A 95,274-nucleotide genomic window follows, 5' to 3' on the forward strand; every position below is an offset into this window, starting at 1 on the left:
CGCCACGGCCCCAACGCCGCCGAGAGCTCCCGGTCCAGCCCCAGCGCCCGCGCGGTATCAGCCAGCAGCACCGCACCCGCGTGAGAAACCACCCCGTTTCCGGCCGCGTCAACAACAGGCATGGGATAGAACCCCGTAGACTCACTCACCAGAAAGGTGCTCCAGATCTCGGAAAAATCGGTCCTCAGCAAACCGGATTCTCCCAGGTCAGAGCACCTTTCTCCCTATCCGACACACCCACACATCGAATTACCGTGAAAGCCCTGGGCTAGGGCGCTGCGGGTTCTCGTCAGGGTCTGTGACCAGCACAGATGCGGCAACGAATGGGGATCGACACGTGAAGGTAAGACCTCCCGCATTCCACGGAATTGACTGGGCAGAAGGGCACCACGACCTTCTCCAGCATTCCGCCGCACCAGACCGCTATGCCGTTCGCCGCGGCCAGGTCATGGATGCGCGTCGCTTCCAGGTAGCCCCCCACTCTGCCGGGCTTGATGTTGATGACACTCGCCGCTCGTCAGGTTGCTGTTCGGCGTCGACGGTCGGTGGCGGCGTGGTGCAGCGCGGCGAGGTGTTCGGGGCGTCGTTCTGGCCCGGTGAGGTGCGCGGCGAGGAATTCCTCGGCCGCGGTGAGATGGTCACGGGCGGTGGTGGAGCTGGTCTGATCGAGTTGGCGGATGTCATATGACTCGCTGACAACGGCCAGCGCCTCTTCCCACCGGCCTTGTTTTCCCAGGATCCTGCCGAGGATGGCCAGTTCAGCGGCGAGTGCGGGTCCGTAGGCGGCGGGGTCGTGCCGGGCGAGCTGTCGGCGGATCCGGATCGCCTGCTCCATCGACGCGGTGGACGTCTCGACGAATCCGAGTTCCGCGGTGACCACGCTGGCAAGGACCCACGCCGCGGCGAGCGCGGGTTCGTGGACGCCCGGCTCGCGGGGCACCAGCCGACGGTAGATCTCGACAGCCTCGAACGCCGGGGCCAACACGATCTCGTGCTTTCCGAGTTGCCGCAGCAGTAACGCCTTGGCGCTCAAGGCAGCAGCGAGGTCGGGATTGTGCCGATCGCGGTTGCGTCGTGCCCGCCGACGGCAGGCCGCGATGGCGACATCCAACGCGGCCGCGGACTTCGCTGACAGTCCTGCTGTCTCCGGTGTCATGCGCAAACGGCTCCACACCTCGGCGAGGAGCGGTTCAGCGGCCAGCAGGTCGGGGCCGGCGATCTGTCGGTAGAGTTGCGAGACTGGGGCGGCCAATCGACGGCGAATCTTCTCGACGGCCGGACGTAGCCCTGCGGCTGCTTCGTCGTCCTCCCCAGGGAGCGCCGCCTCTTTGCTTTGTTCCTTGACGAGGGAAGCGTACTCGGAGAGGCCCTTGGCAATATTTTTCAGTGGACGCCGCTCCCGCCACCCCTCTTCCGCCACCGTGTTAGCGAGAATGCTGGCCGCTGACGTGAGGTAAAAGTCGATGCCTTTGGCACCTTTTCCGTCTTGACGGGAAAAGACCTCGACGCCTTCTGCGGCGGCTGTCAGCGCCTCCTCCCACCGGCCTAGTCTCGCCAGGATCTCGCCCAGATAGATGGTTTCGACCCCAAGGGGGTATTCGTGGTCGGCGGGGTTGTCGCGAGCAAGGCGGCGGCGGATCTCGACAGTCTCGCTGGTTGACGCCAGCGCCTGCTCCCACCGGCCCAGCTCCCGCAGGATCCAGCCGATGTTGCTCAGCACGCCGACGAGTCGTCCCTCGTGTTTGGCGGGGTTGTCCTGGGCGAGGCGGCGGGCGAGCGCGACGGCCTCGGTGGTTGGCGCCAGCGCTTCCTCCCACCGGCCTTGGTCGGGCAGGATCTGGGCAAGTTGTTCCAGCGCGGACAGCAGACCCTCCTCGTGGCCGGGGGCGTTGTCGCGGGCGAGGCGGCGGGCGATCCGGAGGGCCTCGTGGATCGCGTGCAAGGACTCGTCCGGCCTGCCCAGTGAGTTCAGGACACGAGCGAGTCGTTCCAGCGCGGACTGGAGAGCTGTGGTGTGCTCGGCGGGATTGTCGTGGGCAAGCCGGCGGTAGATCTCGACGGATTCGTTGACGTCGCGCAGCGCCTCGTCGAATCGATCCAGCTCGTTCAGGATGACGGCGCGAAAGTCCAGCCACCCGGCGAGATGCGCTTCGTGCTTGGCGGAATGGTCCCGAGCCAACGGGCGGACGAGGTCGACCACCTCGGTCGCAGGTACCAGCGCCTCCGCGGTCCGCTCCAGTCTCATCAACGTCGCCGCCACTCCCCCCGCCAATGTGGCGGCGCCTTCCCGGTACTCGGCGGGGTTCTGCCGCGCCAGCCGGAGGCTGATCTCACGGGCCTCACTCAAGGCGTCCAGGGCCTCCGATAGCTTCGCCGGGTGGGTCCACCGGGAGCCCCGGATGATCAGGTTGGCGCTGGCCGTCATCCAGTCCCCACCAAGCTCTTGCAGGACTTGTGCCGCCGCGAGGAAGGCCAGGGCCTCGGTGAGGTCGGGCTCGAACTCGAGCGGATCGGCTTCGGCGAGCGGGCGGAAGAGCCGCACCGCCTCCCGGAACGTGTCCTCGGCCTTCTCATGCCGGTCGGCGAACACCCGCCGCTTCCCCAGGTCGGCGTGGACGTGGGCGCGCTCGGCGGGGTCTTCGGTGCGGGCCAGGCGGTGCGGGGTGATGCGTTCGGCGAGGTCGGCCGCCGCGATGGCGAGCGCGCCAGATGGGTCGTCCGGCAGGAGCGTGTCCAACGCCTCCAAGGTGGGCATCAGATGGGGCCAGCGGTCGCTGGCGGCGGCCAGAAAGGTGATCGCCCTGGCGGTGTAAGGCGGTGGGCCGCCGTCGGCGGGCGGGGCGAGCAGGAGACCGGGCGCACCATCGGCCCAGGCGGGAGGCGTGGGGCTGGGCATGGGGTGGCCGGGCAGGCAAAGCGCGAGGAAATCCTCGGCGAGCCGGTCCGGATACATCGGTTCCAGGACGGTGCGGGGGTCGGCGGGAGGGTAGCAGCGAGCATGGTCGGCCAGCGCCCGGTCGGCGTCGCCGATGCCCACGGAACCCAGGGCGGCCTTGGCGTCCTGGTAGGCGAGGGGGCCGGTGAGCGTGGCGGTGAACACGACCTGCGCCATCCCCTCGGGGGTGGTATCGAACGCCACGCGCCCTCCTGCGGGGTCCGACCGGGCTTTGCTGGTGCCGTTGTCGTGCAGGGTGTGCCAATGGTGTTGTTCCCGCTCGAGCAGGTAACCGGTCAATCCGGGCAGGTCGTCGGGGGAAGGCAGCTGCGGGGTGGGTCGGGCGTGGCGGTCGACGGCGACCAGGGCCGCCATGTGCACGGCGAGGGTAAGGCCGAACTCGTCACGCGCCAGCCAGTCCGGAAGCGCGATCGCCCCCGCGTCGGGGAGCCGGTAGCGGCGGGCGAAGCCGTCCCGGGCGGCGGTGAACATCCGGGCGCGGGCGTCGCTGGTTGACGGCAGTGGGTCCAGGCTGCGGGCGGTGCACGCGCCGGGCGGCCATCCGTCCTGAGTGAGGGCGTGGCGCAGGGCCGGCCAGGCGTGTCTCGCGCGCGCGAGAAGCAGCACCCGAACCGGCACGTCCTGGTTGAGGATCTTGTTGCTGAACAGCAAGGTCAGGTGCGCCAGGGGCCACCGGTCGGCGTAGTCGATCAGCAACAGCAGGCCGGCCGCCGCCCCGATCCGCAGGTCCTGGCTGGTGGGCTCGCCGCCGTCGACCCGGCCGGACGTGCGTTCGGCGGTGATCACTTTCCAGCCGGCGCGGGCGGCGTTGGCGGCGAGGTGATCGGCCAGTCGGGTCTTGCCCTGGCCTCCTGGGCCGTGCAGCCACCGCGCCGCCCGGCTCGCATGGCTGCCGAGCCACGCGGTCAGCTCGCCGACCTCGGTGGCCCGGCCGGTGAAGGCCACCACCCCGGAATGGGCGTTGAGCAGATGGCTGGGCTGGGCCGGCGGTCCGGCGTCGTCGTCCTCGGGCGCTGTCCCGCTTCGGCCGGCGGTGTCGGCGACCAACCGGTACACCGGCCCCCGGTCGGCGAACACGTGCATGTCGCCGTCGATCTGCCCATACGCGTGGCCCGCTTCGGCGCGGACGATCTGCGTGATCTGGGAGCCTCCAGTGCCACCCGCGCCCGCCCGCGCACTCACGGCTGGTCCAGCGGCGCGCCACCCCGTTCCTCCGCTGCGCCCTCGCCCGACGGCGCAGCGTAGTTGTTGATGGCACCGCCGATCACGCCCTGCGCGGTCGAGTGCGAGCCGTCGGCGACGACGTGCTGCACGATCTTCGGCTCTGGTGGGGCCTGCCGCCGGAGATCGTCCAGGATCGCCTCCAGCTCACGCCGCGCCGCCGGGCTGGCGGCGAGCAGGTCCCGCAACCGCGTCTCCCACATGGCCTCGACCCGCAGCAGGGCGCGGTCGTCACCGCGCTCGCTCGCGGCGGCGAGTTCCGCGGCCGAACGGTCGAGCTCGGCGGCCATCCGCTTTTCAGTCTCGCTCCCGGAGCGCCGCCACAGGGCGGGGATCGCCTTCTTCACCAGTCCGCCAAACCCAGCGGCCAGAGCCTTGACCAGCTCCTTGCCGCCCTCGCTGGCCAACGTCTCGATCAGATCCGACATCACGCCCCCACCCTTATGAACGGACGGTAATCCCCTAACAACCGTCAACGAACACGTTAGCGGAAATCGATGACAACCGAATAAACCAGCGCGCCCGGCCAAGCGGATGGTCACGGCCCGGTCGTCGACGGTGTCGAGGTCGACCGGGTGGCCTCGCGAGAGGGCCGTCCACCCAGCAGGGCCACCGCGATCATGAACTGCGCGACGACATAGATGGCCATGACGATCGCCCATTGATGCCGCAGCAGGTGCACCTCCGACAGGCTCAGGGCGATGAACCCGTCCGAGATCAGGAACAGCGCGCCGCCCGCCGATCGCGCCGGGCCAGGACAATCCGGAGGCGACGGGTGCTGGCCTGACGAGCCCCGATTGGCCCCTTGGCAGGGCGCTTAAGCTTTGCCGTCTCGATCGAGCCGACTACCTGGCGCTGCTTCGGGACCGCTGTACCGGCACCGCGATAGATGCGATCGATGAGGGGGAAGCCGTGGTCAGGAGAGCGGTGGGGACGACGGTCGCGACGTGGACCGTAGCCGAGTTCAGCTCGTCGACCGACGCTGCCACGACCGATTCGCCTATCCGGCGCTTGCCAGCACGGGGGACTGCCGTGGTGTCGCGGTTTTCACTCGGCACCGGCTGGCAGCGTCGTTTGCTGCTTGGTCGTAAATCACCTCGTACTCGGCCGGCACCCCGGTCGCTCGGGAGATTTCTCTGGCGCGTCCTGTGGACTCCCTGCTTGTCTGGCCGATCTTCAAACTCCAGGTATGAGGATACTTACAAACGTAAATTACCCACGGCTACTTTCGGTCAAGTGCCCTCCTGGTGGTTATGGGTCAGCCTTCCAGCGCTGCTTACTGCCAGCCACTGACACGGCTGCGGCCAAGCGGAGGCCGTTGTGACCCCGCGTGCTGGGTGAACATCAGGAGCCCCTGGTGTCGCGGTCTTGCGAGCTGTCTTGAACGGGTTCGTCGGTCCCGAGGGGAACGGAGCGAGTGGCCCCACCTCCTCGAATGGTCAGGCGACCGTTCACCCGGGCCCGGGACGGCCTCTTCTCGCTGGCTGCGCCTGTGCGCGGACCACCTACGGCCCGCCATCGAACACCTGGCAGAGCACGAACAACCCGGCGGGGTGGAACCTGAAGAATCCGGCGGAGACAGACGTGACAGGCCGGAAGTTGGAGGTCCCGCGTCAGCGGCTGAGCGCACGGCTGGCTGCCGGGCCGTCAGGACTGTTGCCCGGTCAGTGCGAGTCGGCGGGAGCGGGCGAGAGCCGGTAGGCGTCCTGGTGGGCGACGACGTATCCGGCGGTGGGGGGTGCGAAGTGGGTGCCCAGGACGAGGGTGTCCGTGCCGGCGAGTGAACCGAGCAGCATACGGCGTGAGGTTTCGGCCTGCCGCGGGTCGATGTCGACGCAGGCGCCGATGGTGGGGTGGGCCAACTGGACAGGGTGGTGGATGCAGTCCCCGGTGATCAGAGCCGTCCGGCCGCGGCTCGTCAGCTCGACGGCGACATGGCCGGGTGTGTGGCCTGGTGTGGGGAGCAGGCGCAGGCCGGGGACGATCTCGGCGCCTTCGTCGGGGACGTTGACGAGGTCGAGCAGCCCTGCCTTCTCCACCGGGATCACGGAGTCGTGGAACATCTGCGCACGCGCTTCGTCCATGTCGTAACCGGCCCAGAACTCCCGCTCGGTGCGGGAGGTCAGATAGCGGGCGCGGGGGAAGGTGGGGACCCACTCGCCGTCCACCTCGCGGGTGTTCCAGCCGACGTGGTCGGCGTGCAGGTGGGTGAGGACCACCAGGTCGACCGAGCCCGGGTGGAAACCGGCGTCGGTCAGGCGCTGGAGAAAGTCAGTGTCCAGGTTGTGCCAGGCCGGGTTGGCTCGTTCCTTGCCGTTGCCGATGCTGGTGTCGACCAGGACGCGCATGCCGCCCAGGACGACGGCGAAGCTGTGGCTGTCGATGTGGAGGACGCCCTCGGCGTCGGCGAAGTGGGGGTGCAGCCAGTCCTGCGCGGCGACGAGATCGGGGGTGGCGCCGGGCAGCAGCCACGGTCCGGTGGCGGGCGGAAGAAGAATTTCGTCGATGCGGTGGACGGTGACGTCGCCCACGGTCCAGGAGGGAGCGGGGGCCGGGGCGGTGGAGGTCGGTGCGGTGCTCATGGCATGGGTTCCTTCGGGGGTCGATATGGGTGGACTCGTACGGCTGGGTGTGTTACGGATCAGGCGCGTTACGGAAGGTCCTTGTGTGCGAGGCGGGCGGTCCTGCGCCTCGGCACTGTGAAGGCCGCGAGGGCCGCGAGCAACGACTTGGCTTTTAATCACCGTAGGCCACGCAAAGAGTTAATGCAATCTCTTAGCTTTTGTGCCCTCGAGGGGCCCCTTGGAAGGTTGTCAAAAGCAATTGCTTAGCCTTAGAGTCGCGTCTATGACCAAGCAGATGGTGCGCCCCGGCGGCCGTAGCGCCCGCGTACAGGCAGCGGTGCACACCGCCGTGCGCGAACTCACGTCGGAGGTGGGGCGGGACGCCCTGACCGTGCCGATGGTCGCCCAGCGTGCGGGCGTGACACCGTCGACGATCTACCGCCGCTGGGGCGACCTGCAGCAGCTGCTGTCGGACGTGGCGGTCGAGCGCCTGAGGCCCGACGCCGCGCCCAAAGATCATGGGAACCTGCGTGACGACCTTTCGGCCTGGGTCGAACAGTTCCACGACGAGATGGCCTCTCCCGCCGGCCGCGCGTACATCCGCGATGCCCTGCTCGGAGACCCGGGCGGCGGCAATGCCGGCCAGTGTTCGGCCTATGCCGCCGAACAGATCGACGCCATCCTCGCCCGCGCGACCAAGCGGAGGGAGGAGGTACCCGAAGTCGAAACGCTCATCGACCACGTCGTTGCCCCCCTGATGTACCGCATCCTGTTCCGTCCCGACGGACTCGACACCGCTTATGCCCGCCGGCTCGTGGCAGCGGTTCTTGACCGCACCGGCCCCTGACGGACGCTCGTGCCGACGGCCCCTGTCACACGGGGTAGGGCCGGCAACAGCGCCGCGACGCCCTGTTCCGCGAAGCCGACCAGGACCTGCAGGCCGGTCCGGAGGCAGTCGGCATGATCGCAGGCGGCAGCGCCCGGTTGATCAGCCCGTAGGCCGCGGCTAGTTCCGCGTCGACGAGTTCGGTTGCAGTCAGCGCGCTAAGCGGGTCGGCTGGTTCCGGTCAGGCTGCCGGGGCGGTCAGGACGGCCTTGGCCGCCAGCCGGAGCTTCCTGATCATCGGATTCGGGTCGCCCTTGCGGCTGACCAGGACGACCTGGCTGGGGGGAGCGCCCTCGATCGGGACGGTGATGAGGTTGGGACGCAGTGAGCTACGCCGGTCGCTGACCGGTAGCACGGCGATCGCCTCACCACTCGCGACGAGTTCGAGCTTGTCCTCGTAGCTCTCGATCGGCGGCACGCCAGCCCCGAGGATCCGGTACGAAGTCCAGTCCGCGGTCTCGAACGCGCACGGCGCCGCCTCTTCGCCGGCCAGTTCTTCCGCGGTCACCGATGCACGGTCGGCCAACGGGTGGCCGCGCGGGACCACGAGCATCCGGGGCTCCTCGTACAGCGGGGTGATGGACACGTCGTCGGCGGCGAGCGGCAGCGGGGCCCGCGCGATCAGGGCGTCGACGCGTTTGTCGGACAGCGCCCCGACGTCGCGGCAGCTCAGGTACCGGGTGGCGATCTCGGCGTCCGGGTAACGGCGGCGCAGTTCCCGTACGGCGGCAGTGATCACCAGGTCTTCCACGTAGCCGATGACGATTCGTTCGGTCTCGGCTTGTTCGCGCACGGCCAGCTCGGCCTGGCGAGCCGACTGCAGCAGGGCTTGGGCCCGGGGGAGGAAGGTCTGGCCGGCCGGAGTGAGCCGGGTGCCCTGGGGTGTTCGGTCCAGCAATCGTGTGCCGAGATATTTCTCGAGCCGTTGGATCTGGCGGCTCAGCGCCGGCTGGGCCACGTGCAAGTCGGCGGCGGCCCGGCCGAAGTGCTGGTGCGCCGCCACCACGGTGAAGTAGCGCACCAGCCGCAGTTCCAGGTCCTGTCCGAGATCGTTCACCCTTCCAGCGTATGCGTCATGCCGTTCCGGAATGACCAGGTTGCCAAACCGGTCTTGGACGGCCATGCCGTCCTGGGCCTTGACTGAAGGAGCAACGTTTCCCCGAGAAAGCGACAGGCGCGATGAAAGCGATCCAGTTCCACGAAGCGGGCGGGCCGGAAGTTCTGCAGTATGACGAGGTGCCGGTTCCCGAGATCGGCCCGGGCGAGGTGCTCGTCCGGGTGCACGCGGCGGGCATCAACCCGCCGGACTGGTACCTGCGTGAGGGGATGAAGGTCATGCCGGCCGAAATGAGGCCGGCGCTGGAGTTCCCCCTGATCCCCGGAACGGACATGTCGGGCGTGGTCCAGGCGGTCGCTCCGGACGTGCAGGGGTTCGCCGTCGGTGACGAGGTATTCGGCATGCTGCGGTTCCCCGGATTCGACGGCCGGACGTACGCCGAGTACGTCGCCGCGCCGGCTTCCGACCTGGCCCACAAGCCAGCCGGCATCGACCACGTGCAGGCGGCCGGTGCGCCGATGGCCGTGCTCACGGCCTGGCAGTACCTGGTCGATCTCGGCCACGCCGTGCCGTCTCCTTTCACAGGCCAGGTGCACCAGCCGGTGCCGATCACGCCGGGGATGACCGTGCTGGTCAACGGGGCAGCCGGTGGAGTGGGCCACTTCGCGGTGCAGCTGGCGAAGTGGAAGGGGGCACACGTCATCGCGGTGGCGTCGGGCCGGCACGAGCAGTTCCTGCGCAAGCTCGGCGCCGATGAGTTCATCGACTACACCACGACGCAGGTCGTGGATGTGGTCAGCGGCGTCGACCTGGTGATCGACACCGTCGGTGGCCCGGACAGCTCACGCTTCCTGACCGTGCTCAAGCGCGGAGGCACCATGCTTCCGGTGTTCTTCGCCCAGTACGACCCGGAAGAGACGGCGCATCTGGGCATCACCGTCTCGAACATTCAGGTGCGTTCCAACGGCCCCCAGCTCGCCGAGATCGGGCGCCTGTTCGACGAGGGCAAGCTCCAGGTCGGGGTGGACAGCACCTACCCGCTGCACGAAGCGGTCAGCGCACACACGCGAGCCGCGCAGGGCCACATCCAAGGCAAGATCGTGCTGACGGTGGTCTCGTGATCGCCGAGCTCCAGCAGGCGGTGGCGAACTACGCCCATGCCTTGGACGAGCTGAACATGCCCCAGCTGGAAGCGGTCCTGACCGAGGACACCACCTGGACCTTCACGATTCCCGGCCAAGGAGTGCTCGGCCCGGTCGCCGGACGCACGGCGGTGCTCGATTTCATCCGTGACGGGCACACGGCCCAGACCGGAAGGGTGCGGCACCACCTGAGCAATGTCGTGGTCGCGACGACGGACGCCGCCACCGCTGAGGTACGGGCCTATCTGCTACAGACGCGGAACACCGGCGAAAGCATCCAGATGGTCTCGACCGGGGTCTACCCGTTCAGCCTGCGACGGTCCGACGGTGGGTGGCGGATCGCCGAGCTCGCCCTGACGCTGGACAACGCCTTTTAGGGCGAGGCCAGGCAGTGCGTCCGGCGGATCATCAAATGCTGCCGACGGTGCCCGGGTGCCGATTGGGCGGGCGAGTGCACGCGGAACATTCGACCTTTCGCCGTGTTTCGGCGGGTAGTTCGGGTGCCGGCAGGTCTTTACGCACTCACGAGGTGGCGAGGGCGCGGTTCATGGTGTCGAACAGTTTTCGTCGTCGACTCCGCTCGGTCACGTCCGAATCGGACGTGACCGCTGACCGTCCACGTCTTTGGTCGTCTCGGCGAGCCAGCGGGTCGAAATGTGCACACCGTCCACCAGGCGGCCGCCGGAGGTAGTGACCGCGGCCAGGCAAAAGCGCACCCACATGTTGAGCTGCACCTCCTTCGACAGCCGCAGGTGCGTGTACAGCAAGTGCGTCAAGCGGCCACTGGATCGAGCCCAAAGCTCGATCTCGAATACCAGCAGGTCACCGTCGTCGCGCGCACGGAAGCACACCTGCCCTGCCTCCAGATGACCACGCAGGGTCACGAGGGTCAACGACGCGTTGTCGCGGTTCGCGATCCTGACGGGGCCGTTCCACGGCCCTGGCATCTCCACCAGCAGTTCATCGCCCACGTCCGGACCGCCGCCGGTGCCGACCTCGCCGACGTGGACGGCGACGACTTCGGAGGGAACGAAGTGCTCGAAGTCGCGGACGACGCGGTCCATGAGCTGACGCGCGTCGAGGTCGGCCTCGGCAATGCACACACGGAAGCGTCGATGGAACATGGGGCCGTAGCCGTCCGACACCAGCAGCACCCGGTCGTCGATAGCGTCGCGGCGCAGCTGCGGCGGACGATCCTCCTCGTCACCGCGGCACTCGGCGCGGTGCAGGGGAGTCGTCTCCCAGATGTAGCGCCACGTTACGAGTCCGGTGCCCAGAAGCCAGCGCCCGACCACGGCGAGCGCCCGGCGAGGTCGCGACATCGGTGCCTCCAGGTCGGCGAACAGGCATAATTGCGTACAACCGGCGATACCCCATAGAGCGACGATGACACCAGCCAATGGAGACGCACATGGTGGTCCGGCTACTGCATCAGGCGGGCGTACGCAGCACTCACCTGCACCTCGCCTCCCTGGCCTCGGTCGGCCTGTGCCTGAGCCTGTGGGTGCGTGCCAAGACGGTCGACCAGGCTCAACGGGGAAACGCTGAGCGTCGGGCGCTCTTCGTCGGCCTGTGGCCGCCGATGATCTGGCTGATCGGCGATGCGCTGAGGGAACGCGAGTGATTCGGGGTGGTGGCTGGGTCTTCGGGCGGCTCGACGCCACGCGGGTCTGGCGGGATCTCGCCACGGCGCACATCAACTACTCAGTCGACGAGGTACGCCGGCCGTCCTGGGACATGGACACCCATCGCACCGGACTCGCAACCGAGCGACCGGGTGCGCCGGAGCCGACCGGTTTCTGGGCACACGCCTGCGGGCTGGTGCGTGACTACGAGTTTTCGCCCCCGGAGATCGTGCAAGCGCTGTACGACCCGGCCGCGCCACTACTCGGCCGGGACATGCTGCTCGAGGCCCGTTTCCACGGGATGCACTTCTACTGCGGCGTCCGCGTCACCGAGGTGGTGGACGAACTCCGGGAGAACGGCGACCGGGTCTGGGGATGGGCGTACGAGACCCTGGAGGGCCACCTGGAGCGTGGCAAGGTCACCTACGAGGTGATCAAGCACCAGGACACGGGCCGGGTGACGTTCCTGGCCTCGGGCTACTCGCAGGGTTCTCCCACGCTGGACCGCCTCACCTTCCTGGGGTGGCGGATATTCGGCCGCCGCATGCAACTGCGCTTCTACCGCAGGTGTGGGGAACGGCTACGAACATTCGTCCAGGGCGGGTGGCGCGGTGACAACGTGCCGCCCCGTTCTTTCCCGCATGTCGAGCACCTGAGGCTCGCCCCCTCTGACGCCAAAATCCGTCGTCTGGACGCGCTGGCGATCCGCCGCATCGCACCCGGCTGAGTGGGCCTCAGTCCGGTCGTGGCCCCCAGTTCACCAATGAGTGACTCAGCATGTCTTCAGACACATCACCGTCCGGGCGCTGAGCGAGGTAACGGGACACGTACCACCGGCCTACGCGGAACACGTCAGGCCCTACGGCCGGGGTCCCGATGCTGGTGGTGGTCGCATTCGGCACTGCCAAGCCGACCCGGTCGAGACGGACGATTGGTGGTCAGCGTGCTGGGTATTCGCCGGGCATGGCGACCGACGCCCGGGGATGTGGTGGGCGACATGGCGGAGTATCTGAGCCGGCTGATCCGCAAGGAGTCGGCGGGCGACGAACCGCAAGCGAGCATGTCCGAGTGAGTAGGAGACCCGATCATGTCCGGTGCCGAAAAGTTGCTGGCCATCTACCTCAATGATCACCTGGCCGGGGCCACCGTTGGTCGCGAACTGGCCCGCCGGGTCGCTAATACCTGGTCAGAACAGCACGGAGAGCAGCTGCGCCGGATCGCGGAGGAGATCGCCGAGGACCGCACGTCGCTTGTCACCATCATGCGACGGCTGGGCGTCCGGTTGGACCCGCTGAAACCCGCCCTGGGTTGGCTGGGCGAGAAGGTCGGTCGGCTCAAGCTCAACGGGCGACTGTTTACCCGATCGCCGCTCAGCCCGGTGCTCGAACTGGAAGCGATGCGGCTGGGCGTCGAGGGCAAGGCGGCAGGCTGGCGCACTCTGCGCAGCCGCGCCGAGCACGACAACCGCCTCAGCACGGCGGAACTGGACGGTCTGATCGCTCGCGCCGCCAAGCAGATCGACACCTTGGAGCGGCTACGGGTGGAGTCGGCCAGCGCACTGATGTGACCACCAGTTCAGTGAGGACGGCTGGTGATCAACGCGGAGGAGGCCGGTATACACGAGGTCGCGCCGAACTCTCCCGCGACGGCGGCCGATCTGTCCACATCAGACAATCCTGATGGCTTTACGCGGCCGTGGAAAATCCGAGGGTTCAGAACAAGGGCCCGAGCCGAGGAAGCCCGGGCTACGCAATTCGGGGACTGCAGTTTGACTGCCCCACCCGGCTGGCCGGACTAGGGTCTGGCCAGCTATAACGTGGCTGTGCGCGGCCATTTTCGCCGCCGGTAACGCCGATTTCAGTGCGGGCGGGCGCCTGGGCAGCAAGAACGGTGAACCCCTGGTCGAGATAGTCATAGACGGTGGACTTGCCGATCGCGTTATCGACGGCCACCTGCTTCGCCCGAGTCCCATCGAGGAACCAGCGCAAGATCAGGACCGCCTGCTTGAACGACGTACGGAACGCGCAGCGAGGCCTGGTGAAGCAGATCAACCGGCTTAAGCAACAGCTCAGTGACTCACGCCTTGCCCCGGAGGATCGTCCAGCGTTGGAGACCGAACTGTCCGAGGCCAGCTGCCTCCTTGACTACAGTGAGCAATTCGTTCCGCGTGGCTGACCGGCAGGATTCACAGGTTAGGATCGGTGTGAGGAAAAAGAGGTAGCTTTGCCGGAACAGGACGTTCGAGACGATCTCTCCGCCGAACAGATCGAGGATGATTATTGGGGAGACTCGCCGCCTGATTCGACCGATCTGATTCGGAAGATCCATTGCTAGACTCGCCAACCTAACCTGGTGCACTCACCACTTGAATACGCACCGAGGTGTTGCTGCTGCACCGACACCGTCCCCACGTGCACGTCGTTGCCGGCCTGGCCGCGGCCATGTGCGCCGGAGCGTTGACTGCGCACGCGGTCGCACTGAAAGCCCGCAAGATCGCCGACAACGAAGCGGGAGGACGGGCACGCCCTTCCGACTGGTCGCTGTCGAGGCGTGTCATTGCTGGTCAGCGGCGGGACTGCGCGGCCACTGGTTCTACAGCGGATAAGATGACTTGTGGTGTGGTGATCTCGTAGAGAGATGATCCGCTGGGGATGCCGAACCGGAGAGGCGGCGAGGGCAATGGACCTGCGGCAGATGGAGGTTGTCGTCGCGGTCGCTGAGGCCGGGGGGTTCACGGCGGCAGCGCAGCGGCTGCACGTGGTGCAGTCCGCGGTGTCGACCACGGTGCGCGCGCTGGAAAAGGAGCTGGGCAGCAAGTTGTTCGAGCGCACCACGCACCGGGTGACACTGACCCAGGCTGGTGAGGCGTTCGTACCGGCCGCACGTACGGCGCTGCGGGCTGCCGAGCAGGCCCGAGCTGCAGTCGATGCCATGCGGGGGGAGCTTCGGGGGCGTGTCACGGTCGGCACGATGCAGGGCGTCTGGGCCGGGCTCCACCGTGCTCTAGCGAGCTTGCGGGCGGAGCACCCGGGTGTGGTGGTCAACCTCCGGCAGGCGGCGGTGGCCGATATTCGGCAGGCGCTGCGTGAGGGCACAGTGGATCTGGCCGTTGTCGCCTTCGATCGTCAGCAGCAACGGGGCTTGGCGACCCGGTTGCTGTCACGCGAGGAGATGGTGTTGGTGGCCTCGCCTGGGCGAGATTTCACCGATGACGTTCTGGTGACGTTCGCGGAAGTCGCCCCTCTGCCGTTCGTGGACTTCACGCCGGGCTGGGCGATCCGTTACGCAGTGGACCGGGCCTTCCGTGCGGCTCTCGTCGAGCGCAGCAACACCTTTGAGGTGAACGACATTGTCGCTGCCTCCGAACTCGTCCGGCACGATCTGGGCGTCTGCATCATGCCGGAGTCGATCGCTGCACGTTTCCCCGATCTGGCTGTGCGTAGGTTCGCCCAGCATGCGCCGAGCTGGAAGGTCATGGTGGTACGGCCCCGCGGCGAAGCGCATCCGGCGGTTGCGGCACTGCTGCGGCACATCACGTGATGCAGTGTCCTTTCTCGGATACGTCCGTGACCGCTGGCAGCTCACAGGGGGCCTGCCGTAGGGCGAGCGCCTGCGTCGTAGGACATCCTGTCCGTCCATGACACCGCACCCGCGCTTCAGCCGGGAGGGGCTTCCTGGCTTGAAGCGCGGGTGCGTCCTGTGGCCGGCACAGTGGCCTGTGGTGGGCCTGGCGGATCAACGCCGTCGGTGTCGGGTCAGCGTGTGGTTCGCGTTTGTGCCCGGCGTTCCGTGGTCCAGTAGAGCAGGGCCAGGACGGGCAGGGCGGCGCCGAGGACGGTGAGGGCGCTCCAGCCTCCTGCGTGGTAGACGATCGAGCCGAGCTGGGAGCCGACGGCACCGCCGAGGAAGAAGATGGCGATGAACGCGCTGTTGAGGCGTGCGCGTGCGTTCGGATCGAGCTGGTAGACGGTGTGCTGGCCGAGGATGAGGGTGGTCTGCACCGCTATGTCGATCAGGATGGCGGCCAGGGCGATCAGGATGATGCTGTGTTGGCCGAAGCCCGCGAGGCCGAAGCCGACCGCGGCGACCACGAAGGCGATACCGGTCACGGGGCGAACAAGCTTGCGGTCGGCCCAGTGACCGGCCAAGGGAGCGATGGCGGCGCCGAGCGCGCCGACGAGGGCGAAGATGCCGACACCCACCGGGGAATAGTTGAAGTAGGGACCGGTCAGGACGAAGGAGACGGTGGTCCAGAAGGCGCTGAAGACGCCGAACATGGCCGCCTGGTAGAGGCCGCGGCGCAGCAGCGCGGGGTGTGTGCGCACCAACTGGGCGGTGGAGCGCAGCACGTGGTGGTACGGGATGGTGGTGGTTGGGGCGTGCTGCGGCAGGGCCGCGCGCAGGGCCACCGCGAGCACGGCCATCAGGACGGCGGAGCCGAGGAAGACGACGCGCCAGCCGGCGAGGTCGGAGACCAGGCTGCTCAGCGTGCGGGAGAGCAGGATGCCGGTGAGCAGGCCGCTCATCACCCGGCCGACGACGCGTCCCCGGGCGTGGTCGGCGGCGAGGCTCGCGGCGAAGGGCACCAGGATCTGGGCGACGACCGAAGTGGCCCCGCTGACCAGTGAGGCGATCAGCAGCATCGGGAAGCTGGTGGCAAGGCCGGCCGCCACTAGGGCGAGGGTCGTGACCGTCAGCAGGGCGGTGACGAGGTTCCGCTTCTCCAGCCGGTCGCCGAGCGGGACTAGGAAGAGCATGCCCGCCACGTAGCCGACCTGCGTGATGGTGATCAGTGCGCCGGCGGTGGCCGTGCTGGTGTGGAAGACGCTGCTCAGTGAGGACAGCAGGGGCTGGGCGTAGTACAGGTTGGCGACGGTCATACCCGAGGCGACGGCCAGGAGCGCGACCAGCCATCCGGGTACGCCGTTTGCGGTGGTCGGCCGGTGTGGGGCCTGGAGCTGAGTGGATGCGGACACGGACACCTTCTCCGGGAGTGAGCCGCGGATGCGGCTCGGGCAGGGACATCGGTCGGCGCCTGAGCAGCGTCCTTGCTACTCAGACTGTCAGTCCAGCGTCTGGCGCACCGCATTACTTCCCATGTTGATGAGATGGCTCGAGATGACGGTTATCTTGATTGCTGATGATCCGGGGCGGGGGCGAGGACGAGATGCCGTGACCGCGCCGTGACTTCAGTCCGCCGTAGCTGCGATGATCAATGGTGCGGACGCCACCCGCGGAACGGCGGAGTCACGATGCGTGCGACGTGCCGGCGCTTCGGCCATCACCGCAGCGACATCGACCTGGTCCTCGCGCAGCGCGAGCCGGTAGCCGGAAGCTGTCCGGACGATGACATCTGCTGCGAGCCTGGTTGACCGCGATCGGCACACTGACTTCGGCGGTGAACTCCGGTTGCGGCTGAGCGACGTCCTCGATCTCGTCGCCTCAACCGCCCGCCAGTTGCTCGGGCTGGACTTCTGCGGGGTGCTGGTGCCCGACGCCGAGGAACGCAACCTGGCGATCGCCGGGTCGAGCGGGCTGTCGGCGACCTATGTGGCCCGGGTCAATTCCGATCGTCCGGTCCGGCTGGAATCAGACGCCCGCAGCGGCGCGCCGTCCAGCCGCGCCTACCGGTCCGGCCGCCCCTTCGCGGTCAGCGACATCTCCCGTGAGCCGGGATTCATCTGGGGCGGTGTCGCGCACGACCAGGACTACCGTTCGATGCTGTCCGTCCCGCTGGTTACCGCGTCCGGCGTGATCGGCACCCTGAACAGCTACCGCTCGGCGGTGCACGAGTTCGATGCCGAGGAGACCAGCTGCCTGCAGCTGCTGGCCGAGCACGCCGCGCTCGCGATCACCTCGGCGCGGCTGGTCGAGGACTTGCGCGAGCAGCACGAGCTGGTGACCCGCTCGGAGCAGATCCACCAGCGGCTGCTGCGGGTGGCGGTCCGCTCCGGCGGAATGCCCGGAATCGCCGCCGCCCTGCACGACCTGCTCCGCACCACGGTGCTGCTGCATGACGCGCGCGGCGAGGTACTGGCCGCGGCCGGCCCGGCGACTGACCGGGCTGAACCTGCGCGACCCGACCGCGGTCCTGGAGGCCCGCTCGGCCCTGATGGTGCTGGACGTAGCGCACGGCTTGCCTCGGCGCGACCCGTGGGCCGACTGATGCGGCGTCCAATTCGTGATGTCCCGCAACAAGACTTGCTACCACCGGTCGCAGCTGTCAGCTTCATTGAGGCGGCAGGTCGAGTTGAAAAACGGTGCGATCGACTGTGGGACCGTCGTAGTCAGTGATGGTCGCAGACGCAGGTTCTCGCTCGCGACGACGAATAATTCCAGGGGCTCCGTTGGACCCGCCCAGGGTGCTTAGCTAAGGGCCACCAGATCATCCGGAGCTGTCGCAACCGGTGGCGCGCGCCACCGGCGTAGCCCAACCCACAGGTATCGGTGCCTCGGGGCGTTGACGAACCGCTTGGGGCGTGGCCGCCTGCTTCCGATGCGACGGCCACGCCCCGGTCATGAGTTACTGGCGGAACAGGTCGCCGGTGGCTTCGCCGATCTGGCGCTTACGGCGGAAGTAGTCGTTGATGATGACCCGGTACAGGTCGGCATCGTCGCGGGCCCAGTTCCGCATGAGTTCGCAGCCGAGGGCGAGTGAGGTAATGGGGTGGGCGCCGGCTTGGACCATGCGGGTGATGGCGGTCTGGTGGGTGACAGGGGAGACGCCGCCGACGGCGTCGATGACGGGGTAGATCTCGTAGCCTTCGGCAAGCATGTCCAGGGTCGGGAACGCCAAACACACCTCGGTCCAGAGGCCGGCCATGATGATCTTCTTGCGGCCGGTGGCTTTGATGGCTGCGCGGAAGTCGGCGTCTTCCCAGGAGTTCACTCCGGTCCGGTCGATCTCGGTGACACCGGGGAGTTCTTTCATCAGCTCGGGGACGGTGGGTTCGTTGACGCCCATCCCGACCGCGACGGTGGTCACCACGGTGGGGACCTGGTAGGCGTGGGCGAGTTTGGCCAGGGTGACGGCGCCGAGGTCGATCTCGGCGCGGCTGGCCGATCCGACGGTGGCGTACTGGCCGGGCTGGAAGTCGATCAAAACGATGGCACTGTTCTGTGGTGTCAGCAGGTGATCGGTCTGCGGGTTACGCACCGGCTCCGGGTCGAGCTTGGGCATCGTCTTCTCCATCGGGGTAGTGGTCGGGGTGAGTCGTCAAGTGTCTGCAGTGCCGTGGACGCAAGTCCGTCAGGGTGTCTTCCTTGCCCAGCTTGATCAGCTGGTCGATCAGCTAGTAGTTTGTCATTCGCTTCGGACGGGGCGGCGGTGATGTCGGTGCGGGGCAGCTTCTCGACTTCCTCTGACCGTCAGCCCTTCTCGTTCTGTGTCGCCTGGCGATGTCAGACGAGCTCTGGGTAGGAGACTGCCGTGTCCTCGCTGTCCTGGTAGGGCGAGCCGCCGGTGACGTTGTCGCCGCGGTTGGCGTTCGGCCGCGGCTGCCGGGCGGGCCGGTCTCCATACTTCGCTTTCACCAGCGACTCGTGCGTCGGGGTTTCGGCGGACTCCGGGTCCTTGCGGGATTCGAGTTCCTTGCGCAGCGCGGGGATGACCTCTTCACCGAGCAGGTCGAGTTGGTTCAGCACTGTCTTCAGCGGCAGGCCGGCGTGGTCCATCAGGAACAGCTGGCGCTGGTAGTCACCGAACGTGTCGTGGAAGGTCAGAGTCTTGTCGATCATCTCTTGCGGGCTGCCGACCGTCAGCGGGGTCATCTGGCTGAAGTCCTCCAGCGACGGGCCGTGACCGTAGACCGGTGCCACGTCGAAGTACGGCCGGAACTCCTTGTATGCATCCTGCGACTTCTTGGCGATGTAGGCCTGCCCGCCGAGGCCGACGATGGCCTGCTTCTGCGTGCCGTGGCCGTAGTGCTCGAACCGCTTCCGGTAGAAGTTGATCAACCGCAGTGAGTGTTCGGTGGGCCAGAAGATGTGGTTGGCGAAGAACCCGTTGCCGTAGAAGGCCGCCTGCTCCGCGATCTCCGGCGTGCGGATCGAACCGTGCCACACGAACGGCGGAACATCGTCCAGCGGGCGCGGGGTCGAGGTGAATCCCTGCAGCGCGGACCGGAACCGGCCCTCCCAGTCGACCACGTCCTCGCGCCAGAGCCGGTGCAGCAGGTTGTAGTTCTCCAGCGCCATGGGTAGTCCTTGGCGGATGTCGGCGCCGAACCACGGGTAGACCGGGGCGGTGTTGCCGCGGCCGACCATCAGATCCATGCGGCCCTTGGCCACGTGTTGGAGCATCGCGTATTCCTCGGCAATCCGGACCGGGTCGTTGGTGGTGATCAGGGTCGTTGAGGTGGTCACGATCAGTCGCTTGGTGGTGGCCGCGATCGCCGCGAGTAAGGTGGTGGGGGAGGAGGAGAAGAACGGCGGATTGTGGTGCTCACCGATCGCGAACACGTCCATCCCGACCTCTTCGGTCTTTTGCGCGATCTTGATGATCGCGTCGATCCGCTCCGCCTCGCTAGGCGTGTCACCGGAGACCGGGTCACGGGTGATGTCGCTGACCGAGAAGATTCCGAACTGCATCGTGACTCCTGTCCACACCGTCGCCGCGGCGACCAGATCCATGCGTTTGCATGTTCTTTAAGGCGTCACAGCGGCGACCTATTCCCGATCCCCCCACACGGAACATCCGAACGAGCGCGTCCCGGTCGGCCTGGCCTACGACGTCCTCGACGTCTGGCAGGGGATGGCGTGACCGGTCATCTGACAGATGACGGGCCCGGGGGCGCTCAGGCAGGATCGATGACGCTTGGCCGGAGATCCAGGCGATGGAACGGCCTGGCAGCCGGCGACCGGGAGCGAATGATGAGTCGGCTGGTCGGGCGCGACGCCGAGTTGGCGTACCTGCGCCGGAGTGTCCGGCAGGAACCAGGGACGCCACGGGCTCTCCTGCTGCTAGGCGAGGAGGGTGTCGGCAAGACCACCCTGCTCCGCGCGGACAAGCCAACCCCGTCCGCCACCTCTGGTTTGACCCCGGGCGAATGGATCAATTCTGAAGGAGAGCACTATGTTCGATGACGCGGCCCGGGTCCAGCCGATCCTGGAACCCGAGGCACAGTCCTTTGTGGAGGCGACGGCGAACCCGCCGTATCTGTTCGACCTCGGCCCGGCCGAGGGCCGCAAAACCGTGGACGAGGTCCAGTCCGGCGAGGTCGCCAAGCCCGACGTGGACGAGGAGTGGGTCACCGTGTCGGGCGGGCCAACGGGCAGCGTCCGGGTCCGGGTCGTCAAACCCGCCGGCACGACAGGCGCCCTGCCGGTGATCCTCTACATTCACGGCGCGGGTTGGGTCTTCGGCAACGCCCACACCCATGACCGCCTGGTGCGCGAGCTCGCCGTCGGCGCGGACGCCGCGGTGGTTTTCCCCGAGTACGCGCTGTCTCCCGAGGCCCGCTACCCGGTGGCCATCGAACAGAACTGGACCGTCGCCCAGTGGATTGTCACCGAGGGCGTCACCAGGGGCCTTGACGCCGCGCGCCTCGCGGTCGCCGGGGACAGCGTCGGGGGCAACATGTCCGCCGCGCTGACCCTCATGGCGAAGGAGCGCGGCGGCGTTCCGCTCGCGTACCAAGTGCTGTTCTACCCGGTCACCGACGCGAGCTTCGACACGCCCTCCTACCACCAGTTCGCCACCGGCTACTTCCTGCGCCGGGACGGCATGCAGTGGTTCTGGGACCAGTACACCACCGATGCGGCGCAGCGCGCCGAGATCACCGCGTCGCCGCTGCGCGCCAACCTCGACCAACTCGCCGACCTGCCCCCGGCGCTGATCATCACCGGCGAGGCCGACGTACTGCGCGACGAGGGCGAGGCGTACGCCAACAAGCTGCGCGCCGCCGGTGTGCCCGTCACCGCGGTGCGTTTCCAGGGCATCATCCACGACTTCGTGATGCTCAACGCCCTTCGGCCCACCCAGGCCGCACAGGGAGCCATCACCCTCGCGGTGCAGACCCTGCGCGACGCGCTGCACCAGGCCTGAACGGAGAACCACCATGTGAGAGACAGCAAGACCCCACGATCGTCCTGGTACACGGCGCATTCACCGAGCCTCCAGCTTTTCCCGGGTGATCCGGAACTGTTCGCCGACGACCTACCGGTGGCCGCGCCCGCGGTCCCCAAGCGCAGCCTGGCGAAGCTGCAGCCAGTCGCGAATAGTGGTTCCTACTAGCCGGGAAACGGCCGGATTCCTGGACTCCTTTACTCGGCTGGCTACACTGGAAGCTGATCTGGGAGAACAAGCTGAAGCACGCCGCTCAGTCGTTCCGCGACTGGGGGCCAAGGGGTCGCAGGTTCAAAGACGGTGGCGAGTACAGGCAAGTCCCCTGATCTCAAGGTGCGAGATCAGGGGCCGTGTTCGGGGCGGTACTGCTAAGTTTCCTCTACTGGTCCTTGTCTCCGAAGATGTCATCCATTGCCGTGGCGGCCTCGATCATCACCGGCCGGATTTGGTGGCGGTAGACCTGCTCGGTGACGGCGGTCCCGCTGTGTCCGCAGAGACGGGAGATGTCCTCGAGCGGCACCTTGGCGTCGGACAGCAGCGACACGAAGCTGTGCCGCATCTCGCGTGGTGTCCAGTCGTCCGGGCGCAACCCGGCGGACTTGATCACCTTGCGGAACTGGCGCCGGACATGGTGCGCGTCCAGCTCGGTCCCGACCTGGGAGGCGAACACGTGGCCGTGTTCCCGCCACTTCTGCCCGGCCGCCCGCTTTGCGGCGCGCTGCCGAATCCGGTGGAGCCGGAGCGCGACCACACACCGCATCGGCATCGCCAGCGTAATCACCGAGTCGATCATTTGCGTGCTGTCCGGTCAGACACCCTGAGCTGCGACAAAAAGGTCCGGGTACGAGGCGGGACCGGCGACCATGCCCACACGTCGATCGGAATCTTCTCGGCAGCCGCGGAACCTGTTGTGTTTCGTCGTCATTTGTGGGTGGATCCCGTGCTGAAGGTGGCGATCCAGCGCTGGGCGAGTTCGGGTGTGAGGGGTCCGGCAAGTTCGGGCGTGGCGACTTCGAAAAGGAACTCGGTGAGCTGGTCCGCGAAGCCGGGTTCCCGGCCGACATCGTCGCGCCCCTCCAGGGACTCGGCCCACAACTGGATGTCTTCGGTGTTGAGGGTTTGGTCGAGATAGCCGCGGAGAACTCGTATCGCGTCTCCACGAGTGAGTGGGACGAGTTCGTCTTCGCTGTCCCAGTTGAACCGGGACAGGGCTGAGGTGGCTGCGCGTACCGGGATGCGAAGTTCGACCAGATCGCAGAGGGCCTGGGTGCGCTGCTCGTGCGGTGTTATCTGGTCGTTCATTGCATCTTGTCCTTGATGTGGGCGATGGAGCCGTCTGGCAGGTGGTGTATTCAGCGTAGGACCCCGGTACGCGGCCGGGCACTTTGCTCTCGAACCGTACGGAGCCATCCTCCAGCCTGGTGATCGTCGGCTGCTCGGCCGCCGCGGGGAGCTTCTTTTGATACCGGTTCAGGTTTGACTCCTGGCTCGGCGTCAGTTCCTCACGGCTGATCGCCCGCCCGTTGCCCGCGTTCGGTGTGCTTGACTCGGCCGTGGAACTCTCGCGAGGCTTGACCGGTTCTACCCGGTCGTCGCCACCAGCGTGGGATGCGAGGTCACCGATTGCCGCTGTCATGGTGCCGATACCCGCGGCCAGGCCAGTGGTCGAGATGGCGATCGCCGGGGCGCCGGCAGCGGCGCCAACTCCGGTGGCACTGAGAACGACACCGGCGAATTCGCCGGTCGCGCTCGCGACAGTAAGCCCGAGCCCGCCGAGCGCGGCAACGACGTCTCCAGGGTGGTGCAGTATGGCGTTGCCGAAGGATGCCAGGTCGTTGACGATGTGCGCGCCCACGTTGGCGCAGAAGTTGCCGAGGTCGTCTAGCCAGTTCGAATCTTCGGGCGCTCCTTCGGTTTCGGACCGTAGGAGCTGGGCCGCGAGGTCACCGGCCTCGCTGAGTTGCGCGCGGGCGCGGTTCAACGTGCCCTGAGCGGCTTGGCGGCTGCTCTCGCCTGGGTCGGTGAAGGGTGGTGCGGGCTGGTTCTGGGTTGCCGCTTGCGCGGCTGCGGCCTCGTGCGCGGCTTTCGCCTGCTGAGTTGCGTTTTGTCCCTGGTTCCACAGGGCGATGGCCTCAACCGCTTGGGCTTGGGCCCAGCGCAGGGTGCTGGCGTAGTCGTCGAGCGCGCTTGCGGCGGATTCCAGTGCGTCGCCCGCGGCGAACCATTTGCCGGGCTCATACGAGAATTTGTCGTGGAATGCTTGCGCGCCGGGTCCCTGCCACGCGCCGGTATCGATCTCCTGTAACCCATCCCCGGCCCAGTTTGCCCGGTCGGCCCGCGCGTGGAGAACGCGGGCGTTTTCCTCGATCGCCTCCGGCTTGCCGGGTACCAATTGCTGAGGGTCCTGTGTCTGGCCGAGCTCAGCCATCGTCCACTGCCCCCAGACCCGGATCGGTTGGCAACGAGCGAGCGGTCGCCTCGTTGACTGCGCGATACGCCTTTGACACCCGCGATAGAGCGTCGCCGATCTCGCGGGCGTCGCCGGTGAGAGTGTCCAGGCCGTCGCTCCAGCGGACCGAAAAGTCCATTAGCGCGTCGTGGAGTGGCGTATGCCCGTACAGCTCTGGTTCGCCGCAGAGCCCGCGTAGTTCGAAGTTGTCCTGGTCCTGCACGCTCTGCTGGATGCCATTGGCCGCCTCGTCGATCTTATCGACGTCGGCATGCCACCCTGGTCCGTCCATTACCAATTCGTCCCCCTCGAACACGGACAGTGGCAGACCATTTTGCCCTGACCCCCAAGTGCGGGCAAGCGGTTCGATCATCACCAGTGAGGATCCAGCGAGGACCAGGGCTGGTCGAAGTAGCGGAAAGCAGATTCGCCACCTCGGGTGAGGTGGCGAATCGGGTGCTGTCGGTCGTATGCGGTTATGCGGTGGCGCGCATCTGTGGTGCCGGTGCTGGCAGTGCGAAGGTCCTGATGCTGCCGGTGCCGCCGCTGCTGGTGGTGGTCAGGCTGGTGAGGGCGGTGGTCCAGCGGTGTTGGAGGGCGTTGATGAGGCGGGTTTCGACTTCGGGGGCGACGTGGGAGTAGATGTGTTCGATCTTGTCGGGGATCTTGTGGCCTAGCCGCCGGGCTTGGGCGACGTCGGGGATGCCGTCGGCGATCATCCCTGGCATGGACGTGGAAACGGTTGGCGGCGATGCATGCCTCGCCGATGTTGCGGAGCTTGGCGGTCATCGCGCCCGCCACGGCAGCGTCGAGGTCGGCGTCACGGCAGACGATGAACGGCGCGTTCCCGCCGAGTTCCATCGAAGTCCGCAGGACGGTGCCTGCTGCCTGGGCCAGCAGGCACCGTCCCACGGGGGTGGACCCGGTGAAGGACAGCTTGCGCAGCCGGCCGTCCCGTAACAGTGGCTCGGTCAGGGCGGCGGCGTTCGTGGTTGGGACGATGTTGAGCACTCCGTCGGGCAGGCCGGCCTCGGTCAGCGTTTCGGCCAGGGCGGCTGTGGTCAGTGGTGTTTGTGATGCCGGCTTGACGATCATGCTGCAGCCCGCTGCCACCGCCGGGGGCCGGCATGGCCAGCGGCGCGTTCCACGGTGTGATAAGCAGACAGGGCCCGACCGGCTGCCTGGTGACCAGCACGCGGGCCGTGCCGTCCTCACTGACCTTCCAGCTGCCGTCGATCCGGACCGGTTCCGCGCCGAACCGCCGCAGGTAGTTCGCGCCGTACTCGAACTCGGCCCTGGACTCGGCCGGTGACTTGCCCATCTCCAGAGTGATCAGCAGCGCGAACCACTCTTTGCGCTCCATCAGCAGCTCCTAGGCGCGACGCAGGATCTCACCCCGGCGGCGTGGGGCCACGGCAGCCCAGCCGGCTTGCGTCTTGTCGGCGGCCGCAAGGGCAGCTACCGCGCCGTCGGGCGTGCCTTCAGCAACCTCGCACAACGACTGCCCCGTGGCTGGATCTTCCACCGCGAAGGTCGCTCCTCCCGCTCTCGGTCGCCACCGACCGTCGACGAGTACGCCTTGTTCCACACGGCTGACGGCCTCGGACACCGATAAGGCTGTGATCACGGCATTCACGCTTCCTGGGATGATCATGGTGATGGGTCGGTGTGGGGGAGCTGGTGCCGCCCGGGTTTCGGCCGGGGCGGCACCAGCCACGGGAACACCCGGATCCGGTGGCCGCTAGGCGAGAGCGGCGACCATGGCCTCGGCCATCGGGGCGCTCGAAGCCGGGTTCTGGCCAGTGAACAGGTTCCCGTCTCGCATTGTGAACGCCTCGTAGGCCGGGCCGCTGAAGTGCTTCGCGCCCAGCTCACGCAGCCTGCTGGCGAGCAGCCATGGCGCGCCTTCCGCCGTGCCGAAGATCCGCTCCTCCTCGTCGGTGAACGCCGTCATCTCCCGCCCGGCGAACAGCCACTTGTCTTCCGCGTCTACGGCGGACAGCAGGCCTGCAGGTCCGTGGCACACGGCTCCAATGAGCTTCCCGGCAGCATCTGCCGCGGTGAGCAGACGGCCGAGTTCGGGTTCTTGGTAGAGGTCGACCACCGGGCCGTGCCCACCGGGCAGAACCACCGCGACATAGTCGTTGCTGTCGACCTCACCGAGCTTGAGCAGCGGCCCGAACTCCCGCAGGGCTTTCGCAGCGTGCTCGACGTAGCGGGCGCAGTCCGGTCCGGCGACCTCCGGATCGGCGCTGTGCTGGTCGAGCGGCTGCAGCATCCCACCCGGGGACGCGAAGTCGACCGTGTAGCCGGCCTGGACGAACTTCTCGTGCGGCGCGGCGAGCTCCTCGGCCCAGTAGCCGGTCGGATACAACGAACCGTTGGTGCGCTCCCACGTGCTGGCAGCGGACATGACGATCAGAACCTTGCTCACGATTCGATCCTTTGCTGACGATTGACGGAATGTGCGTTCCGGCGCCGGTATGCCTCAAGCGTGGCGCGGCACAACCGGTTTCGGGGGCTCATCTCGCGCCCTGTGCGAGCTCGGACTCGGCAACCTAGGACGCACAGGTCCAGGCACCGACGAGGCATATCGGGGACAATGGGTTCCGTGGCCGCTGCCAATCGCGAACTCGCCGACTTCCTGCGGCGGGCCCGTGCCCAAGTCGACCCGTCCCGGGCAGGATTACCGCCCGACGGGCGGGTGCGTCGCGTACCCGGACTGCGCCGCGAGGAAGTCGCCCGGCTGGCCGGAGTGTCGACCGACTACTACGCCCGTCTCGAGCAGGGACGACGCATCGTGCCCTCCGCGGGCGTCGTGGAGGCGATCGGCCGGGCGCTCGAACTCGACGCCGCGGGACGCGCCCACCTCGAAGACCTCATCGGTCTGACCGCGGCACCCGCTCGTCGACGCGCCCGAGGCGTCCAACGGGTACGTCCCGGGCTCTACCAGCTGCTCGACTCCCTCGACGGAGAGCCCGCGCTCATCCTCGGCCGCCGCACCGACATCCTGGCCGCCAACCGGATGGCCAAGGCGCTGTTCACCGACTTCGACCAGATGCCCGCGACACGGCGCAACTACGCCCACTGGATGTTCCTCGACGAGGACGCCCGATCACTGTTCGTGGACTGGCCAGACCAAGCCAGAGCCGCCGTCGAAAGTCTGCGGTTCGAAGTCGGCCGCGACCCCGACGACCGCGCCACCGCCGAGCTCGTCACCGAACTCCGCGAGCACAGCCGCGAATTCGGCCAATGGTGGGAACAGCACCGGGTCCACCAGCGCACCTACGGCTCGAAACGCCTACGCCACCCCCTCGTCGGGGACCTGACCGTCGAGTACGAAACCCTCGCCCTGCCCGGTGACCCCGGTACGACCCTGTTCATCTACACCACCGAAGCCGGATCCCCGTCCCGGCGGGCCATGAACCTCCTCGCCAGCTGGACAGCGTCCACTTCGGACACTTATACGCAGTACCAGAGCCACCATCCCGGCCCCGCCACCGAGCAGTAACGAGCCGCTGCGTCAAACGACGGTACGTGAGCTGCGAGCACTGAGTCCTCCACGACCGCATCGCCGGGAACGATAACCGCCCCCAAGGAGTCCCATGCTGAGCGTTCCCGCGGTTATTTGGCAAATGTGGCGGGTGAGGGCGCGAACCGACGTCGCCGACCAGACACTCCGGGAGCCGTGACCACTCCAGACCCGCGGAAGCGGGCCCTGCGACGGGGTTCTCATAGTTTGTAGTCGCGGAGCAGGCGACGGCCGATGATCATCTTCTGGATATCGGAGGTTCCCTCACCGATCAGCATGAACGCGGCCTCGCGATAGAGGCGCTCGATCTCGTACTCCTTGGAGTAGCCGTAGCCGCCGTGGATCCGGAACGACGCCTCGACAACCTCGTTGCAGTATTCCGAGGCGAGCATCTTGGCCATGCCGGCCTCGACGTCCATCCGCCGGCCGGAGTCCTTCATCCGCGCCGCGCGCACCATCATGGCGTGCGCGGTCTCGACCTTGGTCGCCATCTCGGCCAGACGGAAGAGCACGGCCTGGTGCTGGGCGATCGGCTTGCCGAACGTCTCTCGCTGTTGCGAATAGGCGATTCCGAGCTCGAAGGCACGGTTGGCGATACCGCAGGCACGCGCCGCAACATTGACGCGGCCGACCTCCACGCCGTCCATCATCTGGAAGAAGCCGTTGCCGGGTTCTCCGCCGAGGATCTGCTCGGCCGAGATCTGGTGGCCCTCGAATATCATCTCGGTGGTGTCGATGCCCTTGTAACCCATTTTGTCGATCTTGCCGGGCACAGTGATGCCCTGCGCAACTTCGCCGTAGCCGGGCTCCTTCTCCACCAGAAAGGTCGTCATATTCTCATAGACCGATTCGGCATTTTCGTCGGTCTTGCACAGCACCGCGACCAGATTGGCGGTGCCGCCGTTGGTCAGCCACATCTTTTGGCCGGTGATCTCATATCCGACACCGGTCCGGGTAGCCTTGGTCCTGACCGCGGAGACATCCGAGCCCAGATCCGGCTCGGACATGGAGAACGCGCCACGCACCTCGCCGGTCGCCATCCGGGGCAGGTATTTGCGCTTCTGCTCCTCCGTGCCGTACTTCATCAGCAGGTAGGCCACGATGAAATGGGTGTTGATAACGCCGGAAACGCTCATCCAGCCGCGTGCTACCTCCTCTACGCACAACGCGTAGGTCAGCAGCGACTCACCCAGTCCGTCGTATTCCTCGGGGATCATGAGGCTGAAGACGCCCAGTTCCTTGAGTCCCTCGACGATCTCGGCCGGGTACTCATCGGCGTGTTCGAGTTCGGTGGCCACCGGGAGGATCTTCTCCTCCACAAAAGTACGGACCGCCTTGAGGATGTCGTTCTGTTCCTCGGTCAGACCCTCGGTCTGGCACAGGCGCCCCATAGCTGTCCTTTCTCTCACTTCCTGGTCATTTGCAAGCTATTGCCGCAAAAGAGGGCCTTGGCCCGGCACCGCGGGCAGTTGCGGTGCCGGGCCAAGGCCAGATGGGCGGGTCAGTGGGTTTCCGCGGCCGGGACCGCGTCGCGGTCGGAAGTCGGTGCCTCCTCGGCCACCCGGTGACCGAGGAGGGCGAGCGAGCAGACGAGCGAGATGGCCGTGGTCACGATGCCGAAGGCCACCGGGAGCACGATGCTTCCGGAGCTGTCGAGAAGCCACTGCAGGATCACCGGAGTGGTGCCGCACAAGGCACCCGAGAGACCGTAAGCCAGCGAGATGCCGGTGTAGCGGACCCGGGCCGGGAAGCTCTGGGCGAGCATGCCCGCCATGACGGCGTAGAACATCGCGTCGGGAACCGTCGCGACGACGGCGCCGATCATCGCGAGTGTCCAGTTACCGGTGGCGATCAGGACGAACATCAAGGCGAGCGCGGGGATCTCGATGCCGAGCAGGAGCATGATCAGCTTCCGCGGCCGCCAGCGAGTGGCGAGGAGAGCGCCGAAGGGCTGCACGAAGAACTGCACCACGCTGACGACCAGGATGATGCTGAGGAAGGCGTCCTTGGAGAAGTCGAGGGATGTCGTGGCCCACGAGAGGGCGAAGGTGTCGCGGGCGTAGACGACGACGAACACGCAAAGGATGCCGAAGACGCCGAGGAACAGCTCGCGGGAGTTGCTGCGGAAGAGTTCGACGACCGGGACCTTGACGATCTCGTTGCGCTCCTGCAGCCGTTTGACCGCCGGCGACTCCTCGAGCTTGAGACGGATGATCAGGCCGATCACGACCAGCAGGGCGGAGGCAAGGAAGGGCAGCCGCCACGCCCACTCGAGCAGCGCCTCCTCCGGCAGCAGGTTGGTCACCGCCAGGAAGCCCAAGGTGGCGAGAATCCGCCCGGCCGGAGAGCCTTGCTGGGCGTAGGCGCCGAAGAGGAAACCGCGGTCGGGCCGGGTGTGTTCGGTGGCGATCAGTACGGCGCCGCCCCACTCGCCGCCGACGGCGAGTCCCTGAAGCAGTCGGAGCACGATCAGCAGGATCGGCGCCGCGGCGCCGATGGCGGCGTAGGTCGGGAGGGCGCCCACGCCGACGGTGGTCACGCCCATGAGCAGAAGGGTCACGACCAATGCGCGTTTGCGGCCGATGCGGTCGCCCAGGTGGCCGAAGAGCGCGCCGCCGAGGGGGCGGGTGAGGAAACCGACGGCGAAGGTGGCGAACGAGAGAAGCGTCGCGACAGCGGGGTCGGCGTTGCTGAAGAACAGCGGGCCGAACACCAGTGCGGAGGCCGTGCCATAAATGTAGAAGTCGTACCACTCGATGGTGGTGCCGATGAAGGCGGCAACGCCGGCCTTTCGTGCCATCCGCTCGTCGTCGAGCTGGGGGGCGTTGGTGGTCATGGACCTGCTCCTCGGGGACCGATAAGGGGAATGTCTCGCGCGGTAAGCACTGCCTGAGATCGCACTCACGCTAAGTGCGCCGTTGTTGCATGTCTAAGACCAAACCCGGCTCCCATTGATATCCAGATCGTCAAAGATTCATGCCGCTCGAGCGCAGGCGAAAGAGCGGCACCGCCATCGCGTGCCACGCCGGCGGTGCCGGAGAAGGTGGTGGGAACTTCGGTCAGGGAACCACGAGCGTGATGGTCTCCGCCACACAGACGGGGCGATCAGCGCCGTCCGCCTCGACGGTCCACGCCATCACCACCTGGTCGCCGGCGGGGACGTGCCGGACCTCCTTGATGCGGGGCATGGCGCGGATTTTCGACCCCGCGGGCACGGGAGCGGGGAACCGCACTTTGCCGAGGCCGTAGTTCAAGCGGGCAGAGCCGGTCTCGATCGAGTACAGCTGGGCGGCGAAGGCGGGCAGCATCGACAGCGTGAGGTAGCCGTGGGCGATCGTCCCGCCGAAGGAGGACGCCGTCGCCCGCTCGACGTCGACATGGATCCACTGGTGGTCACCGGTGACATCGGCGAAGTCGTCGATGGTCGGCTGAGTGATCGTCACCCAGTCTGTCGTGCCCAGGTTCTCTCCGATGGCTTTCTCGATCCCGGCGATGTCGGTGAACACGCGCGGCGGCATCAGGCGATCCTCTCGAAGACAGCGGCCAGGCCCTGGCCCCCGCCGATGCACATGGTCTCGAGGCCGTAGCGCGCCTCACGGCGATGGAGCTCGCGCGCGAGCGTGCCGAGCATCCGCACGCCGGTAGCTCCCACGGGATGGCCGAGCGAGATGCCGGACCCGTGCACGTTGGTGCGCTCGTGGTCCTCGTCGGTGAATTTCCACTCCCGCATCACGGCGAGGGCTTGCGCGGCGAACGCCTCGTTGAGCTCGATCACGTCCATGTCGGCCAGGGAGAGCCCGGCGCGGGCCAGGGCTGCCTCGGTCGCCGGCACCGGGCCGATCCCCATGATGTCGGGACGTACGCCGGCGGCCGACCAGCTCACCAGCCGCACCAGCGGCCGCAACCCCAGCTTCTCGGCCACGTCTGCCGTCGTGACCAGGCACATCGCCGCGGCGTCGTTCTGGCCGCTGGCGTTGCCTGCGGTGACCGTGGCGTCGGGGTCGCTGGCGGAGAGGATCGGGCGCAGCCGGGCCAGGGACTCCATCGACGTGTCGGCACGGGGGTGCTCATCGGTGTCGATGACCACGTCGCCCTTCCTCGAAGGCACGGTCACCGGGACGATCTCTTCTTGGAAAAGGCCCGATTTCTGGGCGGACACGGCGCGTTGGTGGGAGCTGACCGCGAGCCGGTCCTGTTCCTCGCGGCTGATCGAGTATTCGCGACGAAGGTTCTCCGCCGTCTCCAGCATGCCGCCGGGAACGGGATGGAAACGGCCGCCGGGGGTCTGGCGGCCGCGGGTGAGGCCGTCGTGGACCTGCACCCCGGTCCGGGCACCGCCCCAGCGCATGTCGAGGGAGTAGAAGGCCACGTTGCTCATCGACTCGGCTCCGCCGGCGACGACGACGTCGCTCGCGCCGCTGGCGACCTGCAGGACGGCGTTGATGACGGCCTGGAGGCCGGAGCCGCAGCGGCGGTCGACCTGCTGGCCGCCGACGGTCACGGGGAGTCCGGCGTCGAGGCCGACGACGCGTCCGATGGCGGGCGCCTCGGCGTTGGGGTAGCAGTGCCCGAGGATCACGTCGTCGATGCGGTCGGGCTCGATACTGGTGCGGGACAGCAGCCCTTGCAGTGCGGTCACGCCCAGGTCGACGGGACTGAGGTCGGTGAATACGCCGCCGTAGCGGCCGATCGGCGTTCGGACGGGCTCGCAGATGACGACGTCGCGTGCGGTGTTGTTCATGGTCGGGCGCCTTTCGACGTGTCGGGCGTGAGATCGGCTGACAGGCCGGCCACCATGCGGTCGTCGCCCTTGCTCAGGCGGACCTCGGCGGTGTCACGGGAGGGGAGCGCCACCTTCACGCGGGCGTTCTCGCCGCAGAACAAGGGGGCGGTGTTGCGGTGGACCAGTTGCCGCACTGAGCGTTCCGGATGCTCCAGGCGGAGGCACTCGGCGAGCGCCAGTGTCGAGAGTGGACCGTGCACGACGAGCCCCGGGTAGCCCTCGATGTGGGTGGCGTACGGCCAGTCGTAATGGATCCGGTGGGGGTTGGCGGTCGCCGCGCTGAACCGCATCAGCAGGGTGGGATCGGTCCGGAAGCACCAGCCCGCGCGGTCCGGGAGCAGCGGTGTGCCGACCGGCTCGGCGGTGGCCGGGACGGTGGGATCCGGAAGGTCGGACGGCGCCGGTGCGGGGGTGGCTTCGCGGTAGACGAGATCCTGTCGTTCCTCCAGCAGCAGATCACCGTCGAGGTCGCGGAGCCGGATGCCGACCCGGACGATCACCAAGGCGCCGCTCCGCCCGACCTTCTCCTGGATCGAGTCGACCCGAGCCTGTCGGACCACTCGGGCGCCGACCCGCAGGTCACCGTGCAGTGTGACTTCCCCGCCGGCGAACATCCGGCGTGGGAGGTCGACCGGTGGCAGGGTTTCTCCGCGGCGGGGGTGCCCGTCGGGGCCGATGGCCGACGAGACGGGCCACCGCGGCAGCGCTACCCAATGCCACAGGGGAGGGAGCGCCTCGCCCGCACCAGGCACGGGGGCACCGCTGTCCAGAAGCGCGCCGAGCGCGGCGACCGGTGCCGCGTCCAGTGTTTCCACCGAGGTCGTCTCGGGTGCTGTCCAGCCCCGGTAGGTGACCGGGTCGTGCTCCTTTCTCACATGAACCGCCCGCCGGTCACCTCGGCCACCGTGCCGATCATGTAGGACGAGAGCGACGAGGCGTAGAAAAGCGCCACGTTCGCCACCTCGGCCGGCTCGCCCGCCCGGCCCATGGGGATCTCGGCCATCTTCTGGTCCCAAGCCTTGCGGGGCATGGCCTCGGTCATCGCCGAGCGGATCAGACCGGGCTGGATGGCGTTGACGCGGACGCCGTGGTGGGCCATCTCCTTGGCAGCTGCCTTCGTCAGGCCGACGATGCCGGCCTTGGCGGCGGAGTAGTTGGTCTGGCCGACCATGCCGACTTTGCCGGAGAGAGAGGAGATGTTCACGATGGCACCCGACTTCTGCTCCCGCATCCGGGCCGCGGCCAGGCGGGTGCCGTTCCAGCAGCCCTTCAGGTGCACGGCGACCACCTGGTCGAACTGCTCCTCGGTCATCGTGCGCATGGTCGCGTCGCGGGTGATTCCCGCGTTGTTCACGACGACGTCCAGAGAGCCGAAGGTCCCGTGGGCGGTCTCGAGTGCCCGTTCCACGTCGGCGGCCGACACCACGTCGCACGCTACGCCGACGGCGGCGTGTGGGCCGAGCCCCTTGGCCGCCCGTTCGGCGGCGGCCCCGTCCAGGTCGGCGAGCACAACGCGAGCGCCCTCGGCCACGAAAAGTTCGGCGATGGCCAGGCCGATGCCCTGGGCACCACCGGTGATCACCGCGGTTTTGCCGTCGAGAAGTGCCATCAGCTGCTCCGGTTCGGGTTGTTTCGGTCGCGCGCCACCATCTGGCTGGCGATCACGTTCTTCTGGATCTCGTTGGTGCCCTCACCGACGATCATCAGCGGCGCGTCGCGGAAGTAGCGTTCGACGTCGTACTCACGCGAGTACCCGTAGCCGCCGTGGACCCGGATCGCGTCGAGTGCGACCTGCATTGCGGCCTCGGAGGCGAAAAGCTTGGCCATGCCGGCCTCCATGTCGGCGCGGTCGCCGGAGTCGAGCCGATGCGCGGCGTCGAGGGTCATCAGCCGGGCGGCGCGCATCTTGGTTCCCATGTCGGCGAGCAGGTTGCCCACCGCCTGGTGCTTCCAGATCGGCTTCCCGAAGCTTTCTCGTTGCTGGGCATAGGACAGCGCGTCGTCGAGCGCGGCCTGTCCGACGCCGACGGCCCGCGCGGCGACCTGGATGCGACCCACTTCGAGACCGCGCATCATGTGGCTCCACCCGAGGTTCGGCTGCCCGCCCAGGATGGCGCTGGTGGGCACCCGCATCTGGTCGAAGGTCAGCTCGCAGGCTTCCACGCCGCGGTAGCCGAGCTTGGGAAGCTTGCCCGACACGGTGAGGCCTGCACCGGGTTCCACCAGCACCACGCTCATGCCCTTGTGGGCCGGCTCGGCCGTCCGGTCGGTCCGGCACAGCAGGCCGATGAGTCCCGCGTGCTGGGCATTGGAGATCCACGTCTTCGAGCCGGTGATGACCAGTTCGTCGCCGTCGAGGGTGGCGTGGGTGCGCATCCGTTGCAGGTCGCTGCCGCCCGATGGCTCGGTCAGGGCCATGGTCGCGCGCAGGGTGCCGTCGGCCATCCGGGGCAGGTATGTCGACTGCTGCTCGGGGGTGCCGAACTCCCGGATCAGGTAGCTGATCACCGAGTGGCCGCCGATGGCCCCGGCCAGGCTCATCCAGCCGCGGGCGAGTTCCTCGGTGATGCGCGCGAAGCACGTGGTGCTGACGTCGACGCCCCCGTGCGCGGCCGGTACGAGCAGTCCGAAGAACCCGAGTTCCTTCATCATCTCGATGAACTCCTCCGGGTAGATGTCGTCGGCTTCGAACTCGCGGACGCGCGGGCGCACCCGGTCGTCGACGAATTCGGCGACCAAGCGGACCATGTCCTGCTCATCGGGGGTGAGGGTGCTCATCGGTCTCTCCTGGGGTCGGGCGGATGAGGACAGTGATACGCCGTCCGTTCGGCGGGGATGGCGATCACGCCGCGTTCGGCGAGGTCGGCGAGCGCGGCCGCGTCGAGGCCGAGGGCATCGGCGAGCACCGAGGCGGTGTCCTGCCCGACGAGGGGAGCCGGCGCCGGTGCGGCCCGCCGGCCGTCGATGACCAGGGGCGAGCCGGGCGCGACGAGGCGGCCGACCCCCGGCTGGTCCACGGTGGCGAAGAGCGGGTGCTCGCGCAGCAGCCGGGCGTCGTCGGCGGCCAGGTCGGTGAAGCTGCGGTAGGGCGACCAGAGGATGCGGGTGTTCGCGAGGGCCTCGGTGACGTGTGCCGTCGGATGCTTCTCGAACCACGCGGCGACCAGGCCCCCGAGCACGGTGCGGTGGCGGAAGCGGTCTCCCTCGTCGGAGAAGTCCGCCCCCAGCGCCTGGGCAAGCGCGGACACGGCGTCTTCGAGCCCGGTGACCCGGAGCAGGTCGTGCCACTGGCGCGGCGTCAGGGCCACGAGCATGACGCGGTCGCCGTCGGCGGTGGTGAAGTCGCGGCCGAAGGTCCCGTAGACGTAGTTGCCGGTCGACTCGCGCCGTACGGACGGCCGGAGCTGCGCCTCGGCCAGGTAGCCGAGGTTGCCGGCGCCCGCGAGGGCCACGTCCTCGAGGGCGACACGGACCTGGGAGCCCTCGCCGGTGAGTGTCCGTCGTCGTTCGGCGGCGAGCAGGCCGGTGGCGAGGTGGAGGCCCGCGGTGAGGTCCCAGGCAGGAACCGGACTGTTGACGGGTGCGTCGTGGTCTTCGGGACCGGTGACGAGCGGGAAGCCGGTGGCCGCCTGGACGGTGTAGTCGACGGCGGTGCCGCCGTCGTGCCGTCCGGTGAGCAGGACGTGGATAACGTCGGCACGGCGCGTCCGAAGTGCGTCGTATCGGAACTCCGGCCAGCGCTCGCTGTTGGTGACCAGGATGCCGCCGGCGGGGGCTCCCGAGACCACCAGGTCGGACACGAGCCGGCGGCCCTCCGTCTTCGTGTAGTCGACGGTGATTGCCCGCTTGCCGGGGTTGAGGCCGTTCCAGTAGAGGCTGACGCCGTCGTTCGTGAGCGGCCAGCGAGTTCGGTCCGGAGCGCCTTCGAGGGGCTCGACGCGGATGACCTCGGCACCGAGTTGCGCCAGCACCGTGCCGCACAGGGGAGTGGCGACGAAGCTCGAAACCTCGACGATCCTGAGTCCGGCGAGCGGCCCGGCCGAGGGCGGAGTCGCCTCAGTGGGGGTCATGTGCAGCCTTTCCTTGTTGCGGGGATGGGATCGGCAGGTGCGGGCGGAGCGGTCCAGCGGGCGAGGACCCAGGTGGCGGCGACGAAAACAACCGGCACGCCGTACACAAGGGACAGATGTCCGGTCGGGTAGGCGATCGCGACCCAGGAGTAGCCAACGGCGAGGCCGGCGAACCGGAGCATGTTGTGCAGGCCGAGCGCGACGCCGTTCGCGGCGGCGGGGGAGGACATCAGGCCGTGCGCCGCCCTCGCCTGCACGACTCCGATCGCCGAGCCGGTGAGGGCGAGCGCGGCCACCATGGCGGCCACCCCGAGCCCGCGGGGCGCCGTCTCGGGAACGAGGAGGAGGGCGCCGAGGCCCGCGGCGAGGAATACCAGTCCACCGCGCAGGCTGCGCCTGGTCGATAACCGCTCGGTGATCCGGGAGGACAGCGGAGCGGCCAGCGTCATGGCCAGGGCGAGCGCCAGCATGACCAGGCCGATCGGTCCGGGGCCCAGGCCCAGGTCGTGGCCGAGGCGCAGCGGCGTGGCCACGATGGCGACACCCACGCAACCCATAACCGTGCCGGCGGCAGCCGTGCTCGCGACGTACCGGCGCTCGGTGGTGAGGCCGGCGGGGACGAACGGGCCGGACTTGGTCCGGCCGAGCCGGCTGTGCCACACCAGTGCGAGCAGGCCCACGACGGCGAAGCAGCCGGCTACCCAGGCGGAGCCCTGCTGGCTGAGCCAGCTGACGGCGCCGACGAGGGCGCTGATGCCGATCATCAAGGTGGCCATGCCCGACGTGTGGAGCGGTGCTTTCGCGCCGGGGACGGCCGGCACGACGGTCAGGGAGAGCACCAGCAGCACGAGGCTGAGGAAGGCGTGGGTGAGGAAGACCCAGCGCCACCCGAGTGTGTCGGCGACGAACCCGCCGAGCGGCGGGCCGAGGGACTGCCCCACCCCGATGGCGGCGGCCCAGCCCGCCATCGCCCGGGCCCGGTGCCGGGCCCAATAGCGGCCGAGGACCTGCTGCACCGCGGGCGGGATCGCGGAGCACGCGACCCCTTGCAAAGCACGCATCACGACAAGGAACGCCAAGTTCTGGCTCAGCGCGGCACCGGCCTGGGCCGCCACCATCAGCAGCAGCGACCAGCCCAGCACCTGTCGCGAGCCGAAGCGCTGGCACATCCACCCGGACAGCGGGGCGCAGAGCACCATCGCGAGCGTGAACGCGCTGACCGCGAAGACGATCCCGCGCGGTGAGGCCCCGATCGCGTGCGCGATGACGTTGATCGGCGCACTGATGATCGTGCTCGACAAGGTGCCCAGTGTCGTGCACGCGAGGAGCGCGGCGTACGCCGTTCGCGGCGGAGTGGAGGCGAGGTGGGTCTGGCTCATCGCAGATAGAGCCGGACCGTGTCGATCTCCTCCCGCAGAAGGCGGATCTGCTCGACGGTGGGGCGCTCGGTCTCCCGTACGTCGTCGGCGACCGGGATGTCCCAGCCGGTGGCGGCGCGCACCTCGTCGACGGTGAGGCCGGGGTGGACCTCGCTGACCACCAGCTCGCCGAGCTTCTCGGGCCGGCGCAGCACGGCCATGGGGGTGATGACCGTCGAGACGCCGTGGCCCGGCGGCACCATCCGCGGGTCCTCGGCGTGCGCCCGGACGGGGCTGGGGGAGGTGCAGAAGTCGAGTCGTGCGGGCAGCGCTCCCGGGTCGTGGCGGCGGAGCACCACGATGCACTCGCCGGCGTTGGGCATGATCTCGGTTGCCCCGCCGCCTCCGGGGAGCCGCACCCTGGGCTGGTCCCAGTCGCCGATGACGCTGGTGTTGAGGCTGCCCCAGCGGTCGACCTGGGCCGCGCCCAGGAAGCCGACGTCGATGTGACCGCCTTGGAGCACATAGCCGAAGAGCGCCGGCATGCCGAGCACGGCTGCCGCCCCGGAGACGAGCACCGAGTCGGCGATGCCCTCGGCCAGGCCCTCGGGCTGGGCGCCGCAGATGCCGGACTCGTAGACCAGCTCCAGGTCGGGATTGACGGTCCGGCGGGCGAGGTCGACCGCGAGGGTCGGCAGGCCGACCCCGGCGAAAACCCGTTGCTTGCCAACGAGTTGCCGCGCCGCGACGGCGGCAAGGAACTCGGTCGTGGACGGCGCGACGTCCGAGAGCGCCTCGGTGCCGCCTACGGGCCGGCTGCTCACGCGACCACCCGCCGGCGGCCGAAGTTCACGGGCTGCGAGGTGCGCGGGTCGACCCGCACGCTCTCCCAGCGCTCGGGGCCCAGCTTCTCCAGATATGCCGCCCGGTCGGGCACGCGGTGCACCCACTCGTCGAGCCACCTGAGCACGGCGTCGCGCTCCTTGCTGATCGGCGTCCATTCGCGGTAGAACGCGTTGTCTCGGTCGTAGTGGCCCTGGGCGTACGACGGGTGGGCGCCGCCGCGACACTCGACCACCGCCGACACGGCGTGCGAGGGCAGGACGGTGCGGTTGGGGTCGGAGCGGACCACGTCCTCGTCGACGACCTCCTCGACGGTGGCGATCACGGTGCGCGCGGCGTAGGCGGCCTCCTGCTGTGCCCCGATGATGCCCCACATCTGGACGTTGCCGGCGCGGTCGGCGCGCTGGGCGTGCACGATCGTCACGTCCGGGCGCAGGGCCGGGACGACGTAGATGTCGGGGCCTCCGTAGGGGTCGGCGACCTTGCGGATCATCGGGTTGAGCCGGGGGAGGTCGCTGCCCGCGTAGGAGCGGAGCGGGAGGAACGGCAGGCCGGCGGCACCGGCCTGGTAGCGGCAAACCATGCCGTAGTGGCTGTACTCCTCGACCTCGAGCGGCGCGGGGTCGGAGTGCTCGACGCGGCGGCGCACCTCGTGCAGCGAGCCGGCCGACCCGCTGGCGAAGAAGGAGGCGACCAGGCGGCGGACGCACCCGGCGGCGATCATCACCTCGGCCAGGATGTCCGGGGTCATCCGGCAGAAGGTGAGGTTCGTGATGCCCTGGCGGATGATCTCGTGCCCGGCCGCGAAGGGGATCAGGTGCCCGAATCCCTCGAGCGCGACGGTCATCCCGTTCCCGACGTGGGTTGCCACCGCCGACGGCAGGTCGGTGACCTTGTCTGGGGATGGCATCGGGGCTCCTCACATCGCACGGTGGGACCGCCCTAATCTGCCGCCATCGGTGCGGCGAACGCCAATACTTCTTGGGTCACGCATTATTGACGAATACGCATCAATGAGTCGGGAAAGATATCGAAAATAACGAAAAATGACGGCACGATGGCGGCGTGGATACCAACCTCGCCCTTCCGGCACACGCTGCCTCGATGACGCTGACCGACCTCTTCGAGCTGTTCGACCTCGGGTGCGCCGACGATCCGCAGCGCCGGGTGAGCAGGTGGATCGGCCGGGCCCAGCCGCAGCCCGCGGACCGGGTCTTCGGTGGCCTGCTGCTGGCGCAATCGCTGGTGGCGGCGGGACGTACCGCCGGTCCCGAGCAGCGGGCGGTGAGCCTTCAGGCTGACTTCGTGGCCGGTGTGCCCACCGGCGGCCCGCTGCGGTGGGAGGTGGAGCGGGTCTCCGATGCGTCGTCACTGTGCACGCGCCGGTCGCGCCTGATCGATGACGCGGGCAATGAACTCTTCGGTGCGGTGTCCCGGTGGGCGCGGGTCCGTGCGGACCAACCGACGTATTCCTCCGCGCGGCCGGTAGAAGCTCCGGACCCCGAGGGCCTGCCCGACCTCGTCGACCGCTTCGCCGGCGACGAGCGCATCCCGCCGTGGTGGCGGATGGCGCGGCCGGTGCACTTCCGCCACGTGACGGAGCCGCCGTACCTCACGCCGGCCGGGGAGGGCGACCGGCAGACCACCTTTCTGCGCGCCACCGGGCCGCTGCCGGCGGACCACGTGCTGCGCGCGGCCCTGGTCGCTTACGTGACCGACATGAGCGTGCTCGAACCGGCCTTCGTGGCGCTCGGTGCGGCACGCCACCTCCCCGGTGCCCGGATCCTCAGCCTCACCCACGCGCTGACCTTCCATGCCCAGCCCGATCTGGGCGCATGGCACCAGTTCGACTGCCGGGTGGAGTCGGTGGCACACGGGCGCGCGCACGGCGTCGGCGAACTCTTCGACCCGTTGGGCCGCCACGTCGCCACGGCTTCGCAGGTGGGCCTGGTCAAGGTCGTCCGCTGACGAGCGCCGCCCGGCTGCGGTCGCGCAGGCCAACAGACACTTAGGCTGCGTTCGGCGGGAGGCTGGGCGTCGGGATCGCCTCCTCCGACGCCGCCAGGACGGCCTTGAGCGCCGGGTTGGTGTCGCCGTGGCGCCAGATGAGGCGGGAGTAGGTGGGCGTCATTCCCTCGTCGAGTGGGATCGCGCGGATGCCTTCCTGGACCACGTTGGCAACCGCGACGTCGATGGAGAACGTGATGCCGACCCCGGCCGCGACCAGCGCCATCGCCGTCCATGTGTCCGGCGCGGTCTGCACGATGTTGGGGGCATAGCCGGCGGCGTGGGCGTTGCGGATGAACCCGTCGCGCACGCTGGAAGTTGGTTCCGCCGGAAGCATCACGAATGGCTCGTCGCGCAGCTCGGCCATGCTGACCCGGTCCCGATCCGCGAGCGAATGCTCCTCGGGGACGACGATCACGTGGTGCTCAACGGTCAGGATCCGGTGATCGATGCCGGGTGGCTCGATCGTCCACCGCACGATCGCGAGGTCGAGGTTTCCGTCCAGCACCGCGCGGCGTGCCTCGTCGTTGAAGGTCCTGCTGCGCAGTCTGAGTTCGATTCCGGGGTGCTTCTCCCGTACGGTGCGGCCGAGCTGGCCGACCAGCCGGTACGACGACGGGCCGGCGAAGCCCATCCGCACGCGGCCGGTCTCGCCCCGGCCCGCGGACTGCACCGCTCGCCGGGCCATACGGAAGCCGTCGACGATCTGGCGGGCCGGCTCGACGAGCGCCTCGCCGGCGCTGGTCAGCCGGACGCTTCGGGTTGTGCGGTCGAAGAGTTGGGCGCCCAGGCCCCGCTCGAGATGCTTGATCGTGCGGCTCAGTGGCGGCTGGGCGATGTGTAGCCGGTCGGCCGCGCGGCCGAAGTGGAGCTCCTCGGCAACGGCGAGGAACGCCTGAAGGTGGTGCAGATCCATGACGGGCACTTTTGCGCGGAAGACAACAATCCCGCAAGCATTAGGTATTGGACGGACATAAGCGGACGCGGCCATGCTGGTGACCATGAGCACCGACCTCCTCCCGCTCGAAGGCATCACCGTGGTCGCACTGGAGCAGGCCGTCGCGGCGCCGCTGGCCACCCGTCATCTGGCGGATCTCGGAGCGCGGGTCATCAAGCTGGAACGGGTTGGGGAGGGCGACTTCGCCCGCAACTACGACCATGCCGTGCACGGCATGGCGTCGCACTTTGTGTGGTTGAACCGCGGCAAGGAGTCCGTGGCGCTGGACCTCAAGTCCGTGGAAGGCGCCGACATTGCCCGACGGCTGGTGGTCGAGGCGGACGTCTTCGTCCAAAATGCCGCTCCCGGCGCGGCCGAGCGTCTCGGGCTGGGCGCCGACGAGCTGGCGGCGCGCCACCCGCGTCTGGTGTGCGCCGGCATCTCGGGTTACGGCACCGCCGGGCCGATGCGGGACCGGAAGGCGTACGACATGCTGATTCAGGCCGAGTCCGGCCTGATCTCGGTGACCGGCACGCCGGATACCGCGACCAAGACGGGGGTCCCTTCGGCCGATATCGCGGCCGGGCTCTACACCGCTCAGGCCGTTGTCGCGGCACTGTTCCGGCGCGAGCGCACCGGTAAGGGCGGCGTCATCGACATCTCCATGTTCGACGCCACCGTCGAGTGGCTCGGCCACCCGATGTACATGCAGATGTACGGCGGTCGGCAGGTGCCGAGAATGGGGCTCAGCCACGCGTCGATCGCGCCGTACGACGCCTTTCCCACCAGTGACGGGGAAATCTTGATCGGCGTCCAGAACGACCGGGGCTGGCGGGCGCTGGTCACCGACGTCTTCGAGCGGCCGGATCTCGCCGAGCACCCCCGCCTGGCCACCAACCCGTTGCGGGTCCAGCACCGGGCGGAGTGTGATGCCCTCGTCGCGGAGCAGACCCGGCGTTTTTCCACGGCCGAACTCGACCGCCGGCTCGCCGCGGCCGGTGTCCCGGCCGCCCAGGTCAACGACATGGCGGGGCTGGTCGACCACGTCCAGCTCGCGGCCAGGGACCGGTGGCGCGAGGTGGCGACGCCCTCGGGGACGGTCCGCGCTGTGCTGCCCCCGATGACCTTCCGCGACGTCGAACTGCCGATGGGCGACATCCCCGAGCTCGGCGCGCACACCGACCGGGTGCTCGACGAGCTCGGCATCGACATCGACACCCGGAACCGGCTCGCCNCCTCCGGCGTGGTCGGCCGCCCCGCCGCTGAACCGTCCTGATCTGCCGTCCAGCCAGCGTCGGAAAGGAGCAGCGCATGGAACCCGACGAATTCACCTCGGTCCTTCAGGCCGTCCGCGCCTTCGTCCGCAAGGAGGTCGTCGCCGCGGAGGAGGAGATCGAGGAGACCGACCAGATCCCGGACCGGCTGCGCCGGCAGGCCGCGGAGATGGGGCTGTTCGGCTACGCCATCCCCGAGGAGTACGGCGGCCTCGGGATGAGCATGTCGGAGGAGGTGCGGCTGGTGTTCGAGCTGGGGTGGACGACGCCCGCGTTCCGCTCGATGTTCGGCACCAACAACGGCATCGCGGGTCAGGTGCTCGTCAACTGTGGTACCGAGCGCCAGAAGCGGGCTTATCTGCCCGTTCTCGCGAGCGGCGAACAGATCGCGTCGTTCGCCCTCACCGAGCCGGAGGCCGGATCGGACCCGAGCGGGCTGAAAACCCGTGCCGTGCGCGACGGCGACGACTACGTGATCAACGGTCAGAAGCGGTTCATCACCAACGCGATCTGGGCCGACCTGCTCATGGTCTTCGCGCGCACCGGTGAGGTGAGTGAGGGGGCAAGGAACATCTCGGTCTTCGTTGTGCCGACCGGCACCCCCGGCGTCACGATCGGCCCGAAGGACCACAAGATGGGGCAGCGCGGTGCGGTGACGTCCGAGATCTTCCTCGACGACGTTCGGGTCCCGGCCGAGAACCTGGTCGGTGAGGTCGAGGGCGAGGGATTCTCCGCCGCGATGCGTTCCCTCGCTAAGGGCCGGCTGCACATCGCCGCTCTCACCGTCGGTCTGGCCGACCGGCTCATCGACGAGAGCCTGCGTCACGCCACGACCAATCGCCAGGGAGGCCGGAAACTCGCCGAGTTCCAGCTGGTCCAGGCCATGCTCGCGGAGAGCCGCACCGAGGCGTACGCCGGCCGGGCGATGGTGCTCGAAGCGGCCCGCAGCTGGGACGACGGCAGCGACCGCCGGCTGGCTCCCTCACTGTGCAAGCTCTTCTGCACCGAGGCGGTCGACCGGATCGCCGACCGCGCTGTGCAGATCCACGGCGGCCTCGGCTACATGCGTGAGGTACCGGTCGAGCGGTTCTACCGCGACGCGCGGTTGTTCCGTCTTTACGAGGGGACCAGCGAAATCCAGAAGCTGATCATCGCCAAGCAGCTGCTCAAGGGGTTCGAGGCATGAGCGCCGTTGTCGTCGAGGACCGTGGATCCGTCCGCATTCTCACCATCGACCGACCCACGCGCCGCAACGCGCTCGATCTCGACGACCGGCTCGAACTGCTCGATGCGCTCAAGGCCGCCGACCGCGAAGCCCGGGCGATCGTCCTCACCGGCGCCGGCGCCGTCTTCTGCGCCGGCGGGGACATCCGGTCGATGTCTCAGGCTCGGGAGGTCGCACGAAAACGGCTCGAGGTCGTCAACGCGGTGGTGCGCCAGATGGTTACCGGCCAACGCCCGATCGTCGCCGCTGTCGAGGGTGGGGCCTTCGGCCTCGGCCTCGCCCTGGCCACGGCCAGCGACATTGTCGTCGCGGGCCGCTCGGCGAAGTTCTCGACCTCCTTCGCGAAGATCGGGCTGGCCCCGGACACCGGACTTTCCTACACGCTGCCGCTGCGAGTGGGGCGGGGGAGGACCCGAGAGCTGTTGCTGACCGCCCGCATTTTCGATGCGGTGGAAGCGGAGCGTATCGGCGTTTTGGAGACCCTCGTCGACGACGGTGGGGCGCTCGATGCCGCGGTTGTCACCGCGACCGCACTGGCGGAGCTGTCGGCGCCGATGGTCGCCGGCGTACGCCGCCTGCTGGCGCAGCCCGACCAGAGCCTGGAGGGCGTGCTGGCGGCCGAGGCCGACACGCAGGTGGAACTGCTGGCCGGGCCACAGTTCGCCGAGGGGCGAGCGGCCTTTCTCGAACGTCGTACCCCGGACTTCGTGACGCAATTTCGGAACTCCTCGGGCGTCCCTTTTGCGTAACAAGAAACTGTCGAGGACAACGAGCACCGAACTTACGGGGGGATGTTTGTGATACGAGAAAACTGGCGGGTCATCGGCGGTACGCTGGCCGCCCTCGCCGCGAGCGCCCCCGGGTCCCTCACCCTGACGGCCGTGGGGACCATTCAAGGCAAGCAGCAGTACAGCCGGTTAACCATGACTTCCCCCGGCCTGGACCCCGAGAGCGACACCGTCGTCAAGGACCAGCCGACCGGCGGAGCCGAATAGTCGATCGGGCAAGGGAACGGGCCTCCCACCCATTTGTCACCCGAGGCATGTCGTGGACGTGCTTCCTCGGGTCCTGGGCACCGGTTGAACTGTGCGCACGACACGTCCACAGTGGACACTGTTAGGATCGGCCGGTGGCTGACGACATCATCGCCGGTACCCGCTGCCCGTGCGGCTCCGGCGAGACCTACGGCGACTGCTGCGGCCCGCTGCACGCTGGCGAGCGCGCGGCGGCCACCGCCGAGCGGCTGATGCGATCCCGGTTCAGCGCGTTCGCGGTCGGCGACACGGCGTATCTGCTCGCCACGTGGCATCCCAGCACCCGACCGAAGAGCCTGGACCTGGACCTGACGCAGCGCTGGACCCGGCTGGACGTGCTCGCCACCACCGGCGGCACCCCGTTCCACGACAGCGGCACCGTCGAGTTCCGTGCACACTACCGGCACAAGGGCCGGTCAGGTTCGATGCACGAACTCAGCACGTTCACCCGCGAAGACGGCCAGTGGCGTTACCTGCGAGCAGCCGAGTAGCTCTCGCTGGAAGTCCCGGCTCGACACCCGGACCCGGGACGGCAGCCGAGGACGATTGCTCGCGCGGGCTCGCATCGAGGACGCCCAACACTGGGCGGCGTGTCGCCGCCCGATTTCCGCGGAGACTCTGCGCAAGCACCGTCATGGTGCCGAACCTCCTGCTGGTGCGCGAGGGCTTCCCGGTGGGCAACGCGTGCGGGATCACCAAGCTGATCTTCAACCGGAAGGCGGAGCTGGCGAGCGTGCACCCGTCGGCGAAGTAGATCACCCGGGAGATCGCGTCGCGGACCGATCCTGTCCCCCGCACCCCGGCGCCCGCCAGGCCCTCGGCTGACGGGCGCCGGGGTGCAGGGGTCAGTTGACGCAGGGGACGTCGGTGAAGGAGCTGCCCGTGGAGGGTGCGGCCTGGGTGACGTCGGCGACGAACTGGTGTACCTGGTCCGGGTTGACGGCGATGGCGGCGCCGCCGTCGGGAGTCTGGAAGTCGCCGTTGTCGATCGGGATCGTGCCGATGCGCAGCTGATCGGTGTGCAGCCCGCGCAGCTGCCCGGCGAAGGCCAGCACATCCCAGCCGGGATCGACGCGCACGTCGTCGCGCACCGTGTCGATCAGAGACGCCAGTGCCTTCTGGTCGCTGAGCACGGAGCCGCTGAGGAGCTGGTGTGCCAACGAGCGCAGGAATGCCTGGAGCCGGACGATCCGGTCGAGGTCGCTGTTGGGCAGGCCGTGCCGTTGGCGCAGGAAGGCCAGCGCGGAGGCGCCCTCCACGGTCTGCTGCCCGGCCGGGAACGATGCGCCCGAGTAGGAGTCGTGGACGGCCGCGCGCAGGCACACCGGCACCCCGCCGACGGCGGTGCTCAACCGGTCGAAGCTCGACATCGCGATTGTGGCCCAGTGGTCGATCTGGACACCGGTGAGATCTCGCACGGTGGTGACGAGCTTGCCGATGCCGCCCGTGACGTAGGCCGAGTTCAGCTTGGCGCCCTGCACCCACGTGTCGCGAGGCAGGGAGACGATGGCCCCCGAACCGTCCGCGCTGAGATGCGCCAGCACTATCGAGTCGGCGTAGCCGTTGTCGTCCGCACCGACAAGCAGGACATTCTGGCTGACGGGAGTGGCGGGAACGGCCGGCTGAGCCGAATCGGTCTTCAGCAGTTGCGGGACCAGGATCGCGGCCACGGCGGCGACGACCATCGCGGCGGCCACCGCGATAACCGGCACGTGGCTGCGTGCGGAACGGGCGCCGCGGCGGTGCAGTTCGGCGAGGACGGTGTCCGGGTCCACGGCCCGTCCGGCCTCGGCCGCCACCGCCTCGCGGATGAGCGTCTCGGTGGTGTCGTTCATGACAGGGCCTCCTTCACGGGCCGCGGTCCGGCCGCGCGCAAGGTGCTCAGCGCGCGGGAGAGATGGCTGCGCACGGTGCCGGCCGAGCAGCCGAGGACGTCGGCGATCTCGTCGTCGGTGCGGTCTTCGTAGTAGCGGAGCACGATCGCGGCCCGCTGTTTGCGTGGCAGCACGGCTATGCGGGCACGCATTGCTTCGCGTTCGGCGTAGGCGACGGCGGGGTCGGCGGTGGGCCGGCCGATCGCGTCGAGCGTCGAGTGCTCGGAGGCGATGTCCGTGGCGGCCCGGCGGCGGCGCCAGGACAGGTACTCGTTCGTCACCATCCGCCGCACGTAGAGATCGGGGGCGTGCAATGAGCCGATCCGCGGCCAGCGGGACTGCGCCCGCAGCAGCACCTCCTGCACGATGTCCTGTGCCAGGTGTGGATCACAGGTCAGCGCGGTGGCAAAGCGCAGCAGACGGTCGAGGCGCTGGGCGACGAACTGGTCAAAGCCCTCCGGCACTCGTCGCTCCCTTCTGTGGTTCTCCGATGACTTGGGAGTAAACGCGACGAGATCCGCCGAATGTTGAGCGCGCCCGGAAAGCTCTTGCCAGGCGAGCAGTGCCTCCACGAGGCGGCGAGCGCGTACCGTTCCTCAACGACACGTGTGCGGAGTGCGGCAGTGCGCAGGTCATTCCGTTTTCACGAGAGCGGCGCGGTGCGGGTCGCAGTGTGCAGGACAGGCGAAAATTCGTTGTCGATGTCCACGAGGTTCAACGACCGAGGAGCATCAGGATCCACGGTGATCGTTGTTACGCCAGTTGGAGCCCGAAGGTGGCGTTGCCGGAATCCTGGGGCTGGTGACGACCTTCAGGTCGTCTCCCCCAGTCGCCACTTCCAGCTGTCCGCGTTCCTGAGGCCGCCGCCGAGCGGGGCGAGGGTGAGTGCGCCAGACGTGGTGCGCGCATCGAGGACGACGGTTCCCTGGTATTTCTGCCCCGCGCCGAGCACCACGGGTAGTGCCCGGCCGCGGGAGAGGCACCCGAATGTCTGGTTGCTCATCAGAGCATTGCCGGTCTGGGTGACGCCATCCGGCCCCATGAGGGAGAAGTTCAGCGGATTGAACAGACCCGTACCGTACCCGGGGCCGATGTCCGGCGACGTCTCCACGGTCAGGTCGACAAAGATGTAGTGCCCGTTCTCGGGCCCGCTGGCGAACTGTTCGGTGCATTTCCCGTCCAGGGTGATCTTCGTGACCGTGAACGCGACTTCGCCCCTGCTCCCAGGGTTGGAGTACACGACCTGCTCGCCCACTTTCGTCTCAATGGGTTCCTTCGGGATCGCCCGCAGGGACGGGAGGGACGGAATGGCGGGCAGCGGCACCGCGATATATCGGGTGCCATAGTTCGGCGAGATGACGTGGTGAACGCCGAACCCCACACCCGCGCCGATGAGCGCGCCCACGACCAGCCGGAGCAGCCGGATGGCGATCTTGCGCCAGGGCGGACGCGGGGTCCGGCGCTCGTAGGGGTCGTGGGCCGCGGCGCGTGCCGTTGAGTTCTCGATCATCGCGTCCGGCATGTCGCCACCGTGCCCGTGATCGTTACCGCGCGCTCGCCACAAGTATCAGCAGTCCGGGTTGTCTATGCAGCGATCAGTGTCTGTCGCGGTGGCCCTTCGCTGCCTTCAGTGCAGCATCGCGGTGCGGCTGCTGGCTGGGACGGTCTCCGCGATCAGGTCGTCGAGGCTGCGCAGCAGCCGCTCCGGAATCCGCAGGCCGGCGGTGTATCCGGAGTGGATCTGCAGGCCGTCCCAGAGCGCCACCAGCCATTGCGCTTCGCGGCGGTCGCCTCGCATACGAGGGCGGAGTAGAGGGCTACGCGGTCCGCGTGTGCCTCGTTGTGAACCGCTCGACGGTACAACTGGAGCTGCGCCCTGGCCGTGCGCTCAATCGCCGCGGCCGGGTCGATGCCTGGCGCGGCGCTGGGCGGACCCCAGAGCAGGCTCGACTCCTCGCGCTCGAGCAGCGCGAGAAGTAGGTCGTCCTTCGAGGAGTAGTGGCGCAGAATCCCGGCGTGGGTGACGCCGACCTTCTTGGCCAGCGTGCGCAACGAGGTCGCGTTGAACCCTTCGGCGGCGAATACCTCCTCGGCGGTGTCCATGATCTGCTCGCGCCTCAGCCCGCCCCGGCGTGAGTACCCGCCGCCGCCCGGAGTCACCAGATAACTCCATTCCGCTTCGCGATGCTTCGCGTTCCGTCCCTGTTTAGGGGTTACGGAAATCTGGAGGGGATGCCGAAACGTTGTCGTCGCCCGCGGGGACTCAGTGCGAGTCTTGCGCTTGTTCGAATGCGCTGAGTGCCATGAGCTGCTCGTCGCGCCAACGGACGCGGGCATCCCAGTTTTCAAGGGGGAGCAGGGCACGTCGCTCGGCTTCGGCCTTGGCGACCAGATCGGGCGTCCATGGGTCGTGCTGTCCCCGCTCGGCACCCATCCGGGCGTACGCGGGGCCCATCTTCTCCGCGTGCGCCGCGATCCCGCCCCGCGTGTTGAGGTCGACCGTCTCAAAAGGACCTATGACGGCCCATCGTCGGCCCAGTCCGGACCTGACCACGGTGTCGATATCCTCGACGCTGGCGACTCCGTCGCGCAGCAGGCAGTAAGCCTCCCGCAGCAGCGCACCCTGGAGCCGGTTGAACACGAATCCCTCGACCTCGCGGCCCAGTACCACCGGATGCAGGCCCGCGGCGGAATAGGTTTCGCTTGCCTGCTCGACCATCCGAGCGCTGGTGACCGGTGAGGGAACCACCTCGATGACCGGAATCAGATATGGCGGATTACCGGGGTGACCGACCAGAATCCGGTCCGCGGCCGGCAATTCCTCAGCGATGACGCTCGGACGGATCGCGGAGCTGGAACTCGCCAGCACCACGTCGGGACCGGTCATGCCGGCGAGCTCGGCGAACAACGCGCGCTTGAGCTCCAACCGCTCGGGAGCGCACTCCTGGACCAGCGTGGCCGCCCGGACGGCGTCGTCCAGTTTTGGACAGAACGATACCCTGGCGGCGATGTCGTCTGCGGGCTCGGCCAGCAGGCCGTGCGAATCGAGGCGCGCCAGCCGGTCGGCCAGGTCGCGTTCCGCCCGGTCCAGCGACTGGGGGACGGGATCCCAACAGCGGACGTCCCGCCCGGCCCGGGCGAACACCAGGGCGAACGCCACTCCGATGGAGCCCGCCCCGGCGACGGCGATCGTCATCTCACACCGTCCAAAAAGACCGGTCGTCGGCATGCCCGCGACGCAGGATCTCCACGACAGCGTCGTGGGTCAGCTCGCGGGGATTGTTCGCGGTCAGCCTGGTTGCCAGCATCGCCTGGTCGGCGACGTAGTCGAAGTCCTTCGGCTCCAGACCGAGGTCTTTCAGGTTCAGCGGACAACCCAGGGTGTCGAGCAACTCCTCGAGACGACGAATTCCGGCGTGCGCCTGGGCCTCCAGACTGGCGGAGGCGTCGGCCACCTCCAGGATCTGCCCGATCTCGGCGAATTCCTCGAGCCGGGTAGGCAGGTTGAATCGTGTGACGTACGGCAGCAGAGCGCCGACACCGAGCCCGTGCGCCGTATGGGTCAGCGCCCCGATCGGGGACTGGATCGCGTGGGCGCCGGCGGTCCCCGCGGTGTTGATCGCCATTCCGGCGTTGAAGGCCGCGAACATCGTGTCCGAACGTGCCCGCAGATCGGAGGGATCCGCGACGACGCGGGCGAACGAACTGTTCACCAGCGTCAGTCCTGACCGGCAGTAGTGATCAGTGAGCAGGTTCTTCCCGACATAGAGGTGCGCGTCGATGTCCTCAGCGGACGGATTCTTCGCCCGGCTGGTAAAGGACTCGACCAAATGCGTCAGTGCGTCGGCGCCCGTGGCCATGGTCAGGCCGGGTGGACAGGTGAGCGTCAGTTCGGGGTCGATCACGGCGGTCGTCGCCTCGAGGTGAGGGCTGGCTACGCCGATCTTCATACCCTTGTCCGCGTCGAAGACCACGGCTATGCAGGTCACCTCGGCACCGGTGCCGCCCGTGGTCGGCACCGTGATGAGCGGGAATCCCGGCCCGTCGACGATGTTCTCGCCGTAGAGCTCCCGGACGTCGCCGCCCCGTGCGAGCAGGATTGCGGTTACCTTGGCGAAGTCCATCACGCTGCCGCCACCAATGCCGACCACCACGTCGAAACGCTGCCCCGCGAACTGGTTCGCGACGTCGAGCAGGTTTTCCCTCGGCAGGTCGGGTTCCACCTTGCTGTACACGCTCACCGTGACGCCCCGGCGTTGGATGGAGGCCACGATGTCGGTGAATACCGGGTCGGCGGACATGCGCTCGTCCGTGCACAGCAGCGCGCGGTCACCGTGCGCTGCGACCAGGGACGGCAGTTGCCTGCGCTGCCCGGGTCCGAAAAGGACGGTAGCCGGCTGGCGGAGCAGGCCGAGCTGGAGTTCGTTGACCGTACGGTTCATGCCCCGATCACCTCCGTTTCATCGATCGTGAGGGCGAGATATTTCGGTTCGAGGAATTCGTAGATGCCGTCGTGCCCACCTTCGCGGCCAAGGCCGGACGCCTTGACACCACCGAACGGCGCGGCGGGGTCCGCCATGATTCCCCGGTTCACGCCGACCATCCCGAAGTCGAGTTTCTCCGCGACTGCGACCGCGCGGTTGAGGTCGCGGGTGAACACGTAGGCGGCAAGGCCGTAATCGGTGTCGTTGGCGAATTCGACGGCTTCCCGCGTCGATCCAACGGTGTAGAGCACCGCCAGCGGCGCGAACAACTCCTCACCGCACAAGGCGCGGTTACGCGTGTCCATGCGCACGACGGTCGGCTCGAAGAAGTAACCGGGACCCTCGACCTGGTTGCCACCGGCGAGAATCGCGCCGCCCTGTTCCCGGAACGCGGCGACCAGTTCGCCGACCCGGTCCCGCTGCCGCTCGCTGATGATCGGCCCGACCTCGACACCGTCGGAGAATCCGTTGCCGACCCGCAGTTCGCGGACTTTGGCGACGAATTTCCCGGTGAACTCGTCGGCGATGGCTTCGTGCAGGATTATCCGGTTGGCGGCGACGCACGCCTGTCCTGCGTTGCGGAACTTGCACGCCACTGCCTGCTCGACGGCGAGGTCGACGTTGGCGTCGTCGAGCACGACGAAGGGACCGTCGCCGCCGAGCTCCATGGAGGAGTTCACGATGTTGTGCGCGGCCTTGCCCAACAGGTGACTACCGACTCCGGTGGAGCCGGTGAAGCTGATCTTGCGCAGCCGCCGGTCGCCCAGCACCGCATCGGAGATCGCCGCGGACGCGGTGGTGTGCAGCAGGTTCACCACGCCGGGCGGGAAACCGGCGTCGTGGAGCGTCTGCACGAACAGGGCACCGGTGAGTGGGGTTTCCTGTGCGCTCTTCATCACCGCGGTACACCCCGCCGCCAGTGCCGCTCCGGCCTTACGGGCGGACATCAGCAGCGGGAAGTTCCATGGCGTGATGAGCAGGCACGGCCCGACCGGCTGGTGGGTGGCGACGACCCGGTAACCGCCGGGGGAGCCGTGCGCGTAGGTTCCGTGCAGATGGCCGATCTGTTCGGCGTACCACCGGAAAAACCCGGCGGAGAGGTCGAATTCGCCCCGCGACTCGGCGAGCGGCTTCCCGCTTTCCGCGGTCATGACGGTGGCGAAGTCTTCGGCCCGCTCCATCAGCAGCCGGTGGGCGGAGTGGAAGAGCTCGGCACGCGCGCGGGGAGCCCATGCTGCCCAATCCTCTTGCGCACGGGCGGCGGCGTCCAGCGCCTCGAGTGCGTGTTCGCCGGTCGCGTCGGCAACCTTAGCGATCGGCTTGTCCTCCGCCGGATCGACAACCGTGAAGGTCGTTTTCGCCGACCGCCAGCCGCCGTCGATGTACAGGCCTGTCGGCACCTTTCGCCCATGCACGACGGCAGCAGGAGAGTCCGGTGAACTCATCGGGAGATGTTCCTTTCTTGCCTCACACGCCGGCGGGCTTGAACCGCGCTCAGTGCCTCTGGTTGCTTGAGATGCGGTGCCGGTCGCGCGTGTCTTCTGCGGGCGTGAGGATTCAGCGGGCGGTGTAGCCGCCGTCGATCGGAAGAGTCACGCCGGTGACCCAGCCGGACTCGTCCGAGGCCAGATAGAGAACGCCGTAGGCGACGTCGTCCGGCCTGCCGAGACGGCGTAGCGACTGGTTGGTGGTCATCATCTCCTCGTAGGCGGGCAGTCCGCCGGGATAAGCGGCCGCGACGCCTTCGACGAGCGGCGTCAGGACCGTACTTGGGTGGACCGAGTTGACGCGGATGTTGTGCTTGCCGTACATCGCGGCGTCCTGCCGGGTCTGCATCGTCACGGCACCTTTCGCCACGTGGTAGGGGGTGAATTCGTCGTTGCCGATCAACCCGTAGATCGACGAGAAGTTGACGATGCTGCCCTTCCCATTGGGGATCATGTGTGGCACCGCGTGTTTGGTGCAGAAGAAGACACCCTTGACGTCGACCGCGAACAGCGCGTCGAATTCCTCCTCGGACACTTCGTGAGTCGGCTTGTCCGGCCCTATCACTCCGGCGCAGTTGACGAGAACGTCGAGCTTGCCGAAGCGTCCGACGATGTCGGTGAATACCGATTCGATCGCGGCCTCGTCGCTGACGTCCAGGTGCCAGTATTCGGCTTCGCCGCCGGCCGCAGTGATCTCCGCGATCGCTTCCTTGCCGGCGTCGTCGTTGACATCGGTCAGCGCCACCGTCGCGCCCTCGCGTGCGAACAGCTCCGCCGTGGCCCGGCCCATGCCGGAGGCGGCACCGGTGATAATGGCGGTCTTGCCCGACAGACGGTCTGCCATCTCCTCCGGCCTCCTTTCGGGTTGGGGTCAGTTGCCAGTGGCCTGCGGGTTCGACTCGGCGCGGAACGAGGAGTACTGATCCTGTTCAGCGTTCCGGCAGAACTCCTGGTAGACCTGGCCACCGCCCATGTAGACCTGGAACTCCTTCTGCTTGCCGGGTACGTTGCGGCCGAGGAACCAGGCTCCTGCCTTTTCGCCTTCGGAAGCCATGACCGTCGCGCCGCCGGCGCGATGGACCTCCTCGGCCCACTGCTTCTCGGACTCCTCGGTCGCCTCGATCCGCTCGACGTCGTTCCGCCTGGCCCACACCAGCAGTCGCTGCAACCACTGCGCGCCGAGCTGGATCGGCACCACGAGGTTGGAGTAGGGCGTTTGCGGGCCCAGTGACATGAAGAAGTTCGGGAACCCGTGCACGGAGATCCCGAGGTTGCTCCGCAGCCCTTCCTCGGCCCATTTGTCGCGTAGGATTCGCCCGCCGCGGCCGACGATATCGATCGCGGTGAGGGTGCCCGTCATCGCATCAAAGCCGGTCGCGAAGATGAGGACGTCGAGTTCGTACTCGGTGTCGCCGACCCGCAGGCCGCGCGGCGTGACCTCGGAGATCGGGGTGGATTTCACATCGATCAGATGCACGTTCTCGCGGTTGAACGCGTTGTAGTAACCGTGGCCGGTCGGCACGCGCTTGCCGTTGAACGCGTAGTCCTTGGGGCACAACAGTTCCGCGGTGTCGGGGTCCCGCACGATCTCGCGGATCTTCGAGCGAATGAACTCGGAGGCGAGTTCGGCGGCCTCGACGTCGCTGGCCAGGTCATTGAAACACTCGTTGGCGAAGTGGAAACCGCCGTCGTTCCACTTGCTTTCGAAGATCTCCCTGCGCTTTTCGGCGTCGACCTCCAGCGCGCTGTACTCGGCCGGCTCCATCGCCACGCCGAAGGGGTGGTTGGCTGCCTTTTCATAAATCTCGTCGTAGTGGTCTCGCACGTACTGCATCCACTCGGCCGAGACCTGGTCGTTGTTGGTCTCGACCACGTAGTTCGGTGTGCGCTGGAAAACGTAGAACTCGCCCGCCTGTTCGGCGACGACGGGAACGACCTGGATGCCCGAGGCGCCGAGCCCGATGAGCCCGACCCGTTTACCGGAAAGGTCCACACCCGCACGCGGCCATTTCGCGGTGTGGTAACGCTCGCCGGTGAAGGTGTCGATTCCGGGGATGTCCGGATAGATGGGCTGCGACAGCACGCCCATACCGCTCACCAGATAGGTGGCGGTCAACGTGCGCCCGTCCACCAGGTGCACCGACCAGCGGTTCGTCTCCTCGTCCCAGACCGCCGAGGAGACCCGGGAATTCAGCATGATGTCCTTGCGCAGATCGAGCCGGTCGGCGACAAAGTTGAGGTAGGCCAGCACCTCCTTGCCGCTCGGGTACCGCTGGGTCCAGGTCCATTCCTCGCGCACCTCTTTGGAGAAGGAGAACGAGTAGTAGTGGAACTCGCTGTCCGTGCGGACGCCCGGGTACCGGTTGACCCACCACGTTCCGCCCACTCCGTCGGTCGCTTCGACGATCCGGGTTTCCAACCCGATCTCGCGGAGGTGATGGAGCATCGCCAGGCCGGAAAAGCCCGCACCGATGACCACGGCGTCGAAAGCGCTCGATTGCTGTTCGGTCATATCTTTTCCTCGAATCGAAGTTTGCCTAGGAGATGCTCAGTTCTGGTAACCGGCCGCGCACCAGGCGGCCATCGCGCGAATCTCCTGATCGGCGCGCTCGTGCCGGCCGGCGAGGAACGGGAAGACGTGCTGCTGGCCTTCGCCGACGGAGAATGTGACATCGACGCCGCACTTTTGGGCCAGTGCGTGCAGCCGGACGCTGTCGTCGAACAGGGCCTCGACATCACCCGCGGTGATGTAGAGCCGGGGAAACCCCGTGAGGTCGGCGTAGAGCGGGTTGGCGAACGGGTCGGTCGGCCCGGTTCCGGAACCGGTCAGGTACCGGTCGATGTTCGCCTGGAGTCCTTCCCTCGCGATGAGGAAATCGGTGTCGTTGTTGGTTTCCAGGGTGGCGCCGTTGTTCTCCATGTTCAGCCACGGCGACATGGTGAGCACCTGACGTGGCAGTTCCCGGCCCTGGTCCAACAGTCGCAACGTCATCGCGATCGCCAGGTTCCCGCCGGCGCTGTCGCCGACCAGCGTGATGTCGGCCATCCGGTGTCCGCGGGCCACCAGCGCGCCGATGACGCTCAGCCCATCCTCGATCGCCGCGGGATAGGGATGTTCCGGCGCGAGCCGGAAGTCGACGACGAATGCCTCTACGCCGCAGGCCTTGGCGAGGTGCCCGGCCAGCTTCCGGTGGCTCGCCGAGGAGCCCAGCGCGAATCCGCCGCCATGCATCAGCACGAGGATCCGCGAACTGTCGGCGCCCAGCGGGCGCACCTGGATTCCAGGCACACCACCGAATTCGGTGTGGCGGTAGGTCACGTCCTCCGGTTCGGCGGTGGCCCGTTGCCAGTCGTCGAAGAGGATGCGGAGCAGTTCGGTGGACATGTCTGGATACTTCGACATCTCCACCACCCACTGCGCGTAGATCCGGCCGAGAAGGTCCTGCGGTTCGGGTTTCGTCATGGCAAGTAATCTCCCTGACCATCCGTCACGGTCATCGCGGCTGATCGGCACGCGGGTGCCGTCCTGCCGGGCATATGCTCACCTTGATCCGGAACCTGGGGAGGATGCGAGGGGTGTCGCAGAATGCGACACCCCTTGTCTCAAAGTGACGCACTCGCCGTGCCCGGCAGGCTCCAGACTCGAGTCGAAGCGCGCATTGCATCACGCCCGGCACGTCCGGTCGTCCCATCAGGAGGAGCCATGCCCCGCTTGTCGGGCAAAGTCGCCATTGTCACCGGGGCCAGCCGAGGCATCGGCCGGTCAATCGCCGAAGTGTTCGCCCGTGAGGGCGCCACGGTGATCGCGACCAGTCGGGGCAAGGCCGGCGATTACGCCGATGTCCCTGCCCACGTCGAATACCAGCAACTCGATGTTTCCAACCCGGAGGACTGGACACGAGTCGTCGACGACGCCGTTGCCAGTCACGGAAGTATCGACGCGTTGGTGAACAACGCCGGGATCATCACCTACGAGCCCGCCCATGAACTTGGTATCGACGACTGGAACCGCGTCGTCGCGGTCAACCAGACGGGAACGTGGCTGGGCATGCGTACCGTGATCCCGCGGATGCTGGCGCAAGGAGGCGGTTCCATCGTCAATGTCTCGTCGATCTGGGGATCGGCCGCGGTGGCGGGTGCGCACGCGTATCACGCGACCAAGGGCGCGGTGCGGACCATGTCGAAGAACGTGGCGATCACGCACGCCCGGGATGGTATCCGCGTCAATTCGCTGCATCCTGGTTTTATCGCCACGCCGCTTACCGACGCGCAAGACGCCGACGTGAACGCGTATGTGGTGAGTCAGACGCCGATGGGCAGGCCGGGCACGTCCGAGGAAATCGCTTACGGCGCCGTGTATCTGGCCAGCGACGAGTCGAGTTTCATGACGGGTGCGGAACTCGTCATCGATGGCGGCTACCTCGCCCAGTGAGGGCCGGCGCTTATAGCGTGAGGCGGTAGGTCTTCATCTTGCGGTAGATGGTCGCTCGCGAAATACCGAGTATCTTCGCCGCTTGCGCCCTGTTTCCGCCGGCTTCCTGCAACGCCTGGCGGATCGCACGCAGTTCGACCTGCTCGATCAACGGCAACGCGGGGTCCTCGCTCCGCAAGGAGGCGGGCAGGTCGCCGACCTCGACCGGGCCGATCTTGCCGGCGCTGGCCAGCCGCTGGACCACGGACCGCAACTCGACGAGGTTGCCTGGCCAACGGTGCGCACGCAGCACTCGCAGCGCGGCTTCGCTCAGCGTGAGCCGGGCGGCCGGCGCCGCGGTCCGGGCGAAGGCGTTCCACAGTTCGGGAAGGTCGGCCACGCGGTCGCGCAGCGGCGGGATCCAGATGACGCGGTCGCCGCCGAGTCGCACCGCGAGATCCTCCGCCTCCCGTTTGTCCGCGGTGGACAGTGTGACGAGCGGCGTGGTGGTGGCCGCGGTTTCGAGCACCGACCGCAGCCCGGCCAGGGTGGCCCGGTCCAGCGTTTCCGCCGCCCGCACGCAGACTACTTCGTCCGACGAGATGATGGCCGCGACTTTTCGCAGCCAGTCGCGCGAGCCGATGACGTGGCTCTCCGCGGAGTCGAGCACCGAATGCCCGGCCGGGTAGCGACCGGGCATGGACGGCGTGCCCAGGGCCACGGACAGCTTGCCCGTGCCCGGTTCGCCCGCGAGGACCACCGGCGACCACCGCTCGGCTCGCGCACGGGCCACCTCGCGCAGGGCGGCCAGCCAGTCCGGACTGCGTCCGGCCAGCACCGATGCCGGCCGGGCCGGTCCGGTGGCGCGGGTGCCCGATCCCGTATGGGCAGGGATCGGTCCGGACCGGATGACCACGAGGTGATTGCCCGGTTCCGCGGAGTTCACCTCGAGGGTGAGGTTCGGCGTCCGGATCAGGCGGGTTCCGTCTTTGCCCGGGCTGATGTCGCGGCAGACCTCCTGTATTTCCGCGATGCGTTCCGGGCCGAGCCTGCTGGCCTGCGCATTTTGCATGACCAGCCCCCGCGGTCCCAGTACGACCACCGGATCGGTGTGTGAACTCGCCATGGTCACGAACGTCTCCAGCGCGCGCCGCGACGCTGGACGCTCAACTTCGAGCACCTGGTGCTGGAGCTGCGCGCTGACGGTCCGGAGCAACGGAGGGAGCAGTTCGGGGCGAGGCGCGATCTCGCAAGAAAGGGTTATGGCGCCGAGTATCCGCCCGGTGACCGGATGTCGCACCGGCGCTCCGGTACACATGGCGCCGCGATAGAAGTCGGCGAAGTGTTCGGGTCCGCGAACCTGGACGAGGTGGCCGGTCGCGAGTGCTGTGCCCACCCCGTTCGTGCCGACCGTCTCCTCGGACAGGACCGCGCCCCGCAGCGTGCCGACACTCTCCAGATGGCGTTCCGCCGTGCTGTCGGCCGACCAGCATTCCAGGATCCGGCCGCTGGGGTCGGACAGCAGCAGGCCGAGACCAGTGTCGCCCAGCGTCTCCGTGAACCGTTGCAGCGGCGCCCGGAACATCTCCAGTAACCGGGCGTCGAGCAGGTCTTCGGCAACGCATGGCACGTCCCGGACGTTGGCCGGGGTACCTAGCGCTGCGTGGCTGCGCCGCCACGAGCTTACGAGTTCCGCGGACGGTGTCGACGTCGGTTCTGTGGCGAGCAGGCATGCGGCCTTCGCTTCCTCGATCCGGGCACTGTCTAGCACCAGAACTCCTTTGGTCCGGCCGACGGTATGAGGAGACTGTCCAGCCGTGACAAGTGTCACCGCAGGCGCTGTGGCCATCGTGAAGGGTATACCGTCATACAATCAAGTAGGACTACGCCACAATGGGGAAACCGGGGGATGAGCAGCCTGCAGGCGGGCGCCGTGAACGTCGTGCGCACCGCGGCGCCCGTGCGCGAGGAGGTCGTGCGGCTGATCCGGATGGACATCCTCGAGCAGCGACTACGGCCGGGGGACCGGCTCGTCGAAAGCGCGCTCTGTACGCGATACGGTGTTTCGCGCACGGTGATCCGGGAAGCGCTTCGGCAGCTCGAGTCGGAACGGCTCATCACGATGCGCCCCCATCGCGGGCCGATCGTAACAGTGCTGACAGCACACGAAATCCGCTCCATCTACGAGGTTCGTGCCGCGCTGGAGGGGCTCGCCGGGGAACTGTTCGCCGCACGGGCCTCCGAGGCGCAAGCCGCCGCCTTGCTGGACCACGTCGCGCTGATGGAAGACCGGATGCTGGCCGCCGACCTCGCCGAACGGAACAGGCTCAAGGACCGCTTCTACGCGATCCTGTTGGCGGGTGTCGGCAACGACGTTCTGGAAGCGGACCTGGCAGGAGTCCATGCCCGGATCGTGCAGTTCCGTCATTACGCCTTCACCGACGACGAGCGTGTTCGCTCGTCTCTTCTGCAGGTTCGACGCATCGCCGATGCGGCCGCGGACCGGCGTGACCCCGGTGCCGCGCGTGCAGCCTGCGAGAGCCACATCCACCAGGCAGGGCAGCTCGCCGTCGCGGAGTACCAGCGCCGCCTGTCCTGAGTGGACAACCCGTGCCTCAGGGCATGTAGTGAAATGATGCTGGCCGTTCCGGACGCATACCGCGTCGCTTACTTCCTTCGAGGTCTGCACGAGCGAGACTTCCGCCCGGATCGGCTCGTCGCTGTTGCCACTGAGCGTCGCGTCGGTGAGCTGTGGCCGCCGGTAAACCGGCTAGCGGCCGGTGATGACGGTGACCCCTGATCGCCGGCGTGCGTCGACGGTGAGTTCGAAGATGTCGTCGCGGGCGTAGTGGCCGACGACGTCGAGGTCCTGGTGCTCGCGGTCGATCGCCGACAGGTCAAGAATGGCGGTGACGATCTCGGGTCGCCCGTGGACGGGCTCGACGATCCACATGCCGTCCGGCCCGATGATCGACGAGCCGCCGTCGAACAGCGCGCCCTCGCTGGGTATGTCTGGCCCGACCCCTGCCAGATAGGCGTCCAGCAGCTCGGCGGGTACGTCGTTCGAGGTTAGATAGAGTCCGGCTGACGCGACGAAGCATCGCCCTTCGAACGCGTAACTGCGCGCCGCGATCTGATGCATCTCCGGAGTGTCCGGCCATGCGGCGACATGGATCTGCTCGGACGCGGCGTGCAGGGTCTGTCGTGCCGGCGGCATCCAGTGCTCCCAGCAGACGAGGCCGCCGATACGACCGGCGGGAGTGTCGACAACGTGAAGGCCCGCCGCGTCCCCGATACCCCAGATGGTCCGCTCGGTGTGCGTCGGCATGAGCTTGCGGTGCACGTTCAGGAGGAGCCCGTCGGGGCCAATCGTCGCGAGGCTGTTGTAGAGCGTTCCGCCCCGGGCCGAGCGCTCGTTCAACCCGATGACGACGGTCACGCCGTGTTCCGCCGCTGCGGCGCGCAACGGCGCGATGCCGTCGTTCCGGTCGCCGATGCCGCCGAGGACCGGGCTTTCCGCGAGGAGTCGCCCGTGCCAGTGTCGAGCCTCGGGGTTCGCCCAGCCGGCGAGGCCGAAGGCCCAGGCGGGGTAGCAGGTGAGCCAGGTCTCGGGGAAAACGACGAGGTCCGCTCCGAGGTCGGCGGCGGCCGCGATGTGGTCTGCGGCGCGCTCGAGCGATCCCGTGAGGTCCAGGACCGCCGGTGGCTGCTGCACGATAGCGACTGTGGTGGTCCGGCTCATACGCGTTCCTTCGTGATCGCGCCGTAGAGCTGCGGGCGCCGGTCGGCGAAGACGTCGTTACGCTCGCCGATGGACTTGTCTCGGGATGCGGCAAGGTCGATGGTCGCGGTGATCGCCGCCTCTTCGCCGAGCGCGAGGCTCGTGAGCGGGTATCCGTCCGGGTCGACGATCACTGACCCGCCCAGCCATGCGGCACCGTGGTCGGCGTCGACACGATCGCACACGGCGATCGGCATCCGGTTCACCCCGGCGCCGGCCTGCACCTTCACGACCTCGTTGGGCCGCTCGCCGGCCGGGCGCGGGAAGGCGGGCCAGCTGACGGGAGCGCACAGCAGCTCCGCGCCGTCGAGGGCGGCCAGCCGCACCCACTCCGGGAACTCGAGGTCGTAGCAGATCAGGAGGCCGAGCCGGCCGAGGATGGTGTCAACGACGGGTGGGGGTGCCGCGCCCGGGGTGAAGTGATCGGCTTCCCGGTCCCATAGGTGCGCCTTCCGGTAGTTCGCCCGGACGCCGTCGGGGTCGATGAGCACGGCCGAGTTGTAGACATGGCCGTTGTCGCCGAGTTCGGGATATCCGGCGACGAGCACGATCCCGAGCTCGCCCGCCAGCGCCCGCCACTCGTCGAGGAGCGGCCCGTCCAGGGGCACGGCCTCGGCTCGCGCCTGCTCTGCGGAGGCGAAGTCGTAGCCACTGGCGGCTAGCTCGGGGAAGAGCACGATGTCTGCGCCGGCCGCCGCCGCAGCGCGCGCCTCGGCGGTGATCCGTCGCCGGTTTCCAGGAGCGTCGCCGACGACGGAAGGGACCTGCCGGCAGCTGACGGTGACCATCTCGGGCATCTCAGTCGGCCGTTCCTTCCAGGGCGAGCTGGCTCTCTCGGCGTTTGCGCTCTTCGGCCTCGACGTCGAGGTTGCGGGCGAGGAGGTAGTAGAGCCCGCCGGAGACGACCAGTCCGACTGCGAAGGCGATGTCGGCGCCACCGAGTGCGGCGGCGACCGGCCCGGTGAAGAAGCTGGTGGAGAAGAACGGTCCCATCGCGACGAACCCGACGAGGTAGGCCACGACCCCGCGCCACGCCCAGCGGCCGTAGAGGCCGTCGATCGAGAAGATCTCGGTGATCGCGTAGCGGCCGTGGCGGATGAAGTAGAAGTCGACGAGGTTTACCGCGGTCCACGGCACGAGGAAGTACAGCATCATGATTACGAACGAGTTGAAGCTGTCGAGATAGTCGGTGGGGATCGCGACGGCGATCGCGATGGTGATGAGTCCGACGACGGTTAGTCCGATGACTCGGATGCGGATGCTGGGGCGTACGGACTTGAAGCCGTCAACGGTGCTGATGCCGGTGAGCATGGCGCCGTAGGCGTTGACGCCCATGATGGTGACGAGCGCGATCGAGCCCACGACTACGACGACTGTGCCGAAACCGGGGAAGAGCAGGTTGCCGGTGGTCAGGAGTGCGGGGATCCCGTCGGCGCCGGCGATCTTGCTGCCGAGCACCGCACCCAGTGACATGAGCCAGATCGCCGATCCGGCGGCGCCGAGGTAGGTCCAGCCGATGAGCTTGCCGGCCGGCGCGTCTTCCGGCAGGTAGCGGGAGTAGTCCGAGACGTAGACGGCGTAGCTGATGTTGTAACCGGCGGCGAGAGAGAACTGGACGAAGAAGGCCGTCAGATCCCAGCCGGCGGACGTCGCGGGAGCACCGGCCTCGACCGGGAGCACGAAGATCGCCAGGACCGTTACGATGCCGAACACGGCGATAAGGATGTAGGTGAGCCAGCGCTGCACGAAATGCAGCAGGTCGTGCCCGACGACGGCGATGACGATCGAGATGGCTACCAATGCGGGATACCAGAACCACTTCGACGCCGGCAGGACCAGCTGCAGCCCCTCGGTGGCGATGATCGTGTCGAACACGATGAAGCCGATGTAGACGAAGACGGTTGCGGCGAAGGGGACGATGACGCCGCGGCTGCCGAACTGCGCCCGGGACTGGATCATCTGCGGCAGACCCATCCGCGGGCCCTGGTTCGCGTGGAAGGCCATGAAGAAGGTCCCGAACCCGGCGCCGAGTGCGACGGCGAGGACTGCCCAGCCAACGCTGAGGCCCATGCTCGGCCCGGTGAAGCCGACGAGCATCGTGAGAATTACGAAATTGCCCGTGAACCAGAAAGGTCCTTGATGCCACACCTTGCCGTGGCGTTCGGACCGGGGCACGTAGTCGATCGATCGTCGCTCTATGACCGGAGCTGTGGATGGCGTCGTTGACGAGGTGGCAGACATCGTTGTCCTTTCGGGCTAGTGCCGGCTCCGGTGGCGGGTGGAGTTCTCGGACTGCGCATGACGCGTGGCGAGCAGGGTGACGAGGTCGTACGTCACGTGCGAGGCGGCGATGCCGGTCAGGTCGGCGTGGTCGTACGCGGGAGCGACCTCGACGACGTCCGCGCCGACGAGGTTGAGCCCGTCGAAGCCGCGCAGGATCTCGAGCAGCTCACGGCTGGTGATCCCGCCCGCCTCCGGGGTGCCGGTGCCCGGCGCGTGTGCTGGGTCCAAAACGTCGATGTCGATCGAGATGTAGAGCGGCCGCGTTCCGATGCGGTCACGCAGCTTCGCCACGACATCGTCGACACCTTGTCGGTACACGTCCGTCGAGGTTACGATGCCGAACCCGAAGCGCCGATCGTCGGTGAGGTCGCGTTTGCCGTAAAGCGGTCCACGGGTGCCGACGTGGCTGAGCGCCTCGGTGTCGAGGATTCCTTCCTCGACCGCGCGACGGAACGGCGTGCCGTGCGTGTACTCGGCACCGAAGTATGTGTCCCACGTGTCCAGATGAGCATCGAAGTGGAGCAGCGCGACCGGGCCGTGCCGTTCGGCCGCGGCACGCAGCAGCGGGAGCGCGATGGTGTGGTCTCCGCCCAGAGTGACCAGTCTCGCCCCGCCGGCGGTCAACTCGAGCGCCGCGGCCTGGATTGTGTCGATCGCCTCGTGGATGTCAAATGGGTTCACCGCGATGTCGCCGGCGTCAGCAACCTGCGCGATCTCGAATGGTGACACGTCAAGGGCCGGGTGGTACGGGCGCAGCAGCCGGGAGCCCTCGCGGATGTGTGTCGGGCCGAAACGAGCCCCCGGGCGGTACGAGACACCGGTGTCGAACGGGACGCCGGCAACGACGATGTCGGCACGAGGAACCTGGTCGAGACGCGGGAGTCGCGCGAAGGATGCCGGCCCCGCATATCGCGGCGTCTTCGAGCTGTCGATCGGGCCGATCGGCTGTGTTGACACACAACCCCCTTGTTGTTTGATACGAATCATTTGTTGCTTAATTGGCATCAGCGAGCGTACGACAACGTACGCGTCTTGCCGCGGAAACGTCAAGCGCGCGATGCGTCGATCAGCTACTCCGAGGGGTCAGGAGCTCCAGAGGGCGGGTACAAGTACCCAGATCACCTCGGCTCCATCGTCCGACACGACCCGCCAGGTGTGTGGCTCGTGCCCGTTGAAGGTCAGGCTGTCCCCTTGCGTGAGCTCCCACTCCTCGTCGGAGAAACGGACAATGATGCGACCTCGCAGCACGTGGAGGACATCGACGTCTGCAGCGACGGCGTAGAGATCATCTCCACCATGTCCCTCGCTGTCGATGACTGATCGGATCACCTGGACGCGCGACTCGCCACGAGGTGTGAGCAAGCGTTCTTCCACGCTGACCCCGCCGAGGTTGACCTTTGCGCCGGTTCCTCCGCGGACCAGTTGAACGTCGGGTGTTTCGAACAACGACCCGATAGGGACGTGGAGCACGTCGCACAGGGTGATCAGAGTCGCGACGCTCGGCGAAGTCAAGTCGCGCTCGACCCGTGAGAGAAAGCCTTTGGTCAGGCCCGTGACGCCGGCGACCTCCTCGATCGTCAACTGTCGAGCCTGTCGTGCTGCCCGCAACCGCGAGCCGACCGGGGGGCGGCGCGGGCTCGGCTCCAGTGGCATCGGGCGCATACCGCCTTACGGTACCCGAAGCTATGTATCGTACCCGGAGATATCCCTGTGGTGAGCCTGTCGATACCGAGCCTAACCCACGCGCACGACGATGACCGGCCGGCCACGAAGCCAAAGTCCAAAGTGGACACCAAGGCAGCACTGACGCACCTTGGACGCCATCAAGACCGGCGATGCGGAGGCCGCGGAGAGCCCGGCGAAAAGAGCGCATCGCCCGGTTGAAGACCGCACTGGGCAGCACTCTCGTCGCCGGTGGCCCGCCAGATCTCCGCGCACAGCCGCGGAATCGAAATCGGTGCGGTTGTGTGAGTCGTTTTCGGCGTTGGTGAGGGCGGTGTCGATGGCGTTGACGGCGTCGTGGGCGACGTGGCGCAGGAGGCGCCCGTGGATTTCGGTGGTAGTTGACGATCGGGATCGGGTCCTTCAGGGTTTTGATCCTGATGCCCTGTTTGCCCGAGGGTTCGGGCTGCCCGCGCCTCGGTCACGGTGGCGTTGTCCGGCGGATCGGCGTTACTCGCTTCGGTTCTTGCGCCTGGATCGCGCGGTCGACTTCACGACCAGCAGTGTCGTGGCCAGAATGGTCAGTAGTGGTGCGGTACCGGCGACGGTGAGTGCCATGATCACTGGTAGCCCGGCGTGCGGGGGCGGGGCGCCGGGCGGCGCGGGCGGTGGGGTGAAGCGGAGGCGTGAGTTCATGTGATGCCAGCGCGTCACTTCCAGATAGATGATTCGCCAACTGCCCGCCCAGGCCACCAGCGTCGTTCCCAGCAGCCACCACAGGCCGCGATCGCGCTGTCGGCGCCGCGACGTATCCGCCTGCCCGGCCATGTCGTCACCGGGCGGTTTCGAGAATCGCCGTGCACAGCATGGGTGACGAGACACCGAGTGCGGCCAGGATGGGCGGCACCAGTCCACCGTCGGCCGCGACCACCGCAGCGCCGAGATGGTGCGCGGCGACCCGAGCCGCGCTACCGCGGCCGGCCTCCCGCACCGCGGCCTGCATGCACGACCGTGCCCGGCCGGTGACCGGCAGATGTCCGGGCAACCGCACACGCCGTCGCCGCGCCCAGGGCGAGGACACGTGCGCTGGACCGAAATTGGCCTCGACCGCCTCCCGCACCGCGTCCAGGTCGATGCCGATCGAAGCCAGCGCGTCGGCGTCCAGACCGTCGAACACACTGCGCGGCCCGGCTAGGAGCCGGTCGGTCTGCACGGCGACGCCGTCGGGAGTGAGGCCGTGTTCCCTGGCCACCGCGCCCACTCGGGTAGGCGAGTCCGCGACCGCGTAGAGCAGGTGCTCGGATCCGATCCCGGGATGCCCGAGTACGCGGGCGCGTTCATGCGCGGTCCGCACCAGGGCGCGCGCATCATCGCCGAACTGCTGGTTCCTCATTTCACCCCCGAACCCTGCGCCCGTGCTTGCGATGCACGGTCTGCTTGCTCACGCCGAGCCGGGCCGCGATGTCCTGCCAGGACCAGCCCGACCTGCGCGCTCGATCCACCTGCAGCGCTTCCAGTTCCTCGGTCAGCGTCCGCAACGCCGCCACCGCCCGCAAGCCCACGTCAGGGTCAGCGCTGGCCGCGCTCTCGGCGATCTCCGCTCTCATCTCCATGCCGTCAGCTTATGTTGACGACAGTGGGTCGTCAACATAAGCTGACGAATTCTTGCGGTGGGATGGGCACTGGCACCAGAAATACGACCGAGTTCGAGGCGGGTGTCCATGTTGAGCCGGAAGCGTCCGTAGGGGTTGATGTGGGTCCAGAACAACGGCGTCAGGGCGCGGCGCTCGTCGCGGCCGACGCCGTCGTGGAACTGTGGTACTTCGAGCACGGCTTGCAGCAGGGTGTTGATGTGCACGAGCACGGATTGCGGCAGGTGCAGCGCGAGCATGGAGACCTCGGCGTGCTCGCGGTCGGGGCCGGTCAGGTCGCCGTCCTTGCCGTAGAAGATGACGGCGTTCCACCGCCTGGAGTCCGCCATGGATCTCGCGCCTGCGTTCGGGCGAGGCGAGGAAGTCGCAGGCGAAGATCGTTCTCACCGCTCCCTGAGTTCTTCGAGTGCTTGGTAGGTGGGGTGTTTGGGACCGCCGCGAGTAAACCGGCGCAGATGGACTCCGATTCGGCGGTGCTCAGCCGCAGCGCGGTGGCGGACTTCACCATCTGGTCGTACTGCTGGGCGATCAGCTCCCATCGGATCTGGCGGGTCAGCACCGAACCGTGCTGGGCGCAGGCGGTGTCTCGTCCGGCCGGTAGAGGCGGATGGAGCCGGGTCAGTGCCTTGGTCATGCACTGCCGCAGGCCGGTGATGAACGTGGTCGGGTCGGTGATCTGTGACGTAGCGACTCCTCAGATGACGGCAACCGCTCGTCCGGGCCACTGGCCGGGCGCGGTGACCCCACCGTCACCTGGCAATTGGTCAGGAGCGGCCCGGTCGTGACGACGGTTTGTTGTAGGGTGTCCGGTACATCCGGTGATCTTGTGGATTGAGGCAGGCGATGAGCGAGGATCTCGATCGGGCGCGCGAGACTTTGGAGTCCAGCCTCAGTCGGCCCAGCACAGGGCGGGTGTACGACTTCTATCTCGGCGGTCAGCACAACTACGCCATCGACCGTGAGTTTGGTCAGCGGATGGTCGACATGATGCCGGAAGCTCGGATCTTTGCCCGCGAGAACCGGGCGTTTGTGCGTCGGGCCGTGCGTTACGCCCGGCGGGTTTGTGGCATCACGCAGTTTGTCGATATCGGCTCAGGTTTGCCAACTCAGGGCAATGTGCACGAGATCGCCGACGAAAGCGGGCAGGACGCCCGCGTGGTCTATGTCGACAATGATCCCGTGGCCCGAGCGCACGCCCAAATCCTGCTCGCCGATACCGCTGACCCCGAGCGACACTTCGCCGTCGACGCCGACTTCCTTGATGGGTTCACCTTGTGGAAACGGGTTATCGAGACCGGAAGGCTGGATCCCGACCGCCCGATTTGCCTGCTGGTCAGTGCCCTCCTGCATTTCGTGGTGCCCGACCAGCACCCCGAACAGATGTTGGATTTCTACCGCGATCAGCTTCCCTCTGGATCGCTGCTCGTGCTCAGCCACTGCACGGACGAGGACACCACGCCGGCCCTGCAAGAAGTCGCCGCCCGCTATGTGGCCACCACCAGCAATGCCCACCTCCGCGGTCGTTCCGAGGTGCGCAAGTTTTTCGGTGACTTCGAGCTGATCGATCCGGGCCTGGTATGGACTCCCCAGTGGCACCCAGAACTTGCCGCCAGCGACGAGCAGGCCTTCGAGGGAGATCCCGCCGCCACGCTGGCCATCGCCGGCGTCGCCCGCAAATCTTGATTCTCCCACAAAGCGCTTCGCGATCAACTGCAGCGGACCTGTTGCACTGCCTGGCCTGATGCACGGCGCCAAGACGGAGAATCACGACCCATACCGAGGCGATCACCATGTGCACCTCGGTCACGAAGGAATGGGTGCACGTCAAGGAGGTCGAGAACGGACGGACGGTCCAAGTCCAGCGTCGATACTGCCACGATCAGACAGTAAAGATCGGACTGATGGTTGGCGTATAATGACCTATACAACCAGCTTTGATACGGGACGGAGACCTCGCGGATCGAGTTTTCCCATTCAGGCTGCCATCGGGTAGTGAGGACGGGCCAACCGACCGAAATCGATACCGTGCAGGTCGAGGCCAGTCAAATCGGCGCTGGTGAAGTCCGTGACCGCTCGTTCGACAGTGGTGTTCGGCTTGGCGGCGGACAACCCTGGTCAATGAACGCCTAGAGCGCGAGCATCGCCGCTGCGACCTCATCGGCGGCCGTGTCGGGGATCGCGGTCGCGGCCTGTTCGAGCACGAGCAGCCGCGCGCCAGGGATCGTCCGCGCGAGCGCCTGGCCGTTGCCGACGGGGAAGAACCTGTTGTGCCGACCGTGCACCACGAGCGCCGGTATCGCGAGGTTGGGCAGGCGCTCTCGCCAGCGCGGCGTGCAGTCGAGCTTGGAGAACACGATGCCCAGCTGATTGGCCATCTGGACCGCGGGCTCCGTGCTCGGTGTGCGGTCGAAGACGCGTTCAGCGGTCGCACGTGCTGCGGTGGGGTCGTCGCCGAGGATTTCCGCGCTGGCGGCGGCGCGCTCCGCTACGGTGGCGCGGTCGGACCAGTCGGGCGCCGGGAGCGCGAACAGCCGGTTCATCGTCGCCGCGTCGTGGTCGGGCAGGTCGTCGTCGACTGGGCCAGGTGCGATGGGTCGCGTCCCAGCGAGGGTCAGCGCCGAGAACACGTCCGGATGGTCGAGCGCGGCGACCTGGGCGACCATCCCGCCGACACCGATACCCGCCAGATGCGCCGGTCGCTCGCTGAGTCCGCGGGCGAGCGCGGCGGCGTCGGCCGCGAGGTCGCGCAGCGTGTAGGCCGGCGCCTCGGGGTCGACGGTCGTGGACGTGCCGGAGTCGCGCAGGTCGTAGCGCACGACATGACGTCCGCCGCGAGCGAGCGCCGTGCAGAGCGGGTCGGGCCAGGACAGCATGGTCGTGCCACCCGCAAGCAGCACGAGGGGTGCCGCCGGATCACCGAAACGCTCGACCCCGAGCGTGACGCCGTCGAGTGTGCGGAACGAGCAGACCGTCGAATGCATCGTCAACCTCCTGGTCAGGCGCGCCACTGCGACACACGCTACTTTTCTCACCTCGCGGCGCGCTTCATCGTGGACGCTTCCTCGCCGCCCAACTACCGTCGGGCGAGCTTGGCTACGACCGGAGCGAACCTGTCGGCAAAGTCGGCACCGAAGACGAAATAGGAGAAGCCGATCTCCTCCCGCCGTCGCTGGATCTCCTCGAGCGCGGCCGCGGGGTCATCCGGAAGTACGGTCAGCGCGTCCGCCGCGCGAAGCGCAACAGGGTCGGTATCGGGATGTGCCATGTATGGCGCGACCGTGTCGCCAACAACCGGCACGGCGAGCGCGAGTTCGGGGCCTCTGCTGGTGCGGAACTCGCGTGCCAGCCGCTCGACTTCGACCCGAGGCTGGTTCCCCAGCGCGAAGGTGACCGTGTCTGCGACCTCAGCCGCCAGCGCCCGGGCTTTTGGACCGAGCACGGCCATCGCCACGGGCGTGTGATGGTCGGCACCGTCGAGATCTCGCAGCGTTCTTACGGTCTCACGTATCTGGGCCAGCCGCTCGTTCGGCGGGACGACGGGCAGTCCCTTGTTGCGCAGTTCGTCCTCAATTCCTGGTCTGCCGACTCCGATGCCCATCTCGAAGCGACCGCCGGTCATCAGCGACAGCGAGTGCGCTTCCCACGCCGTCAGCCAGGCCGGGCGTAGCGGAGAGGCATACACCCAGGTACCTACGCGCAGGTCGGTAAGGGCCGCGGCGGTGGCCAGCATGGGGCCGGGCGCCGGTTGCGTCTGGGGGAAGTCGGGCACCAGCAGCGTCGAGTAGCCGCTGTCGGCGATGCGGCGCACACGGTCTCGCCACGTCGGCAGGTCAGTTCTGAGCGGGGCAACGACCCCGAATCGAAACGGTCTCGTCATACCTGGATTCCTCTCTGCGGTCGGCGAGATCACCTGGCCTCCCACCCCTGGGGAAGGTCCATGATCATCTCCGTCGGTATATCCAGCGATATCGACCGTGGACCCACCCGAAATTCATCGGTGCAGCCGAGATCGTGTACACGCTCCTGCGAACACCCTGAACATGAGACTGCTGGCCCGGCTGCCCGGCAACAGTGGATGTTGCCACGGCAAGCATCTTGCTTCCTGTTGGTGCTCCTCGGTTTCTCGGTGATGACGGCCGCGTGGCCGTGGGCGCGTGTGAGATCGTGCGGCCGGTGGCGGCCGGGGGTGTGATTCCTGCGGCCGAGGGCGTTCCGGACCTGGACGATCGCGACACGCGAACGGTGGACGGGAAAGGCCAACGGCAAGGTGCTGATCCGTCCTGAGGCCGGACGTCACACGTGTCTCGACCTCAGGACGGATGGGCTACAGCGAGGGGCGTAATGCGCGAGGTGGCTGCTGGCCGGTGAATGCCGGCGGCTGGATCTGCTCAGTGGCGGTGAAGATGTCGAAGACGGTCTGCTGCTGTGGGGTGAAGGTCGCGGCCCGGGTGTTCAGGGTGTTCGGGCTGGTGTCCGGCCACGTTCCGGTCTCCACTCGGTCGAGCAACGTCTGCAGGGCCAGGATCTCGTCTGCCGCGCTGAACGGCCCGTGGTCGCCGCGGCCGACGTAGAGTTGGCGCAGCCGGTCGGGGTGGCCGGCGAGGCGGACTTGCTCGCCGTACCAGCGGGCGTCGGAGGCGACGATGCCCTCGGCGACGCCGTGCAGGGTCACCACCGGCGTCGGCGTGGTGCCGGCGGTGACACCGAACCGGTACATCCACCACAGCGCCTGCGGATCCGGCGTGACACGGGGCGCGTCGGCCAGTCGCCGCAGGTCGTCCCGTACGTCCGCACCCGCTGCTCGATACGCCTGCTCGACGAGGTCACGCTGGCCGGAGCGGGCGAGTTCCCCGGCGTAGTCGACGCCGACGTTGAACGACGGGTTGCCGCCCGCGCGCCGTTCGATGTCCAGCCTGCCCTGGGGGCCGAGAGTCGCGATGTAGGCCGATTCGATCCACCACTCCTGCTGACGGATCCGCTCGACCAGGTCGGTCGGTTGTGGCTGGTGGGCACTTGCCCAGCCCGACAGGCCACCGATGGCGCCGATCAGTGCCAGCTTCGCCCGGCCCGCCGGGGTGGTCAGTGCCTGCTGAACGGCCCGTTGCAGTACCTGCACGCTGTGGCCGGGGTCGACTGCCTTGACCAACTCCAGTCGCTGGTCGTCGGTCAGCAAGGTGCGGACGGCGAAGGTGACGTCCAGTCCGCGGTTCATGGTCGCCTGCACGTCCTGTTGGCCGGAGATGGCCAGCACACCGTCGAACCTGCCCGGATTGCGCTCGGCGAGGCGCGTCGCGATGCCACCGCCCATGGAGAACCCGCTGGCGATCGTGCGCCGGGGTTTGCCGATGGTGGCATCAAACCAGTCCAACAGCGCGATCTGGTCCTCCAGTGCTTCCTTGGCCACCATCCCGACCCGGCCCCGGAAATCGGACCCGGCCAGCGCGTAGCCGTGATCGAGTAACCACTGCTCGGTCTCCGCCCGGTTGGCGAGCGGGATCCCGGGCGGAATCGGGACGCCCTCCGGCACATATCCGTGGCTGAACAGGATCAGCGTGCCGTTCCAGTGCTGCGGCGTCTCGACCCGATAGTCGGCGCCGTTGAGGGTGCCGGTGTAGGTGTGCCGTCCCGGCTCCACCGCACCTGCGGTGCCTGTGGCGACGGTCAGCCCGGCAACCAGACCAACCAGTAGTACCACCAAGGTGCGCCATCGAGGTTGTCTCATGGGGCCTGTTCTCCTTCGCTCACTCGAACTCTCGAGGACCCGACGCGCAGGACACAGATGTCCTGCGCGTCGGGTCTGTCCTGTCAGTGGGTGGGTTTCGCGCGGGCTGTAGGGACTGCCGGTCAGCGGCGTGGCAGGGTGTTGGGGATGGTCCGGCCGGTCATTGGGAGGTCAGCACCTTCTCCAGCCGCGCCATCGAGTCACGCAGGCCGTTCTCCATGCCGCTGGCGATCGCCCCGTCCCGGCTCTCCACGGAGGGAAAGACGGAGCGGGTGCGCACGCGGGTACGTCCACCGAGGTCCTCGAAGGTCAGCGACTCGAGGCTGACGTCGTTCGGCCGACCGTCGTACTGGAAGGTCTGCACGATCCGCTTGTTCGCCACGACCGTGGTCTCGTTCATTTCTTCTGCTCCTTCATGGTGTCCAGCACCGCGTCGAGGCGGCGGTGCTGCTGCTCGACGGCCAGCCGGTACCGGTCGATCCAACTGGTCAGCTCCTCCAGGGCGGCCGCGTTCAAGTGACAGGGGCGGCGCTGGGCGTCCCGGCTGCGGGTGATCAGCCCGGCCGTCTCCAGTACCTGGATGTGCCGTGAGACTGCCTGCTTGGTGATGGGGAACAGTTCGGCGAGCTCGTTGACGGTCGCCTCGCCACGGGACAGCCGGGCGATCATCGCCCGCCGGACGGGGTCGCCCAACGCGGTGAACGCCCGGTCCAGCCTCTCCTCCACCTCGTCAACAGTCACGTTGTTCAACTCATCTCTTTATCAACCGATGCGTTGAATATACGAGGTCGGCGTGGACGGGTCAAGCGGCAGTCGCGCGGTGATCATGGAGACGGGCAGGTGGCCGAGCGTCGGCACGACCCGTTTCCGCCAGCCCGCCAACTAAGGGTCGGTGGTCTTCGCCTCCAACCCGCGCAGCGCGAGTTCCATGTTCGCTTCGCCGTAGCCGGCGAGTGCCATGGTTGCCGTGTTCGGGTCGATCCCTTGTGCTGCAAGCCTTTTCAGGCTGCTAATCCACTTCTTGGCGTCGTCTTTTTTCACGCGAGGCGAAATTCAGGCGACCGAGAGACCGGTGTACCCCGGTGAGGCCCAGCATGGCAAATGCTCGACCATGCTCGAACTTACCTATTGTACTCGCATCGGCGCCCTGGAACAACGAGTGGGAACCACGCCCGTCGTTGTTGCGCAGTCCCAACAATGGTTGGAGAGAGCAGGGCAGCTGGCAGGCGTACTTGTGCCAGTCATGCTCAATCGCAAACCTCGCAACCGCGAGAAGGTTGCCGTACTCGGCATTCAGGGCGTCGATGGCAGCCTCGGTAGAGTCGACCTTCCTTATGTACTCAGGCGTGTGCTCGACTTCGGGGACAGCGTCGTTGATACTGCCGTCCAGACATTTGCACCAGGTGGAGGCGGTACAGGTAGTAAACGAGCATGGAAGTAGAAACGCCCACTGGTTCGCCGCTTGACAAGGTTGTCGTCGAACAGCGATTCCAGGACGTATTCCGCCTGGTAGGGGACTGGCCGGTGATCGCCGCAACCAGGTAGGAGTCGACACCAGGATCCGTTGTCCCGCCTGCACGTTCCATTGTCTCCGGGCCGCCGATACGGGTCACGCTGAGATGGCGAGATTGCATGCCAGCCCCTCCGTCTTCAGCGGTCTGTCATGGCTAGTCGGAGTGGAGTTCCACGATCGTGATGTCCGACGGCGCGCCGACCCGCATCGGCGGACCGTAGAAGCCGGCTCCGCTGGTGACGTAGAGCTGCGTGTCGCCCTGGGTGGACAGGCCGGACACCGCCACCTGGGTGGCCGCCACCAGCAGGTTGAACGGCGCGATCTGCCCGCCGTGGGTGTGGCCGGACAGCTGCAGGTCGACCCCGGCCGCGGCGGCGTCGTGGACGACGCTCGGCTGGTGCGCGAGCAACACCATCGCCCGCTCCTTGTCCCAGCCGCGCAACGTGCGCGCGACGTCCGGGCCCTGCCCGTCCTCGACCAGCGCGCCCGGGTCGAGCACCCCGGCGAGCTCGAACTGCCCCCCGTTGTGTGTGATCGTCGTGCGTTCGTTGAGCAGCGGCCGGACGCCGAGCGTGCGGACGTAGTCGACCCATTCGGTGTAGCGGTAGTGATACTCGTGGTTTCCGGTCACGAAGAACGTGCCGTGGGTGCTGCGCAGCTCGCGTACCGGTTCGACGGCGTCGGAGAGGTGGTCGACCGTGCCCTCGACCAAATCGCCGGCGATGGCGACGATGTCGGGCCGGGAGTCGTTGATCATGTCGACGACCCGCTGGGTGAATCCGCGCCCGCGCAGGGAGCCGAGGTGCAGGTCGCTGACCAGCGCGATCCGGCAGCCGCTCGCCTTAGGATCCAGGCGCGGCAGGCGGATGCGCACGGTGCGCATCCTCGGGTCGGCGAACGCGGCGGGAATTCCGAAGCCCGCCGCGGCGACCGCGGTCACGCCGGCGATCACCCCGGTCCCCCTGGCGAGGAACTGCCTGCGGGAGATCCCGTTCTTGTCCGGGTCGCGGTCGCGGCGGACCCAGCCGCGCAGGAACAGGCGCGGGATTTCCAGCACCAGCACGACGAGGACGCCGTAGAAGAACATCCCGAACCAGACCCAGCCGGGCCACGCGAACCACAGCGTGTCCGACGGCGGCATGCGCGTGCTGAGCAGCAGGGCCGCGACCATGAACAGGTCGAGCACGATGAGCAGGCCGGTGACGATCCGCCTGCGGGGGCCGGGCGCCATCCCCTGTTTGACCACGCGCCACCACACGTAGACGTGCAACAGGCTCAGTCCGATGGCCAGCGGTGTGTGATAAAAAGGCATCGTTGATCATCGTGCCAGCAGGCCGCTGCCGCGCACATCCGCTGCCGGGCGGCACCGCGTCTACGTCGATCCGCGTACGAGCCGTGCTCGACCGTCCATCCGCGCCCACACCGCCGAAGCTACGCAAGTCTGCGTAGCCCGGGATACGTGGCTGAACGGATGTCGTTTCTGTCCGTTCCCACGAAAGTAGCACCCAGGGGCATTCGCGGCCTCGGACTCATTCAGTGGCAGACAAGGAGCAATCATGAGCAATGACTCGGTCATTTCGCGTCGAGCGCCTGTCTGGGGCGGACTCCTGGCTGGCGCCATCGGCATCTATCTGCAGAAGGCCGGCGGGGTCAACTACGACGCCGTTCCCCCGGGCGCGATCATCTTCGTCGTCGGAGCGCTCCTCGTGCTGGCCCTGCCCTGGGCCTGGGTGCCGCTGCTCGGCGTCCTGGTCAGCGTGTTCATGATCATCGGCTTCGTGTCACGGTCGGAGTCGCTCGCGCGCCTCGGCCACCCCGGCGACTTCCTCGCCTTCCTGGGCACCTGGATCCAGGTCATCGGCGTGGTCGCCACGCTCATCTTCGGGATCACACTGACGATCTCGGGAATGCGCACGGCCAAGGCCGGCACGCAGAGCTAGTTCACCCCGCCTCTCTTCGTCGCGGGGCCGCGGCGTCGGAGAAGAAAGCCTCCATCGACTCCCGGGTCGACGGAGGCTTTCTGCTGTGTGGAGGTCTCCCGCGGTCGCATTCCCGCTAGCACGTTCCCGCCGTGCTGATGACCCACGGCTCAAGACGATGGGAACGCTTTCGACAGATGATTCTGAGGAAAGTTGCGACCACTCTCTCCGGGGACGCAATCCACCGATGACCGAGCCGGCGCGCAACAAAAACTATTTCGGGAGTGCATCAGTCGAGTAGGGAGAGCGGTAATGCAACAATCCGTTGGCGAAACGGTGATTCCGGACGGCACAGTGGATGGCAACGGCTTCGCTCCCGGGGTGGGCAGCCCCGCCAAGAACCCGCTGTGGACCACGACGGTCGACATCGTCATCCCGGTCTACAACGAGGAGCGGGTGCTCACCGGCACCATCGAGGTGCTGCGCGCCTACCTGCGCGACCACTTCCCGTACGACTGGACCATCACGATCATGGACAACGGCAGCGTCGACGGCACCATGGACGTGGCGAACGGCCTGGCCGCACAGGACCCCCGCGTGCGGGTGCGGCACCTGGACGTCCCCGGCCGCGGCCGGGCCCTGCGCTACGCGTGGGGTCTGTCCGACGCCGACGTCGTGGTCTACATGGACGCCGACCTGTCCACCGGGCTGGACGCCCTCGTGCCGCTGGTGACCTCGCTCGCCACCGGACACTCGGACATAGCCATCGGCTCCCGCCACGCGCCGGGCGCGCAGATCGTGCGCTGCATCAAGCGTGAGTTCACCTCGCGCACCTACAACGCGCTGATCCGGCTCACCCACGGCGCCCGGTTCCGGGACGCGCAGTGCGGGTTCAAGGCGGCCCGCCGCGACGTCATCCGCCCGATGCTCGCGCACATCCGCGACGACGGCTGGTTCTTCGACACCGAACTGCTGCTGCTCGCCGAGCACAACGGCCTGCGGATCCAGGAGGTGCCCGTCGACTGGCTGGAGGACGTGGACACCCGGGTCGACGTGGCCTACACCGCGTGGCACGACATCCGCGGGCTGCTCAGGATGCTCCGCACCAAGTCCGCGGGCAAGGCCCGCATCGCCGGCCTGCCCGAGCGGCCCGAGCCGCGGCCCCAGCACCCGGACCCGGTACTGGGCCGCCAGGACAACCGGCTGCTCTCGCAGCTGTTCGCGTTCGCCGCGATCGGCACGCTGTCCCTGGCCGTGCACCTCGGCCTGTACACGTTGCTGCGGATGTGGTTCCCGCTGCTGGTGGCGAACCTCGGCGCGCTGGTGATCGCCACGCTGTTCAACACCGAGGCGAACCGGCGCTTCACCTTCCACGCGCGGTCCCAGCGCACCGGCCAGGTGCACGTCCAGGGGCTCATCGTGTTCGGCCTGTACTACGCGTTCACGTCCGGTGCGCTGCTGTTGCTGCACGGGCTCATCCCCGACGCGTCACGGCTTCTGGAACTCGTGGTGCTGGCGGCCTCGTCGCTCATCGGGTCGGTCGGCCGGTTCGTGATGCTGCGTAACTGGGTCTTCCGGCGCAAGGCGCGCAAGGCCGTGGCCACGGTCTGAACGTAGGCCGACCAATCCTGTTCACTTTCCTAGTTGCGGAGGACCAATGGGAAGACCTGTCGCGCTGGCGGTCTTTGCCCATCCAGACGACGCCGAGCTCGCCTGTTTCGGCACCCTCGCCGCGCTTCGCGAGCAGGGCTACGCGTTGTGCGTTTTGTCGCTCACTGATGGACGCAACAGCAATTCCGGGCAATCCCATCTCCGGCCCAAGGAAGCCAGGATGGCCGCCGAGGTCGTGGGCAGCGAGCTGATCGTCGAGAGCTTCGAGGACGGCTACCTCGCTCCCCAGCGGGAGGTGTTCAGCCGGATCGAGTCGCACGTCAGACGCATCCAGCCGTCGATCGTGCTCACGCACTATCCCGGCGACCGGGAGCATCAGGACCACCAGGTGGTAGGCAAGGTCACCACCGCCGTGGCGAACCGGTCGAGCGATATCGGGCTCGTGCTGCAGGGTGAGCCGCCGTGTCTCGCGGACTCGTTCACGCCGCAGCTGTACAGCGACATCACCGACTTCATGGAGCTCAAGCTGGAGGCCCTTGCCTGCTACAAGTCGGAGGCGGGCAAGCCGTTCATGAGCCGGGAGCTGGTCACGACCCGGGGCAAGTGGTGGGCCCTCCAGGCCGGCGCGTACGGCGACGGTGAGAACCCGCGTTTCTACGAGGCGTACGTCGTCGCCAAGGCGGTCCTGCCGCTGCCTGAGTTCCGCCGCTAGGCTGGTCCGCGCGAAGGCGGTGCCCGCGAGCCACACGGCTCGCGGGCACCGCCTTTTGGTGTGCCATAACGGAGTCACCCGGTCTTGGCATGCCTGGTTGGACCGCACTGGTGGCGCCGCACACCGCCGTACGCATAGGGCTCGAGGGGTGGGGTACACCATCGTGTTGCCGGACACGCAGGAGCGCGTGTGCGCCGAGGACCACCCGAGTGGACAAGTGGTACCCGCCAACGAGAGTCGGCCCGGCCGGCGTGCGGGTGCACGCCGGCCGGGCCGAGGGGGTTGTGTCCGGTCGCTACCTGCGAGTGCAGTCGTACAGCGTGTCGGCGCTGCTGCCCAGGAAGTTGGGAATCTTGAGCTGTCCTTGGCCAGGGGCGGCCGTCTTCCCGCCGTACGCGCTCGCGGGCACGGCCGTACAGTGCGACAGCACCCACTTCGTCCGTTCGGTCCCGCCGGGCCCGAACGGGCCGAACGACATCTTGATATCGCTGTAGCTGAACACGAACGCCAGGCGGCCGTCGCGCTGCCACTGGTCCAGCTGGTTCGGCATGGGCACGGGGTCGCGGCCGACGAACCCGCCCATGCCGACCACCGTGGTGTCGCTGTCGATGATGTAGGTCGACGCCGCGACGGAGCCGCCCTCGAACGCGAGCTTGATCTCGGCGTCGCCGGAGTTGCGCCGCACGTAGTCCAGCATGCGCCGCTGCTCGGCGGACAGGTCGGCACTGCCGATCCGGCGCCCACTCGGCAGCTCGCCGGTGCGCATGATCGTCATCAGCTGCTGCCCGCTCGGCAGGCCCGGCGCGCCCGCGCCGAGGCTGACAGCCTGCGACGGGCCCGCGGTGAACGTGTCACCGGTGGCGAGCGCCTTGCCCGCGGTCAGCGCCGTGGTGACTGACCACACCGCCGGGGCCAGCACCACCGCGACCACTCCGGCCAGGACGGCCACCCGCCGCAGGGCGCCGGAACCGCGCCTGGCCGCGAGCAGGCCGAGCACCGCGACGGCGGCGACCACCGCGACGGCGTACCGAAGCCAGCCCTGCCACGAGGTGTCCCTCGAGATGACCATCCAGGCCCAGACCGCGGTGAGCGCGATCCCGGCGGGCAGCAGCAGCCACCCGGCGCCGTCCGGTTTCTGGTAGTAGCGCCACAGCACCACGAGCCCGGCCCCGGTCAGCGCGGCGATCGCCGGTGCCAGCTCGATGGTGTAGTACGGCAGGGCGACTTCCTGGTAGCTGAACACGAGCAGGACGACCACGAGCCAGCAGCCCCACAGCAGCCAGCCGGCGCGGCGGGTGCGGTCCGTGCCCGCGGTGGGCTCGTCCGCGGCGGGCAGCGCGCGGCGTGCACCGGCCACCGCCACGACCACGAGCGCGAACAGCGCCAGCGGGATCAGCCAGCTGATCTGCCCGCCGTTGTTCAGGTTGAACATGCGCAGCAGCCCGGGCCGGCCGCCGGCACCACCGTCGGTCCCGCCGCCGGTGGACTGACCGAAGAGCATGCCGAGGCCGTTGTAGCCGAGGACCAGGTTCCAGACGGAGCCGTCCTCGCTACCGCCGATGAACGGCTTGTCTCCCGGCCACAGCGAGGTGAGCACGACCCACCACAGTGAGCTGACGAGCAGGACCCCCGCGGCGACGGCGAGGTCGGTCAGCCGGCGGCGCCAGGTGCTGTCGCGGCCGAACAGGTAAGCCAGCACCAGGGCGGGCAGCAGCATCCACGCGGCCAGCATCTTGGTGAGGAAGCCGCAGCCGATCCAGAACGCGGCCTGCGCCAGCCACTTCGTGGCGCTGCCCGCGGACGCGTCCTTGTCCACGGCCCTGGTGACCGCGTAGGCGGCGGCCACCCCGAACAGGATCAGCAGCGTGTCCGGGAGGTTGGAGCGGTTGACCGTCACCGCGACGGGGGTGACGGCCAGCACGAGCGCGGCCAGCAGCGCGGCGTTCTCGCCTGCCCACCGGCGGACCGTGCGGTGCAGCAGGAACACCGCCGCGCACGCCTCGACCACCTGCGGAAGCAGCAGCGACCAGCCGTGGAAACCGAAGATCCAGGCGGAGACCACCTGCGGCCACAGCGCCATCGGCGGCTTGTCCACAGTGGTCACACCGGCCGGGTCGAAGGAGCCGAAGACGAAGTTGGTGAAATCGCCGAGCATCGACTTGACCGCGGCCGCGTAGAACGAGTTGCTCCAGCCCGTCGTGGTGATGCCCCAGACGTTGACCAGCAGCGCCAGCAGCAGGATCGCGGCCAGCGCCCACCGCTGCCCGCGCGTGGTCCCGGCGCCCGCCGGCCGGGTGGCCACACTCCCGCCTGGCGGGCCGGTCGTCGAGGACGTCGAATCGTCCGAACGCACGGTGTCGGTCATGCCGCTGCCTTCCTGTCTGGTCCAAACATCGGGTCGCCGACACCAAGCCTCGCGTGGGGACATCCCAGGGTCGTGAGGCCCCCGTCCCATCGCGGCTGGGACGTTAAGCATCGTTTTCGGGGCGTCCGATAACAATGTCCCGGGGAATCACTCACAAAAACCGTGGAAAAACATTCCGCTTCGTGGACACGACTTATCGAGCGTGTGACGCTCCGAGCATGAAAACAAGTCGCAGGAAACTGCTGATGATCGGGCTGGTGTTGGCGGCGTTGCTGCTGACCGACTCGACGGCTTGGGCGGGCTTCGGTGACCGCGCGCGGGCGGCCCCGCGGGCTGACTGGCCGACCTGGCAGGGGAACGAGTCGGGTTCCCGCTACAACGCGGCGGAGCACCTGATCACCCCGGCCAACGTCGGCGGACTCGAGCTGAAGTGGGCTTTCGCCTACCCGAAGTCCGACAAGGAACCGAGAAGCCAGCCTGCCGTCGTCGACGGCACCGCATTCTTCGGTGGCACGGACGGGAAGTTCTATGCGACCGACGCGCGGACCGGGGACATGAAGTGGAGCTTCGACCTGGCTTCGGTCGCGCCCGCCCCCGTATTCGTGCAGGACGGCGCGGCCGTGGCGGATGGGAAGGTGTATTTCGGCGACGACAAGGGCTACGTGTACGCCCTCGACGAGCGCACGGGCAAGCTGGTCTGGGCCAAGAGACACGAGGACCACCCGGACGCCCGGCACACCAGCTCGCCGCTCTACTACGACGGCAAGATCTACATCGGCTCGTCGGCCGGCGAGACCGACCACTCCGAGCCCACGTATCCCTGCTGCACCTTCCGCGGTCACTTCGACGCGCTGGACGCGGACACCGGGAACCTGGTGTGGCGGTACTACACGATGCCCGAGCCTCAGGCGGTCGGCACGTGGCCGAGCGGCGTCACCAAGTTCGAGCCGTCCGGCGGCGGGATCTGGAGCAGCCCGGCGCTCGACCGGCAGACCGGCACGCTGTTCTTCGGTACCGGGCAGAACTACTCGGGCCGGGGCGGCGACTTCGACTCGCTGATCGCGGTCGATGCGCGCACCGGCAAGGTGCTCTGGAAGCAGCAGGTGACCGGGGCCGACACCTGGCGGGTCGCGTGCCGCAAGCCCGACAACGAGGGCTACTGCCCGGGGCAGAAGGACGGCACGGCGCTGGACTACGACCTGAGCTCGGCACCGAACCTGTTCCGGGTCAACGGCCGGCTGATGGTGGGCGTCGGCCAGAAGAGCGGTGTGTACCACGTGTTCGACGCGAAGACCGGTCAGGTCTCGTGGCGCCGGCAGCTGTCCGAGACGTCCCACGCGGCGTCGACCGGCGGCATCCAGTGGGGCACCAGCTACGACGGTCAGCGGCTGTACGTGGCGACCTACTACGCGGAGCCGGGCACCTTGTTCGCGCTGAACCCGGCGAACGGTGACATCGTGTGGGAGACCCCCAACCCGGACAACGGGTGCGCGTGGGGCGGCGCCGCGGCGTCTCCGGACGTCTGCACGCTGGCACACGCGGCGGCGGTGACCTCCAGCCCTGGCGTGGTGTACGAGGGCAGCGTCGACGGCAAGCTGCGGGCGTACTCGTCCCGGACCGGCGCGGTCCTCTGGGAGTACGACACGGTCCGCGACTTCAACGGTGTCAACGGCCTGACCGGACACGGCGGGGCGCTGCCCGGCAGCGGCGGCGCGGTGGTCGCGAACGGGATGGTCTACACCCAGGCCGGCTTCTACCCCTTCTACCCCACCGAACACGGTGCGGTCATGCTGGCCTTCGGGCTACCGGGTCACTGACCGATCCGGCTCACGAGTCCGCGGGGCCGGCGCCGATGGTGGCGCCGGCCCCGCGGCCTGTGAGGTAGGCGTCGAGCCGGGCCGCGCCGGCGACGAAATCGCGGCTGCGCGCGGTCAGCCGGTCCTGCCAGGAGCCGAGGAAGGCGCTCAGCACACGGAACGACGCAGGCTCGCGGCAGGTGGCCGTCCTCGACGGTGATTGCGCTCCAGTGGATTGAGCCTTCTCGGAGCTTCCGGCGAACCACGTTACTCGCCCATGCGACCAGTTCGGCATCGGAAGCGAGCGGCAGCCCAGCTCCTTCTGCGGTTGGGTGCCGCATGTCGAACATTCCCTTTTTGTGTGCCCGCGACCTGGTCAAGACTTATGGCGACCGGCGGGTTCTGGACGGCGTCTCGCTGACGGCGTCCCCCGGCCAGCGGCTCGGGCTGGTCGGCGACAACGGCGTGGGCAAGTCCACGCTTCTCCGTCTGCTCTCCGGTGACGAGGAACCGGACGCGGGCAGCGTGAGCCGGCCACCGGACTGTGGATTCCTGTTGCAGGAACTGCCTTTCGGGCCGGACAGCACGGTGCTTCAGGTCGTCGACGATGCGTTGACCGACATCAGGGCGTTGGGAGGGCGTCGACGTGACCAGTAGCCACTTCGGGCTAACGAGTCGCCTTGTCTTCGGCATGAAGATCGGGTCGCGACGGGGGCTTCCGGCGCGCGGAGGCGCGTCTGATGAGGAATTCGACCACGATCAGGTTGATGATCCACCCCAGCGTCTGACCGATCGGGATCATCGAGGTCGCGCGATCCGCGTTCGATCCCGCGTCGGTTCCACCGAAGGGGACCGGGATCTGGAGCAGCAGGAACACAGGAATGAGGATGCGCGACGTGACGGCGAGGAAGGTCAGCGCGTAATTGCGCATCATCCAGGCCCGGTGGGCGCTGAAGTCGCGGCGACGGGCCGCCCGGTACGCGAGGCCACCGGTGATCAACCACAGGACGGCCGCGGTGGTCAGGCCGATTTGCGTGAGGGTGCGTCCGGACCACATCGCGACCGGGATCGTGGCCACGGCCGACGGCAGAACCCCGGCGAGGAGATAGACCCGGCCGAGCGTTCGGTGGATCCGCTTGCGTGCCCGTACCTTCGGTATGAACTGCAGGGGGCCGAGCACGAGTGCCACCGTGGCCGTGAAGATGTGCACCACCAGTACGGAGTAGTGCAGGCTGTCACGCACGTCGAGGCGACTGTTGTCGATATCGAGGCTCAGGTACGGGTACGTGAGCACCGCACCGAAAACGATCGCGACGATGAGTAGCAGCCATGCCGTTGGTCTCCGCATGCACCAGCCCTTCCACTCGGTGAGACACCATGATCTCGCGGCGAGGCGGCGCGGTCATCCGTCACGGAGCGAGCCGTGTCCGTACGTACAGCGACGTACACGGATGCATGGCGTGGCGACGGAGATCGCGCGACCGAAGCGGCGGCGAAACGTACATATTTCTAACCGCCGCAGCGTAATTCCCAGAAAGGTCTCCGAATTCGCGATCAGCACACAAATAGCTTCGTTCGGCCCCAGGGATGGCGTTGAAACTGTCAGTGCGCAGTGTTGTGGAGATCGTCGAGCAGATCTCGCACCCGCGTGCGCCCGGCCGCCCGTGCCAGGACGGCCCGGGGCGGTCGGCCTGGGGAAACAGGGGAGATTGTGGATGTGCACACCCGGGTCGACGGCAGGTCTGTGCGGCCCCCTCTTGTTGCGGACCCGCCGCGACGCGACCGTGGACACCGTTCGCGTGGTTCGCCGGCAGACCGCGCGAGACCTGGTTCGAACGAGACGGAGGACGATCCGCATGCTCGATCCCGAGATCGCTGGGCGTATCACGGCGGCGGTGAACGAACGCTTCGACGACCAGCTCGCCTGGACCGCGGAGCTGGTCCGCCGGCCGAGCCTGCGGACTCAAGAGGCCGACGCGCAGGACCTCATCGAGGGCACGCTCCGCGAGGCCGGCCTGGAGATCGACCGCTGGGTGATCGACTCCCCGGAGCTGCGGGAGCACAAGGGATACGGCCCCACGACGGTCGACCCGGCCACGCTGGAGAACGTCGTCGGCACCTACACCCCGGTCGCCGAGCGGGGCCGCTCGCTGATCCTCAACGGGCACGTCGACGTTGTCCCCACCGGCCCCGACCAGTACTGGAGCCGATCCCCGTGGGACGCGAGCATCGTCGACGGCTGGATGTACGGCCGCGGCAGCGCCGACATGAAGGCCGGTATCGGCGCGAACGTGTTCGCGCTGGGTGCGCTGACGGCCGCTGGACTCCGGCCCACCGGCCGGATCCACGTCCAGTCGGTGGTCGAGGAGGAGTGCACCGGTAACGGCTCGCTGGCCGCGCTGCTGCGCGGGTACACCGCGGACGCCTGCGTGATCCCCGAGCCGGAGGACGACAAGCTCGTCCGCGCCAATGTCGGCGTGCTGTGGTTCGACGTGACCGTCCGCGGTGTTCCCACCCATCTGCGGGTGATGGGCAGCGGGCAGAACGCCATCGACGCCGCGTACTCGGTGATGAACGACCTGCGCGCGCTCGAGGCCGAGTGGAACCGGCGCAGGGGCGAGCACCGGTACTTCGACGACATCGAGCACCCGATCAACTTCAACTTCGGCGTGATCAACGGCGGCGACTGGCCCTCCAGCGTCCCGGCGCAGTGCACCTTCACCGTCCGGGCAGCCCTCTACCCGGGGACCTCGGCCGCCGACGCCTGGGCCGAGATCGAGGGCACCCTGGCGAAGTCGGCCGCGGCCATCGACCTGCCCAACGCTGTCGTCGCCACCCCGTCCGGCTTCTTCGCCGAGGGCTATGTGCTGGAGGAGGGCTCCGACGCCGAGGTCGTGCTGGCCCGCTCGCACGAACGGGTGTTCGGCGGGAAGCTGGAGTCCTTCACCACCCCCGGCTATCTGGACGGCCGGGTATTCACCCTCTACGGCGGCATGCCGTGCCTTGTCTACGGGCCGGTCTCGGAGGCTATCCACGGCTTTGACGAGCGGGTGGAGGTCGAGTCCATCCGCCGGATCACCACCACCATCGCGCTGTTCGTCGCCGAGTGGTGCGGCGTGGAGCCGATCGCGGACTGACCGCGCGCACGACCCCGGACCAGGCCCGTCGACGACCGACGGCGGGCCCATGTCGGGGCGTAATATGTGCACATGCACAGCAGCGACGGCCGGGCCGACGAGGGTCCGGTCGCGGGGGAGCCCGCCGCCGACGCCCGCTGGGAGGCACTCGTCACCCGGCTGCGCGGGGACTCCGACGCTCTGTTCCAGGCGTTTTTGGCCCGGGTCCGGTCGGTGCCACCGTACGCGCGCGGCCTCGTCCCCGCCGAGCGGATGGAGGACGACGCAACCCGGACCTTCGACTACCTTCTGCGCCGGACCAGCGGTGCACCGGTGCCGGCCCGGCTGTCCGACCTGGGCACCGCGATCGGCCGGGACCGGGCGCACCGCGGCGTCCCGCTGAACGACCTCCTCACTGCGGTCCGGCTGAACTTCCGCATCGTCTGGGACGCGCTGCGGGACCAGGCCGGCCCCGAGGACGGGCCACTCCTGGTGGAACGGGTCGACCGGGTGTGGGCAGCGGTGGAGGAGCACGCGCTGCAGGTGCAGGTCGCCTACCAGGACGAGGCGGCGTTGATCGCGCGGGAGCGTCAGGGCGAGCGGTCGACACTCGTGGCGGCGTTGCTCGGTCAGGTCGACGGCCCCGATGAGGTACTCCCGGATCCGAGCCCGGACGACGTCGCCCGGGTCGCGCGGGCGCTCGCTGTCGACGTCGACGACGACCTGCTGGTGGTGGTCGCCCCGGCGGCAGCCGGTGCGCAGTTGCGGCGCGCGGCGGACACTCTCGGCGCGTGGGGCCGCCCGGTGCACGTGCAGGCCCTGGCCCGGCACGCGGTGCTGCTCGCCCGGTGGACAGTGGCGGCGCCGGAGGAGGGGCCGGCCGGGATCCGCGCGCTGCGGTCCGGCCTCGGCGGCCTGCTGGACACGGTGCCGTGCGTGCTTGGACCACTGGCGCACGGGGTGCCGAACGTGCCGGTGAGCGCGCGGACCGCCTTGCGGGTGGTGGACGCGCTGCCGGACCTGACCGGGCCCGTCGACCCGTACGACGCGTGGCTGCCGGTCGCGGCCGCCGGACTGTCCGGCGCCCGGGGGATCGGGCCGGAGTTGGTCGCTTCGGTCCTGGGCGGACTGAGCACCCTGCAGCCCGTCGAGCGCGAGCGCCTGTTGGAGACGATCCGCGTGTGGGCTCGCACCGGTTCGGTCACCGCGGTCTCCCAGGAGCTGTGGTGCCACCGCAACACGGTGCTGAACCGGCTCCGCCGGTTCGCCGAGCTGACCGGCCGCGACGTGACCGTGCCGGACCAGGCGACGGTGGTGCTGCTCGCGCTCGCCTGTTCAGCGGTGCCGGCGCCGGGCCGTCGCTGACCGGTCTCCTCGGGTCGACGGGCTCAGACCGTCGCCGAATCCGCGGTCGTCACCTGGTCGCGGTCGGCGAACATGCGGGGCGCGGCCAGCCCGCAGCCGCAGGTGAGCAGGGCGATCCCGACCAACAGCAGGGTCGGCAGCACAGAGCTGCCACCGCCGAGCGCGAGCAACGCGGTCGCGGCCAGGGGCACGAATCCGCTGGCGACGCCGGCGATGTTCGCGGAGAGCGCGACGCCGCTGTAGCGCAGGTTCGGCGGGAACAACTCTGTCAGCAGCGCGCCGGACACGGCGTAGGGGATCGACAGCAGTGCGGTCGCCAGGGTCACGCCGAGGACGACCGCGACGGCCGCGGTGGTGTCGATCATCCAGAACGCGGGGAACGCCAGCAGCGCTGAGCCCGCCGCACCGAGCACGGTGACCCGGGCGGGGCCGTAGCGCTCGGCCAGCCGGCCGCCGAGGATCAGGACGAAGATCTCCACGGTCGCCGCGGCCAGCGTGGCGACCAGCAGCAGCCAGCGTGGCATGCCGAGCGTGGTGGTGCCGTAGCTGATCACGAACGTGGTGATCAGGTAGAAGCCGCCGACGCCGAGCAGCGCGGTGCCGGCACCCACCAGCAACTGTGGCCACGCGGTGGCGAAGACCTCGCGAACCGGGGACGAGGCGCGCTCGTCCTGTTCGAGCAACTTCTCGAAGAGCGGGGACTCCTCGACCCGGCGGCGCAGCCACAGCGCGACGCCGAGCAGCGGGAACGCGGCGAGGAACGGCAGTCGCCAGCCCCACGAGTCGAATGCCTCCGGGGGAAGGTTCGACACCGCGAGTAACGCGCCGGAGGACAGCAGGGTGCCCACCGGGGAGCCGATCTGCGGCATCGCGGCGTACCGTCCGCGGCGCTTCGGCGGGGCGTGCTCGACGGCGAGGGTGACCGCGCCGCCCCACTCGCCGCCGACCGCGACGCCCTGCAGCAGCCGCAACAGCGTCAGCAGGACCGGCGCGGCGAGACCGATCCCGAAGTAGTCGGGCAGCAGGCCGATCAGGGTGGTCACAACGCCGATCAAGGTCACGGTCACGATCAGGCACTTCTTGCGCCCGATCCGGTCGCCGAGGTGACCGAAGATCACTGCGCCGAGCGGCCGGGCGGCGAACCCGACGGCGAACGACGCGAACGCGGCCAGCGTGGCGACCAGCGCGTCGTCGGTGGCGAAGTACAGCCGGTTGAACACCAGCGAGGCGGCCGTGCCATACAGGAAAAAGTCGTACCACTCCAGTGCGGTGCCCACGAACGCACCGAACGCCACCTTTTTGGCATCGGCGTCGGTCACCGCCGCGGCCCCGGCGGGGCCGGACCTCTCGCTCATCGTGTCTCCTCGGTCCGGGGATGTGATGCAGTCCGCACAGCATTGGAGATGAGGCCGACGTCACGGAAGTGCGCGGTGCACCGACTTTGACCGGCCCGCAGTAGGCGTCTGCACAACCGGAGCGCCGGTTCGCCTGGCGGATGCCGCTTCTCCACCCTGCCGGCGACTGCTGTGCTGGTGGTCCGTCACGTCCACCCAGGAGAGGAAGTCGTCATGTCGATCCCGCAAAGCGGCCCGTGCAGCGCCGGGCACCTGGTCGTCCGCCAGCTGGAGCGCTCGGGGGTCGAGCGAGTCTACTGCGTCCCGGGGGAGAGCTACCTCGACGTGCTCGACGGACTGTACGACTCGCCGATCGACACGGTCGTGTGCCGGCACGAGGGCGGCGCCGGATTCATGGCGGTCGCCGAGGGGCGGCTGACCGGCCGCCCCGGTGTCGCGATGGTGACCCGTGGCCCGGGTGCGGCGAACGCCGCGATCGCCGTGCACACAGCGTGGCAGGACGCCACGCCACTGGTGCTGTTCGTCGGCCTGATCCCGGCCGGCCAGCGCTACCGCGAGTCGTTCCAGGAGTTCGACCCCAACGCCTGGTTCGGGAGTACGGCAAAGCGCGTGCTGGTGCTCGACGACGCGGCGTCCGCGGCGGAGATCGTGGCCGCGGCGATGCGGGTAGCGGTGTCCGGGCGGCCCGGACCGGTCGTCGTCGGGCTGCCGGAGACGACGCTGACCGAGCCGACCGACGGCGTCACCGTCCCCCCGCGGGCTCCGGCTCGGCCGGAGCCCTCCGTCGCGGACCTCGAGGCGGTCGCCGCGTTGCTGCACGGCGCGCGCTCGCCGGTCGTCGTCGCTGGTGGCGATGGCTGGACCGAGGCGGCCGCGCGGGACCTCGCGGAGTGGGCCGAGGCCGCCGCGCTCCCGGTGCTCACCGACTTCCGCGCCTACGACGCGCTCGACCACGACAGCCCCTGCTACGCCGGGTCGTTGGGGTATGGCCGCTCCGAGTCCGCGGCTGCCGTGCTGCGCGACAGCGACCTGCAGATCTGGCTGGGCTGCCCACGGGGTGACGTCCCCACTGACTCCTACACCCTCGGGGTCGAGGCGGCGTCGGTGTACGTCGGGCCCGACCCGGCCGCGCACGGACACTACGGGCGGCTGGACGCGACCGTCGTCTCGACCCCGGCGGCGTTCGTGGCCGCCGCCCGGACCGCGCTGCCGCGCCCGGACGCCGACCCGGCCCCGATGCGCGCGGCGCACCAGGCACACCGAGCCTGGTCGCGGCCCGCGCCCGACGGCGACCGCGGCGTCGACCTCGGCGTCGCGTTCGGCATGCTGCGACGAGCACTGGAGTCCGACCCGGTCGTCACCTTCGGCGCGGGCAACCACGCGATCTGGCCGCAGCGCTATCTGCCCGCGCACCGCCCCGGCTCGCTGCTCGCGCCACGCAACGGCGCGATGGGCTTCGGCATCCCCGCCGCGATCGCGGCCGGACTGGTGCAACCCGGCCGGCGGATCGTCTCGGTGGCCGGCGACGGCTGCTTCATGATGAACGGCCAGGAGCTCGTCGCCGCCGTCGAGCGGCAGCTCCCGCTGCTGGTGCTGATCGTCGACAACGGCTGCTACGCGACGATCCGGGCGCACCAGGAGGCGCACTACCCGGGCCGCCCGAGCGGCACCGCTCTGTCCAACCCGGACTTCGCCGCGCTGGCCCGCGCCTACGGGGCGTTCGGCGCGACGGTCACCGACACCACCGAGTTCCAGGTGGCCCTGCAGAAGGCGCTCGACACCCCCGGGCCCGCGGTGCTACACCTGCTCACCGACCCCGAGACCCGGGGCCCGGCGGCCTGATCCGGGAGCGCCCGGCCGTTCCCCTTCCGGCGGGGAGCGGCCCAGCGTGGTGCCGGGGTCTTCGCCCGACGAGCTCCATCGGCCCACTGCACGAAGGGCTGAAGAGCCACTCCTGGTAGCGGTAGTGCCCGGGGATTCATGTCCAGAGCGGTTCGGAACGTTGTGCAGATGCATACCGTGGGGCGAGGATTTCGCGGCGTCGGGCTCCTGACGCCGGAAGGCCGCCGTGATCGGATGGAACCGCGCCGACGCTGCCGTTCCCACTCCTGCGCACCCCGCCGGACGCGCGAGGCGATCTCGACGCCGGGGGCACCGGACCGCCGGCCGCACGCGCCCCGCCCACCGATTGAGAGGAGCACCCCCGATGACCGGGAACACCACGGCCGCTGCCGCGACCGAGCGGCACGCCGCCTTCCTGGACGACTTCGCGACCCTGTCCACTTTCGGTGCCACCGAGCGCGGCGGGGTGCACCGCGAGGCCGCCACCGACGCCGACGCCGCGCAGCGTGCCTGGCTCGGCGAGCAACTCGCCGCACGTGGGTTCCGGGTGTGCTTCGACCGGGTCGGCAACCAGTTCGGGCTGCTCGACGTCGTCCCGGGCGCGCCGTACGTCCTGGTCGGCTCGCATCTGGACAGCCAGCCGTTCGGCGGCCGGTACGACGGCGCCTACGGCGTCCTGGCCGCCACGCATGCCGCGCACCGCCTCGCCGTGCGGTGGCGCGAGGCCGGTGCCACGCCGCGGTACAACGTCGGCGTGGTGAACTGGTTCAACGAGGAGGGCTCGCGCTTCGTTCCGAGCATGATGGGCAGCTCGGTGTTCACTGGCCTGCTCGACGCCGACACCGCGCTGGACACCCGCGATCTGCGCGATGTCCGGGTGGGAGACCGGCTGGCCGAGCTCGGCCAGCTCGGGGAGACCGCCCCGGTGATCGACGACGTCGTCGCCTACGCCGAGATCCACATCGAGCAGGGCCGGAGCCTGGAGGAGAGCGGCCACACCATCGGCCTCGTGCATGCGACCTGGTCGGCGCACAAGTACTTCCTCACCGTCGAGGGCGAGCAGAGCCACACCGGCTCGACGATCATGGCCGACCGCCGCGACGCGCTGCTCGGCGCCGCGCACCTCACCGTGCTCGCCCGGGAGATTTCCGACGCGCTGTCCACTCCCGAGGCGCCGCTGCACACCTCGGTCTCGCAGCTGACCGTCGAGCCGAACAGCCCGGTGACCGTGGCCCGCGAGGCCCGGCTGCACCTGGACCTGCGCTCGCCGGACGAGGCGGTGCTGGAGCGGGCCAACGCGATGCTGCACGAGCGGATCCCAGCGATCGAGAGGGCCGCCCGGGTGCGGATCTCGGTGTCCGGCGCGCACCACTGGGGCGTGCGCCCGTTCCCGGCGGCGGGGGTGAAACTGGCCGCCGGGTGCGCCGAGGAGCTGGGCCTGTCCCACCGGGAGATCATGACCATCGCCGGGCACGACTCGGTGAACATGAATTGCCGGGTCCCCACGGTGATGCTTTTCGTACCCAGCGTCGAGGGCATCAGCCACAATGAGGGCGAGCTGACTCACGACGCCGACGCCTGCGCCGGCGTCGACCTGCTCACCGAGGTCCTGGACCGACTTGCCGCCGGGGCGCTGGCCACCGGGTGACCGGCCCGGCCTCCGACTCTTGTCGCCATGGATATCCACGTCGACCCGCGTAGCAGGACCTGCCCGGCCCAGTCGCACTGGCGTCGGAGATTCCGCATTCAGTTTTTCAGGAAGAGCGAGGTGCCGGGGTCGGTGAGCGAGGCGTCCACGCCGTTGCCCTGGGTGAAATCGCCTTCCTCGTTCCCGGCCCAGTCCTTGATGGGGTCCCCGTTCTGGCTCAGGTGCTGGTAACCCGAGCCGTTCCAGCCGAACTGGTAGATCCGGTGCTGGTCGGAATAGTAAGGGAGGTAAGGGCCATCCGGGGTCAATTGCTTGGTCATCGTGTTGCCGAAGAACACGTTCTGCGGGCCGGACGCACCAGACCATTTCACCGCCTTGGCCCCAGCGGCCCAGTAGATCGGGTACCAGGTCGAGTCGTCGGACCCGGAGATGCCTTCGCCACCGCAGTTCGTGGTGCAGTTCCCTGACTTGTGGTCGTAGGGCACCCGCACGATGTTCCGCTCGAACAGGTTCCGGCGCTCCCAGCCCCCGTGCAGGTTGAGGTCGGAGTCGAAGTCGTTGCCGATCACCACGTTGTCCGAAGCGGACCACTGGAAGGTGAAGTGCCGGAGGTTCCGGCTCACGTTGTTGACGTAGAGCGAGTCCCACACCCGGGAACCGCGCAGGTACCCGTTGCCGCCGGCGCCCTTGTTCCACGCGCCGTTGAGGTTGTTGCCGACTATTTCGATGTTCTTGGCTTCCTCGGTGACGATCGGGTGTGAGCCGGTCATGTAGGTGCCGAGGCCACGAACCCAGGAGTTGACCGCCCATTTCAGCACGATGCCGTTCAGCGCGTCCGCCGGCGACAGGTTGCTGTAGTTCTGCGTCGCCTTCGCGGGGTCCAACCCGGGCACGTCCTCGCTGATGTGGAAGTTCTCCAGACCGACACCCACCACGGGATCGACCAACGGCGCGGCCTTGGACTCGTAGACCTTGCCGTCGATTTTCGGCGAACCATCGGAGGTCGAGTCCACTGGCACGTCGAATTCCAACGGCTTGTCGATGGTAATGCTGTGCGCCGCCTGATCCACCGCGGTGATGGTGAAGATCTGCTCGCGCATGTGCAGGTTCTGCAGGTCCTTGTCCGTGGGCAAGGCCTGCTGCTGCTGGTAGAAGGCCATGCTGTTCGCTGCCCGGATGTTAACGTAGCCACCCGGCTTCAAGTTCTTCATCTCACCCTTCGTGGCGAGCTGAATCACCGTGTCTCCGGCGCGGGCCGAAAAACCGGGATCGCCCGGCTTTTCCCGCAGTTTCACACCGGACTTCCAGTGTACGTTGACGGTACCTTCGAAGATGTCCTTCCGGTTCGCCGGGGCTGACTCATAGTCTTTACGGTAATCGGGATCGACTTCACGCGACTGCACGCGGAACAGCGCGCGTCCAGGCCAGAGCCAACCGCCGTTTCCGTCATGAAACCCCATTCGGTCCTGATCCCAGGTGCTTCCGTCCTTGGTCAGCACGTCGTAGCGGGTGTTTTCGTCCGGGTGGAAGACGAATCGGGTGCCGGTAGCGGGATCGGCACCCTGGCCGCGAATGATCAGGTAGTCCGCGTCAACGCTGATCTGCCGGGTAATATCGAGCACGCCCGCAGGCAGAGTGATCAGTGAGAGCTTGGTGAAAGAGGCAGTGGGCGAACAATCCCGCTTGATCCGATCGATGGCCGACTGGATCGCATCGGTGTCGTCACGGCCATCGCCCGGAGAGACGTCAGGCGCGATACGGCATTTCGGGTCGGGGTTGATGTCCGCGTCGGTCGGCAGCCCTGCGCCTCCGCGATACCCTGCTTTCGACCAGTCGGGCAGGCCCGGAATCGGCGCTCGGCGGTTCGCCGCGCTGGCGTCGATGCTCGGAAGTGCCACCTGAGTCAGTGGCGGCGCCTGAGGTGTCGTCCAAGGGCGCTGCTGACGGTCTGCGGATGGGCCGCCGGAGCGCCACAAGACCATCGCAACCACAAGGCCGATCACAACCAGGACCGCGGCCAGAATAAACGGTAACCGCTTGCGCTGTTTCATGAATTCCCGCCGCTGGAGATGTTCCTGACCCGGACGCCCGCTGATGAGCTGCCACTATGCCCGGACGGCAACCGAGGGACACGCAGCCGGCCGCTCACCCAAAACGACCCGTTTGAACACCTTTTCAACGCGTCCCCCTCGCCAGAACCCCGCCCGAACCGGACATTCCGGGTACTCTTCTCGGCCTGTTGCTGGGTCTACCTCAGCAACGGTGTTTCCAGCGTTGTTGATCAAGATCCCGGCCAGCGATGATTCCGGAAGGAGCCGGGGGTGTCAAGGTGCCGGCCAGAGCCGGCGGAGGTGGCTATTCGGCTGGTGCGGCCGGTTCTGTGCGCCGGCCGACACCGTGAGATGATCTTCGTGTGTCGGTTCCCGAAGGCATGTTGCCGGGGCGTGTGCTTATACGTCCGGCCGGCGTGGCCTTCGAGATCGAGAGGCACCCACCACCAGCCGCAGAAGACGGGCGGTCACCTCACCCAGCCGCGAATAGGTGACCGTGTCGAACACCAGCGGTCGCGAACAGAACGTCGGTGCCCGCGGAAATGATCGGCTCGTTCGCGGAATTTGATGCGGCGCTTGCCTGGTAAACCGCCGCTCTGTGGGGAAAGGGCAGCGATACCAAGACGTCGAGGAAGCCGTCGGACGTACACGATCAGCGGTGCGCCCGGTTGCGGGACTGTGTTCGCCGCGCGTCGCCACGGGATAAGCAGCGCTTGTCACCTCCTGAACTGCGGCACGCTCCAGGCGAGATCAGTTTGTCCTCGTCGACCACACGGGACCGACCCCGGATGGTGCGTGACGAAGTAACAGCGGCGATGGTGCAAGCGACGTCAGCGTCAGCGTCCTCCAAAAACAAGGGAGCCGGGCGATGGCCAGCACGAAACCCAACATCAGGTCGGTAAAGATCGACAGCCTGAACCTCTGGGCCGACGACGCCGGGACGATCCACATGACGACCGACGACCGGGATGTCAAGGACGGCTTCCACACCTACATCTCGAACAATCCGAAGTCCAAGCGGTACCACCCGTCCGCCTACGCCCAACTCGCGCGCATTCTCCGGAGCTTCGGGAAGGACGTGCCCGGGTGGGAGGACGGACCGGCCGCGAGTTAGTCGCGCGCACCTGGTCAGCCGGAACTACTGACCGGGTCGTACCAAGACGCCCTCGACCCGGGCTGCCAGCGCAGCCACGACGATCAGCTCCATTCGCGGCTGGTGATTGCTTCCTTACCGGCAGGCCTGGTCGCACAACAACCTCGCCACCGTGCTCTACCAGTTCGACCGCTACCGCGAGCGGGGACGGAATTGCGGACGAACATCGCCGAGCGGGAACGGACTCAGGGCGCCGACCACTCCGACACCGTCGACGCGGTCGAGAACCTGGCACGGGTGCTGGTCAACCGTGGGTGAACCACTGGCTGAAATCGGCTAGCCAGGTGTCGAGTGCGTGAGGCTTCGCGGTGACTGTGGTGCGTGAGAATCGAACCGATGCGGTGCGTGGTGTTCGGTGCGACGGGGTACATCGGCGGTCGGCTGGTGCCGGAACTGGTGCGGGCCGGACATCGGGTGCGTGCGGTCGTGCGGAATCCGGCGAA

General features: G+C 68.0%; 91 protein-coding genes and 4 pseudogenes. 32 read left to right on the forward strand and 63 right to left on the reverse strand.

The window, feature by feature from the left end:
• Positions 1 to 397 precede the first annotated feature (397 nt).
• The 6 genes and pseudogenes from A3CU_RS55770 to A3CU_RS0126845 all read right to left on the reverse strand — a co-directional run.
• Positions 398 to 514 (reverse strand): annotated as a pseudogene (locus A3CU_RS55770) (o-succinylbenzoate synthase); the annotation flags it as partial.
• A 3-nt stretch (positions 515 to 517) separates the two neighbouring features.
• Positions 518 to 4,138 (reverse strand): tetratricopeptide repeat protein, encoded by a 3,621-nt coding sequence (locus A3CU_RS0126830; RefSeq protein ID WP_027944907.1) that lies wholly within the window; start codon positions 4,136 to 4,138, stop codon positions 518 to 520.
• Complete coding sequence (locus A3CU_RS46760; RefSeq protein WP_043842657.1) at positions 4,135 to 4,605, reverse strand: hypothetical protein; 471 nt, start codon at positions 4,603 to 4,605, stop codon at positions 4,135 to 4,137. Before A3CU_RS46760 ends, A3CU_RS0126830 begins: the two co-directional genes overlap by 4 nt.
• 110 nt (positions 4,606 to 4,715) lie before the next feature.
• A pseudogene (locus tag A3CU_RS51440) lies at positions 4,716 to 4,922 on the reverse strand (lysoplasmalogenase family protein); the annotation flags it as partial.
• 255 nt (positions 4,923 to 5,177) lie between these two features.
• Positions 5,178 to 5,390 carry a GIY-YIG nuclease family protein gene (locus A3CU_RS55775; RefSeq protein ID WP_156960573.1) on the reverse strand — a complete coding sequence of 71 codons (213 nt, stop codon included), beginning with the start codon at positions 5,388 to 5,390 and terminating at the stop codon, positions 5,178 to 5,180.
• A gap of 451 nt (positions 5,391 to 5,841) precedes the next feature.
• Entirely contained in the window at positions 5,842 to 6,759 is a 918-nt protein-coding gene (locus tag A3CU_RS0126845) for an MBL fold metallo-hydrolase (RefSeq protein ID WP_027944908.1), read from the reverse strand.
• Between the two features lie 265 nt (positions 6,760 to 7,024).
• Between A3CU_RS0126845 and A3CU_RS0126850 the strand changes: the two genes are divergently transcribed.
• The gene (locus tag A3CU_RS0126850; RefSeq protein WP_245617359.1) at positions 7,025 to 7,588 is read left to right on the forward strand and encodes a TetR/AcrR family transcriptional regulator; all 564 of its coding nucleotides are present in this window, start codon (positions 7,025 to 7,027) and stop codon (positions 7,586 to 7,588) included.
• 220 nt (positions 7,589 to 7,808) lie between these two features.
• Here A3CU_RS0126850 and A3CU_RS0126855 read toward each other — a convergent pair whose 3' ends face one another.
• Positions 7,809 to 8,684 carry a LysR family transcriptional regulator gene (locus A3CU_RS0126855; RefSeq protein ID WP_027944910.1) on the reverse strand — a complete coding sequence of 292 codons (876 nt, stop codon included), beginning with the start codon at positions 8,682 to 8,684 and terminating at the stop codon, positions 7,809 to 7,811.
• Between the two features lie 122 nt (positions 8,685 to 8,806).
• On the opposite strand from A3CU_RS0126855, the gene A3CU_RS0126860 reads away from it, so the two are divergent.
• Together A3CU_RS0126860 and A3CU_RS0126865 are read left to right on the forward strand one after the other, a co-directional pair.
• Entirely contained in the window at positions 8,807 to 9,805 is a 999-nt protein-coding gene (locus tag A3CU_RS0126860; RefSeq protein ID WP_027944911.1) for an NADP-dependent oxidoreductase, read from the forward strand.
• Positions 9,802 to 10,203: a nuclear transport factor 2 family protein gene (locus tag A3CU_RS0126865; protein WP_027944912.1), complete on the forward strand. Its 402-nt coding sequence runs from the start codon at positions 9,802 to 9,804 to the stop codon at positions 10,201 to 10,203. The genes A3CU_RS0126860 and A3CU_RS0126865 overlap by 4 nt, the downstream gene beginning before the upstream one ends.
• Before the next feature lie 207 nt (positions 10,204 to 10,410).
• Here A3CU_RS0126865 and A3CU_RS0126870 read toward each other — a convergent pair whose 3' ends face one another.
• Positions 10,411 to 11,148: a hypothetical protein gene (locus A3CU_RS0126870; protein ID WP_027944913.1), complete on the reverse strand. Its 738-nt coding sequence runs from the start codon at positions 11,146 to 11,148 to the stop codon at positions 10,411 to 10,413.
• A gap of 89 nt (positions 11,149 to 11,237) precedes the next feature.
• On the opposite strand from A3CU_RS0126870, the gene A3CU_RS0126875 reads away from it, so the two are divergent.
• The 6 genes from A3CU_RS0126875 (at position 11,238) to A3CU_RS0126900 (ending at position 14,991) form a co-directional block, all read left to right on the forward strand.
• On the forward strand, positions 11,238 to 11,450 hold the full coding sequence (locus tag A3CU_RS0126875; protein WP_027944914.1) for a hypothetical protein: 213 nt from the start codon (positions 11,238 to 11,240) through the stop codon (positions 11,448 to 11,450).
• Positions 11,447 to 12,178: a DUF1990 family protein gene (locus A3CU_RS0126880; RefSeq protein ID WP_027944915.1), complete on the forward strand. Its 732-nt coding sequence runs from the start codon at positions 11,447 to 11,449 to the stop codon at positions 12,176 to 12,178. Before A3CU_RS0126875 ends, A3CU_RS0126880 begins: the two co-directional genes overlap by 4 nt.
• Positions 12,179 to 12,385: 207 nt before the next feature.
• Positions 12,386 to 12,523 (forward strand): hypothetical protein, encoded by a 138-nt coding sequence (locus tag A3CU_RS52765; RefSeq protein WP_156960568.1) that lies wholly within the window; start codon positions 12,386 to 12,388, stop codon positions 12,521 to 12,523.
• Positions 12,524 to 12,538: 15 nt separating this feature from the next.
• Positions 12,539 to 13,018: a hypothetical protein gene (locus tag A3CU_RS0126890; RefSeq protein ID WP_027944916.1), complete on the forward strand. Its 480-nt coding sequence runs from the start codon at positions 12,539 to 12,541 to the stop codon at positions 13,016 to 13,018.
• A 353-nt stretch (positions 13,019 to 13,371) separates the two neighbouring features.
• Complete coding sequence (locus A3CU_RS55780; protein ID WP_084143816.1) at positions 13,372 to 13,626, forward strand: polymorphic toxin type 28 domain-containing protein; 255 nt, start codon at positions 13,372 to 13,374, stop codon at positions 13,624 to 13,626.
• Positions 13,627 to 14,130: 504 nt separating this feature from the next.
• Positions 14,131 to 14,991 (forward strand): LysR family transcriptional regulator, encoded by an 861-nt coding sequence (locus A3CU_RS0126900; protein ID WP_027944918.1) that lies wholly within the window; start codon positions 14,131 to 14,133, stop codon positions 14,989 to 14,991.
• A 215-nt stretch (positions 14,992 to 15,206) separates the two neighbouring features.
• Here A3CU_RS0126900 and A3CU_RS0126905 read toward each other — a convergent pair whose 3' ends face one another.
• Positions 15,207 to 16,427 (reverse strand): MFS transporter, encoded by a 1,221-nt coding sequence (locus A3CU_RS0126905; RefSeq protein WP_052372231.1) that lies wholly within the window; start codon positions 16,425 to 16,427, stop codon positions 15,207 to 15,209.
• Positions 16,428 to 16,797: 370 nt separating this feature from the next.
• On the opposite strand from A3CU_RS0126905, the gene A3CU_RS46765 reads away from it, so the two are divergent.
• Positions 16,798 to 17,745, forward strand: a complete 948-nt coding sequence (locus tag A3CU_RS46765) for a GAF domain-containing protein (RefSeq protein ID WP_245617363.1) — start codon at positions 16,798 to 16,800, stop codon at positions 17,743 to 17,745.
• Positions 17,746 to 17,974: 229 nt separating this feature from the next.
• Here A3CU_RS46765 and A3CU_RS0126915 read toward each other — a convergent pair whose 3' ends face one another.
• Both A3CU_RS0126915 and A3CU_RS0126920 read right to left on the reverse strand, forming a co-directional pair.
• On the reverse strand, positions 17,975 to 18,631 hold the full coding sequence (locus A3CU_RS0126915) for an isochorismatase family protein (RefSeq protein ID WP_027944920.1): 657 nt from the start codon (positions 18,629 to 18,631) through the stop codon (positions 17,975 to 17,977).
• A 221-nt stretch (positions 18,632 to 18,852) separates the two neighbouring features.
• Complete coding sequence (locus A3CU_RS0126920; RefSeq protein WP_027944921.1) at positions 18,853 to 20,040, reverse strand: CE1758 family FMN-dependent luciferase-like monooxygenase; 1,188 nt, start codon at positions 20,038 to 20,040, stop codon at positions 18,853 to 18,855.
• Positions 20,041 to 20,524: 484 nt separating this feature from the next.
• Here A3CU_RS0126920 and A3CU_RS0126925 point away from each other — a divergent pair, with 484 nt between their 5' ends.
• Complete coding sequence (locus A3CU_RS0126925) at positions 20,525 to 21,496, forward strand: alpha/beta hydrolase (RefSeq protein WP_027944922.1); 972 nt, start codon at positions 20,525 to 20,527, stop codon at positions 21,494 to 21,496.
• A gap of 400 nt (positions 21,497 to 21,896) precedes the next feature.
• Here the strand turns inward: A3CU_RS0126925 and A3CU_RS0126935 are convergent, their stop codons facing one another.
• The 7 genes and pseudogenes from A3CU_RS0126935 to A3CU_RS0126955 form a co-directional block, all read right to left on the reverse strand.
• Positions 21,897 to 22,310: a tyrosine-type recombinase/integrase gene (locus A3CU_RS0126935; protein WP_084143820.1), complete on the reverse strand. Its 414-nt coding sequence runs from the start codon at positions 22,308 to 22,310 to the stop codon at positions 21,897 to 21,899.
• Positions 22,311 to 22,438: 128 nt separating this feature from the next.
• Positions 22,439 to 22,819, reverse strand: a complete 381-nt coding sequence (locus tag A3CU_RS0126940) for a hypothetical protein (RefSeq protein WP_027944924.1) — start codon at positions 22,817 to 22,819, stop codon at positions 22,439 to 22,441.
• A gap of 655 nt (positions 22,820 to 23,474) precedes the next feature.
• Positions 23,475 to 23,945, reverse strand: a pseudogene (locus A3CU_RS55450) (putative T7SS-secreted protein); the annotation flags it as partial.
• On the reverse strand, positions 23,938 to 24,339 hold the full coding sequence (locus A3CU_RS0126945; protein WP_245617364.1) for a hypothetical protein: 402 nt from the start codon (positions 24,337 to 24,339) through the stop codon (positions 23,938 to 23,940). The gene A3CU_RS0126945 and the pseudogene A3CU_RS55450, both read right to left, overlap by 8 nt.
• A gap of 103 nt (positions 24,340 to 24,442) precedes the next feature.
• Positions 24,443 to 24,685: a hypothetical protein gene (locus tag A3CU_RS46770; protein ID WP_043842658.1), complete on the reverse strand. Its 243-nt coding sequence runs from the start codon at positions 24,683 to 24,685 to the stop codon at positions 24,443 to 24,445.
• Between the two features lie 10 nt (positions 24,686 to 24,695).
• Positions 24,696 to 25,590: pseudogene (locus tag A3CU_RS51455) on the reverse strand (aldehyde dehydrogenase family protein); the annotation flags it as partial.
• A gap of 117 nt (positions 25,591 to 25,707) precedes the next feature.
• Complete coding sequence (locus A3CU_RS0126955; protein ID WP_027944926.1) at positions 25,708 to 26,400, reverse strand: type 1 glutamine amidotransferase domain-containing protein; 693 nt, start codon at positions 26,398 to 26,400, stop codon at positions 25,708 to 25,710.
• 168 nt (positions 26,401 to 26,568) lie between these two features.
• On the opposite strand from A3CU_RS0126955, the gene A3CU_RS46775 reads away from it, so the two are divergent.
• Positions 26,569 to 27,477, forward strand: coding sequence for a helix-turn-helix transcriptional regulator (locus A3CU_RS46775; RefSeq protein ID WP_084143822.1), 909 nt, complete (start codon positions 26,569 to 26,571; stop codon positions 27,475 to 27,477).
• Positions 27,478 to 27,698: 221 nt separating this feature from the next.
• On the opposite strand, the gene A3CU_RS0126970 is transcribed toward A3CU_RS46775, so the two are convergent.
• The 11 genes from A3CU_RS0126970 to A3CU_RS0127020 all read right to left on the reverse strand — a co-directional run bounded on the left by A3CU_RS0126970 (position 27,699) and on the right by A3CU_RS0127020 (position 39,462).
• Positions 27,699 to 28,889 (reverse strand): acyl-CoA dehydrogenase family protein, encoded by a 1,191-nt coding sequence (locus tag A3CU_RS0126970; RefSeq protein WP_027944927.1) that lies wholly within the window; start codon positions 28,887 to 28,889, stop codon positions 27,699 to 27,701.
• A gap of 110 nt (positions 28,890 to 28,999) precedes the next feature.
• On the reverse strand, positions 29,000 to 30,334 hold the full coding sequence (locus A3CU_RS0126975) for an MFS transporter (RefSeq protein WP_027944928.1): 1,335 nt from the start codon (positions 30,332 to 30,334) through the stop codon (positions 29,000 to 29,002).
• A 223-nt stretch (positions 30,335 to 30,557) separates the two neighbouring features.
• Positions 30,558 to 31,016, reverse strand: a complete 459-nt coding sequence (locus A3CU_RS0126980; protein WP_043842659.1) for a MaoC/PaaZ C-terminal domain-containing protein — start codon at positions 31,014 to 31,016, stop codon at positions 30,558 to 30,560.
• Entirely contained in the window at positions 31,016 to 32,239 is a 1,224-nt protein-coding gene (locus A3CU_RS0126985) for an acetyl-CoA C-acetyltransferase (protein ID WP_027944930.1), read from the reverse strand. Before A3CU_RS0126985 ends, A3CU_RS0126980 begins: the two co-directional genes overlap by 1 nt.
• On the reverse strand, positions 32,236 to 33,156 hold the full coding sequence (locus A3CU_RS46780; protein WP_084143824.1) for an HTD2 family dehydratase: 921 nt from the start codon (positions 33,154 to 33,156) through the stop codon (positions 32,236 to 32,238). Before A3CU_RS46780 ends, A3CU_RS0126985 begins: the two co-directional genes overlap by 4 nt.
• Positions 33,153 to 33,890 (reverse strand): 3-oxoacyl-ACP reductase FabG, encoded by a 738-nt coding sequence (gene fabG / locus A3CU_RS0126995; protein ID WP_027944931.1) that lies wholly within the window; start codon positions 33,888 to 33,890, stop codon positions 33,153 to 33,155. The genes A3CU_RS46780 and fabG overlap by 4 nt, the downstream gene beginning before the upstream one ends.
• Positions 33,890 to 35,059, reverse strand: a complete 1,170-nt coding sequence (locus tag A3CU_RS0127000) for an acyl-CoA dehydrogenase family protein (RefSeq protein WP_027944932.1) — start codon at positions 35,057 to 35,059, stop codon at positions 33,890 to 33,892. The genes fabG and A3CU_RS0127000 overlap by 1 nt, the downstream gene beginning before the upstream one ends.
• On the reverse strand, positions 35,056 to 36,351 hold the full coding sequence (locus A3CU_RS46785) for a CoA transferase (RefSeq protein WP_063628897.1): 1,296 nt from the start codon (positions 36,349 to 36,351) through the stop codon (positions 35,056 to 35,058). The genes A3CU_RS0127000 and A3CU_RS46785 overlap by 4 nt, the downstream gene beginning before the upstream one ends.
• Complete coding sequence (locus A3CU_RS50060; RefSeq protein ID WP_052372232.1) at positions 36,348 to 37,730, reverse strand: MFS transporter; 1,383 nt, start codon at positions 37,728 to 37,730, stop codon at positions 36,348 to 36,350. The genes A3CU_RS46785 and A3CU_RS50060 overlap by 4 nt, the downstream gene beginning before the upstream one ends.
• Positions 37,727 to 38,533, reverse strand: coding sequence for a CoA-transferase subunit beta (locus tag A3CU_RS0127015; RefSeq protein ID WP_027944934.1), 807 nt, complete (start codon positions 38,531 to 38,533; stop codon positions 37,727 to 37,729). The genes A3CU_RS50060 and A3CU_RS0127015 overlap by 4 nt, the downstream gene beginning before the upstream one ends.
• A complete protein-coding gene (locus tag A3CU_RS0127020; RefSeq protein ID WP_043842660.1) occupies positions 38,530 to 39,462 on the reverse strand; it encodes a CoA transferase subunit A in 933 nt (310 codons plus the stop codon). The genes A3CU_RS0127015 and A3CU_RS0127020 overlap by 4 nt, the downstream gene beginning before the upstream one ends.
• A 194-nt stretch (positions 39,463 to 39,656) precedes the next feature.
• Here A3CU_RS0127020 and A3CU_RS46795 point away from each other — a divergent pair, with 194 nt between their 5' ends.
• Entirely contained in the window at positions 39,657 to 40,520 is an 864-nt protein-coding gene (locus tag A3CU_RS46795) for an acyl-CoA thioesterase (RefSeq protein WP_084143832.1), read from the forward strand.
• A gap of 40 nt (positions 40,521 to 40,560) precedes the next feature.
• Here the strand turns inward: A3CU_RS46795 and A3CU_RS0127030 are convergent, their stop codons facing one another.
• A complete protein-coding gene (locus A3CU_RS0127030; protein WP_027944936.1) occupies positions 40,561 to 41,475 on the reverse strand; it encodes a LysR family transcriptional regulator in 915 nt (304 codons plus the stop codon).
• Between the two features lie 85 nt (positions 41,476 to 41,560).
• Here A3CU_RS0127030 and A3CU_RS0127035 point away from each other — a divergent pair, with 85 nt between their 5' ends.
• The 5 genes from A3CU_RS0127035 (at position 41,561) to A3CU_RS0127055 (ending at position 45,520) form a co-directional block, all read left to right on the forward strand.
• Entirely contained in the window at positions 41,561 to 42,772 is a 1,212-nt protein-coding gene (locus tag A3CU_RS0127035; RefSeq protein ID WP_156960569.1) for a CaiB/BaiF CoA transferase family protein, read from the forward strand.
• A 35-nt stretch (positions 42,773 to 42,807) separates the two neighbouring features.
• On the forward strand, positions 42,808 to 43,956 hold the full coding sequence (locus tag A3CU_RS0127040; protein WP_027944938.1) for an acyl-CoA dehydrogenase family protein: 1,149 nt from the start codon (positions 42,808 to 42,810) through the stop codon (positions 43,954 to 43,956).
• Positions 43,953 to 44,744, forward strand: coding sequence for an enoyl-CoA hydratase/isomerase family protein (locus tag A3CU_RS46800; RefSeq protein ID WP_043842662.1), 792 nt, complete (start codon positions 43,953 to 43,955; stop codon positions 44,742 to 44,744). The genes A3CU_RS0127040 and A3CU_RS46800 overlap by 4 nt, the downstream gene beginning before the upstream one ends.
• 42 nt (positions 44,745 to 44,786) lie before the next feature.
• Complete coding sequence (locus A3CU_RS0127050; RefSeq protein ID WP_027944939.1) at positions 44,787 to 44,990, forward strand: hypothetical protein; 204 nt, start codon at positions 44,787 to 44,789, stop codon at positions 44,988 to 44,990.
• Between the two features lie 134 nt (positions 44,991 to 45,124).
• A complete protein-coding gene (locus A3CU_RS0127055) occupies positions 45,125 to 45,520 on the forward strand; it encodes a YchJ family protein (protein ID WP_027944940.1) in 396 nt (131 codons plus the stop codon).
• 354 nt (positions 45,521 to 45,874) lie between these two features.
• Here A3CU_RS0127055 and A3CU_RS46805 read toward each other — a convergent pair whose 3' ends face one another.
• The 10 genes from A3CU_RS46805 to A3CU_RS46810 form a co-directional block, all read right to left on the reverse strand.
• Positions 45,875 to 46,864 carry an LCP family protein gene (locus A3CU_RS46805; protein WP_052372234.1) on the reverse strand — a complete coding sequence of 330 codons (990 nt, stop codon included), beginning with the start codon at positions 46,862 to 46,864 and terminating at the stop codon, positions 45,875 to 45,877.
• Positions 46,861 to 47,367 (reverse strand): SigE family RNA polymerase sigma factor, encoded by a 507-nt coding sequence (locus A3CU_RS0127070; RefSeq protein ID WP_027944941.1) that lies wholly within the window; start codon positions 47,365 to 47,367, stop codon positions 46,861 to 46,863. Before A3CU_RS0127070 ends, A3CU_RS46805 begins: the two co-directional genes overlap by 4 nt.
• A 347-nt stretch (positions 47,368 to 47,714) precedes the next feature.
• Positions 47,715 to 48,425 carry a hypothetical protein gene (locus A3CU_RS0127075; RefSeq protein ID WP_027944942.1) on the reverse strand — a complete coding sequence of 237 codons (711 nt, stop codon included), beginning with the start codon at positions 48,423 to 48,425 and terminating at the stop codon, positions 47,715 to 47,717.
• 152 nt (positions 48,426 to 48,577) lie between these two features.
• Positions 48,578 to 49,063, reverse strand: a complete 486-nt coding sequence (locus tag A3CU_RS53625; protein ID WP_211246521.1) for a TetR/AcrR family transcriptional regulator — start codon at positions 49,061 to 49,063, stop codon at positions 48,578 to 48,580.
• Positions 49,064 to 49,166: 103 nt separating this feature from the next.
• Positions 49,167 to 50,099: a 3-hydroxyacyl-CoA dehydrogenase gene (locus A3CU_RS0127085; RefSeq protein WP_027944943.1), complete on the reverse strand. Its 933-nt coding sequence runs from the start codon at positions 50,097 to 50,099 to the stop codon at positions 49,167 to 49,169.
• A 1-nt stretch (position 50,100) separates the two neighbouring features.
• A complete protein-coding gene (locus A3CU_RS0127090) occupies positions 50,101 to 51,345 on the reverse strand; it encodes an iron-containing alcohol dehydrogenase (RefSeq protein WP_027944944.1) in 1,245 nt (414 codons plus the stop codon).
• A complete protein-coding gene (locus A3CU_RS0127095; protein ID WP_027944945.1) occupies positions 51,342 to 52,832 on the reverse strand; it encodes an NAD-dependent succinate-semialdehyde dehydrogenase in 1,491 nt (496 codons plus the stop codon). The genes A3CU_RS0127090 and A3CU_RS0127095 overlap by 4 nt, the downstream gene beginning before the upstream one ends.
• A gap of 112 nt (positions 52,833 to 52,944) precedes the next feature.
• Positions 52,945 to 53,718, reverse strand: a complete 774-nt coding sequence (locus A3CU_RS0127100; RefSeq protein WP_027944946.1) for an SDR family NAD(P)-dependent oxidoreductase — start codon at positions 53,716 to 53,718, stop codon at positions 52,945 to 52,947.
• Between the two features lie 27 nt (positions 53,719 to 53,745).
• The gene (locus A3CU_RS0127105) at positions 53,746 to 55,386 is read right to left on the reverse strand and encodes a flavin-containing monooxygenase (protein WP_027944947.1); all 1,641 of its coding nucleotides are present in this window, start codon (positions 55,384 to 55,386) and stop codon (positions 53,746 to 53,748) included.
• 36 nt (positions 55,387 to 55,422) lie between these two features.
• A complete protein-coding gene (locus A3CU_RS46810; protein WP_043842664.1) occupies positions 55,423 to 56,337 on the reverse strand; it encodes an alpha/beta hydrolase in 915 nt (304 codons plus the stop codon).
• A gap of 159 nt (positions 56,338 to 56,496) precedes the next feature.
• On the opposite strand from A3CU_RS46810, the gene A3CU_RS0127115 reads away from it, so the two are divergent.
• Entirely contained in the window at positions 56,497 to 57,306 is an 810-nt protein-coding gene (locus tag A3CU_RS0127115; RefSeq protein WP_245617366.1) for an SDR family NAD(P)-dependent oxidoreductase, read from the forward strand.
• Between the two features lie 10 nt (positions 57,307 to 57,316).
• Here A3CU_RS0127115 and A3CU_RS0127120 read toward each other — a convergent pair whose 3' ends face one another.
• Positions 57,317 to 59,056 (reverse strand): sigma-54-dependent Fis family transcriptional regulator, encoded by a 1,740-nt coding sequence (locus A3CU_RS0127120; RefSeq protein ID WP_052372236.1) that lies wholly within the window; start codon positions 59,054 to 59,056, stop codon positions 57,317 to 57,319.
• Positions 59,057 to 59,194: 138 nt separating this feature from the next.
• Between A3CU_RS0127120 and A3CU_RS0127125 the strand changes: the two genes are divergently transcribed.
• The gene (locus A3CU_RS0127125; protein ID WP_027944950.1) at positions 59,195 to 59,884 is read left to right on the forward strand and encodes a GntR family transcriptional regulator; all 690 of its coding nucleotides are present in this window, start codon (positions 59,195 to 59,197) and stop codon (positions 59,882 to 59,884) included.
• A gap of 171 nt (positions 59,885 to 60,055) precedes the next feature.
• Here A3CU_RS0127125 and A3CU_RS0127130 read toward each other — a convergent pair whose 3' ends face one another.
• The 10 genes from A3CU_RS0127130 to A3CU_RS55785 all read right to left on the reverse strand — a co-directional run bounded on the left by A3CU_RS0127130 (position 60,056) and on the right by A3CU_RS55785 (position 67,297).
• Positions 60,056 to 61,027 (reverse strand): carbon-nitrogen hydrolase family protein, encoded by a 972-nt coding sequence (locus A3CU_RS0127130; RefSeq protein ID WP_043842666.1) that lies wholly within the window; start codon positions 61,025 to 61,027, stop codon positions 60,056 to 60,058.
• Positions 61,024 to 61,863: a nitrilase-related carbon-nitrogen hydrolase gene (locus A3CU_RS0127135; protein WP_027944952.1), complete on the reverse strand. Its 840-nt coding sequence runs from the start codon at positions 61,861 to 61,863 to the stop codon at positions 61,024 to 61,026. Before A3CU_RS0127135 ends, A3CU_RS0127130 begins: the two co-directional genes overlap by 4 nt.
• Before the next feature lies 1 nt (position 61,864).
• On the reverse strand, positions 61,865 to 63,307 hold the full coding sequence (locus A3CU_RS0127140; RefSeq protein WP_027944953.1) for a purine-cytosine permease family protein: 1,443 nt from the start codon (positions 63,305 to 63,307) through the stop codon (positions 61,865 to 61,867).
• Positions 63,308 to 63,322: 15 nt separating this feature from the next.
• Positions 63,323 to 64,306, reverse strand: coding sequence for an agmatinase (gene speB, locus A3CU_RS0127145; RefSeq protein WP_027944954.1), 984 nt, complete (start codon positions 64,304 to 64,306; stop codon positions 63,323 to 63,325).
• Positions 64,307 to 64,432: 126 nt separating this feature from the next.
• Positions 64,433 to 65,011 carry a helix-turn-helix domain-containing protein gene (locus tag A3CU_RS0127150; RefSeq protein ID WP_027944955.1) on the reverse strand — a complete coding sequence of 193 codons (579 nt, stop codon included), beginning with the start codon at positions 65,009 to 65,011 and terminating at the stop codon, positions 64,433 to 64,435.
• 510 nt (positions 65,012 to 65,521) lie between these two features.
• A complete protein-coding gene (locus A3CU_RS0127155; protein WP_027944956.1) occupies positions 65,522 to 65,839 on the reverse strand; it encodes a hypothetical protein in 318 nt (105 codons plus the stop codon).
• 4 nt (positions 65,840 to 65,843) lie between these two features.
• The gene (locus A3CU_RS46815; protein ID WP_052372240.1) at positions 65,844 to 66,404 is read right to left on the reverse strand and encodes a Clp protease N-terminal domain-containing protein; all 561 of its coding nucleotides are present in this window, start codon (positions 66,402 to 66,404) and stop codon (positions 65,844 to 65,846) included.
• Between the two features lies 1 nt (position 66,405).
• Positions 66,406 to 66,624 carry a helix-turn-helix domain-containing protein gene (locus tag A3CU_RS0127165; RefSeq protein ID WP_027944957.1) on the reverse strand — a complete coding sequence of 73 codons (219 nt, stop codon included), beginning with the start codon at positions 66,622 to 66,624 and terminating at the stop codon, positions 66,406 to 66,408.
• On the reverse strand, positions 66,615 to 66,992 hold the full coding sequence (locus tag A3CU_RS55205) for a Tn3 family transposase (RefSeq protein ID WP_063628898.1): 378 nt from the start codon (positions 66,990 to 66,992) through the stop codon (positions 66,615 to 66,617). Before A3CU_RS55205 ends, A3CU_RS0127165 begins: the two co-directional genes overlap by 10 nt.
• On the reverse strand, positions 66,935 to 67,297 hold the full coding sequence (locus A3CU_RS55785; RefSeq protein ID WP_425388283.1) for a Tn3 family transposase: 363 nt from the start codon (positions 67,295 to 67,297) through the stop codon (positions 66,935 to 66,937). The genes A3CU_RS55205 and A3CU_RS55785 overlap by 58 nt, the downstream gene beginning before the upstream one ends.
• A gap of 209 nt (positions 67,298 to 67,506) precedes the next feature.
• Here A3CU_RS55785 and A3CU_RS0127175 point away from each other — a divergent pair, with 209 nt between their 5' ends.
• The gene (locus tag A3CU_RS0127175) at positions 67,507 to 68,346 is read left to right on the forward strand and encodes an SAM-dependent methyltransferase (protein WP_027944958.1); all 840 of its coding nucleotides are present in this window, start codon (positions 67,507 to 67,509) and stop codon (positions 68,344 to 68,346) included.
• Between the two features lie 443 nt (positions 68,347 to 68,789).
• Here A3CU_RS0127175 and A3CU_RS0127185 read toward each other — a convergent pair whose 3' ends face one another.
• The 7 genes from A3CU_RS0127185 to A3CU_RS0127215 form a co-directional block, all read right to left on the reverse strand.
• Positions 68,790 to 69,644: an alpha/beta fold hydrolase gene (locus A3CU_RS0127185; RefSeq protein ID WP_027944959.1), complete on the reverse strand. Its 855-nt coding sequence runs from the start codon at positions 69,642 to 69,644 to the stop codon at positions 68,790 to 68,792.
• Positions 69,645 to 69,736: 92 nt separating this feature from the next.
• Positions 69,737 to 70,540: an LLM class flavin-dependent oxidoreductase gene (locus A3CU_RS0127190; RefSeq protein ID WP_027944960.1), complete on the reverse strand. Its 804-nt coding sequence runs from the start codon at positions 70,538 to 70,540 to the stop codon at positions 69,737 to 69,739.
• Positions 70,541 to 70,987: 447 nt separating this feature from the next.
• Positions 70,988 to 72,385, reverse strand: coding sequence for an alpha/beta hydrolase family protein (locus tag A3CU_RS46825; protein WP_052372242.1), 1,398 nt, complete (start codon positions 72,383 to 72,385; stop codon positions 70,988 to 70,990).
• A 160-nt stretch (positions 72,386 to 72,545) separates the two neighbouring features.
• On the reverse strand, positions 72,546 to 72,785 hold the full coding sequence (locus A3CU_RS46830; RefSeq protein WP_052372244.1) for an SRPBCC domain-containing protein: 240 nt from the start codon (positions 72,783 to 72,785) through the stop codon (positions 72,546 to 72,548).
• Complete coding sequence (locus A3CU_RS0127205; RefSeq protein ID WP_027944961.1) at positions 72,782 to 73,126, reverse strand: ArsR/SmtB family transcription factor; 345 nt, start codon at positions 73,124 to 73,126, stop codon at positions 72,782 to 72,784. The genes A3CU_RS46830 and A3CU_RS0127205 overlap by 4 nt, the downstream gene beginning before the upstream one ends.
• A 141-nt stretch (positions 73,127 to 73,267) precedes the next feature.
• A complete protein-coding gene (locus A3CU_RS51470) occupies positions 73,268 to 73,426 on the reverse strand; it encodes a hypothetical protein (protein WP_211246524.1) in 159 nt (52 codons plus the stop codon).
• A gap of 626 nt (positions 73,427 to 74,052) precedes the next feature.
• Positions 74,053 to 75,210 (reverse strand): metallophosphoesterase, encoded by a 1,158-nt coding sequence (locus tag A3CU_RS0127215; protein WP_027944962.1) that lies wholly within the window; start codon positions 75,208 to 75,210, stop codon positions 74,053 to 74,055.
• Positions 75,211 to 75,454: 244 nt separating this feature from the next.
• Between A3CU_RS0127215 and A3CU_RS0127220 the strand changes: the two genes are divergently transcribed.
• The 3 genes from A3CU_RS0127220 to A3CU_RS50065 all read left to right on the forward strand — a co-directional run bounded on the left by A3CU_RS0127220 (position 75,455) and on the right by A3CU_RS50065 (position 78,140).
• A complete protein-coding gene (locus tag A3CU_RS0127220; RefSeq protein WP_027944963.1) occupies positions 75,455 to 75,838 on the forward strand; it encodes a hypothetical protein in 384 nt (127 codons plus the stop codon).
• Positions 75,839 to 76,129: 291 nt separating this feature from the next.
• Entirely contained in the window at positions 76,130 to 77,428 is a 1,299-nt protein-coding gene (locus A3CU_RS0127225; RefSeq protein ID WP_084143828.1) for a bifunctional glycosyltransferase family 2/GtrA family protein, read from the forward strand.
• Positions 77,429 to 77,474: 46 nt separating this feature from the next.
• The gene (locus A3CU_RS50065) at positions 77,475 to 78,140 is read left to right on the forward strand and encodes a PIG-L deacetylase family protein (protein WP_027944965.1); all 666 of its coding nucleotides are present in this window, start codon (positions 77,475 to 77,477) and stop codon (positions 78,138 to 78,140) included.
• A gap of 295 nt (positions 78,141 to 78,435) precedes the next feature.
• Here the strand turns inward: A3CU_RS50065 and A3CU_RS0127235 are convergent, their stop codons facing one another.
• Positions 78,436 to 80,505, reverse strand: a complete 2,070-nt coding sequence (locus tag A3CU_RS0127235; protein WP_027944966.1) for an ArnT family glycosyltransferase — start codon at positions 80,503 to 80,505, stop codon at positions 78,436 to 78,438.
• A 218-nt stretch (positions 80,506 to 80,723) separates the two neighbouring features.
• Here A3CU_RS0127235 and A3CU_RS0127240 point away from each other — a divergent pair, with 218 nt between their 5' ends.
• On the forward strand, positions 80,724 to 82,322 hold the full coding sequence (locus tag A3CU_RS0127240; protein WP_027944967.1) for an outer membrane protein assembly factor BamB family protein: 1,599 nt from the start codon (positions 80,724 to 80,726) through the stop codon (positions 82,320 to 82,322).
• A gap of 10 nt (positions 82,323 to 82,332) precedes the next feature.
• Here the strand turns inward: A3CU_RS0127240 and A3CU_RS52775 are convergent, their stop codons facing one another.
• Positions 82,333 to 82,476 (reverse strand): hypothetical protein, encoded by a 144-nt coding sequence (locus A3CU_RS52775; protein WP_156960571.1) that lies wholly within the window; start codon positions 82,474 to 82,476, stop codon positions 82,333 to 82,335.
• A gap of 164 nt (positions 82,477 to 82,640) precedes the next feature.
• Here A3CU_RS52775 and A3CU_RS0127250 point away from each other — a divergent pair, with 164 nt between their 5' ends.
• On the forward strand, positions 82,641 to 82,958 hold the full coding sequence (locus A3CU_RS0127250) for an ATP-binding cassette domain-containing protein (protein WP_027944968.1): 318 nt from the start codon (positions 82,641 to 82,643) through the stop codon (positions 82,956 to 82,958).
• Between the two features lie 10 nt (positions 82,959 to 82,968).
• On the opposite strand, the gene A3CU_RS0127255 is transcribed toward A3CU_RS0127250, so the two are convergent.
• Positions 82,969 to 83,649 carry a DUF2306 domain-containing protein gene (locus A3CU_RS0127255; protein WP_027944969.1) on the reverse strand — a complete coding sequence of 227 codons (681 nt, stop codon included), beginning with the start codon at positions 83,647 to 83,649 and terminating at the stop codon, positions 82,969 to 82,971.
• Positions 83,650 to 84,157: 508 nt separating this feature from the next.
• Between A3CU_RS0127255 and A3CU_RS0127260 the strand changes: the two genes are divergently transcribed.
• On the forward strand, positions 84,158 to 85,438 hold the full coding sequence (locus A3CU_RS0127260) for an ArgE/DapE family deacylase (RefSeq protein WP_027944970.1): 1,281 nt from the start codon (positions 84,158 to 84,160) through the stop codon (positions 85,436 to 85,438).
• A 72-nt stretch (positions 85,439 to 85,510) separates the two neighbouring features.
• A complete protein-coding gene (locus tag A3CU_RS46840; RefSeq protein ID WP_052372246.1) occupies positions 85,511 to 86,782 on the forward strand; it encodes an RsbRD N-terminal domain-containing protein in 1,272 nt (423 codons plus the stop codon).
• 23 nt (positions 86,783 to 86,805) lie between these two features.
• Here A3CU_RS46840 and A3CU_RS0127270 read toward each other — a convergent pair whose 3' ends face one another.
• A complete protein-coding gene (locus A3CU_RS0127270) occupies positions 86,806 to 88,137 on the reverse strand; it encodes an MFS transporter (RefSeq protein ID WP_027944971.1) in 1,332 nt (443 codons plus the stop codon).
• Positions 88,138 to 88,350: 213 nt separating this feature from the next.
• On the opposite strand from A3CU_RS0127270, the gene A3CU_RS0127275 reads away from it, so the two are divergent.
• Both A3CU_RS0127275 and A3CU_RS0127280 read left to right on the forward strand, forming a co-directional pair.
• Entirely contained in the window at positions 88,351 to 89,979 is a 1,629-nt protein-coding gene (locus tag A3CU_RS0127275) for a thiamine pyrophosphate-dependent enzyme (protein WP_027944972.1), read from the forward strand.
• 364 nt (positions 89,980 to 90,343) lie between these two features.
• Positions 90,344 to 91,627: a M20 family metallo-hydrolase gene (locus A3CU_RS0127280; protein ID WP_027944973.1), complete on the forward strand. Its 1,284-nt coding sequence runs from the start codon at positions 90,344 to 90,346 to the stop codon at positions 91,625 to 91,627.
• A 98-nt stretch (positions 91,628 to 91,725) separates the two neighbouring features.
• Here the strand turns inward: A3CU_RS0127280 and A3CU_RS46845 are convergent, their stop codons facing one another.
• Positions 91,726 to 93,678: a hypothetical protein gene (locus tag A3CU_RS46845; RefSeq protein ID WP_156960572.1), complete on the reverse strand. Its 1,953-nt coding sequence runs from the start codon at positions 93,676 to 93,678 to the stop codon at positions 91,726 to 91,728.
• A gap of 868 nt (positions 93,679 to 94,546) precedes the next feature.
• Between A3CU_RS46845 and A3CU_RS0127290 the strand changes: the two genes are divergently transcribed.
• Positions 94,547 to 94,792: a hypothetical protein gene (locus A3CU_RS0127290; RefSeq protein ID WP_027944974.1), complete on the forward strand. Its 246-nt coding sequence runs from the start codon at positions 94,547 to 94,549 to the stop codon at positions 94,790 to 94,792.
• Between the two features lie 375 nt (positions 94,793 to 95,167).
• On the forward strand, positions 95,168 to 95,274 hold a 107-nt coding region (locus A3CU_RS51475; RefSeq protein WP_156960574.1), incomplete at its 3' end, for an NmrA family NAD(P)-binding protein.

The organism is Amycolatopsis taiwanensis DSM 45107, from assembly GCF_000519205.1.
In the GTDB taxonomy this organism is placed as follows: domain Bacteria; phylum Actinomycetota; class Actinomycetes; order Mycobacteriales; family Pseudonocardiaceae; genus Amycolatopsis_E; species Amycolatopsis_E taiwanensis.

Excerpts from the sequence above, each read along its gene's own strand:
- A3CU_RS46800 (WP_043842662.1), top strand. The coding sequence starts at position 43,953 with ATGAGCGCCGTTGTCGTCGAGGACCGTGGATCCGTCCGCATTCTCACC.
- A3CU_RS0127185 (WP_027944959.1), bottom strand. The coding sequence starts at position 69,644 with ATGCATTCGACGGTCTGCTCGTTCCGCACACTCGACGGCGTCACGCTC.
- A3CU_RS0127250 (WP_027944968.1), top strand. The coding sequence starts at position 82,641 with ATGTCGAACATTCCCTTTTTGTGTGCCCGCGACCTGGTCAAGACTTAT.
- A3CU_RS0127100 (WP_027944946.1), bottom strand. The coding sequence starts at position 53,718 with ATGGCAGACCGTCTGTCGGGCAAGACCGCCATTATCACCGGTGCCGCC.
- A3CU_RS0126940 (WP_027944924.1), bottom strand. The coding sequence starts at position 22,819 with ATGAACGACCAGATAACACCGCACGAGCAGCGCACCCAGGCCCTCTGC.
- A3CU_RS0126875 (WP_027944914.1), top strand. The coding sequence starts at position 11,238 with ATGGTGGTCCGGCTACTGCATCAGGCGGGCGTACGCAGCACTCACCTG.
- A3CU_RS0127235 (WP_027944966.1), bottom strand. The coding sequence starts at position 80,505 with ATGACCGACACCGTGCGTTCGGACGATTCGACGTCCTCGACGACCGGC.
- A3CU_RS0126975 (WP_027944928.1), bottom strand. The coding sequence starts at position 30,334 with ATGACCACCAACGCCCCCCAGCTCGACGACGAGCGGATGGCACGAAAG.
- A3CU_RS0127085 (WP_027944943.1), bottom strand. The coding sequence starts at position 50,099 with ATGACGATCGCCGTCGCCGGGGCGGGCTCCATCGGAGTGGCGTTCGCC.
- A3CU_RS0127105 (WP_027944947.1), bottom strand. The coding sequence starts at position 55,386 with ATGACCGAACAGCAATCGAGCGCTTTCGACGCCGTGGTCATCGGTGCG.
- A3CU_RS0126945 (WP_245617364.1), bottom strand. The coding sequence starts at position 24,339 with ATGATCGAACCGCTTGCCCGCACTTGGGGGTCAGGGCAAAATGGTCTG.
- A3CU_RS0127135 (WP_027944952.1), bottom strand. The coding sequence starts at position 61,863 with ATGCCCGAGATGGTCACCGTCAGCTGCCGGCAGGTCCCTTCCGTCGTC.
- A3CU_RS0127150 (WP_027944955.1), bottom strand. The coding sequence starts at position 65,011 with ATGCGCCCGATGCCACTGGAGCCGAGCCCGCGCCGCCCCCCGGTCGGC.
- A3CU_RS46775 (WP_084143822.1), top strand. The coding sequence starts at position 26,569 with ATGGGTTCCGTGGCCGCTGCCAATCGCGAACTCGCCGACTTCCTGCGG.
- A3CU_RS46770 (WP_043842658.1), bottom strand. The coding sequence starts at position 24,685 with ATGATCGCCGACGGCATCCCCGACGTCGCCCAAGCCCGGCGGCTAGGC.
- A3CU_RS0126925 (WP_027944922.1), top strand. The coding sequence starts at position 20,525 with ATGTTCGATGACGCGGCCCGGGTCCAGCCGATCCTGGAACCCGAGGCA.
- A3CU_RS0126970 (WP_027944927.1), bottom strand. The coding sequence starts at position 28,889 with ATGGGGCGCCTGTGCCAGACCGAGGGTCTGACCGAGGAACAGAACGAC.
- A3CU_RS0127220 (WP_027944963.1), top strand. The coding sequence starts at position 75,455 with ATGAGCAATGACTCGGTCATTTCGCGTCGAGCGCCTGTCTGGGGCGGA.
- A3CU_RS0126980 (WP_043842659.1), bottom strand. The coding sequence starts at position 31,016 with ATGCCGCCGCGCGTGTTCACCGACATCGCCGGGATCGAGAAAGCCATC.
- A3CU_RS0127190 (WP_027944960.1), bottom strand. The coding sequence starts at position 70,540 with ATGACGAGACCGTTTCGATTCGGGGTCGTTGCCCCGCTCAGAACTGAC.
- A3CU_RS46840 (WP_052372246.1), top strand. The coding sequence starts at position 85,511 with ATGCACAGCAGCGACGGCCGGGCCGACGAGGGTCCGGTCGCGGGGGAG.
- A3CU_RS0126890 (WP_027944916.1), top strand. The coding sequence starts at position 12,539 with ATGTCCGGTGCCGAAAAGTTGCTGGCCATCTACCTCAATGATCACCTG.
- A3CU_RS0126870 (WP_027944913.1), bottom strand. The coding sequence starts at position 11,148 with ATGTCGCGACCTCGCCGGGCGCTCGCCGTGGTCGGGCGCTGGCTTCTG.
- A3CU_RS46830 (WP_052372244.1), bottom strand. The coding sequence starts at position 72,785 with ATGAACGAGACCACGGTCGTGGCGAACAAGCGGATCGTGCAGACCTTC.
- A3CU_RS46795 (WP_084143832.1), top strand. The coding sequence starts at position 39,657 with ATGACGCTGACCGACCTCTTCGAGCTGTTCGACCTCGGGTGCGCCGAC.
- fabG (WP_027944931.1), bottom strand. The coding sequence starts at position 33,890 with ATGGCACTTCTCGACGGCAAAACCGCGGTGATCACCGGTGGTGCCCAG.
- A3CU_RS0126915 (WP_027944920.1), bottom strand. The coding sequence starts at position 18,631 with ATGCCCAAGCTCGACCCGGAGCCGGTGCGTAACCCGCAGACCGATCAC.
- A3CU_RS0127225 (WP_084143828.1), top strand. The coding sequence starts at position 76,130 with ATGCAACAATCCGTTGGCGAAACGGTGATTCCGGACGGCACAGTGGAT.
- A3CU_RS46760 (WP_043842657.1), bottom strand. The coding sequence starts at position 4,605 with ATGTCGGATCTGATCGAGACGTTGGCCAGCGAGGGCGGCAAGGAGCTG.
- A3CU_RS0127125 (WP_027944950.1), top strand. The coding sequence starts at position 59,195 with ATGAGCAGCCTGCAGGCGGGCGCCGTGAACGTCGTGCGCACCGCGGCG.
- A3CU_RS0127255 (WP_027944969.1), bottom strand. The coding sequence starts at position 83,649 with ATGCGGAGACCAACGGCATGGCTGCTACTCATCGTCGCGATCGTTTTC.
- A3CU_RS0127140 (WP_027944953.1), bottom strand. The coding sequence starts at position 63,307 with ATGTCTGCCACCTCGTCAACGACGCCATCCACAGCTCCGGTCATAGAG.
- A3CU_RS0127050 (WP_027944939.1), top strand. The coding sequence starts at position 44,787 with ATGTTTGTGATACGAGAAAACTGGCGGGTCATCGGCGGTACGCTGGCC.
- A3CU_RS46825 (WP_052372242.1), bottom strand. The coding sequence starts at position 72,385 with ATGAGACAACCTCGATGGCGCACCTTGGTGGTACTACTGGTTGGTCTG.
- A3CU_RS0127095 (WP_027944945.1), bottom strand. The coding sequence starts at position 52,832 with ATGAGTTCACCGGACTCTCCTGCTGCCGTCGTGCATGGGCGAAAGGTG.
- A3CU_RS0127030 (WP_027944936.1), bottom strand. The coding sequence starts at position 41,475 with ATGGATCTGCACCACCTTCAGGCGTTCCTCGCCGTTGCCGAGGAGCTC.
- A3CU_RS46785 (WP_063628897.1), bottom strand. The coding sequence starts at position 36,351 with ATGACCCCCACTGAGGCGACTCCGCCCTCGGCCGGGCCGCTCGCCGGA.
- A3CU_RS0126860 (WP_027944911.1), top strand. The coding sequence starts at position 8,807 with ATGAAAGCGATCCAGTTCCACGAAGCGGGCGGGCCGGAAGTTCTGCAG.
- A3CU_RS0127290 (WP_027944974.1), top strand. The coding sequence starts at position 94,547 with ATGGCCAGCACGAAACCCAACATCAGGTCGGTAAAGATCGACAGCCTG.
- A3CU_RS0127090 (WP_027944944.1), bottom strand. The coding sequence starts at position 51,345 with ATGAACCGTACGGTCAACGAACTCCAGCTCGGCCTGCTCCGCCAGCCG.
- A3CU_RS46810 (WP_043842664.1), bottom strand. The coding sequence starts at position 56,337 with ATGACGAAACCCGAACCGCAGGACCTTCTCGGCCGGATCTACGCGCAG.
- A3CU_RS46815 (WP_052372240.1), bottom strand. The coding sequence starts at position 66,404 with ATGAGGAACCAGCAGTTCGGCGATGATGCGCGCGCCCTGGTGCGGACC.
- A3CU_RS0126935 (WP_084143820.1), bottom strand. The coding sequence starts at position 22,310 with ATGATCGACTCGGTGATTACGCTGGCGATGCCGATGCGGTGTGTGGTC.
- A3CU_RS0127240 (WP_027944967.1), top strand. The coding sequence starts at position 80,724 with ATGAAAACAAGTCGCAGGAAACTGCTGATGATCGGGCTGGTGTTGGCG.
- A3CU_RS50060 (WP_052372232.1), bottom strand. The coding sequence starts at position 37,730 with ATGAGCCAGACCCACCTCGCCTCCACTCCGCCGCGAACGGCGTACGCC.
- A3CU_RS0126985 (WP_027944930.1), bottom strand. The coding sequence starts at position 32,239 with ATGAACAACACCGCACGCGACGTCGTCATCTGCGAGCCCGTCCGAACG.
- A3CU_RS0127215 (WP_027944962.1), bottom strand. The coding sequence starts at position 75,210 with ATGCCTTTTTATCACACACCGCTGGCCATCGGACTGAGCCTGTTGCAC.
- A3CU_RS55205 (WP_063628898.1), bottom strand. The coding sequence starts at position 66,992 with ATGGCGGACTCCAGGCGGTGGAACGCCGTCATCTTCTACGGCAAGGAC.
- A3CU_RS0127280 (WP_027944973.1), top strand. The coding sequence starts at position 90,344 with ATGACCGGGAACACCACGGCCGCTGCCGCGACCGAGCGGCACGCCGCC.
- A3CU_RS0127040 (WP_027944938.1), top strand. The coding sequence starts at position 42,808 with ATGGAACCCGACGAATTCACCTCGGTCCTTCAGGCCGTCCGCGCCTTC.
- A3CU_RS0127175 (WP_027944958.1), top strand. The coding sequence starts at position 67,507 with ATGAGCGAGGATCTCGATCGGGCGCGCGAGACTTTGGAGTCCAGCCTC.
- A3CU_RS0127260 (WP_027944970.1), top strand. The coding sequence starts at position 84,158 with ATGCTCGATCCCGAGATCGCTGGGCGTATCACGGCGGCGGTGAACGAA.
- A3CU_RS0127270 (WP_027944971.1), bottom strand. The coding sequence starts at position 88,137 with ATGAGCGAGAGGTCCGGCCCCGCCGGGGCCGCGGCGGTGACCGACGCC.
- A3CU_RS0126845 (WP_027944908.1), bottom strand. The coding sequence starts at position 6,759 with ATGAGCACCGCACCGACCTCCACCGCCCCGGCCCCCGCTCCCTCCTGG.
- A3CU_RS55785 (WP_425388283.1), bottom strand. The coding sequence starts at position 67,297 with ATGACCAAGGCACTGACCCGGCTCCATCCGCCTCTACCGGCCGGACGA.
- A3CU_RS46805 (WP_052372234.1), bottom strand. The coding sequence starts at position 46,864 with ATGAACGACACCACCGAGACGCTCATCCGCGAGGCGGTGGCGGCCGAG.
- A3CU_RS0127275 (WP_027944972.1), top strand. The coding sequence starts at position 88,351 with ATGTCGATCCCGCAAAGCGGCCCGTGCAGCGCCGGGCACCTGGTCGTC.
- A3CU_RS46845 (WP_156960572.1), bottom strand. The coding sequence starts at position 93,678 with ATGAAACAGCGCAAGCGGTTACCGTTTATTCTGGCCGCGGTCCTGGTT.
- A3CU_RS0126900 (WP_027944918.1), top strand. The coding sequence starts at position 14,131 with ATGGACCTGCGGCAGATGGAGGTTGTCGTCGCGGTCGCTGAGGCCGGG.
- A3CU_RS0127075 (WP_027944942.1), bottom strand. The coding sequence starts at position 48,425 with ATGCCGGACGCGATGATCGAGAACTCAACGGCACGCGCCGCGGCCCAC.
- A3CU_RS0127155 (WP_027944956.1), bottom strand. The coding sequence starts at position 65,839 with ATGGCCGGGCAGGCGGATACGTCGCGGCGCCGACAGCGCGATCGCGGC.
- A3CU_RS0127000 (WP_027944932.1), bottom strand. The coding sequence starts at position 35,059 with ATGAGCACCCTCACCCCCGATGAGCAGGACATGGTCCGCTTGGTCGCC.
- A3CU_RS0127130 (WP_043842666.1), bottom strand. The coding sequence starts at position 61,027 with ATGAGCCGGACCACCACAGTCGCTATCGTGCAGCAGCCACCGGCGGTC.
- A3CU_RS50065 (WP_027944965.1), top strand. The coding sequence starts at position 77,475 with ATGGGAAGACCTGTCGCGCTGGCGGTCTTTGCCCATCCAGACGACGCC.
- A3CU_RS0126920 (WP_027944921.1), bottom strand. The coding sequence starts at position 20,040 with ATGCAGTTCGGAATCTTCTCGGTCAGCGACATCACCCGTGACCCGGTC.
- A3CU_RS0126850 (WP_245617359.1), top strand. The coding sequence starts at position 7,025 with ATGACCAAGCAGATGGTGCGCCCCGGCGGCCGTAGCGCCCGCGTACAG.
- A3CU_RS46765 (WP_245617363.1), top strand. The coding sequence starts at position 16,798 with ATGACATCTGCTGCGAGCCTGGTTGACCGCGATCGGCACACTGACTTC.
- A3CU_RS0127165 (WP_027944957.1), bottom strand. The coding sequence starts at position 66,624 with ATGGAGATGAGAGCGGAGATCGCCGAGAGCGCGGCCAGCGCTGACCCT.
- A3CU_RS0127020 (WP_043842660.1), bottom strand. The coding sequence starts at position 39,462 with ATGCCATCCCCAGACAAGGTCACCGACCTGCCGTCGGCGGTGGCAACC.